At 65.8% G+C, this 114776-nt stretch carries 102 protein-coding genes (1 of these 102 only partly in view); 69 read left to right on the top strand and 33 right to left on the bottom strand.

What is annotated here, in order from left to right; translation table 11 throughout:
• The 25 genes from FJU11_RS00590 to FJU11_RS00705 all read left to right on the top strand — a co-directional run.
• A protein-coding gene (locus tag FJU11_RS00590) for a head-tail connector protein (protein WP_141165059.1) crosses the window boundary here: on the top strand, nt 1-74 show its final stretch. Its footprint begins 496 nt before the window's first position; the window shows 74 of its 570 coding nt (coding positions 497-570); its start codon lies off the left edge, out of view; it ends in the stop codon at nt 72-74.
• Entirely contained in the window at nt 74-409 is a 336-nt protein-coding gene (locus FJU11_RS00595) for a phage head closure protein (RefSeq protein WP_141165060.1), read from the top strand. The genes FJU11_RS00590 and FJU11_RS00595 overlap by 1 nt, the downstream gene beginning before the upstream one ends.
• Nucleotides 406-549 carry a hypothetical protein gene (locus FJU11_RS18220; RefSeq protein ID WP_181407984.1) on the top strand — a complete coding sequence of 48 codons (144 nt, stop codon included), beginning with the start codon at nt 406-408 and terminating at the stop codon, nt 547-549. The genes FJU11_RS00595 and FJU11_RS18220 overlap by 4 nt, the downstream gene beginning before the upstream one ends.
• Nucleotides 539-943, top strand: a complete 405-nt coding sequence (locus FJU11_RS00600; RefSeq protein ID WP_141165061.1) for a DUF3168 domain-containing protein — start codon at nt 539-541, stop codon at nt 941-943. Before FJU11_RS18220 ends, FJU11_RS00600 begins: the two co-directional genes overlap by 11 nt.
• A 92-nt stretch (nt 944-1035) precedes the next feature.
• Complete coding sequence (locus tag FJU11_RS00605; RefSeq protein WP_141165062.1) at nt 1036-1443, top strand: phage major tail protein, TP901-1 family; 408 nt, start codon at nt 1036-1038, stop codon at nt 1441-1443.
• On the top strand, nt 1443-1820 hold the full coding sequence (locus tag FJU11_RS00610) for a gene transfer agent family protein (RefSeq protein WP_141165063.1): 378 nt from the start codon (nt 1443-1445) through the stop codon (nt 1818-1820). Before FJU11_RS00605 ends, FJU11_RS00610 begins: the two co-directional genes overlap by 1 nt.
• On the top strand, nt 1817-2041 hold the full coding sequence (locus FJU11_RS00615; protein WP_141165064.1) for a rcc01693 family protein: 225 nt from the start codon (nt 1817-1819) through the stop codon (nt 2039-2041). Before FJU11_RS00610 ends, FJU11_RS00615 begins: the two co-directional genes overlap by 4 nt.
• Nucleotides 2042-2100: 59 nt before the next feature.
• On the top strand, nt 2101-2622 hold the full coding sequence (locus tag FJU11_RS00620; RefSeq protein WP_235890740.1) for a phage tail tape measure protein: 522 nt from the start codon (nt 2101-2103) through the stop codon (nt 2620-2622).
• A gap of 10 nt (nt 2623-2632) precedes the next feature.
• Nucleotides 2633-3274 carry a DUF2460 domain-containing protein gene (locus FJU11_RS00625; protein WP_141165066.1) on the top strand — a complete coding sequence of 214 codons (642 nt, stop codon included), beginning with the start codon at nt 2633-2635 and terminating at the stop codon, nt 3272-3274.
• Nucleotides 3271-4158: a DUF2163 domain-containing protein gene (locus FJU11_RS00630; RefSeq protein ID WP_141165067.1), complete on the top strand. Its 888-nt coding sequence runs from the start codon at nt 3271-3273 to the stop codon at nt 4156-4158. The genes FJU11_RS00625 and FJU11_RS00630 overlap by 4 nt, the downstream gene beginning before the upstream one ends.
• A complete protein-coding gene (locus FJU11_RS00635; RefSeq protein ID WP_235890704.1) occupies nt 4155-4595 on the top strand; it encodes an NlpC/P60 family protein in 441 nt (146 codons plus the stop codon). The genes FJU11_RS00630 and FJU11_RS00635 overlap by 4 nt, the downstream gene beginning before the upstream one ends.
• 4 nt (nt 4596-4599) lie before the next feature.
• Nucleotides 4600-8478 (top strand): baseplate multidomain protein megatron, encoded by a 3879-nt coding sequence (locus FJU11_RS00640; protein ID WP_141165069.1) that lies wholly within the window; start codon nt 4600-4602, stop codon nt 8476-8478.
• Nucleotides 8475-8681 carry a hypothetical protein gene (locus tag FJU11_RS00645; RefSeq protein WP_141165070.1) on the top strand — a complete coding sequence of 69 codons (207 nt, stop codon included), beginning with the start codon at nt 8475-8477 and terminating at the stop codon, nt 8679-8681. The genes FJU11_RS00640 and FJU11_RS00645 overlap by 4 nt, the downstream gene beginning before the upstream one ends.
• A gap of 132 nt (nt 8682-8813) precedes the next feature.
• Nucleotides 8814-9080: a hypothetical protein gene (locus tag FJU11_RS00650; protein ID WP_141165071.1), complete on the top strand. Its 267-nt coding sequence runs from the start codon at nt 8814-8816 to the stop codon at nt 9078-9080.
• A gap of 34 nt (nt 9081-9114) precedes the next feature.
• Complete coding sequence (locus tag FJU11_RS00655) at nt 9115-9789, top strand: response regulator transcription factor (protein ID WP_141165072.1); 675 nt, start codon at nt 9115-9117, stop codon at nt 9787-9789.
• Nucleotides 9786-11177 (top strand): ATP-binding protein, encoded by a 1392-nt coding sequence (locus FJU11_RS00660; protein WP_141165073.1) that lies wholly within the window; start codon nt 9786-9788, stop codon nt 11175-11177. Before FJU11_RS00655 ends, FJU11_RS00660 begins: the two co-directional genes overlap by 4 nt.
• Before the next feature lie 98 nt (nt 11178-11275).
• Nucleotides 11276-11731 carry a hypothetical protein gene (locus FJU11_RS00665; protein ID WP_141165074.1) on the top strand — a complete coding sequence of 152 codons (456 nt, stop codon included), beginning with the start codon at nt 11276-11278 and terminating at the stop codon, nt 11729-11731.
• Between the two features lie 236 nt (nt 11732-11967).
• Nucleotides 11968-13260, top strand: a complete 1293-nt coding sequence (ccmI, locus tag FJU11_RS00670) for a c-type cytochrome biogenesis protein CcmI (RefSeq protein ID WP_141165075.1) — start codon at nt 11968-11970, stop codon at nt 13258-13260.
• Nucleotides 13257-13721, top strand: coding sequence for a cytochrome c maturation protein CcmE (gene ccmE, locus FJU11_RS00675; RefSeq protein ID WP_141165076.1), 465 nt, complete (start codon nt 13257-13259; stop codon nt 13719-13721). The genes ccmI and ccmE overlap by 4 nt, the downstream gene beginning before the upstream one ends.
• A 19-nt stretch (nt 13722-13740) precedes the next feature.
• A complete protein-coding gene (locus FJU11_RS00680; RefSeq protein ID WP_141165077.1) occupies nt 13741-15732 on the top strand; it encodes a heme lyase CcmF/NrfE family subunit in 1992 nt (663 codons plus the stop codon).
• A 5-nt stretch (nt 15733-15737) separates the two neighbouring features.
• Entirely contained in the window at nt 15738-16214 is a 477-nt protein-coding gene (locus FJU11_RS00685; protein ID WP_407946646.1) for a cytochrome c-type biogenesis protein, read from the top strand.
• 168 nt (nt 16215-16382) lie between these two features.
• Nucleotides 16383-17801 carry a PDZ domain-containing protein gene (locus FJU11_RS00690; protein WP_141165079.1) on the top strand — a complete coding sequence of 473 codons (1419 nt, stop codon included), beginning with the start codon at nt 16383-16385 and terminating at the stop codon, nt 17799-17801.
• 120 nt (nt 17802-17921) lie between these two features.
• Entirely contained in the window at nt 17922-18599 is a 678-nt protein-coding gene (locus FJU11_RS00695; RefSeq protein WP_210242823.1) for a response regulator transcription factor, read from the top strand.
• A gap of 9 nt (nt 18600-18608) precedes the next feature.
• Nucleotides 18609-20132: a sensor histidine kinase gene (locus tag FJU11_RS00700; RefSeq protein ID WP_141165081.1), complete on the top strand. Its 1524-nt coding sequence runs from the start codon at nt 18609-18611 to the stop codon at nt 20130-20132.
• Nucleotides 20129-23113: a bifunctional [glutamine synthetase] adenylyltransferase/[glutamine synthetase]-adenylyl-L-tyrosine phosphorylase gene (locus FJU11_RS00705; RefSeq protein WP_141165082.1), complete on the top strand. Its 2985-nt coding sequence runs from the start codon at nt 20129-20131 to the stop codon at nt 23111-23113. Before FJU11_RS00700 ends, FJU11_RS00705 begins: the two co-directional genes overlap by 4 nt.
• Here FJU11_RS00705 and FJU11_RS00710 read toward each other — a convergent pair whose 3' ends face one another.
• Entirely contained in the window at nt 23114-25468 is a 2355-nt protein-coding gene (locus FJU11_RS00710; protein WP_141165083.1) for an ATP-binding protein, read from the bottom strand.
• 194 nt (nt 25469-25662) lie between these two features.
• On the bottom strand, nt 25663-26781 hold the full coding sequence (locus FJU11_RS00715; protein WP_141165084.1) for an HWE histidine kinase domain-containing protein: 1119 nt from the start codon (nt 26779-26781) through the stop codon (nt 25663-25665).
• 541 nt (nt 26782-27322) lie between these two features.
• Here FJU11_RS00715 and FJU11_RS18225 point away from each other — a divergent pair.
• The 3 genes from FJU11_RS18225 to FJU11_RS00725 are packed head-to-tail and all read left to right on the top strand — an operon-like array spanning nt 27323 to nt 31745.
• Nucleotides 27323-28957, top strand: a complete 1635-nt coding sequence (locus tag FJU11_RS18225; RefSeq protein ID WP_181407985.1) for a hypothetical protein — start codon at nt 27323-27325, stop codon at nt 28955-28957.
• Entirely contained in the window at nt 28954-29928 is a 975-nt protein-coding gene (locus tag FJU11_RS00720; protein WP_181407986.1) for a lysylphosphatidylglycerol synthase transmembrane domain-containing protein, read from the top strand. Before FJU11_RS18225 ends, FJU11_RS00720 begins: the two co-directional genes overlap by 4 nt.
• On the top strand, nt 29925-31745 hold the full coding sequence (locus tag FJU11_RS00725; RefSeq protein WP_141165086.1) for a hypothetical protein: 1821 nt from the start codon (nt 29925-29927) through the stop codon (nt 31743-31745). Before FJU11_RS00720 ends, FJU11_RS00725 begins: the two co-directional genes overlap by 4 nt.
• Nucleotides 31746-31793: 48 nt before the next feature.
• Here the strand turns inward: FJU11_RS00725 and FJU11_RS00730 are convergent, their stop codons facing one another.
• Nucleotides 31794-33050 carry an extracellular catalytic domain type 1 short-chain-length polyhydroxyalkanoate depolymerase gene (locus FJU11_RS00730; RefSeq protein ID WP_141165087.1) on the bottom strand — a complete coding sequence of 419 codons (1257 nt, stop codon included), beginning with the start codon at nt 33048-33050 and terminating at the stop codon, nt 31794-31796.
• A 25-nt stretch (nt 33051-33075) separates the two neighbouring features.
• Nucleotides 33076-33495 carry a CopG family transcriptional regulator gene (locus FJU11_RS00735; protein ID WP_141165088.1) on the bottom strand — a complete coding sequence of 140 codons (420 nt, stop codon included), beginning with the start codon at nt 33493-33495 and terminating at the stop codon, nt 33076-33078.
• Nucleotides 33496-33772: 277 nt separating this feature from the next.
• On the opposite strand from FJU11_RS00735, the gene FJU11_RS00740 reads away from it, so the two are divergent.
• The gene (locus FJU11_RS00740; RefSeq protein WP_141165089.1) at nt 33773-33973 is read left to right on the top strand and encodes a hypothetical protein; all 201 of its coding nucleotides are present in this window, start codon (nt 33773-33775) and stop codon (nt 33971-33973) included.
• A gap of 196 nt (nt 33974-34169) precedes the next feature.
• Here the strand turns inward: FJU11_RS00740 and FJU11_RS00745 are convergent, their stop codons facing one another.
• Nucleotides 34170-35411 carry a hypothetical protein gene (locus FJU11_RS00745; RefSeq protein WP_141165090.1) on the bottom strand — a complete coding sequence of 414 codons (1242 nt, stop codon included), beginning with the start codon at nt 35409-35411 and terminating at the stop codon, nt 34170-34172.
• 157 nt (nt 35412-35568) lie between these two features.
• Entirely contained in the window at nt 35569-36276 is a 708-nt protein-coding gene (locus FJU11_RS00750) for a DUF1134 domain-containing protein (protein WP_141165091.1), read from the bottom strand.
• 216 nt (nt 36277-36492) lie between these two features.
• Here FJU11_RS00750 and chpT point away from each other — a divergent pair, with 216 nt between their 5' ends.
• Both chpT and FJU11_RS00760 read left to right on the top strand, forming a co-directional pair.
• Nucleotides 36493-37149 (top strand): histidine phosphotransferase ChpT, encoded by a 657-nt coding sequence (gene chpT / locus FJU11_RS00755; RefSeq protein WP_141165092.1) that lies wholly within the window; start codon nt 36493-36495, stop codon nt 37147-37149.
• 329 nt (nt 37150-37478) lie between these two features.
• A complete protein-coding gene (locus FJU11_RS00760; RefSeq protein WP_141165093.1) occupies nt 37479-37841 on the top strand; it encodes a response regulator in 363 nt (120 codons plus the stop codon).
• Between the two features lie 140 nt (nt 37842-37981).
• Here FJU11_RS00760 and ctrA read toward each other — a convergent pair whose 3' ends face one another.
• The gene (ctrA, locus tag FJU11_RS00765; protein WP_141165094.1) at nt 37982-38683 is read right to left on the bottom strand and encodes a response regulator transcription factor CtrA; all 702 of its coding nucleotides are present in this window, start codon (nt 38681-38683) and stop codon (nt 37982-37984) included.
• Between the two features lie 441 nt (nt 38684-39124).
• Here ctrA and FJU11_RS00770 point away from each other — a divergent pair, with 441 nt between their 5' ends.
• A complete protein-coding gene (locus tag FJU11_RS00770; RefSeq protein WP_141165095.1) occupies nt 39125-39481 on the top strand; it encodes a flagellar export protein FliJ in 357 nt (118 codons plus the stop codon).
• 227 nt (nt 39482-39708) lie between these two features.
• Here FJU11_RS00770 and sciP read toward each other — a convergent pair whose 3' ends face one another.
• Nucleotides 39709-39984 (bottom strand): CtrA inhibitor SciP, encoded by a 276-nt coding sequence (gene sciP / locus FJU11_RS00775; RefSeq protein WP_141165096.1) that lies wholly within the window; start codon nt 39982-39984, stop codon nt 39709-39711.
• A gap of 248 nt (nt 39985-40232) precedes the next feature.
• Here sciP and mnmA point away from each other — a divergent pair, with 248 nt between their 5' ends.
• The gene (mnmA, locus tag FJU11_RS00780; RefSeq protein ID WP_181407987.1) at nt 40233-41438 is read left to right on the top strand and encodes a tRNA 2-thiouridine(34) synthase MnmA; all 1206 of its coding nucleotides are present in this window, start codon (nt 40233-40235) and stop codon (nt 41436-41438) included.
• 21 nt (nt 41439-41459) lie between these two features.
• Here mnmA and FJU11_RS00785 read toward each other — a convergent pair whose 3' ends face one another.
• From FJU11_RS00785 to FJU11_RS00795, 3 genes are all read right to left on the bottom strand, one after another.
• Nucleotides 41460-42431 (bottom strand): Gfo/Idh/MocA family protein, encoded by a 972-nt coding sequence (locus FJU11_RS00785; protein ID WP_141165097.1) that lies wholly within the window; start codon nt 42429-42431, stop codon nt 41460-41462.
• Nucleotides 42432-42594: 163 nt separating this feature from the next.
• A complete protein-coding gene (pyrC, locus tag FJU11_RS00790) occupies nt 42595-43641 on the bottom strand; it encodes a dihydroorotase (protein ID WP_141165098.1) in 1047 nt (348 codons plus the stop codon).
• A gap of 32 nt (nt 43642-43673) precedes the next feature.
• Nucleotides 43674-45005 (bottom strand): amidase, encoded by a 1332-nt coding sequence (locus FJU11_RS00795; RefSeq protein ID WP_141165099.1) that lies wholly within the window; start codon nt 45003-45005, stop codon nt 43674-43676.
• A gap of 238 nt (nt 45006-45243) precedes the next feature.
• On the opposite strand from FJU11_RS00795, the gene FJU11_RS00800 reads away from it, so the two are divergent.
• The 6 genes from FJU11_RS00800 to FJU11_RS00825 all read left to right on the top strand — a co-directional run bounded on the left by FJU11_RS00800 (nt 45244) and on the right by FJU11_RS00825 (nt 54981).
• On the top strand, nt 45244-47277 hold the full coding sequence (locus tag FJU11_RS00800; RefSeq protein WP_210242819.1) for a hypothetical protein: 2034 nt from the start codon (nt 45244-45246) through the stop codon (nt 47275-47277).
• A gap of 82 nt (nt 47278-47359) precedes the next feature.
• Nucleotides 47360-50752 (top strand): hypothetical protein, encoded by a 3393-nt coding sequence (locus FJU11_RS00805; protein WP_141165100.1) that lies wholly within the window; start codon nt 47360-47362, stop codon nt 50750-50752.
• 3 nt (nt 50753-50755) lie between these two features.
• Nucleotides 50756-51565 carry an FTR1 family iron permease gene (locus tag FJU11_RS00810; protein ID WP_141165101.1) on the top strand — a complete coding sequence of 270 codons (810 nt, stop codon included), beginning with the start codon at nt 50756-50758 and terminating at the stop codon, nt 51563-51565.
• Complete coding sequence (locus tag FJU11_RS00815) at nt 51546-52946, top strand: FAD-dependent oxidoreductase (RefSeq protein ID WP_141165102.1); 1401 nt, start codon at nt 51546-51548, stop codon at nt 52944-52946. The genes FJU11_RS00810 and FJU11_RS00815 overlap by 20 nt, the downstream gene beginning before the upstream one ends.
• Entirely contained in the window at nt 52943-53542 is a 600-nt protein-coding gene (locus FJU11_RS00820; RefSeq protein WP_141165103.1) for a hypothetical protein, read from the top strand. Before FJU11_RS00815 ends, FJU11_RS00820 begins: the two co-directional genes overlap by 4 nt.
• Nucleotides 53539-54981 (top strand): hypothetical protein, encoded by a 1443-nt coding sequence (locus tag FJU11_RS00825; protein WP_141165104.1) that lies wholly within the window; start codon nt 53539-53541, stop codon nt 54979-54981. The genes FJU11_RS00820 and FJU11_RS00825 overlap by 4 nt, the downstream gene beginning before the upstream one ends.
• A gap of 10 nt (nt 54982-54991) precedes the next feature.
• Here the strand turns inward: FJU11_RS00825 and FJU11_RS00830 are convergent, their stop codons facing one another.
• Both FJU11_RS00830 and mntR read right to left on the bottom strand, forming a co-directional pair.
• A complete protein-coding gene (locus tag FJU11_RS00830; protein ID WP_141165105.1) occupies nt 54992-56308 on the bottom strand; it encodes an Nramp family divalent metal transporter in 1317 nt (438 codons plus the stop codon).
• A gap of 184 nt (nt 56309-56492) precedes the next feature.
• Nucleotides 56493-56963: a manganese-binding transcriptional regulator MntR gene (gene mntR / locus FJU11_RS00835; RefSeq protein ID WP_141165106.1), complete on the bottom strand. Its 471-nt coding sequence runs from the start codon at nt 56961-56963 to the stop codon at nt 56493-56495.
• A 291-nt stretch (nt 56964-57254) separates the two neighbouring features.
• Between mntR and FJU11_RS00840 the strand changes: the two genes are divergently transcribed.
• The 7 genes from FJU11_RS00840 to FJU11_RS00870 all read left to right on the top strand — a co-directional run bounded on the left by FJU11_RS00840 (nt 57255) and on the right by FJU11_RS00870 (nt 66430).
• Nucleotides 57255-57500, top strand: a complete 246-nt coding sequence (locus FJU11_RS00840) for an acyl carrier protein (RefSeq protein ID WP_141165107.1) — start codon at nt 57255-57257, stop codon at nt 57498-57500.
• A 24-nt stretch (nt 57501-57524) separates the two neighbouring features.
• Complete coding sequence (locus tag FJU11_RS00845) at nt 57525-58712, top strand: acyl-CoA dehydrogenase family protein (protein ID WP_141165278.1); 1188 nt, start codon at nt 57525-57527, stop codon at nt 58710-58712.
• A gap of 2 nt (nt 58713-58714) precedes the next feature.
• The gene (locus tag FJU11_RS00850; protein WP_141165108.1) at nt 58715-59638 is read left to right on the top strand and encodes an amino acid--[acyl-carrier-protein] ligase; all 924 of its coding nucleotides are present in this window, start codon (nt 58715-58717) and stop codon (nt 59636-59638) included.
• Nucleotides 59639-59640: 2 nt separating this feature from the next.
• Nucleotides 59641-60636, top strand: coding sequence for a DUF1839 family protein (locus FJU11_RS00855; protein ID WP_141165109.1), 996 nt, complete (start codon nt 59641-59643; stop codon nt 60634-60636).
• 3 nt (nt 60637-60639) lie between these two features.
• Nucleotides 60640-63159 (top strand): glycosyl hydrolase 2 galactose-binding domain-containing protein, encoded by a 2520-nt coding sequence (locus FJU11_RS00860; protein WP_141165110.1) that lies wholly within the window; start codon nt 60640-60642, stop codon nt 63157-63159.
• Complete coding sequence (locus FJU11_RS00865) at nt 63156-64961, top strand: alpha/beta fold hydrolase (protein ID WP_141165111.1); 1806 nt, start codon at nt 63156-63158, stop codon at nt 64959-64961. The genes FJU11_RS00860 and FJU11_RS00865 overlap by 4 nt, the downstream gene beginning before the upstream one ends.
• 119 nt (nt 64962-65080) lie before the next feature.
• Nucleotides 65081-66430, top strand: coding sequence for an ABC transporter substrate-binding protein (locus FJU11_RS00870; protein ID WP_141165112.1), 1350 nt, complete (start codon nt 65081-65083; stop codon nt 66428-66430).
• 441 nt (nt 66431-66871) lie between these two features.
• Here FJU11_RS00870 and FJU11_RS00875 read toward each other — a convergent pair whose 3' ends face one another.
• Genes FJU11_RS00875 through FJU11_RS00890 form a run of 4 tightly spaced genes read right to left on the bottom strand, consistent with a single transcriptional unit; the run spans nt 66872 to nt 70679 of the window.
• A complete protein-coding gene (locus FJU11_RS00875; protein WP_235890707.1) occupies nt 66872-68083 on the bottom strand; it encodes a branched-chain amino acid ABC transporter permease in 1212 nt (403 codons plus the stop codon).
• Between the two features lie 5 nt (nt 68084-68088).
• Nucleotides 68089-69168, bottom strand: a complete 1080-nt coding sequence (locus FJU11_RS00880) for a branched-chain amino acid ABC transporter permease (protein WP_181407988.1) — start codon at nt 69166-69168, stop codon at nt 68089-68091.
• Nucleotides 69169-69211: 43 nt separating this feature from the next.
• Nucleotides 69212-69925 carry an ABC transporter ATP-binding protein gene (locus tag FJU11_RS00885; RefSeq protein ID WP_141165114.1) on the bottom strand — a complete coding sequence of 238 codons (714 nt, stop codon included), beginning with the start codon at nt 69923-69925 and terminating at the stop codon, nt 69212-69214.
• Nucleotides 69903-70679, bottom strand: coding sequence for an ABC transporter ATP-binding protein (locus FJU11_RS00890; protein ID WP_216629286.1), 777 nt, complete (start codon nt 70677-70679; stop codon nt 69903-69905). Before FJU11_RS00890 ends, FJU11_RS00885 begins: the two co-directional genes overlap by 23 nt.
• A gap of 289 nt (nt 70680-70968) precedes the next feature.
• On the opposite strand from FJU11_RS00890, the gene FJU11_RS00895 reads away from it, so the two are divergent.
• From FJU11_RS00895 to FJU11_RS00930, 8 genes are all read left to right on the top strand, one after another.
• Complete coding sequence (locus FJU11_RS00895; RefSeq protein WP_141165116.1) at nt 70969-71391, top strand: Fur family transcriptional regulator; 423 nt, start codon at nt 70969-70971, stop codon at nt 71389-71391.
• A gap of 55 nt (nt 71392-71446) precedes the next feature.
• Nucleotides 71447-72520: a dipeptidase gene (locus FJU11_RS00900; protein WP_141165117.1), complete on the top strand. Its 1074-nt coding sequence runs from the start codon at nt 71447-71449 to the stop codon at nt 72518-72520.
• A gap of 110 nt (nt 72521-72630) precedes the next feature.
• Complete coding sequence (locus tag FJU11_RS00905) at nt 72631-72834, top strand: hypothetical protein (RefSeq protein ID WP_141165118.1); 204 nt, start codon at nt 72631-72633, stop codon at nt 72832-72834.
• Between the two features lie 148 nt (nt 72835-72982).
• Nucleotides 72983-73819 carry a formate dehydrogenase accessory sulfurtransferase FdhD gene (fdhD, locus tag FJU11_RS00910; RefSeq protein WP_141165119.1) on the top strand — a complete coding sequence of 279 codons (837 nt, stop codon included), beginning with the start codon at nt 72983-72985 and terminating at the stop codon, nt 73817-73819.
• A 189-nt stretch (nt 73820-74008) separates the two neighbouring features.
• The gene (locus FJU11_RS00915; protein WP_141165120.1) at nt 74009-74506 is read left to right on the top strand and encodes an Lrp/AsnC family transcriptional regulator; all 498 of its coding nucleotides are present in this window, start codon (nt 74009-74011) and stop codon (nt 74504-74506) included.
• A 189-nt stretch (nt 74507-74695) separates the two neighbouring features.
• Nucleotides 74696-75475, top strand: a complete 780-nt coding sequence (locus FJU11_RS00920) for a gamma-glutamyl-gamma-aminobutyrate hydrolase family protein (RefSeq protein WP_141165121.1) — start codon at nt 74696-74698, stop codon at nt 75473-75475.
• Between the two features lie 192 nt (nt 75476-75667).
• Nucleotides 75668-77167 carry an NAD-dependent succinate-semialdehyde dehydrogenase gene (locus tag FJU11_RS00925; RefSeq protein WP_141165122.1) on the top strand — a complete coding sequence of 500 codons (1500 nt, stop codon included), beginning with the start codon at nt 75668-75670 and terminating at the stop codon, nt 77165-77167.
• 40 nt (nt 77168-77207) lie between these two features.
• The gene (locus FJU11_RS00930; protein WP_141165123.1) at nt 77208-78578 is read left to right on the top strand and encodes an aspartate aminotransferase family protein; all 1371 of its coding nucleotides are present in this window, start codon (nt 77208-77210) and stop codon (nt 78576-78578) included.
• A gap of 78 nt (nt 78579-78656) precedes the next feature.
• On the opposite strand, the gene FJU11_RS18230 is transcribed toward FJU11_RS00930, so the two are convergent.
• The 3 genes from FJU11_RS18230 to FJU11_RS00940 all read right to left on the bottom strand — a co-directional run bounded on the left by FJU11_RS18230 (nt 78657) and on the right by FJU11_RS00940 (nt 79808).
• Nucleotides 78657-78812, bottom strand: a complete 156-nt coding sequence (locus FJU11_RS18230) for a hypothetical protein (protein ID WP_181407989.1) — start codon at nt 78810-78812, stop codon at nt 78657-78659.
• A gap of 230 nt (nt 78813-79042) precedes the next feature.
• Entirely contained in the window at nt 79043-79531 is a 489-nt protein-coding gene (bfr, locus tag FJU11_RS00935; RefSeq protein WP_141165124.1) for a bacterioferritin, read from the bottom strand.
• Nucleotides 79497-79808 carry a (2Fe-2S)-binding protein gene (locus tag FJU11_RS00940; RefSeq protein WP_141165280.1) on the bottom strand — a complete coding sequence of 104 codons (312 nt, stop codon included), beginning with the start codon at nt 79806-79808 and terminating at the stop codon, nt 79497-79499. Before FJU11_RS00940 ends, bfr begins: the two co-directional genes overlap by 35 nt.
• A gap of 273 nt (nt 79809-80081) precedes the next feature.
• Here FJU11_RS00940 and dusA point away from each other — a divergent pair, with 273 nt between their 5' ends.
• A complete protein-coding gene (gene dusA, locus FJU11_RS00945; protein WP_141165125.1) occupies nt 80082-81086 on the top strand; it encodes a tRNA dihydrouridine(20/20a) synthase DusA in 1005 nt (334 codons plus the stop codon).
• Between the two features lie 84 nt (nt 81087-81170).
• On the top strand, nt 81171-81968 hold the full coding sequence (locus tag FJU11_RS00950; protein ID WP_181407990.1) for a Kazal-type serine protease inhibitor domain-containing protein: 798 nt from the start codon (nt 81171-81173) through the stop codon (nt 81966-81968).
• A gap of 155 nt (nt 81969-82123) precedes the next feature.
• On the opposite strand, the gene FJU11_RS00955 is transcribed toward FJU11_RS00950, so the two are convergent.
• The 3 genes from FJU11_RS00955 to FJU11_RS00965 all read right to left on the bottom strand — a co-directional run bounded on the left by FJU11_RS00955 (nt 82124) and on the right by FJU11_RS00965 (nt 83959).
• Nucleotides 82124-82333 carry a cold-shock protein gene (locus FJU11_RS00955; RefSeq protein ID WP_141165127.1) on the bottom strand — a complete coding sequence of 70 codons (210 nt, stop codon included), beginning with the start codon at nt 82331-82333 and terminating at the stop codon, nt 82124-82126.
• A 216-nt stretch (nt 82334-82549) separates the two neighbouring features.
• Nucleotides 82550-83176, bottom strand: coding sequence for a cytochrome b/b6 domain-containing protein (locus tag FJU11_RS00960; protein WP_141165128.1), 627 nt, complete (start codon nt 83174-83176; stop codon nt 82550-82552).
• A gap of 156 nt (nt 83177-83332) precedes the next feature.
• The gene (locus FJU11_RS00965) at nt 83333-83959 is read right to left on the bottom strand and encodes a DUF4142 domain-containing protein (protein ID WP_141165129.1); all 627 of its coding nucleotides are present in this window, start codon (nt 83957-83959) and stop codon (nt 83333-83335) included.
• A 147-nt stretch (nt 83960-84106) separates the two neighbouring features.
• Between FJU11_RS00965 and FJU11_RS00970 the strand changes: the two genes are divergently transcribed.
• Complete coding sequence (locus tag FJU11_RS00970) at nt 84107-84565, top strand: GNAT family N-acetyltransferase (RefSeq protein WP_141165130.1); 459 nt, start codon at nt 84107-84109, stop codon at nt 84563-84565.
• A gap of 24 nt (nt 84566-84589) precedes the next feature.
• On the opposite strand, the gene FJU11_RS00975 is transcribed toward FJU11_RS00970, so the two are convergent.
• The 3 genes from FJU11_RS00975 to FJU11_RS00985 form a co-directional block, all read right to left on the bottom strand.
• Entirely contained in the window at nt 84590-84802 is a 213-nt protein-coding gene (locus tag FJU11_RS00975; protein WP_141165131.1) for a TOBE domain-containing protein, read from the bottom strand.
• A gap of 94 nt (nt 84803-84896) precedes the next feature.
• Nucleotides 84897-85373, bottom strand: a complete 477-nt coding sequence (locus FJU11_RS00980) for a hypothetical protein (protein WP_141165132.1) — start codon at nt 85371-85373, stop codon at nt 84897-84899.
• A 605-nt stretch (nt 85374-85978) separates the two neighbouring features.
• The gene (locus FJU11_RS00985) at nt 85979-86560 is read right to left on the bottom strand and encodes a DUF922 domain-containing protein (RefSeq protein WP_141165133.1); all 582 of its coding nucleotides are present in this window, start codon (nt 86558-86560) and stop codon (nt 85979-85981) included.
• Nucleotides 86561-87355: 795 nt separating this feature from the next.
• Between FJU11_RS00985 and FJU11_RS00995 the strand changes: the two genes are divergently transcribed.
• Both FJU11_RS00995 and FJU11_RS01000 read left to right on the top strand, forming a co-directional pair.
• A complete protein-coding gene (locus FJU11_RS00995; RefSeq protein WP_141165134.1) occupies nt 87356-87940 on the top strand; it encodes a hypothetical protein in 585 nt (194 codons plus the stop codon).
• A gap of 604 nt (nt 87941-88544) precedes the next feature.
• A complete protein-coding gene (locus FJU11_RS01000; protein ID WP_181407991.1) occupies nt 88545-89423 on the top strand; it encodes a reverse transcriptase domain-containing protein in 879 nt (292 codons plus the stop codon).
• A gap of 4 nt (nt 89424-89427) precedes the next feature.
• On the opposite strand, the gene uvrB is transcribed toward FJU11_RS01000, so the two are convergent.
• Together uvrB and FJU11_RS01010 are read right to left on the bottom strand one after the other, a co-directional pair.
• The gene (gene uvrB / locus FJU11_RS01005) at nt 89428-92730 is read right to left on the bottom strand and encodes an excinuclease ABC subunit UvrB (RefSeq protein WP_235890709.1); all 3303 of its coding nucleotides are present in this window, start codon (nt 92728-92730) and stop codon (nt 89428-89430) included.
• A 105-nt stretch (nt 92731-92835) separates the two neighbouring features.
• Nucleotides 92836-93363 (bottom strand): SH3 domain-containing protein, encoded by a 528-nt coding sequence (locus tag FJU11_RS01010; protein WP_181407992.1) that lies wholly within the window; start codon nt 93361-93363, stop codon nt 92836-92838.
• Between the two features lie 285 nt (nt 93364-93648).
• Between FJU11_RS01010 and FJU11_RS01015 the strand changes: the two genes are divergently transcribed.
• From FJU11_RS01015 to FJU11_RS01025, 3 genes are all read left to right on the top strand, one after another.
• The gene (locus tag FJU11_RS01015) at nt 93649-95436 is read left to right on the top strand and encodes an IlvD/Edd family dehydratase (RefSeq protein WP_141165137.1); all 1788 of its coding nucleotides are present in this window, start codon (nt 93649-93651) and stop codon (nt 95434-95436) included.
• Nucleotides 95437-95626: 190 nt separating this feature from the next.
• Nucleotides 95627-96115 (top strand): DUF421 domain-containing protein, encoded by a 489-nt coding sequence (locus tag FJU11_RS01020; protein ID WP_141165138.1) that lies wholly within the window; start codon nt 95627-95629, stop codon nt 96113-96115.
• Between the two features lie 651 nt (nt 96116-96766).
• Nucleotides 96767-98116, top strand: coding sequence for an MFS transporter (locus FJU11_RS01025; RefSeq protein ID WP_141165139.1), 1350 nt, complete (start codon nt 96767-96769; stop codon nt 98114-98116).
• An 11-nt stretch (nt 98117-98127) separates the two neighbouring features.
• On the opposite strand, the gene FJU11_RS01030 is transcribed toward FJU11_RS01025, so the two are convergent.
• Nucleotides 98128-99255 carry a glycoside hydrolase family 5 protein gene (locus FJU11_RS01030; RefSeq protein ID WP_181407993.1) on the bottom strand — a complete coding sequence of 376 codons (1128 nt, stop codon included), beginning with the start codon at nt 99253-99255 and terminating at the stop codon, nt 98128-98130.
• Between the two features lie 4 nt (nt 99256-99259).
• Nucleotides 99260-101503, bottom strand: coding sequence for a GumC family protein (locus tag FJU11_RS01035; protein ID WP_181407994.1), 2244 nt, complete (start codon nt 101501-101503; stop codon nt 99260-99262).
• Nucleotides 101504-101664: 161 nt separating this feature from the next.
• On the opposite strand from FJU11_RS01035, the gene FJU11_RS01040 reads away from it, so the two are divergent.
• Complete coding sequence (locus tag FJU11_RS01040) at nt 101665-103041, top strand: lipopolysaccharide biosynthesis protein (protein WP_141165142.1); 1377 nt, start codon at nt 101665-101667, stop codon at nt 103039-103041.
• The gene (locus FJU11_RS01045) at nt 103038-104135 is read left to right on the top strand and encodes a glycosyltransferase family 4 protein (protein WP_141165143.1); all 1098 of its coding nucleotides are present in this window, start codon (nt 103038-103040) and stop codon (nt 104133-104135) included. Before FJU11_RS01040 ends, FJU11_RS01045 begins: the two co-directional genes overlap by 4 nt.
• 24 nt (nt 104136-104159) lie before the next feature.
• Here the strand turns inward: FJU11_RS01045 and FJU11_RS01050 are convergent, their stop codons facing one another.
• The 3 genes from FJU11_RS01050 to FJU11_RS01060 form a co-directional block, all read right to left on the bottom strand.
• Nucleotides 104160-105626, bottom strand: a complete 1467-nt coding sequence (locus tag FJU11_RS01050; protein WP_141165144.1) for a glucosamine inositolphosphorylceramide transferase family protein — start codon at nt 105624-105626, stop codon at nt 104160-104162.
• 87 nt (nt 105627-105713) lie between these two features.
• A complete protein-coding gene (locus FJU11_RS01055) occupies nt 105714-106523 on the bottom strand; it encodes a WecB/TagA/CpsF family glycosyltransferase (protein WP_235890711.1) in 810 nt (269 codons plus the stop codon).
• Nucleotides 106524-106712: 189 nt separating this feature from the next.
• Nucleotides 106713-107558 carry an SDR family NAD(P)-dependent oxidoreductase gene (locus tag FJU11_RS01060; RefSeq protein WP_141165145.1) on the bottom strand — a complete coding sequence of 282 codons (846 nt, stop codon included), beginning with the start codon at nt 107556-107558 and terminating at the stop codon, nt 106713-106715.
• 423 nt (nt 107559-107981) lie between these two features.
• On the opposite strand from FJU11_RS01060, the gene FJU11_RS01065 reads away from it, so the two are divergent.
• The 5 genes from FJU11_RS01065 to FJU11_RS01085 all read left to right on the top strand — a co-directional run bounded on the left by FJU11_RS01065 (nt 107982) and on the right by FJU11_RS01085 (nt 114642).
• Entirely contained in the window at nt 107982-109931 is a 1950-nt protein-coding gene (locus FJU11_RS01065) for a PrkA family serine protein kinase (RefSeq protein ID WP_141165146.1), read from the top strand.
• A 70-nt stretch (nt 109932-110001) separates the two neighbouring features.
• Nucleotides 110002-111321 (top strand): YeaH/YhbH family protein, encoded by a 1320-nt coding sequence (locus FJU11_RS01070; protein ID WP_141165147.1) that lies wholly within the window; start codon nt 110002-110004, stop codon nt 111319-111321.
• A 19-nt stretch (nt 111322-111340) separates the two neighbouring features.
• Complete coding sequence (locus FJU11_RS01075) at nt 111341-112882, top strand: SpoVR family protein (protein WP_141165148.1); 1542 nt, start codon at nt 111341-111343, stop codon at nt 112880-112882.
• An 87-nt stretch (nt 112883-112969) separates the two neighbouring features.
• A complete protein-coding gene (locus FJU11_RS01080; protein WP_141165149.1) occupies nt 112970-113671 on the top strand; it encodes a glutathione S-transferase family protein in 702 nt (233 codons plus the stop codon).
• Nucleotides 113672-113793: 122 nt separating this feature from the next.
• On the top strand, nt 113794-114642 hold the full coding sequence (locus FJU11_RS01085; RefSeq protein WP_141165150.1) for a fumarylacetoacetate hydrolase family protein: 849 nt from the start codon (nt 113794-113796) through the stop codon (nt 114640-114642).
• Nucleotides 114643-114776 lie beyond the last annotated feature (134 nt).

Raw genomic sequence — 114776 nt, forward strand, 5'->3', positions numbered from 1 at the left:
TGGCACAGCAGCCGGCGAGTGTTCCGGCGGGCTACGACCGGCTGATCGACGGCTATCGACGGAGGGCGCTTTGATGCCGACGCTCTTTCTCGATGCGGGCATGCTGAACACGCGGTTGGCGCTTCACGCGCCCGTCGATACCGAAGACGGGTCCGGTGGTGCCGTGCGCCGCTGGCGTGCCGATGCGATGGTCTGGGGGCATGTCGAGCCGGTTTCCGCCAGAGGGCACGAGCGTGGCGGGCAGGAGGGCCAGGTGATCACGCACCGGGTGACGATCCGGGCGCGCACCGGCATGGGACCGGGCCTGCGCTTCGTACGGTTCGCGCGGGCCTTCGAGATCGTCGCCGTGCACGACCCGGACGAGAGCGGACGGTATCTCGTGTGCCGCTGCCGGGAGGTGGCGCCATGAAGCTTTCGGCGACGGTGCGGCGTCCGGACTTCGCCCGGGCGATCGCCGACGCGGCGCGTGCTGCCGACCGCCGGCGCCAGGAGGCCGAGCGGGCAGGGACGTCAACGGACAGGCAGCGCGAGGGCGACGATGACGAGTGAGGAAGCCCTGCAGCGCGCCGTGGTCGCGGCCTTGAACGGCGATCCGGCGGTGACGGCGCTGACCGGATCGAACGCGATCTACGACCGGGTTATCCACCGCGCGGCGTTTCCCTATCTCGTGCTTGCCGAGATGGCGAGCGAGGACTGGTCGACGGCGACGGACACAGGCTTCGAGCATCGAATGAAGATCGAGGCGTGGTCGCGGACGAACGGCAAGCGCGAGGCCGAGGCCATTGCCGGCGCGGTGCGTGATGCGCTCCACGACCAGCCGCTCGCGCTCGAAGTTGGGCATCTGGTCGCTCTGCGCTGCGAGCGGGTTCGCGTCGAGCGCATCGACAAGGAGCGGCTCGTGCGGGCGCAACTTCGCTTCCGCGCGCTCGTTGAGACGGGCTGAGCGGCGGAACTTCATAGAACGCGGGAGCCGAACGGTTCCCGAAAGATGGTTGGCGCCCGAGGGGCGCCTTTTTTATTGGAAAGGAGCCGGGGATGGCGGCGCAGAAGGGCAAGGATCTTCTCCTGAAGATCGCCGACGGGCAGGTGTTTTCGACAGTGGCCGGACTACGGTCGAACCGCCTGGCGTTCAACGCGGCGACGGTCGACGTGAGCGATGCGGAATCGGCGGGGCGCTGGCGCGAGCTTCTGTCCGGTGCCGGATTGAAGCGCGCTTCGGTTTCCGGTTCCGGCATATTCAAGGATGCGGCGAGCGACGCGCTCGTCCGCGGGATCTTCTTTTCGGGAAAGATCGAGAGCTGGCGCGTGATCGTGCCGGACTTCGGCACGGTGTCCGGTGCGTTCCAGGTGACGGCGCTCGAATACGCCGGCAAGCACGATGGCGAGATGACCTTCGAGCTGGCGCTGGAATCGGCCGGCGAACTGACCTTCGAGGCGGTCTGATGGGGCCGCTTGCGACGCCGGCGAACCGGAGGCGCGGCGAGGTGCCGGCGGTGATCGACGGAAGGCCGCGCGTGCTCTGCCTGACGCTCGGCGCCCTTGCGGAACTGGAGGCGGCCTTCGAGAGCGCGGACCTGAACGCGCTTGCGGCCCGCTTTTCTGCAGGCCGGATTTCGGCCGGCGACATGATCCGCATCATCGCCGCCGGCCTGCGTGGTGCGGGAGAAGCGGTGAGCGAGGCCGACGTCGCGGCCATGCGCATCGAAGGGGGTACGGCCGGCGCTGCCCGCATGGTGAGCGAACTGCTTTCCGCAGCCTTCGGCGGCGAGGATGCCGCGGGCATCGACGCGGAGGCGGGGGCGAATACGCCGGACCCTTGAGGGCCGCAGGCGGTGGCGAAAGGCCGAAGGGACATGCCCCGTTTCCATGGGAAGCGGCGATGGCCTTCGGTCTTGGCCGTCTGCGGCTCGATCCGGCTGCCTTCTGGCGGCTGACGCCGCTCGAACTCGCGGCATTGTGCGGAAACCGACGCGGCTTCGCGCCGGTGCGTGACGAACTGGCCGCGCTGATGCGGCTCTACCCGGACGGAGAGAACGATTGAACGAGGACGACACGATCGAGGTCGGTGTCGATGTCGACACGCGCGCCTTCGACACGGCCATGGATGCGCTGGAACGGCGCTCGCACTCGCTGGGTGCGGCGCTGACCGGCGCGCTCGAAGCCGCGACCGTGCGCGGGCGCGATTTCGAGAGCGTACTGAAATCGCTCGGACAGCGGCTGAGCGCGATCGCGCTCGATGCAGGACTGAAGCCGCTCGAAGGGATGATCGGCAAGGCGGCCGGCGGACTTGCGGGTTCGCTCGGCTCGGCGCTCGGCTTTGCCAGGGGCGGCGTGCCGGGGCGCGTCACGCCGTTTGCAGAGGGCGGGGTGGTGCGCAGCCCGACCTTCTTTCCCGCAGGCGGGGATCTCGGCCTGATGGGCGAGGCGGGCAGCGAAGCGATCCTGCCGCTTTTGCGCGGCTCCGACGGCCGGCTCGGCGTGGCGAGCCAGGCCGGTGGGGCGAGTGCGCCGCCGATCGTGGTCAACATCACGACGCCGGACGCGGGAAGCTTCCGCAAGTCCGAGGCGCAGGTGACGACGATGCTCGCCCGGGCCGTTCATCGCGGCCGGCGCGGGCTATGAGGAGGCGGTGATGGCCAGCGACTTTCACGAGGTGCGCTTTCCGCTGCGGGTGGCGCTCGGCACCAGCGGCGGACCACGACGGCGCACCGACATCGTCGACCTTTCGAACGGCCGGGAAAGCCGCAACGCGCGCTGGAGGGCTTCGCGCCGGCACTACGATGCGGGATCGGGCATCAAGGCGCTTGCCGATCTCTACGCGGTCCTGGCGTTCTTCGAGGCGCGGCGCGGCCAGCTCTACGGCTTTCGCTTCCACGACCCGATCGACAACGCATCCTGTGCGCCGGGGCGCGAGCCGGCTGCCGGCGACCAGCATCTTGGGATCGCGGACGGCACGCGCGCGCTCTTTCCGCTCGTCAAGCGCTACGGCGATGCCGGCGGTGCGTTCGAGCGGACGATCGCCAAGCCCTGCGCGGGATCGGTGAAGCTTGCCGTCAATGGCGAGCCGGTCTCCGACGACGACTTCACGCTCGATACGGTCGAGGGAACCGTGCGCTTTGCTGCGGGAGCCGAGCCGGCCGCGGGCGGAGCCGTGACGGCCGGGTTCCGCTTCGACGTTCCCGTGCGCTTCGACGTCGACCGCATCGACATCGATCTGTCCGGCTTCGAGGCCGGGCGGATTCCGGCCATCCCGCTGGTGGAGATCCTGCCTTGAGAACGATACCCGACGCACTTGCCGCCCATCTCGACGGGCAGGCGACGACGACCTGTCACGCCTGGCGCGTGACGCGCCGCGACGGCGTGGTCTTCGGCTTTACCGACCACGACGGCGATCTGACCTTCGCCGGAACGACGTTTCGGGCGGCGACCGGCTACGAGGCGAGCGAGGCGGAGAGCGAACTGGGGCTCGCCGTCGCGACGAGCGACGTGGCCGGCGCTTTTTCCGACGCAGCCATTACCGAAGCCGATCTGCGCGCGGGGCGCTTCGACGGTGCAGAGGTGGCGGTGTTCCTCGTGAACTGGGCCGCGCCGGAGAGCCATATGCTCCTGCGGACACAGGAGATCGGCGAGGTTTCCGGCGACGGCCACGCCTTCAATGCGGAGTTGAGGGGCCTGGCGAACCGGCTGGAGCAGGTGCAGGGACGCGTCTATGCGCGCCGCTGCGACGCCGAGCTCGGCGACGCGCGGTGTCGCGTGAACCTCGACGACCCGGCGTTTCGCGGCAATGGCACGGTTTCGACGTCGGGCGTCGATACTTGCCGTGTGACGGGGTTGAACGCCTTCGCCGATCGATGGTTTCGCGGCGGGCGGCTCGTCTTCACCGACGGGGCGAATGCCGGGCTTTCCGTCGCCATCGAGGACCAGGTCGGCGATGGGGAGGAAACGATCCTTTCCTTCTGGACGCCGCTTTCGGCGCCGCCGGATGCGGGAGACGCGTTCACCGTCACCGCCGGGTGCGACAAGACCTTTACGACCTGCGGCGCGAAGTTCGCCAACCGGCTGAACTTCTGCGGGTTTCCGCATCTGCCGGGCAGCGACTTCGCCTACGGCTATGCGGACGCGCACACCGTGCACGACGGGAGGCCGCTGGTCGGATGAACCGAAACGAACGGATGAGCGGCGACCTCGTGGTGCTTCTGGCGCGGGGATGGCTCGGCACGCCCTATCGTCACCAGGCTTCGCGCAAGAACGTCGGCTGCGACTGCCTCGGCCTCGTGCGTGGCGTGTGGCGCGAACTCTTCGGCTGGGAGCCGGAAAAGCCCGGCACCTACGCCTCCGACTGGGCCGAGCGGGCGGCGAGCGACCGGTTGATGGCGGCGGCGAGGCGCCACTGCCTGAAGCGGCGGGACGGCATGCGGCCAGGCGACGTCATCCTCTTTCGCTGGCGGCCGGGTCTGCCGGCCAAGCATTGCGGCATCGTCAGCGGCGAGGGGCGCTTCATCCATGCCTACGAGCAGGCGGGCGTGATCGAGTCCGCGCTCGTGCCGGCCTGGCGCAAGAGGGTGGCGGGCGTCTTTTCGATGCCGGGGAGGTGACGACATGGCGACTTTGGTTCTTCAGGCTGCCGGTGCGGCCCTTTTCGGCGGGCTCGGCCCCGTCGGCGCGGCGATCGGCGGAGCGGCGGGCGCGATTGCGGGCTCGGCGATCGACGGCGCGCTCTTTAGCGGGGGCGGGCGCACGGTCGAGGGAAGCCGGCTCGCCGGAGCGCGCATCGCCGGTGCGGATGCCGGAACGGGCGTCGCCCGCGTCTACGGCACGATGCGCGTCGGCGGCATGCTCTTCTGGGCGACCCGTTTCGAGGAAGAGGCGACGAGCGAGCGCGCCGGTGGCAAGGCCGCTTCCGGGCCGAAGGTGAAGAGCTATCGCTACTACGCCAATTTCGCGCTTGGGCTGTGCGAAGGCGAGATCGGCTGCGTGCGCCGGGTCTGGGCCGACGGCAAGGAGCTGGATACGACCGAGCTCGAGATGCGGGTCTATCGCGGCACGGCCGACCAGATGCCGGATCCGCTGATCGAAGCGAAGCAGGGTGCCGGCAAGACGCCGGCCTATCGCAACCTCACCTATGTCGTGTTCGAGCGCCTCCCGCTCGACGATTACGGCAACCGCATTCCCGTGCTTCAGTTCGAGGTCTTGCGGCCTGTCGGACGGCTGGAAGCTGATCTTCGTGCCGTGACGCTCATTCCCGGTGCGAGCGAGCACGGCTACGATCCGGCGGTGGTGACGGAGCGCGCCGGTCCCGGCGAGAAGCGGCTCATGAACCGCAACGTGCTCTTCGCTTCGAGCGACTGGCAGGCCTCGCTCGACGAATTGCAGGCGCTTTGCCCGAAGCTCGAAGCGGTGGCGCTGGTGGTGAGCTGGTTCGGCGACGACCTGCGCGCGGAGGCGTGCCGGATCCGGCCGGGCGTCGAGGTTGCCGAACGCATGGAGGAAAGTCGGCCCTGGTCGGTCGGCGGCATCGGGCGGGCCGAAGCGCGTGCCGTTTCGACGACCGGGGGCGGGCCGAGTTACGGCGGAACGCCGGACGACCGCAGCGTGATCGACGCCATTCGCGACCTGAAGAAGCGCGGCCTCGACGTCTTCCTCTACCCTTTCGTGATGATGGACGTGCCGTCGGGCAACGGGCTTCCGGACCCCTACGGCGGTGCGGAGCAGGCTGCGTTTCCCTGGCGCGGGCGCATCACGTGCATGCCGGCACCGGGGCGGGATGGTTCGCCGGACCGAAGTGCGGCGATCGGGACGGCGGTCGACGCGTTCTGCGGTTCGGCGAAGCCCGGCGACTTTCACCGGACGAGCGACGGCGTACGCGATCCGGGTGGCGGGTTCGGCTACCGGCGGATGATCCTGCATTACGCGCATCTCGCGGCGGTCGCCGGCGGGGTTTCGGGTTTCATCGTCGGTTCCGAACTGCGCGGCCTGTCGACGCTGCGCGACGAGAAGGGCGGGTTTCCGTTCGTCGGTAAGCTCGTGCGTCTGGCGCAGGACGTGCGCAGCGTTCTCGGACCGGAAACGGCACTCACCTATGCCGCCGACTGGAGCGAATATTTCGGGCATCACCCCGCCGACGGATCCGGCGACGTGTTCTTCCACCTCGACGCGCTATGGGCATCGCCGGCGATCGATGCGGTGGGCATCGACAACTACATGCCGCTTTCCGACTGGCAAGATGCGGATCTCGCCGAGGGCAATCCGGACGGTTTCACGACGCAGGCCGATGCGGGCGGTTACGCGCGGATGATCGCCGGCGGAGAGGGGTTCGATTGGTACTATCGCGACGCGAATGCGCGCCGGACCCGCCTGCGAACGCCCATCACCGACGGGCTTGCCGGCAAGGACTGGGTGTTCCGGCCGAAGGACCTCGAAGGCTGGTGGTCGAGCCAGCATTACGACCGGGTGAACGGTGCCGAGCGCGATACGGCGACGGCTTGGGTGCCGAAATCGAAGCCGATCTGGTTTACCGAACTCGGCTGCCCGGCGGTCGACAAGGGCGCGAACCAGCCGAACGTGTTTCCCGATGCGAAATCGTCGGAGAGCGCACTTCCGTATTTTTCGACCGGGGCACGCAACGACGTCGTCCAGCGACGCTTTCTGGAAGCCCATCTCGACCGGTGGACGAGCGAGGACGTACCGCCGGACATGGTGGATCCGGCGCGCATTTTCGCATGGAGCTTCGACGCGCGGCCGTTTCCGGCCTTTCCCTACGATACCGGCCTTTGGCGCGACGGCGACAACTGGCGCACCGGCCACTGGCTGAACGGACGCCTCGGCGGTGCGCCGGCGCCGGTCACCATCGCAGCGATCCTCGCCGACCACGGTTTCGACGTGGCGGACGTCGATGGAACGCTCGGCGATCTCGACGGCTTCGTGCAGGGCGATCCGGCTTCGGCGCGCGCGCTTCTCGAACCGCTTCTCGCCGCATATGCCATCGACACGTTCGAGACGCCGGCAGGCCTGCGGTTTCAAAGCAGGGGGCGGCGCGCCTATGCGGGACAGGTGGTCGACGTCTTCGCCGAGCGGGACGATCATCCCCGCCTCAGCGAAAACCGCGGCGAGGAAACGGCGCTGCCGAGCGAGGCGATCATCCATCATTTCGACCTCGCGAACGATCACGAGAAGGCCGCCGCACGCTCGCGACGGCTCGTTACCGGCAACGAGCGCCAATACGCCGTTTCGTTGCCTGCGGCGATGGACGAGCGGGCGGCGGTCGGTGCCGCCGATCTTTACCTGCGGGAACGCTGGTCGGCACGGCGAAGCCTTTCCTTCGCACTTTCGCCGGCAAGCCTTGCGCTCGAACCGGGCGACGCCGTGCGTCTTCCCGGACAGACCTTCGGCGACTTCGTCGTCACGCGGATCACCGATGGTGCGACGCGCGAGATCCATGCGGAAAGCTTCGTCCCGGCAGTCGCGCGAGCGGAAGCCGCCGATGGGCATACGCCGACGACGAACCGAGCGTCGGCGCGCTTCGACCCGAATGTCGTCTTCCTCGACCTGCCGGTTCTGACGGGTACGGACGAGACGGCGTGGGCGCGCGCTGCGGCCTACGGACGCCCCTTTCAGCCGGTCACGCTTTCCGCGGCACCCGGTGAGGAAGGCTACGTGCCACGCGCGACGCTGACGGCGCCGGCGCGCATCGGCACGCTTTCGAGCGCGCTCGAAGGATCGGCTACGGGGCGTTTCGTACGGGAAGCGATCGAGATCGATCTGCCGTTCGGCAGCCTCGCTTCGGCCGCGGACGTCGCCGTGCTCAACGGGGCGAACGTTCTCGCCGTTCGATCCCGCGCCGGCGAATGGGAAGTCCTGCAGTTCGGCGAGGCCGACGAGATCGCTCCGAAGCGATGGCGTCTGCGCCGGCTGCTTCGTGCGCAGGGCGGCACGGACGACGCGATGCGCGCCGGCGCCGATGCGGGTACGCCGGTCGTCGTGCTCGACGCCGCTGTCTCGCCGCTCGGTCTGAAAGCGGAGGAAGCGGGACTGCTTCTCAACTGGAGCGTCGATCTCGCCGGTAGCGCGGTGTCCGAAACGGTGCCCTTCGCCGGCGGCGCGCGTGCGTTGACGCCGCTCAGTCCGGTGCATCTTTCTGCGACGCGTCTCGAAAACGGGGACGTCGCGCTCGGCTGGATACGGCGCGGGCGCATCAACGCCGATAGCTGGCTCGGACCGGAGATCCCGCTTGCCGAAGATGCGGAGCGCTATCGCGTCGAGATCGCCGGCGAGGACGATGTCGTGCGGTGCAGCCAAGAGGTGGCGGGTCCGGCCTTCGTCTACGCGGCGGACGCCCTCGCCGAGGACTTCGCGGAGCCGCCTGAAGTCATGGTCGTGACCGTACGCCAGATCGGCGGACGGTTCGGCGAGGGAGTCCCGGCCCGGGCTCGCCTGGCCGTTCGAACGAACGGGTCGTTTCCAACGAAGGAAGACATATGAGCGCAACGAAACCCTGGTACCTGTCGCGCACGCTCTGGGGCGCGGCGATCGCGGTGGCCGCTTGTCTCGCCGGCCTTGCGGGGATCGACGTGAGTGCGGCGGATCAGTCGACGATCGTCAACCAGATCCTGCAGATCGCGGGCGCGGGCGGCGGCCTCGTCGCGGTCGTCGGTCGCGTGGCCGCGAAGACGGAACTCTTCTGAGTTCCAGGCACATAAACCGTGCGGCCGGCTGGCTGTCGGCCGCACGGGACCTGCCGACGTTCATTTGATGTTCAGCACCGTTTCGATATCAAGGATGCGGAAGGGTCCGATACTCATTCGCGAGGGTCCGCCATGGCGGCCAGGTTCACGAGGATGCCGCTTGCCGCCGGGCTCGCCATGGCTTTGGCAGGCGCGGCGTATGCCGATAGCGGTTCGTACGAGATTGCCGCGACGGATTGCAATTCCGCCGCGCAGCGTGTGGTAAGCAATACCGGTGGGCAGCTTCTTTCCGTCTCCGCGACGACGGAAGGCGGCAAGTCCGCCTGCCGGGTGACCGTGCTCGTTCCGAGCAAGGGCGACAAGCGGCCCCGCAAGGTGACGAAGACGGTGAGCAAGTAGCGCCAGCGGGCTGCGACGAAGAGGACGGCAGGGCATGCGCATTCTGGTTGTCGAGGACGACAAGGACCTGAACCGCCAGCTCGTGACCGCGCTCGAGGAAGCGGGCTACGTCGCCGATCGCGCCTTCGACGGCGAGGAGGGGCATTTCCTCGGCGATACCGAACCCTACGACGCGGTGATCCTCGATATCGGCCTGCCGGAGATGGACGGCATTTCCGTTCTCGAACGCTGGCGAACGGGCGGGCGGACGATGCCGGTCCTGATCCTCACGGCACGCGACCGCTGGTCCGACAAGGTGTCCGGCATCGATGCCGGCGCCGACGACTACGTCGCCAAGCCGTTCCATATCGAGGAAGTCATGGCCCGCGTGCGGGCGCTCATCCGCCGGGCAGCGGGCCATGCGAGTTCCGAGATCGTCTGCGGACCCGTGCGCCTCGACACGAAGGGGGCGCGCGCGACGGTCTCGGGCGCGCCGCTGCGGCTTACTTCGCACGAGTTCCGGCTGCTTTCCTATCTCATGCACCACATGGGCGAAGTCGTCTCGCGGACCGAGCTCGTCGAGCATATGTACGATCAGGATTTCGATCGGGATTCCAACACGATCGAGGTCTTCGTCGGACGTCTGCGCAAGAAGATGGGTGTCGACCTGATCGAGACCGTTCGCGGGCTCGGCTATCGGATGCAACCGCCGGGCGACGCTCCCTCGTGAGCACCCGATCGCTTACCTCCCGTGTCCTTTGGATCACGAGCGTCTGGATCGCGATCGCGCTCACCGTCATCGCGCTCGTCATCTCGCACCTTTATCGGCAGGGCACGGAGGCAAGCTTCACCGACCTGCTGCGCGCGCAGCTTTACAACGTCATCAATTCCGTCTCGGTCGGCAAGGACGGCAAGCTCGAGGGTCGCCCGGAACTCGGCGACCTGCGCTTCGTGCAGCCCGAGACCGGGTGGTACTGGACCGTGACGCCGCTCGGCGACTTCAAGGCGCCGCCCATCCGTTCGATCTCGCTCGGCCAGGGGAACGTGCCGGTCGAAAGCCAGGAGAAGCGACCGTTCAACAGCCGCTACGAGCGCTTTTATCGAACGAACGATTCCTTCGGCAACGCGGTCGAGGTCGCCGAGACGGAAGTGCTTCTCGACAACGAGGGTCACGCGGCGCGCTTTCGCGTGATCGGGAATCACAAGGAAATCGAGCACGAGATCGACGCCTTCGACCGGCAGGTGTTCCTCGTCTTCCTGCTGTTCGGGCTCGGCAGTCTGGCGGTCAACGCACTGGCGGTGCTCTTCGGGCTTCGCCCGCTCGATGCGGTGCGGCGGCGGCTCGAGGATATCCGTTCGGGCAAGAGCGAATCGCTGACCGGCGTTTTTCCGCGCGAGATCGCCCCGCTCGTCAGCGAGGTGAACGCGCTGATCGACAACAACCGCCGGATCGTCGATCGCGCCCGCACGCAGGTCGGCAATCTGGCGCACTCGCTAAAGACGCCGATCGCCGTGCTTTACAACGAGGCGCGACGCCTCGACGAGGGGCCTCGTCAACTCGTCAGCGCGCAGGTCGCGACCATGCAGACGCAGGTGCAGTCCTATCTCGACCGCGCGCGCATCGCCGCCCAGAGCGCGACGGTCCTGGCGCGCACGGAACCGGCACCGGTGATCGAACGGCTGATGCGTGTCATGCGCCGGCTTCACCCGGATCTGCGGTTCGACGTCGAGGATGGTGCCGGAACGGGGCACCTTCTGGCGATGGAGCAGCAGGATCTGGAGGAGGTCGTGGGCAACCTCCTCGACAATGCCGCGAAGTTTGCAGGGAGCGCGGTGCGCGTCGTCGTCGAACCATCGATACGCGAAGACGATCCCGGACGCCGCAGCTGGCTCTCGATCACCGTCGAGGACGACGGGGCGGGCCTCGACGAAGCCGAGATCGACGAAGCGCTGAAGCGCGGCCGTCGGCTCGACGAAAGCAAGCCTGGCACCGGGCTCGGCCTCTCGATCGTTTCGGAAATCGTCGCGGAGTATCAGGGCGCGCTGAAGCTGCGCCGTGGCAACAATGGCGGGCTCGAAGCGATGCTGGTGTTGCCGCAGGTCGACCGGACGACGTGACGCGGATGCCTGCCCGGATCCGGCACAATTGCGACACGATGGTGTTGCACACGCCGGTCCGTCATCGCATCATGCCGGTCTCAAGGGGACGTTATCGCATGAAGAACAACCGAATTTTTGCCGTTTGCACGATGGCGACGCTCGCCTCGCTCGCCGGCTGCTCGATGAGCGGACCGTCGGGAAGCGCGCCGGCGCCGCAAGCATCGGCGAGCGTCTCGCAATATGCAGGAGGCGATACCGGGGGCGGACTGCTTTCGCGGCTGAACGGCGGCATCATCGGCCAGCAGATCGGTTCGAAGCTTCCGAGCGGCGATCGCACCCGCGCCCTGAAGGCCGAATACAATGCACTGGAAGACGCGCCGGGCGGCCAGCCGGTAACCTGGCAGGATCCGAGCCAGGCGATCTCCGGCAAGGTCGTGGCGGCACCTCCGTATCAGGTCGGCTCGCAGAACTGCCGGCAGTACACGCATACGGTCACCATACGCGGCCAGGAAGAAAAGGCGCGCGGTGCGGCATGCCGCAACGGCGACGGATCATGGACGCCGTTGAGCTGAAGCGGTCGGCGCGATCGCCGTTCCGGCGGGAGGATCGGTCGCGGCGAATTTATTTGGCCGCCGCGCGCCATACGTTCTAGAGCGTTCGAGGGAGATGGTGATGATCTCGCTCGGCAGGGCCGGTTCGGGATCGTGCGGATCCGCTTCGGGATCGCGCCCATGAGGACGAAGGACATGCGAGCCGCTTTAACGAGGACGAACGGCGCAGGGCCGGCCCGATCCGGCCGGGACGGGCGATGACGTTCTGGCTCGTCTCTGCGGGCTTGACGGCGGCGGTCGTGCTGGCGATCGTCTTTCCCATCGTGCGCTCGGTGCGCAAAGGTTCGGGTGGGGCTGAAAACGACGTTGCCGCCCATGACGTCGCGGTCTACCGCGATCAGCTTTCGGAAATCGAACGGGATCTTGCGTCGGGCACGATCGGACCGACCGAGGCGGAATCGGCCCGGGCGGAGGTCGGCCGGCGCCTGCTGAAGGCGGCGCGGGAAGAAGCCAGGCCGGAGCGACCCGAAGACGGCGGGACGGGCGGCATCGTTCCCTTTCGTCTCGCGATCATCGGTCTCGTCGTCGTGCTGGTGCCGCTGGTCGGTGTCGCAAGCTATGCCCGGCTCGGCAATCCCGACCTAGCCGACGAGCCGCTTTCGGCGCGGCTTGCGGGGCCGGACGGCTCGCCGGAAATGGCGGGGCTGATCGGCAAGGCCGAGGCGCGGCTGCGGGCAAACCCCGAAGACGGACGCGGCTGGGACGTGCTGGCGCCGATCTATACGCGCGTCGGTCGCATTCAGGACGCGACGATCGCCTGGCGCAACGCGATCCGGCTGCTCGGCCCGACGGCACGCCGCCAGGCGGGTCTCGGCGAGACGATCGTCATGGAAAACGGCGGCGGGATGACGGACGAGGCGAAGGCTGCGTTCCAGGCGGCACTGCAGGCCGATCCGGGCGACGCGAAGGCGCGTTTCTTCCTTGCGCTCGGCGAGGCGCAGGACGGAAAGTACGACACGGCGCTCGCCGACTTCCGTGCGCTGGAAACCGATAGTGCCGACGATGCACCATGGCTGCCTGCCGTTCGCCAGCAGATCGCGGCTCTTGCCGGTGCGCAGGCAGCTGGCGATGGCGACGCCGTAGCGGCCGCGGCCGGCGTGCCGGAGGGTGAAGGCGACGGCACCGTTCCAGGCGGGCCGAACGCTGCGGAAATTGCCGCGGCCTCTAAGATGAGCGGCGGTGACCGGACCGCGATGATCCGCGGCATGGTGAGCCGGCTCGACGCGAAACTCGCGGACGCCCCGGAAGACGCCGAAGGCTGGCGTCGCCTCGTGCGCTCCTACATGGTGCTCGGCGATCCGGCGAAGGCACGCGATGCGCTCGCCCGCGCGCTGAAGGTATTTCCTGCCGACAGCGACCATGGCCGCCAGCTCGTGGCGTTCGCCGGCCGGATCGGCGTGCCGGACGCGGACGGAATCATCGGGTCGACTGAGGCCGGTTCCTCCTCCGACGTGCCGGCGACGCCGCAGAACGGGAAGGTCGTGCAATGACGCGCAAGCAGAAGCGCCTTTCGATCCTCGCCGGCGGCATGGGTTTTCTGGCCGTCGCGGCCGGTCTCGTCATGATGGCGCTCTCGAGCGACATCACCTTCTTCCGTACGCCGAGCCAGCTCGTCGCCGAGCGGCCGGATCCGGCCATGCGCATCCGCCTCGGGGGGCTGGTCGAGCCCGGCACCATCGTGCGCGGCCAAGGCACGAAAGTCTCCTTCGACGTGACCGATCGCAAGAACAAGGTGAAGGTCGTCTATACCGGCATCCTGCCCGACCTCTTCCGTGCCGGCCAGGGCGTCGTCGCGGAGGGTTCGTTCGCCGGTGGAGGGTCCACCTTCGTTGCCGATACGGTGCTCGCCAAGCACGACGAGAAATATATGCCGAAGGAAGTCGCCGACGCATTGAAGGCGAAGGGCGAATGGTACGGCGATACCGCGGACGAGAAGACCGCACGGAAATAGCTGGAAGGGGCGAGGCGCGATGATCAACGAACTCGGCCATTACGCGCTGGTGCTGGCGCTCGCCGTCGCGCTCGTCCAGGCGAGCGTGCCGATCCTCGGTGCCCATCGGCGCGACGCGGGGCTGATGAACGTCGCCCCCGTCACCGCCGTACTGACGCTCGTGCTCGTCGCGCTTTCCTATGCGGTGCTGACGCGTGCCTATCTGGTTTCGGACTTCTCGCTGAAGACCGTGTGGGAGAACTCCCACTCGATGATGCCGACGATCTTCAAGGTCACGGGCGTGTGGGGCAACCACGAAGGCTCGATGATGCTGTGGGTGCTCATCCTCGTGCTTTTCGGCGCGCTGGTCGCCGGCTTCGGGCGCAACCTGCCTGCAACGCTTCGCGCCAACGTGCTCGGCGTGCAGGCCTGGGTCACGGTCGCCTTCCTGCTCTTCATCCTTTTGACCTCCAACCCCTTCGCCCGCCTCGATCCGGCGCCGCTCGAAGGCCAGGACCTGAACCCGATCCTGCAGGACTACGGGCTCGCGGTGCACCCGCCGCTTCTCTATCTCGGCTATGTCGGCTTCTCGATCACCTTCGCCTTCGCCGTGGCGGCGCTGATCGACGGGCACATCGATGCGGCATGGGCGCGCTGGGTGCGGCCGTGGGCGCTCGCCGCCTGGACGTTCCTGACGATCGGCATCGCGCTCGGCTCCTACTGGTCCTACTATGAGCTCGGCTGGGGCGGCTGGTGGTTCTGGGACCCGGTGGAAAACGCCTCGTTCATGCCATGGCTCGCCGGTACGGCGCTGCTGCATTCCGCGCTCGTCATGGAAAAGCGCGAGGCGCTGAAGATATGGACCGTGCTTCTGGCGATCCTGACCTTCTCGCTGTCGCTGCTCGGCACCTTCCTCGTGCGCTCGGGCGTGCTGACCTCCGTCCACGCCTTCGCCACCGATCCGACGCGTGGCGTCTTCATCCTGGCAATCCTCGTGATCTTCATCGGTGGCGCCTTCGCGCTGTTCGCGCTGAGGGCGAGCGCGCTGCGCCAGGGGGGACTGTTCGCGCCGATCTCGCGGGAGGGGGCGCTCGTCCTCAACAATCTCTTCCTGACGACGGCGACGGCGACGGTGCTCGTCGGCACGCTCTACCCGCTGGCGCTCGAATCGCTGACGGGTGCGAAAATCTCCGTCGGGCCGCCCTTCTTCAATCTCACCTTCGCGCCGCTGATCATCCCGCTCTTCCTCGCCGTGCCCTTCGGGCCGCTGATGGCCTGGAAACGTGCCGACCTTCTGGCTGCGGCCCAGCGCCTCTATCTCGCCGCCGGCATCGGGCTTCTCACCGCGCTCGCCGTGATGTTCGTCGCGACCGGCGCGCCGGTGCTGGCCGCGCTCGCGATCGGGCTCGGCGTCTATGTGATGGTTGGCGCAATGGCCGATCTCGTGCAGCGGGCAGGGTTCGGGCGCGTTCCCGCCGCAACGGCCGCTCGGCGTTTCGTCGGCCTGCCGCGCTCGGCCTTCGGCACGGCGGTTGCGCATTTCGGGCTCGGCGTCGCGCTCGTCGGCATCGTTGCGGCGACGGCGTTCTCGTCCGAGGCGATCGTCACCATGAAGCCGGGCGAGACGCAGACGATCGCCGGCTACACGGTGCGCTTCGACGACGTCACCCAAGCGACGCGCGGCACCTACGATGCCGACATCGCCCATTTCTCCGTCATGAGGGGCAGCACCAAGGTCGCCGACCTGACGTCCTCGAAAAGGCTCTATACCACCCGGCGCCAGCCGACGACGGAAGCCGGCATCAAGACTTTCGGTTTCTCGCAGCTTTACCTTTCGCTGGGCGATGCGCAGGACGATGGCGGCCGCGTCGTGCGATTGTGGTGGAAATCCTGGGTTACGCTCATCTGGCTCGGCGCCCTCGTCATGGCCGCCGGCGGGTTCACTTCGCTCTCCGACCGGCGGCTGCGTATCGGCGCTCCCACCCGGCGACGCAAACCGGCCGGACGACCCGTCGCGGAGCCGGCGGAATGAGGCGGGTGCTCGCGGTTATCGCGCTGATCGCCGTCGTTTTCGCCGCCGTGACACCGGCTCTCGCGGTCGATCCCGGAGAAATGCTCGCCAATCCCAGGCTCGAAGAACGTGCACGAGCCATCTCCGCGCAACTGCGCTGCCTCGTGTGCCAGAATGAGTCGATCGACGAATCGAACGCGGATCTCGCTCACGATCTGCGGCTGCTCGTGCGTCGTCGGTTGAAGGAGGGCGAAACCAACCGGCAGGTGATCGACTACATTGTATCGCGCTATGGAGAATTCGTGCTCCTGAAGCCGCGTTTCGAGGCGAAGACCGTGTTCCTATGGGCGACGCCGATGGTCGTCTTCCTGTGCGGAGCCGGGGCGATGGTGCTCTTCGCGCGCAGGCGTCACGACGATCCCGGCGCGCAACGTCTGAATGCGGAGGAAAGGGTCGCGCTGGAAAACCTGCTCGAAAGGCGTGAAGGCGACGTTTCGGGCTGAACGTTCGAACCCGACGACGAATTAACAAAACGTCATCCTGCGGACAGGCGCTCGTAATGCGGGCTGCGCTATGGTTCTGTGGAATCATGGGCTGGATCCACAGAATCGACCAGGAGCGACAAGAGCGTGCACGGGTGTGGTCATCGCTTCGTACCGGACGGAGCCGGCGTGTTCGCACGGCGGATCGGCGCCGCATCGCTCTTCGCGTGCGCACTGATCGCCGCGAACTTGGCCCTTGCCGCTCCCGTCTTCGTCGACGCGCCCAAGGCGCCGAGCTTCGCACCGGTGGTGGAAGCCGTCTCGCCGGCCGTCGTTTCGGTGCGGGCGCGAAGCGCCGATGTGCCATCCGGCAGCGCTGCGAACGGCGGCGGCGCCGGCCCGATCGAAAGCTTCTTCAATAGCCTCGACGACGGCAGGCAGGGCGATGTGCGACCGGTCTCGCAAGGCTCCGGCTTTTTCGTTTCGCCGGACGGATACGTGGTCACGAACGACGACGTGGTCGCCGGTGGCGATTCCTTCGATGTGGTGCTTGCCGATGGCCGGACTCTTTCGGCAAAGCTCGTCGGCGAGGACCGGCGCACCGACCTCGCCGTGCTGAAGGTCGAGGCGAAGGACAGGACTTTCACCTATCTGGGCTTTGCCGACGACGACAAGCCGAGGATCGGCGACTGGGTCGTGGCCGTCGGCAATCCGTACGGCCTCGGCGTGACGGTCACCGCCGGCATCGTCTCCTCGCGCGGCAGCGATCTCGGCGCCGATCCCTATGACGACTATCTTCAGTTCGATGCGCTGGTGAAGCGCGGGGATGCCGGCGGACCGGCCTTCAATCTGAGCGGACAGGTGGTCGGCGTCAACGCGATGGCCTTTTCCGCCGCCGGCGGCAATATGGGCGTCGCCTTCGCCATACCGGCCGCCACGGTGAAGAAGGTCGTGCACGAACTGATCGAGAACGGCACCGTGGAGCGCGGCTGGCTCGGCGTGACGCTGCAGAACGTCGACGCCGAGATCGCCGAGTCCGTCGGGCTCGACACGCCGCACGGCGCCCTCGTCGCCGATGTCGATCCGAAGTCGCCTGCCCACGAGGCGGGCCTGAAGCCCGGCGACGTCGTCACCCGGTTCGACGGTACGCCCGTCGAGAACCCGCGCTCGCTGGCCCATGCGCTGACGGCAGACCATCCGGGCACCAGCGTATCGCTCGACATCTGGCGTAATGGCAACGCGCGCACCCTGAAGGTGACGCTGGCGAAGCATCCGAACCCGGCCCCGCCGCGCGTCAGGCGGCCGGCGCAAGCGGGCAGCGTACCGGCGAGCGGGTCGCCGCTGGCTGAGTTCGGCCTGACCGTCGTCGCCTCGGACGCGCGCGTCGGCGTCGTTGTGACCGACGTCGTTCCCGGTTCGCCGGCAGACGACCGCGGGCTCGAGCCGGGCGATGCCATCCGTTCCATCGGCGGCCTGCCCGTCCACTCGGCGCAGGACGTGCTGGCAGCACTTTCGGCCGCGGCGGAAAAGGGGCGCAAGGCCGTGCTCTTCCGCCTCGAGGACGGCGGTCGGAGCCGCTTCATCGCGCTGCCGGTGGAAAAGGGCTGAACGGCCTTGAAGACCTTGATCGAGAAAGCCGGAGGATAAACGATGAGCGAAACCGCCGACGACGCAGGCCAACGCCGAAAGGATGTTGCATCCGGCCAGAACGGCCCTACGCTTTCCGGCATGCGCGTTCTCGTCGTGGAAGACGACCCCGAAGCGGTCGATTACCTCACCCGGGCCTTCAAGGAGGTCGGTATCGTCGCCGATCATGCCGGCGATGGTGACGACGGCCTGCTGATGGCGAGCGAGGACAATTACGACGTCCTCGTCGTCGACCGCATGCTGCCGCGTCGCGACGGGCTGAGCATGATCGCGGAACTGCGCGGCAAGGGGCTCGACACGCCGGTCATCATCCTGTCGGCGCTCGGCCAGGTGGACGACCGCGTCACAGGTCTGCGGGCAGGCGGGGACGACTACCTGCCCAAGCCCTATGCCTTTTCAGAACTGCTCGCGCGGGTGGAGGTTCTCGGTCGGCGAAAGAGCGCCCGCGAGGCCGAGACCCAGTACCGGGTCGGCGATCTGGAACTCGATCGTCTCAGCCATCAGGTGCGCCGTGCCGGACAGCCGATCACGCTGCAGCCGCGCGAGTACCGGCTGCTCGAATACCTGATGAAGAATGCCGATCAGGTCGTCACCCGCACGATGCTGCTCGAAAACGTCTGGGACTATCACTTCGACCCGCAGACGAACGTCATCGACGTGCACATCTCGCGGCTGCGTTCGAAGATCGAGAAGGGGTTCGATACGCCGCTCCTGCACACGGTGCGCGGCGCCGGCTACATGATGAAGGCCGACGCCTGAAGGAAGACGATGGCGGAAATCGGCCTCGGCAGGAACAGAATTCCGCGCAGCGCGGAGGATCTGCGCCGCATCGTCAAGGTGCGGTGGAAGAGCCTGCGCTCGCGCCGGACCCGAGCGAGCGTTCTCGCCAAGGTATCCGCGCTCACGCGCACGACGGCCGTCCGGCTCTCCGCGCTCTATCTCCTGCTTTTCGCGGTCTGTGCGCTGGCGCTCGTCTTCTACGTCACCGCGATGTCGGAGAACCTTCTCCGTGCGCAGGTGAAGCAGGCCGTCGACAACGAGGTGCAGCTTCTCGGCCAAGCCTATCGAAACGGCGGCATCACCACGCTGGTGCGTGTCGTCGAGCGGCGCTCGCGCCAGCCGGGCGCGGCGCTTCTGACGATCGCCGCACCGAACGGCGACATCCTCACCGGCAACGTCGAATCGCTCCAGCCCGGCGTCCTCGACCATCAGGGCTGGACGCAGATCCCGTTCCGCTATCAGCGCTATACCGACAGCGACAGCGACGCGACGCATACGGCGATCGCGCGCATCATCCAGCTGCCGAACGGCATGCGGCTTCTGGTCGGGCGCGATCTCGGCGAGCCGGAACGTTTCCGCGGTCTGGTGCGTCAGGCATTGGCGGTGGCGCTGGCGATCATGGGGCTCGGCGCGCTCGCCATCTGGTTCTTCGTCGGGCGGCGGGCGCTGAAGCGCATCGGCCGGATGTCGGCCGCCAGCCGCAAGATCATGGCGGGCGATCTCGCTCAGCGTCTGCCGACCGGGCGTTCCGGCGACGAGTTCGACCGCCTCTCGCAATCGCTCAACACCATGCTCGGCCGCATCGAATCGCTGAACGAGGGGCTGCGACAGGTCTCCGACAACATCGCCCACGACCTCAAGACGCCGCTCACCCGCATGCGCAACAAGGCCGAGGCCGCGCTCGCGAGCGGAGGCGGCGACGAGGACTATCGCCTTGCGCTGGAAGAAACGCTGGTGGAATCGGATCAGCTCATCCGCACCTTCAACGCGCTCCTGATGATCTCGCGCGTCGAAGCCGGCTCCTCGGCCGCCGAGATGTCGCCGATCGATCTCTCCGCCATTGCGGCCGATACCTGCGATCTCTACGAGCCGCTCGCGGAGGAGGAAGGCATGAACCTTGCGATGGCGATCGAACCCGGCGTGCGGGTGAAGGGCAATCGGGAACTGGTGGCGCAGGCCTTGGTCAATCTCATCGACAATGCCATGAAATACGCAGGCGATGCGGAAAACACGACGATCCGGGTTTCGCTGGCCGACGACGAGGAGGCCGTCGTGCTCTCGGTCGAAGACGGGGGGCGAGGCATTCCGAGCGAGAAGCGCGACGATGTCGTGCGGCGTTTCGTGCGGCTCGACGAAAGCCGCACCATGCCGGGCACGGGCCTGGGGCTGAGCCTCGTAAACGCCGTCATGTCCCTGCATGGCGGCCGGCTCGCCCTCGATGATGCAATGCCCGACGAGGCGATGAAGGGTCTGCGCGTTTCGATGATGTTTCCCAAGAAGGTCGATGCATGACGTCTCGGCGACCTTCGACCATGCGTCTTTCCGGCCTCAAGCGCGCGCCGCTCGTTCCGTTCTCGAACGGTGCCGAACGCGATGCGTTGGCCGATCTGGTCGAAGCCGCCGAAGACCGTCCGGCATTGGCGCGTCGTCTGTCGAAGCCCGGCGCGGCCGAGCGCTTCCTCGGCACGGCCTGTTCGCTGTCGCCGTTCCTGCTGGAAACGGCGCGTACCGGACCGGATATCGTCGAACGCGTCCTGGACGAGCCGCTCGACGCCATCCTCGACGATCTCGAAGCCGCGGCCCGCAGCGCCTGGCTGAGCGGCGGGGGACCGGTCGACGAAGCGCGCGTGATGGCCGAGCTGCGGCGGGTGAAGAAGGCGACCGCCTTCGTTCTCGCGCTTGCCGATCTCGGCGGCCTTATGGATACGCAAACGGTAACGGCGCGGCTGAGCGAGCTCGCCGAAGCCTGCCTTTCTGCTTGCGTGGATCATCTGCTGCGAGCCGCCCACGACGCCGGCAAGGTGGTTCTGCCGGACCCGGACCGGCCATCCGCAGGCTCCGGGCTCGTCGTGATCGGCATGGGCAAGCTCGGTGCGGGCGAACTCAACTACTCGTCCGACATCGACGTCATCGTGCTCTACGATCCCGACGCGGGCATCGTCGCCGATCCGGTCGAGGCCGGTGAGACCTTCGCGCGGATGGTGCGCCGGCTCGTGCGCATCATGCAGGAGCGGACCGCGGGCGGCTACGTCTTCCGCACCGACCTGCGGCTTCGCCCCGATCCCGGCTCGACGCCGCTCGCCATCTCGCTCGACGCCGCACTGAACTACTACGAAGGGCGCGGGCAGAACTGGGAGCGTGCGGCCTTCATCAAGGCCCGTGCCGTCGCCGGCGACCGCGAGGCGGGGAAACGCTTTCTCGCGGAGCTTCGCCCCTTCGTCTTCCGCAAGTACCTCGATTATGCGGCGATCGCCGACATTCACTCGATCAAGCGGCAGATCCATGCCCATCGCGGCCATGGCGAGATCGCCGTTGCCGGCCACAACGTCAAGCTCGGGCGCGGCGGCATTCGCGAGATCGAGTTCTTCGTCCAGACGCAGCAGTTGATCGCCGGCGGACGGATGCCCGAACTGCGCGTGCGGCGAACCGACGAGGCGCTTTCGGCGCTCATCCAGGCGGGTTGGATCAGCGAGGAGACGGCCGAGGACATGCGCCGGGCCTACTGGTACCTGCGTTCGGTCGAGCACCGCATCCAGATGGTCCGCGACGAGCAGAGCCACACGCTGCCCGAAGATCCGGAAGAGCTGCAGCGCATCGCGCTGATGTGCGGAGCGAAGGACGTCGAGGCCTTCTCCTCGGAGATCGAGACGACCCTGCAAACGGTCGAGCGCCATTATGCGAGCCTCTTCGAACAGGAAAAGGGGCTCGGTTCGGACACCGGCAATCTCGTCTTCACCGGCGAGGAGAACGATCCCGACACGATCGAGACGTTGAAGGCACTCGGCTTCGAGCGGCCGGACGCCGTCTCGAAGGTGATCCGTACCTGGCATTACGGGCGCTACCGGGCGACGCGGTCCGTCGAGGCGCGCGAGCGGCTGACCGAACTGACGCCGCGGCTCCTGGCCGCTTTCGGCGCCACCCGCCGTGCCGACGAGGCGATCCTGCGCTTCGATGCGTTTCTCGCCGGCCTGCCGGCCGGCATCCAGCTCTTCTCGCTGCTCGGCAACAATCCGGGCCTGATGTCGCTGACGGTCACGATCATGGCGGCCGCGCCCCGGCTCGCGGCGATCATCGCGCGCCGGCCGCACGTCTTCGACGGTCTTCTCGATCCCGCACTTCTCGCCGACCTTCCCTCGCGCGAGGAGATCGCCGGGCGGATCGCCGAGTTCGTCGATCCGGATCTGACGTATGAGGAGGTGCTCGATCGGCTGCGGATCGTCGCTGCCGAGCAGAAGTTCCTGATCGGCGTGCGGCTGCTCAGCCGGGCGATCGATCCGCGCCGTGCGGCCGAGGCGCAGAGCGATCTCGCCGACTGCGTCATTACCGCGGCGCTCGATGCGGTGATCCGTCAGATCGAAGGCGTTCATGGCCGCGTGGCGGATGGCCGCGTCGCCGTACTCGGCCTCGGCAAACTCGGCAGCCGCGAACTGACGGCGGGCTCCGATATCGACGTCATCCTGCTCTACGACCACGCGCCGGGCTACGAGGAGTCCGACGGCGAGAAGCCGATCGACCCGGTGCGCTACTATACGCGCCTGACGCAGCGCCTCGTCGCCGCCCTTTCCGCGCCGACGGCCGAAGGCGTGCTCTACGAGGTCGATCTCCGCCTGCGCCCCTCCGGCAACAAGGGGCCGGTCGCGACCAGCCTTTCGGCCTTCGACACCTATCAGAACCGCGATGCGTGGATCTGGGAGCACATGGCGCTCTCGCGGGCACGCTTCGTCGCCGGCGATCGCGACCTCGGCGAACGCGCCGAAGCGATCGTCGCCACCGTTCTCGAACGCGAACGAACGCCCGGCGCCGTCGCCGACGAGGTGCGCGGCATGCGCGGTCTCATCGAGCAGGAAAAGCCGCCCTACGGCATCTGGGACCTGAAGCTCGTTCCGGGCGGGCTCATCGATATCGAGTTCGTCGCCCAGTATCTTGCACTCACCGCGCCGGACCCGGACGGACCGGGCAGGGGACGCCCGACGGGAACCGTTGCCCAGATCGAGGCTTACGGGCCGGCGGTGATCGGCAACGAGGCAACCGAGACGCTCGTCGCGGCACATGCCTTCTATACGACGATCAGCCAGCTCGTGCGGCTTTGCATCGAAGGCGCGTTCGAACCCGACGAAGCGCCCGCCGGCCTGATCGATCTTCTCGGCCATGCCTGCGAAGCTCAAAACGTGCGCGAACTCGAAGGCAGGATCGAAGAGCACTGTTGCGCAGTGCGCGCCGTGTTCGTCGAAGCGATCGGCGAGCCGGACGCCGACGCCGGCTCGCTTCCGTAGTCAGGCGGCGGCCATCGCTTCCGCCCGAGCGTCGTGAAGCTCGCCTGGCGCAAGCGGAATGCGCAACGCGACCACCGTGCCTTCGCCTTCGGTCGAGAAGATGCGCAGCGATCCGCCATGGAGTTCGCAGAGCGAGCGCGAGATGGCGAGCCCGAGGCCGGAACCGCCGGTAGACTTCGAGAACTGGTTCTGGACCTGTTCGAAGGGCTGTCCGATCGAGGCCATCGAGCGGCGCGGGATGCCGATGCCGTTGTCGGCGATCGTCACGGTCACGGCACGCGCGTTGCGTTTCGCCCGCAGGCGGATATGGCCGCCTTCCTTCGTGAACTTCACCGCGTTCGACAGGAGGTTGATCAGCACCTGCTTCATCGCCCGCCGATCGCCTTCGAGACAAAGCCCGGCTGCGATCGAGCGGTCGATGTGGATGCCCTTCTTCTCCGCCGGCGTGATGTTGAGGCGCAGGGCTTCTTCGACGAGCGGCGCGAGATCGATGGGCTCGCGCTCGATCGACAGCTGACCCGCCTCGATCTTCGACATGTCGAGGATGTCGTTGATGACGCCGAGCAGGTGGTTTCCGCTTCCCTTGATGTCGTGGGCATACTGCTCGTACTTCTCCGAGCCGAGCGGACCGAAGAGCCCGGATTCCAGGATTTCCGAAAAGCCGATGATGGCGTTGAGCGGCGTGCGCAGCTCGTGCGACATGTTGGCGAGGAACTGCGACTTGATGCGGTTGGCCGCCTGGGCACGCTCCTTTTCCGCCTGGTAGTCGGCGTTGAGATCGGAAAGCTCGCGCGTGCGTCGTTCGAGCGCCAGGCGCGAGGCGGCGAGGTCGTCGAGCATGCCCATCAGCCGCTTGCGGGATTCGCGCATCTGGTCCTGGCTGCGCTTGAGCTGGGTGATCTCGCTGCCGACGGCCACCATGCCGCCGCCACGCGTGCGCCGTTCGTTGATCTGCAGCCAGCGCCCGTCGGCAAGCTGGATTTCGCTCGTCTGCGAGTGGCCATCGCGGTCCTGACCGGTCACCCGGCGCTGGATGGCAGGTCGGTTCAGCGCCGCCTCGACCTCGGCACGCGGCATGCCCGGCGACAGCGCGTCTTCGTCGAGACCGAAGGTCTGACGGTAGATGGAATTGCACAACACCATCCGATCGGCAGAATCCCAGAGCACGAAGGATTCCGACGTGCTTTCGAGCGCTTCGAGCAGGCGCTGGTCCGCCTCGCGCGAACGTCTTGCGAGGCGCTGCTGCTCGGTCACGTCCATGGCGATGCCGATCAGATGCGTCTGCGTGGAAGACCGGTCCACCACCTCGGCACGAGCACGCATCCATACATAGTTGCCGTCGACGTGGCGCATGCGGAAGACGTGGTCGAGATGGCTCGTCTCGCCGCTGGCGACCGAGCGGGCGACGGAATAGAGGTCCTCGTCGTCGGGATGCATCAGCTCCGCCGCCTCGCCGAAGGAAAGAACGCAGTCGCGTGGCGGCAGGCCTAGCATTTCGTACATCGAGCCGGACCAGTAGAGGTGGCCGCGCGCCAGATCCCAGTCCCACAACCCGCAGCGCCCGCGTGAAAGCGCCGTATCAACGCGACGATGGGACTCCATATAGAGGTCGTCCGCATCGCTCGCGCGGGTCGCCTGCGAGAAATAGGCGTAGAGGATGATGAGAAGGACGCTGGACGTCGCGATGAAGAGCGTGACGTTCAGCGACACGCCGTTGCGCCAGTCGGCAAGCACGGGCGCCCTCGGCATCATGACGAGAACCGATCCGTTCTGGTCGGGAAGGCGGCGCAGGGCTGCGAAGTAGCTCTCGCCACCATAATCGAGCGTGACGATGCCGGCGCTGCGCCCGAAGCGTCGCAGCGCCCGGTGGTCCGCCAGCAGATCGTCGAGCGCGCTGTTGATCAGGAACTTGCCGAGCGGGCTCGTGGCGAACACCGTACCGTCGGCGTCGCCGACCAGCACGATACGCTCGCTGTCGCCGTCGAGAGGTACGGCGTCGCCGAGCAGGTTTTCGACCTGCCAGCGTCGTTCGGCACGCATGGTATCGGGATGGGCGGCGAGGGCGCTCGCCGCTGCCGTCGCCGTCAGCCCTGTCGCCTGTTTGGCGGCCGATACCAGCTCGTCGCGATTGCTCGTGAGCGAGACGACCCGCGCCGCCGCCACGACGACCAGGAAGGCGATGATGAGAACCGGAACCAGCCGCTTGAGCAGCGGTTCGGCTCTCAGAAGATGCCGGTAGGCCGGCTTGGCAAAGAGTTTGGCGTGGCCCGCGGGCTCCCTGTCGGTCCCGCGAATGGATGCCAGGACCCGACGCCACGCAAAGCCGTGGGCGCCAGGAAGATGCGCGTCAGCCATCGCAATATGTATCCCCGTATCGCGTCGAAGCACCGCCTTGCTCCGATCGCGATATGGAGTGAATCAAAGCTGATTCTCGCTGTCCAGCGAAATCCTTAGTGATGCATTAACCATAATTGACCGGCGACATTTCGGGGTCGGGCGTCCGCATCTGCGGTCTTCCGCCCGGTACGCGGCCTATCATGCCGTAATGCCTACGGTTTTACCTGTCCGGCGAAAAGGCGGAAACGCACGCCGCCTGCATCGAAATCGAGGCTCGTCTCGCCGTCGAAATATGCGGCGACGATGCGTTCGATGAGCCGCGAGCCGAAGCCGCGTTCGTTCGGCGGAACGACCGGCGGGCCGCCCGTCTCCCGCCATTCGAAGGCGAGCTCCTCTTCGCCGCCGCTCCAGCGAATGTCGACATGGCCATCTTCGACCGAAAGCGCGCCGTATTTCGCCGCGTTCGTGGCGAGCTCGTGCAGGGCCAGCGAAAGGCCGAGCGCCTGGGGCGCGGTCAACTCGATCTGCGGTCCGGCGATCGCGAACCCGCCCTGGCCGGTACGATGGGGCGAAAGGGCGGTCTCGACGACGTCGCCGATCAGGGCCGTGGAGGTGTCCTTCGTCGTCAGGATATCCTGCGCGCGAGCCATCGCGCCGAGGCGGGCGGAGATCGCCTCGCGCGCCTGCGCGACGTCCTCGCTGCGGCGCAGCGACTGCGTGACGATCGCCTGCACCATGGAAAGCGTATTCTTCATTCGGTGCGACATCTCGCGCACGAGCTGGTTCTGCCGGTCCTGCGCAGCGCGAAGGGCCTCCGTCGCCCGTCGTTCCTCACCGAGAACGCGGCGCAGCTCGATCTGGGTCATCACCTGGCGCGCGAGCGTGCGAAGCGCATTGACCTGACGGTCGTCGAGCGTACGCGGGGCATGGTCGAGCACGCACAGCGTGCCGATCGGAATACCGTCCGGCGTTCGCAGAAGCGCACCGGCGTAGAAGCGAAGGCCGCCCGCGTCATGGACGAGCGCGTTGCCGTCGAAGCGCGAATCCTTGGTGGCGTCCGGGACGATCAGCATTTCCTCGACGAGCATGGCGTGCCGGCAGAACGAGGTCTCGAGCGGCGAGGACCGCACGCCGAGCCCGACCTCCGCCTTGAAGAACTGGCGATCGGTGTCGACGAGGTTCACCACCGCGATCGGCGTCCCGCAGACATCGGCGGCAAGCCGGGCGAGATCGTCGAAATCGTCTTCGCGCGGCGTGTCCAGAAGGTCGTAGGAACGCAAGACTCGCGAGCGCGTTCCCTCGTCGGTCAAGACGATGCCGTCTTCATTCATCGTTTAAACAGACCCCCTTGCGCACGTCCTGCCCCTTGAGTGCTGACCGATGCCATTCGGCCGATCGAACGTCCGAAACCCTTTTCCAAGGCTCGAACGGGCGATCGTTTCTGCCCCGATCCCCCGAATACCAGATATTTGCCCGTTTCCGCCATGCCCGAGCGCAAAATCCGCTCTTAGCTGCGATGTCGAGCAGCGATGCGCTCGTCATACGCACATCGGTAAAACGACCCATTGGGGAGAGGAAGGCGTATTCTACGAGCGAGTTCAAGGTCAACGATTGTCAAGTCCGCCGATCTGCGGGTAGGTGAAGCTGTCGCCCTCGATCGGCAAATGCCGTCAACCGCAAACTGGACCGCTCCCGAATGCTCGCCCGCCAGATCCGTCCTCGGACGGGGAGAAAGCCGAACCCCCGGCGTTCCGCCGCACACCGTTATGCCCGGCATCCCGGAAGGACCAAAGTGCGGAGATCGAATGTCGAATGACCGGAAATGAACGGGGTGCGGCCGGCGAACCTTCGATGGCCCAGAAAGTCGGCGGAATGAAAACCGAAGCGATGCGCGAAGGGATCGCCAAGGCCGTACTCGCCGAAATCCCGAAGCTGCTCACGCTTCTCGACCGCACGCCCGTGAGCGCGACCTATGGCTGCTTCGATCGTGCCTACTGGCACTATCGCATTCTCGATTTCCCTTGCGGCATGTCGCAGGAATTCGTCCTGCCGCTCGCCCTCGTCTGGTCCATGCCGGACATACCGGGCAACCCCTACTACCGCGATCCAGTGCTGCGCGACGAAGTGATGGCCGCCATCGATTATGCGGCCCGTTCGGCCCATGCGGACGGTTCGTGCGACGACTACTACCCCTTCGAGCGTGCCGCCGGCGCCGCCGCCTTCTCCCTTTTCGCCATTCTCGGTGCGCTGGAGGCGATGGAGATCGCGCCGGAGCCGCAGGTCGCAGCCTTCCTGAAGCGTCGCGCCCGCTGGCTTGCGACCCACCGCGAGAGCGGCCGGCTTTCCAACCACGAAGCGCTCATCGTTTCGTGCCTGGCGCAGATGCACGCACGTTTTCCGAACGAAGGGTTCGAGGAGGCGATGCGCACACGGCTCGAACGCCTCGTCTCCTGGCAGCACGAGGAAGGCTGGTTCGACGAATATGGCGGCGCCGATCTCGGCTACCTTTCGCTGACGATCGGTCTGCTTTCCGATCTCGACCGGCGCCGGCCCGACCTCGATCTGCGGCCGGCGATCCGTCGCGCGGTGGATTTCCTGGCCCATTTCGTTCATCCGGACGGCACCGTCGGCGGCGAATATTCGAGCCGTTCGACACTGAACTTCTTCCCGCACGGCTTCGAAATTGCCGGTGCCTGGTATCCTGCTGCCCTGAAGGTGAACGACCTCGCCCTTCGCCCGCTCGTAGAGGGCAGGGCGCCGTGCTATTCCGACGACCACATCATCGGTCATCATCTCTGGTCTTGGCTCCTCACGCTGAAGGCGCTGCGCCACGATCGCTTCGAGGAAGGCGAACCCGAATACGCCTCGGTGGAGGACGGCCGGCGCGTCTTCGAAGGGTGCAGCCTGTTCGTCGAGCGCGCGGACGGCGACATGCTCGTCGCAGCCCTTTCCCGCGGTGGCGTGCTCAAGGCGTTTTGCGACGGCGCGCTCGTCGCGAGCGATACGGGCGTCACGCTTCGAGACCGTGCGGCCGGCAAGGCGGCCGTTTGCAGTCTGCCGGGTTCGGATTACCGCGTGGAGGACCACCGAATCGTCGTTTCCGGCGAGATGAGCTGGGGCAAGGAGGCCCGACTGACGCCGGTCAAGAACGTGATCCTGCGCATTCTGATGCTGGGTTTCGGCCGGTTCTTCCCCGATCTCGTCCGCCGCCTCCTGCAAAAGGTGCTCGTTACCGGCAAAAAGGCCGCTCCCTATGCATTCGAGCGGCATCTTGTGCGTGAGGCGGACGAATGGCGTGTCGAGGATCGCATTACCAGTCATAAGGGATGGGGCGACGTCGATCGCATCGGGATCTCCTCGCACCAGACCGCGATGACGACGATCATGGCGCGCGTCTACGCACCGAGCCAGCGCGTCGCGTTCTTCGACCTCACGGAAAGGCTCGAAGCCCTCGGCGACGACGAAACGCTGGTCGTCTCGCGTCCCTTGACGGCGGAGGCATCGTGAAGAAGCTCATCGGATTGGTGGTCAGTGCGTGCATCCTCGCCGTGCTCTACGCCTTCGTCGATATCGACGGGATCGTGCGGGCCGCGCGCAGCGCCGACCCCGTCTGGCTCGCCTTCGGGATCGCCTGGGTCGTGCCGCTTGCGCTGCTTACCGCCTGGCGGTTCACGCTGCTCGTGGTCGACGGCATCGGTTTTCTCGAAGCGAACCGGCTGATCCTCGCCGCAAGCACGTTGAACATGGTTCTTCCCTCCAAGCTCGGCGATCTTGCCAAGAGCGAGGTGCTGGTGCGCCGCCACGGGTTCCGCCCGGGCGTCGCCTTCGCCATCGTCGTGCTCGAAAAGATGCTCGACATGATGTCGCTCCTGGTTTGGGGCGTGCTCGGTCTGATCGAGGTCGGGACGGATCATCCGGCGATGCTCGTCTTCCTCGTGCCGGTCGGCGGGCTCTGTCTCCTGCTTCTCCTCGTCATTTTGCCGTTGTCCTTCATGCCATTCCTTCTTGCCACGTTCGGCCGGTGGATGCCGACGCGCCTGAGGCGGCTCGTCACGGGCTTCGAGGCCGGCTGGCGCGAGGCCTCGGCATGGTTCTGGCACCGGCCGCGCCGTGCCATCGCGACGATCGCGCTCTCGCTCGGCATATGGGCGGGCCATCTCTTCCAGTTCTGGCTGTTCGCGCACGCCCTGCATGCGCACGTGCCGCTTCTGAAGAACGCGGCCTTCGCCACGCTTTCCATCCTCGTCGGCCTGCTGCCGTTCACCTTCGCCGGTATTGGCACCCGCGACGCGGCGCTGGTCTTCTTCTACGCCGGTTACCTGACCCCGGCTGCCGCAGCGCTCCTCGGCATTCTCGCGACGTTGCGCTACGTCATTCCAGCCGTCGCCGGCGCCCCGTTCATCGCGGAACTCTCCGGCATCGCGCAGTTGCGCCGCTTTCGCTCCGCCGGCAAAACCGGGGAAGGAAACCTTCCGTGACGGTATCGGCGGGCGGGGCCTCCCGGCTCGACCGTGCCGCAAGTTTCGTCGCCGGACGGCTCGCTCGCCGCGACGAGGATCGCTTCTGGCTGGGCCTCACCCTTGCTGCCGGCATCGTCTCGTGCGTCGTCTTCCTAGTCGCAGCATTCGCCTCGCACGGTATCGTCGAGGACGATGCGCGCATGTTCCTGTCGTGGATGGGCCGGTGGGACGATCCGGGCCTTCTGAACGGCGATCTCATGGCGGACTTCTGGTCCTCGGTCAGTCCATGGGCGTTTCGTGCCGTCTACCGGGCGGCATGGTGGCTCGGGATCGAACCCCTGGTCTTCGCCCGCATCCTGCCGGCGCTCCTCTTTCCGCCCACCGCGTGGCTGGCCTACCGTTTCGTACGTGCGATCGGCGCCGAGCCGATCATCGGGTTCGCAGCCGCCGTCACGGTCCTGCACTTTTGCGTTCGCCATTCGGTTTCGCCGACACCGCGCATCTTCTGGCCGTTGCTTTTTCTCTCCGTGCTGGATGGCCTTGCGCGGGGTCGCATCCTGCAGACCGGCGTGGCGCAGTTCTTCCTCGCGGCGACCTATCCGCAAGTCGCGCTCACCACGAGCGGTGTCGTCGGACTCAGCCTGTTCACGCCGTGGCGGCGTCCGATGTTCGATTTCAGCCGACTCCGGATCGCAATCGTTGGTTTCGCCGCGTTATGCACCGTCGCCGGTGTCGCGCCGTTCATCCTTCACAGCGACGCGTTCGGTCCGACGGCGACACTTGCCGACGCGAAGGACATGCCGGTCTTTTCCGCAACCGGGCGCGACAACGTCCTGACGCCGGCCGGCAGGGTGGATGTCGTGTGCGGCGATCGTGCCGGTCTGTTCAGCGGGGCAAGGGCAGGGATCGTCGGCAGCGACTGCACGGGACCTGCCGATCCGAAACTGATCTGGTTGATCGGCACCGTTCTCCTCGGCCCCGTCGTGCTCTTCCTGCGTATGTTCGCCCGCATGCGCGACCCGTCCGAAGAAGCCCGGCCGGCGACGTCGCAAACGGGGCGTCTCGCCTCGGCGTTGCCGATTTACATCGTCGTCAGCGCCCTGGTCGGCGGTTCGATCGCCGCCATGGTGCTCTTCGAACTGCATCTTCCGAGCCGCTATACGCGCCCGTTCCTCATCCTGCCCGGTCTCGTCACCTGGCCGCTGGCGTTCGAATGGCTCCGCGATATCGCCGGGCCGCGCATTGTGCGGGGAACCCGTTCCGGTCGGATAGCGGTCTTCGCTACCGGTTGCGCGATGCTGCTTTTCGCCTTCGTCTTCGTTTCCGTCGTCAAGCCGTCGCTGCGCGCGCCGCGCGATCCTGCGTTGATCGCCGCCATCCGTGCCCTGCCGAAAGATGCGGTCGTCGGCGGTTTCGTCGGCGACCTCGACTTTTCGCCCGTCCTGACCAAGCGCTCCACACTGTTTAGCCGCGAACTCGCGATCGCCTATCAGCTCGGCTACTTCCGGCACCTGAAGGCACGCATGAACGCCGTCCGCGACATCGTGCTCACGAACGATCCCGTCGTGCTCGCGGACCGGATCCGTTCGCTGGGGCTCGACCGTCTGCTCGTCCACAGCCAGACGCTGAGCAAACCGCAAATCCCCGCCGACTTTCGCGGCTTCTTCGGCAAGAACCTTACCGAGCGGGAACGCCGGGCAGGCGAAAGCGGGCCGAGTGCGCTTTCCCGCTATGCCGCGGCCTGTGAAAAAGGCCGCTACCGTGATGTCCTCGTTCTGGACGCCGCCTGTCTCGTCGATCGCTCGAATGGAGACCGAAACGCCGGGACGCCGTGATCGGTATGGGGTGGGAAGGCCGATCACGGCGAGTGGCGTTCGCAGGCCCTATGCCTCGAGGAAGAAGCGAACCATCTCGCGCGAGGCGTCGGGGCCGCGGCCGTCGGTGAAGGAACCGGCGGGGTTGCCGCCCGACCATGCGTGTCCGGCACCGTCCACCAACCAGGATTCGATGCGGACCTTGCCGTTCGCATCGCGAACGCGGCTGCAGCTGGCGGAACGTCCGTTCACCGCGTGTTGCGTCTCTTCCTTCGCCGCATAGTCGGCGCCGGTGGCGGCGGAGACGATATGTGCGGCGTTTACCGGACTGACGGTCGTGTCGCGCGAGCCGTGGAAGACGATGGTGCGTACCGGGTTCGCCGATGCCGTGCGCGGTTTGCCGCCGGAGCGACCGGGCGCCTTGCCCTGCATGGCCGAGAAGGCCGATGCGACGTCGCTCGCCGAGCCAAAGGCAAGCCCGGAGTGCACGCCGATGGCGGCGAAGAGGTCCGAGTAGGTTTCGCCCATGACGGCCGCCATGGCACCGCCGGCCGAAAGGCCCGCGACGAAGGTATGTGCGCGGTCGACGCCGAACTCGGCAGCGACTTCCCGGGTGATGCCGGCGATGACGGCGGGTTCGCCCGCATCGCGCGCCTGGTCGCCGGGGTTGAACCAGTTCCAGCACGAGGAAGCATTCGAGCGGCTGGTCTGTTCGGGGTAGGCGATCACGAGCCCGTATTCTTCTGCGAGCTGGTTCATCTGCGTGCCGAGCGCGAAGTCCTCCGGCGTCTGCCGGCAACCGTGAAGCATGACGACGAGGCCGGCCGCCCGGCCCGAAAGCGCGGCCGGCACGTAAAGCCGGTAGGTGCGCGTGCCGGCTGGGCAATCGAAGCTGCGGGCATGGAACGCGGCGCCATCGGGCAAGTCGGGCTCGGTGCGCCGCGCGGCGCCCGGCAGGCCGGAAAAGGCTGCGCGGAGCTTCGCGCTCGCGGCGAGACCGTCGACCGTTTCCTTGAGCGGCCGTCTCGCACGGGATGCCTTCGCGGCGTTCGCCCCGGCAAAACCGTCCGGCCTGCCGCCGGTCTCTTTTGGCTTCGCCGTGTACGCACGACGCATCGGCTCGTGCGCATCGTGTTCGATCGTCTTCAAATGATCCGCGCTCGGTCCTTGCGGATGCCGAGCGGGCGGATCGCGATCGTTCGCCGGTGCGGCGCTCGCAGTCTGTCCGGCGAGAGCGCGGCGGATGGTTTCGGTTGCAGCGGCAGGATCCTGTGCACGCACGTGGTCGAGCGCCTGCCGCATGGCGGCGTTGAAGGAAGATGACATCGGAGGGGTCCTTGAATGGATCGGTTTAACGGATACGGCCTGAAAGTGCTTTCCTGACTTCGGCGCTTGCCTGCAGCGATCCGAGTACGGTGATGGACGCGATGGTCGCTTCGGCCAGCGTCGGCGGAACGTCGCCGGCGATACGCGCCAGGCCCACGACCTTGATGTGCAGCCGTTCGCCGGCGTCGCGAACCGCTTCGAGATCGGCACGCGTGTATTCGCGCAGCCCGAGCTCCATGGTGTGTCGGTCGAGCGTCCGGTTGACCGTTTCCTCGTGGTTGGCGAGCTGGTTCCGGATTGCGGTGCGGATGAAGTCGCTTCGATTGGCGTAGAAGCCTTCGTTCACGAGAAGATCGATGCGCCCGAGGTCCACCGGGCCGAGATTGATCGTGATCTTCTCGCTTTCGGGAAGGCGGTCACGCTGGCGTACAGGTTCGTTCGACATCATCTTCTCCATCCATGTGGATGGTATATGGAAGGAACGCGCCGAGCGCAAGACGTATTTTGCTGCACCTGCGAAAGGGCGTCTGAACGGTAGAGGTTGCAATGGTCCCCGTGCGCCCTACTTTGGAGGGGATCGATCTTGTCGCGGATGATTGTTTCGGCGTTTCCCGCCCCTTCCTTCTTCAAAATCGATGCCAGAGCGGCGGCTCCGAATTGGCCGCCGCACCCGATCTCGGCCGGCGGTTTCAGCTTTCCGGTCGATGCAAGGAGGAAGTGGAATGTCGAGCAAGGCATCGCCGCCGACGTCCGGCGCGCGCAAGGAAGCAAAGACCGCGACCACCGATCGCATTTCCCGGGAAATCATGGACCGGGAGGACGCCGCGCGGATCGAAAAGACGCGCCGTCTACGCGATGCGCGGATCGAAGCGCAGGCCAACGAACCGGAACCACCGGCCAAGCAGCGCAAACGCAGCCGCTAGCGCGGTTCCCCGCCGGACTGGTCCAGTCCGGCATCGCAAACGATGCACGAGGCGAACGGATAGAGCGCCGTACCCGATTCGATCGGATCGAAATGTGCTTCGACACCGCGTCGGCTGCTTCGAACGCGCTACCGATCCATTCTTCGTTTCGGGAGCGGTGATCCGCGAGGCCGCCTCGGTGTGTGACGGCCGTCTCTCAGCCCTCTTCCTCGCTGCGTTCCGCGATGCGGCGGCGCATGTGTTCGGCAAGGCTCGGATGCGTGGTCGCATCCTGAGCATCCGGGCGCGTCAGAATGCCGTGGATGGGTGATGCCGCACCTTCGCGGCGCGCGGTCAGGTCGACCATCATCGCTGCGATTTCGGCGATCTCTTCGCGCAGTTGCTGGTCGTCTTCGCCCTGTCGCTCGCGGCCGAGGGCGTCGACGAGGGCGGCATGGCGCTTGCGCAGGCGTTCAACCCGGTGGCCGATCGCGGCCCCGGTCGCGGTTCGATCCATCGTCCGCTCCGATCTGCCGCCCATCAGGTCGCCGACGGCCCGTTCGGCGCGCATCAGCGTCTGCTCGATGGTTTCGGTCCGTTCGATATCCGAGGGCTTTTCGGGTGAAAGATCGACGGCCGCGGAGATTTCCTCGCGCGATTCATCCATTTGATCTGTCGTAGCGGTCGCAGGCGAACGCCTGTCGTCGTTTTGCCTGCGTTCGAGCGCCGCCTCGCGGTCCGAAAGCTCGGCGATACGGCTGGCGAGCCGGCCGTCGAGCGAGCGCGGCCTGTCGACCTGTTCGTCGGGCCGTTCTTGCGTTTCGCCTTCGCGCTCGGTCTGCGGGTGCGCTTCGGTTTCCGTACGCCGAAGATCGTCGCGCAACCGCTGTCGGTCGGTGCGCAGGCTGTCGATCTGGCTGCGCATCGTCTCGATGCGAGTGTCGCGCGTGGCGATCTCGATGCGCATTTCCTCGATCCGTGCGCTGAGATTGCCGAGCTGGGTGACGAGCGTGTCGATGCGCCGCGCCTTGGCCTCGCCGTCGTGGCGGGCCTCGGTGACATCGTTTTCCATGCTCGCCCCGTGCTCCTGCTCCTGCCCGAGCTCGGCGGAAATGCGCGCGCCGGCATCGACGAGTTCGCCGATCCGACCATCGAGTTCGCGCAGCTGGCGACGCGCCTTTGCGAACTCGTCCTTCAGGCGGGCGTGTTCGCCGGCAGTCGTCTCGCGGCGGCGTCGCTCTTCGGCGAGCATCACCGAGAGGCGCCGGTTTTCACCCGCATAACGGGCGCGCGCTGCGTCCTTTTCGGCGCGCACCTCGGAATCCGTCAGCGCGATCGTGTCGCGCATGCGCCGCTCGGTGAGCACCACCACCCGCCGATGGAGAATCGGCGAGATGAGCAGCGCGAGGAGCGCCGCAGCGAAAAAGCCGAGAGCGAAGACAAGGCCATACTGGATCACGCGCGCACCATCGTCGGGCTCTTGCCCCCATGCCTGTTCAGCCCCTTCGGGGGCTCATAAATCACAGCCTGCCACGGTGCGGCAAGCGTCGCCGCCCACGGGCGCCACACGGCGTGCGGGAGTTACGGCCCGCGCGCCGGGACGACGGAGCAATTGCTCAGAACGGATTCCAGGTCGGCGTCGGCGTTACCTTCAGGTAGCCGACATTGATGCCCAGATGCGCGCCGACACCGGTGCGGATCGGCACCATGATGACGCGGTCGTGGGCGAGCACGTTCATGCCGAGGCCTGCGACGAGATAGGCCGATCCGCTGACGCCGGCGAAGCGGCCGAAGACGCTGTTGACGGCAGGCAGGTTGTAGACGAGCACCATGATGCGCGAGCCGGAGCCGCCGTAGTCCACGCCGACATGCGGTCCCTGCCAGAACAGCGTGCGCGAGCCGGCGTTCTTGGTGTAGAGCTCGCCTTCGCCGTAGGTCAGGCCGCCGATGAAGGCACCGGATGCTTCCTGGCCGAGAATGTAGCCGTTCGGCTGGCCGTAGCGATCGAATGCGCGCTCCAGAAGCTTGGCGAGCCCCTGCGAGGTGCGGCCGAAGAAGGTGTTGCCGGCGTCGACGATTTCCTGTGGCGAATATTCGCCCGTCGGCGCCTGGCCGTCATAGGTGCCTTGGCCATCATAGGAGCCCTGGCTGCCGTAGGCGCCCTGATTGGCATAGCCCCCGGCCGGCGCGCCGGATCCGGCGTTCTGCGAGCCGAAATTGACCGGCTCCTGGGCGTTTGCGGGTGCGGCGGCGGAACACGCAAGCGCCAGCGTGGCGAAAGCGGCGATCGATGTCGATCTGAACGCTGAACAAGTCAGTCTCATCGGTGACCTCCGACAAAGCCGTCTCCCGCATCATGCGGGGGATCGACCCCGATATTGCCGGCAGCGCCTTAATAGGCGGTTTACCACGGATCGTGTCAGTATGCGTCAGGCGAATCGGGTATCCGCCCGCTCGCGCCGTCGCGCATGGCACACGCATGTACCGATCGCGTCCGCGCGCGCCCGCACCGCAACGAACGTCTCGCGAAGGAAGAGGCCATGCCGCTCAATGCCAATCTCACCCTCAAGGGGGCGGATCTGGCCGCACTCCTGTGCAGCCGGGTGTGCCACGACATCATCTCGCCGGTCGGCGCCATCAACAACGGCCTCGAACTGCTCGAAGAGGGCGGCACGGACGAAGAAGCGCTGGAACTCGTCCGTTCGAGCGCCCATAACGCTTCCGTCCGGCTGAAATTCGCCCGGCTCGCCTTCGGCGCGTCCGGCTCGGCCGGTGCCTCGATCGACACGGGCGAGGCGGAGACCGTCGTGCGCGACTTCGTCGGCGCCGATCGCAAGACGGAGGTGAGCTGGAGCGGACCGCGCGCCATCGTCCCCAAGAATCGCGTCAAGCTGCTCCTCAACCTCTTCCTCGTCGCTTACGGGTCCATTCCGCGCGGCGGCACGATCGATATCGAGATCGAGGACCCCGAGACGGATCCCCGTTTCCGTCTGACGGCCAGCGGGCGCATGTGCCGCGTGCCGCCGAAGTTCAGCGAGATCCTCTCCGGCGAGCTCGAAGAGGATGTCGACGCCCACGCGGTCCAGCCTTATTACACGGTGCTGCTTGCCGAAGAGAGCGGCATGACGATCCTCGTGGAGCCGGGCGAGGGCGAGATCGTCCTGAAGGCGGAGATGGCGGAGGCCACGAGCGCTTGAGCGCTCTCAAGCCGGACTGATCCAGTCCGGCGTCGTGGACGATGCGCAGAACGGGACGCTTCAGCAGGGTTCCGAACGGAACCCGTGCCGATCGATGCCACGCGCGGTGACGATGCTTCCCGATCGGGTCGCGGGATGCGTCCGAACGACCCGACCGGATCGCCGTCGGGCTATCCGCGACCGGCGTCGCAACGCTCCGGCGACTACCGCGAACCCTTCGTTAAACCTGTTCGCTTACGAAATCTTGAGCCCGACGATGCATGCTCATTCCGCAGAACGGGCCGTGACCTGAAGGTCGCCAGCGAGAAGCCTGTCATACGGAGGCTGTTATGCAGCGTATGCTGATCGTCGACGATTCCGCCGTCATCCGCAAGGTTGGCAAGCGCATCCTGAACGGAATGGGGTTCCTCGTCGCCGAGGCGAGTTCGTCGTCGACGACCCTCGACCTGTGCGCAAGACGTCTGCCGGATGCGATCATCCTCGACGCTGGAATGGAAGACGCCGTCGAGACGATCACGCGCGTTCGCGCCATGAAAGGCGGCGAGGGCGTGCGCATCTACTATTGCCTGGTGAAGGCCGACCTCAAGCACATGATGGCCGGGCGACGCGCCGGCGCGGACGATTTTCTCGTCAAGCCGTTCGACCGGGACAGCCTGGCCGAAGCCTTCGGCCGCTACGTCGAGGCGGCCTGATCGCCGCACCGTCGAAGCGGCCCGATCGCTGCTCTGTCGAAGCGGCCCGATCGCCGCGGCGAACTGCGAAGCGTCCTGAAAATTTTCGGAAATCGGAGTGAGGCCGCGCCGGTGGCGCAGCCTGGAAGCGGCGCCCGACGTCAGGCGCTCGCGAGGACCTGCGTCTCTTCGGGTTCGCGCAGCACGTAGCCACGGCCCCAAACGGTCTCGATGTAGTTCTTGCCGCCGGCAGCGGTCGCGAGCTTCTTGCGAAGCTTGCAGATGAACACGTCGATGATCTTCAGTTCCGGCTCGTCCATGCCGCCGTAGAGATGGTTGAGGAACATCTCCTTGGTCAGCGTCGTCCCCTTGCGCAGCGAAAGGAGTTCCAGCATCTGGTACTCCTTGCCCGTCAGATGCACCCGCTGCGAGCCGACCTCGACGGTCTTCGCATCGAGATTGACGACCAGATCACCGGTCGTGATGACCGACTGGGCGTGCCCCTTGGAGCGGCGGACGATCGCATGGATGCGGGCGACGAGCTCGTCCTTGTGGAAGGGCTTCGTCATGTAATCGTCGGCGCCAAAGCCGAGCCCGCGCACCTTGTCCTCGATCCCGGCCATGCCGGAGAGGATGAGAATGGGCGTCTTGACCTTCGCGACCCGGAGCGTACGCAGCACCTCGTAGCCGGAGACGTCCGGCAGGTTGAGGTCCAGCATGATCAGGTCGTAGTCGTAAAGCTTTCCGAGATCGACGCCCTCTTCGCCCAGATCCGTCGTGTAGACGTTGAAGCTTTCGGATTTGAGCATCAACTCGATGCTCTGCGCCGTGGCGCCGTCGTCCTCGATGAGTAGAACACGCATAATCTTCCCCTTTTCCGCCGCCCGAAAGAGCTCGGCCCCCTTACGCGAAACGGATCCAGTCGTTGCCTGAACACGAGGCTGCCACCCAATGGTTAACAAATCCTCATCTTGCTGTGCAAGCTTTCCGCGACTCTTAAAATTCGGTATCAGAACACTGATTTTTCATAGGAATCTTTTGCTCTGAAATTTCAACCAGTACTTCAACCGAGAGCTTCAGAGGACTCTTTCGACTCGCGGAATCCAGCATGCCGATCCGGCCGTTCGCATTTACCGGGCCTTAAACGATGCCCGCTATGATTAACGATGCCCGTAAACGAAGGGTTACCGCGCGCAGCCTAGACGTGCATCGGCTCGCGGTACGGGTATCGAACGTCGGCAAGGGCGGCCATTCCGGCCGACGCGAACGGCGAGGGGTTTTCGCTCAGTGGGGAGTATTGCGTCATGAAATCACGGGAAAGCCTTGTTCGGCTCAAGGCGTTCCAGGTCGGCGAGAAGCGACGACAGCTCGATCAGATACAAACGATGATGAACGAGTTCGAGCGCATGGCCGCGGAGCTGGAAAGCCAGATTGCAAGCGAAGAGAAGAGGGCGGGCATTTCCGACGTCAACCATTTCGCCTACCCGACCTTCGCCAAGGCGGCCCGCCAGCGTGCCGACAATCTTCAGGGTTCGATCCACGAGCTGAAGATCCAGCTCGACGCGGCCGAAATCGCACTCGAGGAGTCCGAGGCGGAACACGCACGGGCAGCCGCACTCGAGGAACGCGACCATACGCCAAGGGCGAGCCGCGCCGGCTGACGAACGTCATCGTTCGCAAGCCGCGTCACTGCGGCAATCGAGATGGCCCCGAAACGGAAACACCCGGCACGGGAGACCGTGCCGGGTGTTTCCATGAGAACTGCAATTTCCAGAACGGATCGATTTGTAAGAACTGATGAAAGCTTGAGCGCAGTGGAACGCCGATACCGAGATCGGGCGTGACTAACGGCGGTATATCCTGCCGCTAATGGCGGTATCCCCAGCCGCTAATGGCGGTATTGCTGGATACGCGTGGTGCGCAAGCCGGCCAGGCCGTGGTCGTTGATCGACGACTGCCACGAAAGGAATTCTTCCACGGTCAGCGTATAGCGATCGCAGGCCTCTTCGAGGCTGAGCAACCCGCCGCGCACCGCCGCCACGACTTCCGCCTTCCGCCGGATCACCCAGCGGCGCGTATTGGCCGGCGGAAGATCGGCGATCGTCAGCGGACTTCCGTCCGGGCCGATGACGTATTTGACACGCGGGCGAACCATTTCGGTCATGCGAAACTCTCTACACACTGATGACCTTGCAGCTTCGAACGCTAGTCCTTGTGGCTTAAAATTTGGCTAAATGGCTCGTATCAATTTGTTAAGCATTTGAATTGGCTGCGGAACGACTATTAACTCCGACTTAAGTGATCGCGCCGATCTTGCCGCGCCGCGCGAATGCCGGTATAGGCGGGCCGCCGCAGGCGACGCGGACGAGAATGCCGTCGCCGTTTGCTTCGCGAATGCAGGGCCGGTCTCCCGTGAATACGCTCGACATCGACAGAAAGCCCGAGGATACGCGCGTCGTCGTGGCCATGTCCGGCGGCGTCGATTCGTCCGTCGCCGCAGGTCTTCTCAAGCGTCAGGGATACGACGTCGTCGGCGTCACGCTGCAGCTCTACGACCATGGCGAGAGCGTCCATCGCGCCGGTTCGTGCTGTGCCGGCCAGGATATCGACGATGCTCGCCGCGCGGCCGAAACGCTCGGCATTCCGCATTACGTGCTCGACTACGAGCGACGCTTTCGCGAGGCGGTGATCGATCCCTTCGTGGCAAGCTACGCGGCCGGCGAAACGCCGATCCCGTGCGTTTCGTGCAACCAGACGGTGAAGTTCGCCGATCTCCTCGCGACCGCGCGGGAACTCGGAGCGGATGCACTGGCGACGGGCCATTACATCCGCTCTCGGGCCGAGCCGCTCGAAGGCGCGCCGGCCCGGCGCGTGCTTCTGCGTCCGGCCGACGCCGCGCGCGACCAGAGTTATTTCCTCTTCGCCACCACGCAGGAACAGCTCGACTATCTTCGCTTTCCCCTCGGCGACCTCGCGAAGGCCGAAACCCGGGCGCTGGCCGCCGAAATGGGGCTCGCCATTGCCGAAAAGCCGGACAGCCAGGATATCTGCTTCGTGCCGCAGGGCCGTTACAGCGATGTCGTGACCAGGCTTCGCCCGGATGCGGCGTTCGGCGGCGAGATCGTTCATCTGGACGGAGGCGTGCTCGGGCGTCATGAGGGGGTCTTGAACTTCACCGTCGGCCAGCGTCGCGGGCTCGGCGTGGCGGCAGGCGAGCCGCTCTACGTCGTCCACCTCGATGCGCGTTCGCGTCGCGTGGTCGTCGGCCCCCGAGAGGCGCTGGCGACGGAACGGGTGATCCTGCGCGAGACGAACTGGCTCGGCGATCGCCCGCTCGCGACCCTCGAAAAGCGGCCGCTCGCCTGTTACGCGAAGGTGCGCTCCACGAGCCCGGCTCGTCCCGTGCATCTGTCCGTGAGGGAAGACGGCGCGGCATGCGTCGCGTTCGACGATGGCGAACGCGGTATCGCCCCCGGCCAGGCCTGCGTGCTCTACGATGGCGAAGGGCAGGGCGCGCGCGTGCTTGGCGGCGGCATCATCCGTGCCACCGAGCGCAACGCGGACGCCGAGGCGAAGCTTCGCGCCGTGCTTGCGATGCCGGAAGGGGCGGCGGCGTAGGCCGGGCCCTAGCCTGCCGGTTTACTCGACGCTGCGTTCGTGCCGCACCGTGCCGGCTTCCAGAATGCGAATGACGGCAAGGCCGTCCTCGATCGGCGTGCGCGGGCGTTCGCCCGTCTCGATGCATGCGATGAAATGTTCGAGTTCGCGCGTCAGCGGCATGTGTTCGGCGGTCGCCACATAACGCGGCTCGTGTGTTTCCGATCGCCAGCCACTCGCATCCCTGAAGATATCGTGTTCGTAGACCGCGAGCTTCTGCGCCCAGGGCGCGACGTCGTCGTAGACGGCCATTGCCCTGGAGCCAACGACGGTCAACCGGCGCTCGCGATAGGGGTTGAGCCGCGCCGTGAAGACGTGTGCCCGTAAATCGCCCGGAAAGGCGAGATGCAGGTGCGCGAAGTCGCTCAAATGCTCGAGCACCGCCGTGCCCTCGCCATGCACGCTGATCGGCTCGCTGCCCGAAAGCGCGAGGATCAGCGAGAGGTCGTGCGGTGCGATGTCCCACAGCGCATCGTTTTCGGGATGGAAGCGTCCGAGCCCGACACGGTGCGAGTGGATGTAGCCGAGCGTACCGAGCTCTCCGCGCTCGACCATCGCCTGAAGGGCTTCGAAGGCCGGATGGTAGCGCAGGATATGGCCCGTCATGGCGACGATGCCGGCCTTTCGTGCCGCATCGACGATGCGCTCGGCATCGTCCACCGAAAGCGCGATCGGCTTTTCGACGAGCACGTGCTTGCCCGCGGCAATCGCCGCACCGGCGCTTTCGGCCTGATGGTGGGGGGGCAGGGCGATGACGATCGCGTCGATCGCGGGATCGGCGAAGAGCATCTCCGGATCGAGTGCGCGTACCTGGTAGGTTTCGGCGAACTCGGCCGCCCGGTCGCGATTGCGATCGCTGACGGCGGCGAGCGCGCCGAGGCCGGCGAGCGTGCGAACGTGGTTGCGACCCCACTGGCCGCAGCCGAGAACGGCGATGCGCGGCGGCTTACTCATGAAACCTCGCTTCCCGCCGATGCGACGGCTTTCCGTGGTCCGGCTCGCGGCGATCGCCGCTCCGGATCATCCCGAAAGGCTCTAGCCCCGCGCCGGATGCCGCGCAATACACGCCGGATGCGACCTTCCTTCACGCAGGTTCGCCGCGTAAGCGGTTCCTCTGTTACGAGGACGCGGCGACGCGCCAATGGAGCGGCACCTGCGGGTCGAAGACGGTCAGCGGTCCGTCGTCGGTGTGCAACGGTGCCGGCAGGGGCAGCGCGTCATCGCTGCGTTCGAGGGTGAAGCGGTCCTCGTTCGCCGGCAGGCCGTAGAAGGCCGGGCCGTTCAGCGAGGCGAAGGCTTCTAGGCGATCGAGGGCGCCTTCCGCCTCGAACACTTCCGCAAGGCACGATAGCGCCACCGGTGCGGTGAAGATGCCCGCGCAGCCGCATGCGCATTCCTTGCGCGGATCGACGTGCGGCGCGGAATCGGTCCCAAGGAAGAAGCGCGTCTCGCCCGATGTGGCGGCCGCGACGAGTGCGAGCCGGTGCAACTCGCGCTTGGCGATCGGCAGGCAGTAGTAGTGCGGACGGATCCCGCCCGAAAACAGCGCGTTCCGGTTGATCATCAGATGGTGGACGGTGATCGTCGCGGCGACGGTCTCGTCGGCCTCGCGGGCATAGGCGACGCCGTCGGCCGTCGTGATGTGCTCCATGACGATCTTCAGCTCGGGCAGCCGCGCGTGAATCGGTGCCAGCACGCGTTCGATGAAGACGGCCTCCCGGTCGAAGATGTCGATGGCGGGATCGGTCACCTCGCCGTGGACACACAACGGCATGCCGATCTTCGCCATGCGCTCGAGGACGGGCTGGACCCGCTCGATGTCACGCACGCCACTCTGCGAGTTCGTGGTCGCACCTGCCGGATAGAGCTTTACGGCGGTGGCGAGGCCGTCGGTGAAGGCTGCCTCGACATCGTCGGGATTGGTCTCCTCGGTGAGGTAGAGCGTCATCAGCGGCGTAAAGGCATGGCCTTCCGGCAGCGCGCGCAGAATGCGTTCGCGGTAGGCCGAAGCCTCGGCGCCGCTCACGATCGGCGGCACGAGGTTCGGCATGACGATGGCGCGCGCGAAATGCAGGCTCGTCGCCGGCAGCACCGCCTCGAGAACTGCCCCGTCGCGCAGGTGCAGGTGCCAATCGTCCGGACGTCGAATTTCAAGGCGGGTCACGCGGTCGTCTCCGTTGAAAGAATGCGGGGCCGCTAGGCGAGCATGGTGGCAAGCGCGCGCTCGGCGGCGGCGGCAATGGCGAGGATCGACCAGTCCGCACCGGCCGTGCCGGCGATCATCAACCCCGTCGGCAGCGCGCCGGGCTCGTGCATCGGCACGCTCGCCGCGCAGCAGTCGAGAAAGTTGAAGATCGAGGGATTGCGCAGCATCAGCGCGTTGGTCCGGTCGAAATCGGCCTCGCAGGCGGCGATCGTCGGCGCCACCGTCGGCACGGTCGGTGCCAGCAAACCGTCGTATTCGCAAAGGCCCGCGGCGAAAGAGGCGATCGCATGCGCACGCCGCTCGTGCGCTTCGCGCCGTTCGTCGGCGGAAAAGTCGCGCGCGCCGAGGATGCGTCGCAGAACCCGAGGGTCACCGTGTTCGGCAAGCGTATCGAGCCGCGCCTGGTGAACGTCCATCGCGTCGCTCGAAACGATCGCCCGGCTCGAGCGGCCCGCTTCGTGCACTTCCTCCGCTTCGAAATCGACGAGTTCGGCACCGGCCGCTTCCAGCGCGGAGAGCGCATGCGCGAAATCCGCCGCCACCGCCGTGTCGAGATCGTCGGTGACGGTCGTTCGCAGCACGGCGAAGCGCGTGCCGGAAAGATCGGTTCGTGCGGGCCCGTCCGGCTCGCTCTGCGAGAGCACGGCATGAAGGGCCGCGCAGTCGGCGACGCTCGGCGCCAGCGGGCCGATGCTGTCGCAACTGGGCGAAAGGGGAAACGTGCCGTCGAGCGGAACCGCCGCCTGGGTCGGCTTGAATCCAGCAAGCCCGTTCAAAGCCGCGGGAATGCGCACGGAACCGCCGGTATCCGAACCCAGCGCGGCGTCGGCCAGCTTGAGCGCCACGGCCACCGCGCCGCCGGAAGTCGAGCCGCCGGGAATGCGCGATGGATCGAACCCATTGCCCGGCGTGCCGTAATGCGGGTTGAGCCCGACGCCGGAATAGGCGAATTCCGAAAGGTTCGTCCGGCCGAAGGCGATCGCACCGGCTCGTTTCAGGCGAGAGACGGCGGTTGAATCCTCGCTCGCCGCCGACTTTCCGGCAAGGACGATCGAGCCGGCCGTCGTCGTCTCGCCCGCCTCGTCGAAGAGGTCCTTGATCGCGACGGTGAGCCCTGCGAGCGGCGCTCGTACCAACGCCGCGTCGCGGTCGACGGTTTCGGCAGCGGCCACGATGCGCGCCGCGTCGAAGCGCGTGAAGATTGCCGCGGCGCGCTCGGCGTCGAGCGCCTCGACACGAGCGATCATCGCGCTCGCATGGTCCACGGCGCGAAAGCGGATGCGGCCGCCTTCGCCGCGACGCAAGGGGGATCGGTCGTGCATGTTCGCCTTCTCGCCAGCGGATGAAACCTCTCGGGGTTACCTAGCACACCATCGCGGCGGGGTCTGCGCAAGCCTTCGGCAATCCCCGCGAAAGACCGTCGAGACGGGCAAATCAAAAACATGACCCTTGCACTCAATTTTCACTTGCGGCTCGTTTGGGCCCGGTGCTAGCTCTTGCGCCATAGACGGGGTGGCGCCTCGCCTCGGCTCGGACGAACGTTTTGCAGGGAGACACTTCATGCCTCGCCACCTCGCAACCGCTCTGCTCGGCTGCTCGGCCCTCATCGCCACAGCACCGGCCTTCGCGCAGGATGCCACCGTAAAGGTGACGGACAAGACGTTCGACACCGGCGCATCGCAGTTTGCCTACACCGAATACGAGCTTTCCGGAGAGCCGCTCGCCGAAGGGCTCGGCCTCAATCTCGACGTGCTCGATCCCGACCAGGCCGACAAGCCGGACGCGTTCGACTTCGCCGCCGGCATCGACTCCTACGAGTATTCCGAGGAAGCGATGTATGCGGTGAACTACCAGTCCAAGATGGGGCCGCACCTCGCCAACGGGCCGGTCAACGCCAAGGCCGGCGGCACGTTGCAGGACCTCGGAAAGCGCGTCATCCATCTTGCCGATTCGGTCGGCTTCGCGCCGGACGAACTGCCGCAGAACTTCTATCCGATCACCTTCCCCGTCGCGCATGCGATGCCGGAATTCGGCCAGAAGGTGGACGTCTCGGCGGTCAGCAGCGAGAAGCTCGACATCCTCACCCACACGGGCGATGAGAAGTCGATCGACGCCGTAACGCCAGCCTATTTCCGCGACTACGGCACGCTCGGCTGGAAGGCCAGCGGAATGGACGACACCTTCACGCCCGTTGCCGTCGGCGGCGAGATGCTGAAGGACGTCATGTGGGCGCAGGACTTCCTCGGCGGCATGCACGTTCAGTCGAGCGATGCCGAGGTCGACGACATATCGTCGAGCGACATGGACCACGACGGCAAGCACAAGCTCGGCGTTTCGGCTGCCGACGGCGTCAACGGCATGCTTCTGACCGAGATCAGCTGGGACCGGCTGCTCATGCTGCGCAATCGTTTCGGCTACGACGGCGAGAGCCTCGGCGCGCGTATCTCGCCCGATTACGACGCCACGAAGGATCCGGTCTGGTTCCCGGCCAAGGTCGCGGTCGACTTCACCCAGAAGAACGGGGTGAAGGCGCTCGGCGACCTCAAGGTGGAAGACGGCGCCTCCACGCTTCGCGCCAGCTGGATGATGCTCTGGCCGCTCGCCGAGCTCTACGGCTATACCGACCAGCGCACGGCGAACGAGAACCAGAACAAGGCCTTCCTTGCGGTCTTCGACGGCGATCCGTTCCCCGCAGCGCCGGAGGCCAACCGCGCGACGAAGCGAAGCGGCTACGAGCGCGCGGACGATCCGTTCTCCCTCGTCGAGACGCTTTCGAACGTGGTCTTCCAAAACATGAAGACCCTGCATTACGACAAGAAGGACGGCACGCTCGTCGACCGGTGGCCCGATGGCGAGCAGGGCAAGACGGTCACGGCCTTCGATGCGGCCTATTCGCTGGTCGCGCTCGACATCTACCATCGCGCCATCGACGCGCTGCCCGTCGGCTACGCCTCGGCTTCCAGCGGCAAGCCGCTCGATACCGAACAGGGCAAGGAAGCGCTCGACCTCTTGAAGAACGAGGCGGACTTCATCGTCGACAAGCTCGTCGGCGACGACGGTCTCGTGGCGGACAGCTACACGGTGGGAAAGGGCGCCTCCGACAGCCATTCCCTCGGCACGCAGTTCGCCGCAATCCGCGGCCTCGCCGCAGCCTTCGTCGCGACGGACGACACGAAGTACCGCAAGGCCGCACGCGGCATCTACGAGGCCGTGAACAAGACGATGGTCGACGCGGGAAGCGGTCTGTACAACCCGACGCCCGGCAAGCCCTTCACCGTCACGCCCTGGACGGCGGGTGCCGTCAGCGGCGGCCTGCGCGCGCTCCTGCAGACGCTCTACAACCAGGAAGACGAGAACGCGGCGGGCCTCGACCGTGCAGCCCTTGCGCAGCATTACACGACCTGGTTCCACACGGTCGGGCGCGGTATGCAGCTCGCCGAATGGCTGGCCGACACCGGCGAGCACTATGTGAAGGGCGGCAACGGCGACGTGAACCGGAACGGCATCAAGGAATTGACCGCTGCCGGCGGCGAATACGGCACCGCGCCGGTGATGGCCGGCAAGGTGACCGTCGAACCCGCCGCCACCGACTGATCGAAGACGTTTCGCCCGCTGATGCCTTCGCGGTGTCGGCGGGCGACGACGCGGGCCGGTCGAGCGCCGGCAACGGAACGCGATGAGCATCGATGACGCAAGGCGCGGGGCGTTGGCCGCGTGCCCGACGAAGAGGAGATGGAAGGTCTCGCGCCGGCTGGCGAAGCCGGCCGAACTGTCTCTCTATGTCTTGCTCGCGACCGGGCTCCTGCTTTTCGCCCCCTTCGGCCTTTCCTGGGCGGTCGTGCGCTGGGCGCTCGTCGTCCACGTCGTCTCGGCCATCGTCTTCGTCCCCTGCCTCGTCGTTCCCTTCTGGATCAGCCATCGCGGTTTGGTGACGACGACGCGCAAGCGCTTTCTGCGCATCACCGGGCGCATTCTCGAACTCGTCTTCGTGGCGATGTTCGCAAGCGGCGCCTTCCTCCTCTTCGTCGGCTGGAACGGCACCTTCGCGGGCGGGCTCGCGCACGACCTGCACCTGCTGCTCGCCGTGCCGGTCATCCTCGTCGTCGCCGCGCACGCCTGGCGTTTTTCGTTCCTGAAAGCGCTCGTCACCGGCGCGCTCGTCGCCGGCTTCCTCGGCGGCCTTGCGATGCCGGCGGCCTCCGCGCCGAAGCAGGCATCTTCCGCCGTCGAAAGCACGTCGCTGCTGCTCGAAGCCGGCGGAAATACGCTGCTTTCGGCGAATTTCGACGGTGGTTCGGTGAGCCGCGTCGACCGCAGGACGGGAAAGCGTGTGGCCGAGGCGGCCATTGGCGGCGACATCACGGCGCTGACGGTGGATGCAGACGACGGGCTCGTCGCCGCGAGCGACTTTACCGGCAACCGGGTCGTCCTGCTCGACCGCGCATCGCTGAAGGTGGAGCGCACGATCGCGATCGAGGGCCGTCCGGCAGGCATCGTCTACGACGCGCGCAACCGGCTTTTCTGGGTCGCCGCCACGGAAGGCGACCAGCTCTACGCGCTTTCGCCCGACGGCAGGATCGAAGCCGACATGAAGGTCGCCGAGAGCCCGCGCGGTCTGGCCCTGATGCCGGACGGACGCCTTCTCGTCAGCCATTCCATGATCGGCGCGGTCTCGATCTACGATACGACGCGCCTGCCGGCCAAACGCACGAAGCTGATCCGCCTCGGCGTCGAACAGAACACGGACGAGACGGTCTCACAGGGTCTCCCGAGGCGCCTCGATCGCATCGCCGTCAGCCCGGACGGCAAGCAGGCGTGGCTCCCGCACGTCCTGTGGAATTTCGATCACCCCTTCCAGTTCCAGTCGACGGTCTTCCCGGCGATCTCCGTCCTTTCGCTGAAGCCCGGCGCCGAGCACGAGGTGCTTTCGCGGCGCAAGCAGCTCTTCAAGCAGATCAACATCGTCGAGGACGGCCAGCGCACCCGCATCGTCTCCAACCCGGCCGACGTCGCGTTTTCCGCCGATGGCGGCAAGGCTTACGTGACCTTCGCCGGCAGCGAGGATCTCGGCGTCTTCGACCTTTCGCGCGCCCCGCCGATCGACGCCGCGAACGCCAAGGGAACGGCGGGTGCCAAGGCCGTCGAGATCTATCGCCACCTGCCGGGCGAGAACCCACGCGGCCTCGTCGTTTCCGGCGACGACATCTTCGTGCAGAACGCCATGGGCCTCGACCTGTCGAAGCTTTCGACGGGCGGCAGCGGGCCGTTCGCCCGGGTAAAGGTGGCGAAGGCGCATTTCGCGAAGCTCGTCGCCGCCGATCCGCTCGATCCGGACACTCGGCGCGGCGAGCGGCTGTTCGACCTTGCAAACACCGCCGCATTTCCCGACGCGCCGATGGCCGGCGACAACTGGATGAGCTGTTCGAGCTGCCATGTCGACGGCTTCAACTTCACCAACAAGGCGCTCTTCCAGGCGACGCCGGTCGACAAGTTCCATTCCGCCTTCACCGGCCACGGCTCGATCAAGCGCCTCGTCGCCGGCGATTTCATCGGCGACTACATCCGCATGATCAAGAATACGCAGGGCGGCATGGGCCACGACACGCGCTTCGACACGCCGGTGACGGACCCCGCGCATCCCTCCGAAACGGTGAAGGCGATGATGCGCGATCTCCACGCCTACGTCACGTCGAACGGCAATCTGCCGCTTCTCGCCACGTGGCTTCGCGGCAAGGACGGCGGCGCATCCGTCGACGCGAAGGCGTGGACGAACCCGGCTCTGTGCGGCCAGTGCCATTCGAAAATCTTCAAGGACTGGGCGAACTCCATGCACCATGGCATGGCGCAGTCCGACCCTTATTACGCGACGCTCGAGGATCTGGCGGCCAAGGACGAGGGCGAGCCGTTCCGCGCCTGGTGCATGGGCTGCCATGCTCCGCAGCAACTTCTTTCCGGCAAGCGCCGCACGACGGACGAGCCTTCGCGCATGTTCGACACCGACGGAGCGGCACTCGAAGCAAGGCTGAAGGACTATGTCCACGCCACCGACGAAGGGGCCGGCTGCCTCACCTGCCACCGCGTGGAAAAGATCGAGGATTCCGGCCAGCTTTCGGCCGGCAATGCGAGCATCGACCTTTCGCCCGGCGACCGGCCGACCTATCCCGGCGAAAACTCCGATTGGGCGGCACTGCGCGCCTTCGCCCACCGGACCATCCGCGCGCGACCGCAAGAGCATGCGCAGTCCATGCTGAACCACATCGAGGGCGGCAACCCGAAGCTGTGCGCCAGTTGCCACTCCGAGTTCGCGCCGGGCACCGGCGCCTACATCATTTCGACCTACGAGGAATGGGCGCATTCCTCCTTCAACGCGCCCGGCGATCCGGCGCAAAACCGGACCTGCGCGGATTGCCACATGCATGCCGACGTCGACCGCATCGGCGAGAACGTACCCGGGCGGGCGACGGACGGCGGGGCGATGAAGGCGAACGTCGTATCGCACCGCTTCACCGGCGCACAGTACAACATCGTCGGCTTGCGCGATCCGGAAGCGCGCGCGCAATCGATCGCGCTTCTGAAATCCGCGGCACGCCTTTCGCTGCAACCGGGGAAGGCTGGGACCGTCACCATCCGGGTCGCCAACACCGGTACCGGCCACGACTTGCCGGGTGGCATCTCGAACTTCCGGCAGATGTGGCTCGCCTTCAGCGTGAAGGATGCCGCAGGCAGGACGGTTCTCACCTCCGGCGGGGTCGACCAGGACGGCCATGTCGACGAGGGCGCGCGCTTCTTCCACAAGGTGCTCGGTGACGAGAAGGCGCACGACGTCGGCCTGAAGTTCTGGCGCCTCGCGCGCATGGCGGAGGACACGCGCATTCCCGCCGACGGCCATCGCGACGAAACCTATGCCCTGCCGCGCGACGTCGCCTATCCGCTGCACGTCGCGGCGACGCTGCGCTTTCGTACCTTCCCGCGCGAATTGAGCGAAATGGTCAAGAAACGCTATCCCGACCTGCCATTGCCGAAGATCGTCGACATGGCCCATCTCACACGAACGATCGATCGGCCCTGATCCATGCTGGTTACCTTTCTCGTCCTGTTCCGCGAAGGGCTCGAAGCCTTCCTTCTCGTCGGTATCCTGCTTACCTACCTGACCCGCCTCGGCGCGCGCGGTTACGCGAAATGGATCTATGTCGGGGTGGGCGCCGGGATCCTCGCTTCTCTCGTCGCCGCCTTCGTGTTCCAGGTGGTGATCGACCAGTTCCACAACGACGAGTACCGCGCCTATCTGACGGCCGGCATCATGATCGTGGCGACGGCGGTGCTCACCTATATGGCGGTCTGGATGCAGAAGCAGGCGCGCGCCCATACCGACGAGGCGAAACGCCAGCTCGAGCACTACGTCGCCGGCAATCAGGTCGTCGGCATCGCCGTGCTCGCCTTCGTCTCGGTCTGGCGCGAGGGCATCGAGACGGTGCTCTTCCTTTCCGCGCTTTCCTATGGCGGCCAGTCGCCTTCGCTTTTAGGCGGTCTCGTCGGCCTCGCCGCGGCGATCGCGGTCGTCTTCGTACTGATGAAGGGCGCGCGCCGCGTGCCGCTCGCCGCCTTCTTCCGCTGGACGAGCCTGCTCCTCATCGTCATCGCCGCGGGCCTTCTCGGTTCGGCGATCGCCGTCCTGCAAGGCGCGGGCATGCTTCCCGGTCCGACGGCACCGCTGTTCGACCTTTCCGGCGTGCTTTCCGACAATGGCGGGGTCGGCTCCTTCCTGCGCGGCCTCTTCGGCTACAACGCGACGCCGACGCCACCGCAATTCGCGCTCTGGGCGCTCTATCTCGTCGTGGCGCTCGCCTTCTGGAGGCGCGGCTATGCCCCGAAGCCGGCCTGAGCGCGTCGTCGTTATCGGCGCCGGCCCCGCGGGCCTCACCGCCGCGCTGACGCTCGCCGAGCGCGGCGTCGCGGTCACGGTTCTGGAGCGCGGTGCCGCGATCGGCGGCCTCGCCGGCACGACGACCTTCAAGGGCAGGGCAGGTACCTACCGGTTCGACTATGGCGGCCACCGCTTCATCACCCACAACGAAAGCCTGCTGAAGCTCGTCGAGGAGCTTCTGGGCGACGATCTGCTGACGGCGCAACGGCGCAGCGTCATCCGCCTCGGCGGACGGGTCTACGAGTACCCGCTGTCGCTCGCCAATCTCGTGAAGAACGCGCCCGCCGGCATGATGGCCGGCGTCGCGCGCGATCTCGGCGCGATGGCCATGAAACGGGAACGGCGAACGGGGGACAGCTTCGCGAACTGGATCGAGAGCCGCTTCGGGCGCACGCTCTATCGTACGTTCTTCGAAGGCTATACCCGCAAGCTCTGGGGCATCGAGCCCGACGACCTTTCCGCCGACTGGGCGGAACAGCGCATCAGCCTCGTGGACCTGCGCGAGGTCGCCCGCCTGCTTCTTCCCGGTGCCGGAAAGGGGCCGCGCACCTATGCGCGCAGCTATCGCTATCCGCGCCACGGCTTCGGCGTCATCTTCGAGCGGCTGGCAGCCCGGCTGGAACGCGCCGGCGCGAGCTTGCACGCCGGCGTCACAGTTACCGGTCTCGCCGCCCGCGACGGGCAAATCCACGCTGTGGAAACCGACGACGGTGCCTTCGCATGCGATGCCGTGATCTCCACCGTTCCGCTGCCCGCCATGGTTCGCCTGACCGGTGGGGAAAGCCGGCTTCGCTTCCGTGGCCTGCGCTTCTTCAACATGGCGATGGCGGTCGAGAACGTCTCACCGTTCACCTGGCAGTACCTTTCCGATCCGGACATGATCGCCACGCGCCTGCAGGAGCCGAAGCGCCGCTCGCCGGAAATGGCGCCGCCCGGCATGAGTTCGCTGATGCTCGAAATCCCCTGCGATCCCGGCGACGATCTCTGGACGATGACGGACGACGCGCTTTTCCCGCGCATCGCAGCCGATCTCGAACGCCTCGGCATCGATCCCGCTCTGGCGACGGGTGAAATGTTCTCGGTGCGCGCGCCGAACGCCTATCCGCTGATGGCGATCGGCTACGAGGCCGAACGCCAGCGCGCCTTCACGCATCTGGCGCGCTTCGAGAATCTCGTGCAATGCGGACGACAGGGGACGTTCCGGTACGTCTTCACCGACGCGGCGATGGAAATGGGCCAGATGGCCGGCGAGGCGCTGATTGCCGGCGACGACCGTCGCGCCGCGATCCACGACCATCGCAACGAACGCACCGTCATCGAAACGGAGAGCATCGCATGAAATTCCGGCTTTTCGGCGCACTTGCCGTATTCGCACTCTTCATCCTCGCCGCAGCCTCGCCCGCCGCGGCGTATTCCTATGCCGCCGCCGGCAAGGAACCGTTGATCGAAAATCGCGAGGCGCTGCTTTCCGGAATCGACAAGGGCGACTGGCAGTCGGTTCGCAAGGCCTATGCCGGCATGAAGAGCGACATCGCCTATCTCGATGCCAACGAGGACAAGGGCATCGCCGGTGCCTTCGACAAGGCACTCGCCGCACAGAAGGGCGACGTGCTGAAGAGCCTGCTGCGTCGTGCCTATGTGGACGAGATCGAACGCCGGCTCGACGGTGCGCGCGACCAGATCGACGACTACCAGAACGCGAAGGTGCTGGTGGTCAAGGCGCAGAAATTTTACGAGGCCATGGCCGGCGACCTCGAGCCGAAGCCGCGTGCAGCCGTCGAGGACGGTCTGAAACGCGCGCTCGACGCGATCGGCAATCCGGGGCTCTTCGGCGTCGGTGCCAAGGATCCGGACCCCAAGGCGTTGGCCGAGGCCCGCAAGGACGTGCTCGCCGCGCTGAAGCCGTCCGCGCCCGAAGCAGGCTCGAGCGGGTGAAGGCTGCCGTCCGGCCCTTCTCCATCGTCGTGCCCGGCCAAAACCTGGCAGGGCTGCTTTGGGCACCGGTCGTCCTTGCCTATGCCGGATACGCGATCTGGCTCTTCGCCCATCCCGCCGTCCTGCCGTCGGACGACGCGCTTTTCTTCTCGCGTGCGCTCACGCATTTCGAGATCCTCGATTTCGCGCCGCAATTTCCCGGCTATCCCGGCTTCGTCGCGCTCGGCCGTCTCTTTCTTCCGCTCGCGCACGGCGATCCGGTCACAGCACTCTATTGGCTGACCGTCGTGCTGGCACTAGCGCTGCCGCCGCTCGCCGCCCTTGTCGTCGCCCGCAAACGGCCGAACGGTGCCATTCCCGCATTTGTACTGATGCTCGCGATGCCGCTGCTGCCGGACCTGGCGCTCGGCATGCTTTCCGACGGCAGCGGCATCGCGTTTCTGCTCCTCGGTCTCGCGGTCTTGCCCCCGGCCGGGCAGGACTCACGGTTGGCGCCCGGAATTGCCGGCTTGGCCATCGGATGGGCGGGGTGTTGCCGTCCCTCCGACGCGGCCCTGCTCGCGGGCGCATTCCTGCCGCTCGTGATCCTGGTGCCCCGATGGCGGACCGGTCTGATCGTCGGCGCCGGTCTCGTCGTGGTCCCGACGCTCGCCGTCCTCTATGCGCTGGAAGGCCCGCTTTACCTGTGGGCCGGCACCCATTTCGTCGCCGGCCATACGACGGGCTGGGGCAACACGATGTTCTCCCGGACCGCCTCGCCGAACTGGTTCGCGACGATCGGGGCCGTCCCGGGTGCCTGGCTCATCGCCGCTGCCATCGCCTTCGCGCTCGTCCGGTGCTGCACCGCCTTCAAGGGCTGCTCGCCGCGCCTCGTCGCGATCGCCGGTGCGTTGACGGCGCATCTCGTGTGGACGCTGGTCATGCAGAACCCGCAGAGCCTGCGGCATCTCGCTCCGGTCGTCGCACTCGGCGGCCTGCTCGTCGTGCTCGCGCCGTGGGGCGGCCGCATGCGGGCGGCGGTGATTGTCGCCATGCTTGCCGGCGAAAGCATCGCGCTCGCCTCCACCCTCGACTTCGATCCGTCGGCCCCGCCGCCGATCGCCCGCGCGATCGCGGCGCTGCACGAGGAACCGGGCAGCCGGCCCGTCGCCGTCAATTCAGGTGTCGCACTTCTGCGCGAGACCCTTTCCGACCGTCGCGTCTACGACATGCAGTATCCGGCCCATGCCACGGCTGGCATGTCAGAGGAAAATGCCACGGCTGGCATGTCAGAGGAAAATGCCAAGGCTGGCATGTCCGAGGAAGATGCGGCCGCCGGCGGGGCTGGAAGAGGCGGCTATCGCCTGTCGACCACGCCGCCCACATCCGGGAAAGCAAGCGTTTTCAGGGGCCGGATGGCGGGCGAAGCGACGATGTACCTCTATCGCTTCCAGCCCTGAACGCTGCGCCTCATATGCCGCCGGCGAAGACCGTCTCGTAGAGCAGGAAGATGTTGAGCGTGACGATCACCAACGTGACGAGCCATGCGAGAAGGGTCGTGATGCGATGGTTGACGAGCGAACCCATCAGGCTGCGATCGCTGGTGAAGAGCACCAGCGGGACGAGCGCGAAGGGAATGCCGAAGGACAGCACGACCTGGCTCATGACGAGCGCTGTCGTCGCGTCCACGCCGACGCCGATGATGAGGAGCGCCGGCGCCATCGTCACGAGCCTGCGCAGGAAGATCGGGATACGGTACTGCACGAAGCCCTGCATGACGATCTGGCCGCTCATCGTGCCGACCGAAGAGGAGGAAAAGCCGCTCGCCAGCAGGCCGAGCCCGAAGAGGAACTGCGCCAGACCGCCGACGCGCTCGCCGAGCTGGTGCGAAGCGCCTTCGAGCGTGGAGACGACGATGTTGCCGTCGAAGAAGAGCCCCGCTGCCATAACGAGCATCGCGCCGTTGATGAGGCCCGCGATCAGCATGGCGACGAGGATGTCGATGAACTCGAAGCGGAAGATGGCGCGGCGTTCTTCGTTCGTCCGTCCGACGACGCGGCGCTGCGTCAGCGCGGAATGCAGGTAGATGACGTGCGGCATGACCGTCGCGCCGAGGATACCGGCGGCGAGCAGCAGGCTTGGGGCGCCGTCGAAACGCGGAACCAGCATGCCTTCGAGCAGAGCGCCGCCGTCCGGCTTGGCCATGTAGACCTGATAGGCGAAGGAGACGACGACGACGGCAAGCAGCACGCAGATGCCCGCTTCCAGAGAGCGGAAGCCGCGTCGTTGCAGTTCCAGGAGCGCGAAGGAGAAGACGCCGGTGATGAGCGCCGCCGGAAAGAGCGGAATGCCGAAAAGCAGGTAGAGGCCGAGCGCGCCGCCGATGAACTCGGCAAGGTCCGTCGCCACGGCGATGAGTTCGGCCTGCAGCCAGAGCCCGACGGTGACGGGCCGCGAGAAGCGCTGCCGGCAGACCTCCGGCAGATTGTACCCCGTCGCGATGCCGAGCTTTGCCGAAAGCGCCTGAACGAGGATCGCCATGATGTTCGAAAGCGCGACGACCCAAAGCAGCATGTAGCCGTAGCTCGAGCCGGCCTGGATGTTCGTGGCGAAGTTGCCGGGATCGATATAGGCGACGGAAGCGATGAACGCCGGTCCGAGAAAGGGCAGAAGCCCCTTCAGTCCGCGCTGATTGCCCGAAAGCGCCGCTTGCGCCGCGCGCACCGTCGCATTTTCTCCCGGAAGCGGATCCGTCGCTTCCGGTGCCCGCTCGATTACTTGGCCCATCGTGTCCGTTCGCTTGCGGCCTCGATCGAGGCCCTTCGTCATATCGTAAGATTGACGAATGTCATTAAAATAGCTTTGGCTATATTGGCGGCGGGACCGAAACTGTCAAGACGAACGGCGTGTCGAGGTGGCAAATGACGTACGGTGCGATTGACGCACCATGACGAACGCGACCGTTGCCGCACTATTCCCGCGAGGAATTGCCGGGTCGCACGATGAAGCGCTTGAACGCGGCAAGGGTCTCTTCGCTCACGTGATGCTCGATGCCTTCGGCGTCGGTGCGTGCCGTTTCCGGACTGACGCCGAGCGCGGCGAGGAACGTCTCGACGATATGGTGGCGTTCGCGCGTGCGCTTGGCGAGCGCGCGGCCTTCGTCGGTCAGGAAGATGCCGCGATACCGGCGGCGGACGATCAGCCCTTCGTCCGAAAGGCGGGTCAGCATCTTGGCGACGGTCGGCTGCGCGACGCCGAGGCGCTCCGCGATGTCGACCTGCCGTGCCTCGCCGCCCGTTTCGAGAAAGTCGGCGATCAGTTCGACGTAGTCCTCGATCAGCTCGCTGCGGCGTGCGTCCCGCGCCTTGCGGAAGCCCGCAGCGTGACTCTTGGCGTCCATCATCACCGGCGAGGCCGGTTTTCCGACAGTCGACCTCGTCATGGAGCCTCCCCCGCGAACGTCATTCGGCTACGGCGAAACATCTTAGCGCCGCGTCAAGACCTATAGTAACGGCTATATATGCTCAAGGCTGTTATCGAGCGGCTGGTGCAACCCGAAGTCTCACGTTGCGCGTTGTCCTTCGCGCCGTATCGATCCGGTGCGCCATGCTTCCGAATTCAGTAACGCTGCATTAGCCATCCGGCACGATCGCTCGGACCGTTAACGTTGCGTCCGGTTGCATGGGGTAAGTTGGCCTTGACATTCCTTCGGGGAAAACAAGGGGGCTTTTCCATGATCGAGCAAGTTCGTTCCGTTCTCTCGCAGACGGCCATGATCCCACCGCACATCGCCACGTTGCCGGAGGATGCCAACCTGCCGGAAGCCGGGCTGACCTCCTTCGCGTCCGTGCAGATGATGCTGGCGCTGGAGGAGCATTTCGACATCGAGTTTCCGGAAACGATGTTGAACCGGCGTACCTTCGCAACGCTCGGCAACGTGTCGACCGCCGTCGCCGAACTGACCCGCAAGGCGGCCTGAGCCATGAACGTGCTCGATCGGGCCATGCGCGCCGAACAGACGAACGATCCTGGCGATAGCCCGCGCGAGCGCATGCGCCGCGTCGCGGCGGTTGCCGCCGAATTCGCCGACGCGGTCGACCGCGAAGGTCGCTTTCCCGCCGAGACCGTGGCGGCACTCAAGCGCGAGCGCCTGCTCGGCGTCGCCGTTCCCGTCGCCCTCGGCGGGGAGGGGCTCGGCATCCGGGATGTGGCGGATCTCGTCGTCCAGCTCGGCCAGGCGTGCGGATCGAGCGCGATGATCTATGCGATGCATCAGATCAAGACATCGAGCCTCGTCATGCACGGCACCGACAGCGCGTGGCACCGCGCGTTCATGCAGCGCGCAGCCGACGAGCAGCTCCTGCTCGCTTCGGCGACGACGGAAGCCGGCATCGGCGGCAATCTTCGCCACAGCCTGTGCGCGGTCGAGACGAAGGACGGACGCTTCTCGCTGACGAAGGAAGCGACGGTCATCTCCTACGGCATGCATGCCGACGCGATCCTCGCCACCGCGCGCCGGGCGCCGGAGGCGGAAGGTTCCGATCAGGTCCTCGTCGTCATTCCGGCCGACGAAAACCGCAGCCTGGAGCGCACGTCCGTATGGGATACGCTCGGCATGCGCGGCACGTGTTCCGACGGCTTCCATCTGGTTGCCGAGGGCGACGCGGCGCAGATCCTGCCGAAGCCATTCTCGGAGATCGCCGCGCAATCGATGCTCGCCAGTTCGCATGTCTTCTGGGCATCGGCCTGGTTCGCGATCGCAGCCGACGCCTTCGCCCGCGCGCAGGCATTCGTGAAGCAGGCTGCCCGCAAGCAGCCGAACGCGATGCCGCCCGGTGCGCTTCGGCTTTCGGAGGCGGCCGCAAAGCTTCAGGAGATGAAGGGCCATCTCGGCGCGGCGATCGCGCGCTACGAAGCCGCGCTCGGCGACGAGGAAGCGCTTTCCACCATGGCGTTCGCCGCGGAGATCAATGCGCTGAAGGTCGCTTCCAGCGAAAAGGCCGCCGAAGTCGTGCGCCATGCCATGCTCGTCACCGGCATCCTCGGCTACAAGAACGGCACGCCGTTCAGCGTCGGCCGGCACCTTCGCGACGTCACTTCCGCGGCCGTCATGATCTCCAACGACCGCATACTCACGAACACGTCGACGATGCTCCTGATGAGCCGTTTCGACACGACCCTTGGGGACTGATGATGGACGCCAAGACATTCGACGCGAAATCGCTGCTCGACGACCTCTTCGACAATGGCGTGCTCTTCGATTCCGGCATCGACGGCCTCTACGGTCGTTCCGGCGACTTCGAGGAGGTGATCGAGCGCTTCGAGGCGATGGTGCTGCGCGAGGGCGAAAAGGACGGCGCCACGCGCATCCATTTCCCGCCCGGCATGAGCCGCCCCGCACTCGAAAAGAGCGGCTACATGAAGAGCTTCCCGCAGCTTGCCGGTTGCGTGCACTCGTTCATGGGCGGCGAGAGCGAGCATGCCGAGCTGCTCGGCAAGATGGCGACCGGCGACGACTGGACGGAGATGCAGGAATCGACCGGCATCGCGATGACGCCGGCGGCCTGCTACCCGCTCTATCCGACCGTCGCCGCGCGCGGTCCGGTGCCCGACGAGGGGCTTCTCTTCGCGCTTTCTTCGTACTGCTTCCGCCACGAGCCTTCGAAGGATCCCGCCCGCATGCAGCTCTTCCGCATGCGCGAATACGTGCGCATCGGCACCGCCGAGCAGGTAAGCGCCTTCCGCGAAAGCTGGCTGAAGCGCGGGCGCGCGATGATCGAGGCGCTGGACCTGCCGATGGAGGTCGATGCCGCCAACGATCCCTTCTTCGGCCGCGGCGGAAAGATGATGGCCGCCAGCCAGCGCGAGCAGGGGCTCAAGTTCGAGCTGCTGATCCCGGTCGCGAGCCTCAAAAAGCCGACGGCCTGCCTCAGCTTCAACTACCATCAGGACCATTTCGGAGAGACCTGGGGCCTGAAGTTCGCAGACGGCAGCACCTGCCATTCCGGTTGCGTCGGCTTCGGACTGGAACGCCTGGCGATTGCGCTCTTCCGCCATCACGGCATGGACGTGAAGCGCTGGCCGGCCAACGTGCGCGAAGCGCTCTGGAGCGCGTAGCCATGCGCCATGTCATCCCCGGCATCACGGCCGCGACATACGCGGCGCATCGCCTGCACGATCTCGAACGCGCGTGGCCGGAGACGAACTGCTATGTCGATCTCCTGATCGAGGTGCTGAGTGCCGCCGGACACGAACCGGCAGCCGCGCTCGGCTTTACGCTCGCGCAGGACTTCGAGGGCGACCAGTTCACGTTCTTCAAGTTCCCGACCGGCGACCTTGCCACGCTCTATGGGCTTGAGATCCAGGAACTCGCCATCTTCGACCGGCTGGAAGATCACATCGGCGTCCAGATCGATCGCGGCCGGCTGCCGCTCGTTGAGTTCGATGCGTTTCATCTGCCCGATACCGAGGGCGTGAGCTACCGCATCGCCCACACCAAGACGACCGTCGCGGTCAACGCGATCGATCCGGTGCGCCGCCGCATGGGCTATTTCCACAACGCCGGCTATTTCGAGCTCGAAGGCGAGGATTACGCAGCCCTTTTCGCCGACCGGGCGGCGCAAACGGGCCTGCCGCTCTTTCCCTATAGCGAGTTCGTGAAGTTCGACAGGACCGCCGCCGCGAGCGACCCGGTCGAAACGAGCCTCTCGCTCCTTCGCCACCATGCGGCGCGGAGGCCGGCGGAAAACCCGGTTGGCGCCTATCGTGCGGTCTTCGACGCGCACATGGCCGCACTTGCCGACCGCCCGCCGGACTATTTCCACGCCTACGCCTTCAACACGCTGCGCCAGCTCGGCGCGAATTTCGAACTGCTGCAGAGCCATCTCGCCTGGCTCGGCGAGAACGGCGTGACGGGTCTCGATACCGCCGGCGCGCAGGCGGGAACGATTGCCAACGGCGCGAAGACGATGCAGTTCAAGCTCGCCCGTGCGATGGCACGCCGTCGCTTCGATGGGCTCGGCGACACGCTCGATCCGCTCGTGACGGCTTACGACCGATTAACGGCCAGTCTCGATCTGGCGCTTTCCGACACGCGTTCTTCGCGGGCGGCCTGAACGGTGACGGTCGGCTTCCTGAACGAGCGCGGGACGCTGCTCGATACCGGCTGGGCGCTGGCCCTTTCGCCCGCCGACGAGTGGGAACGGCCCACGGCGATCGCTGCCGATGCCGAATGGCTCACGGCCGATTGCCCGGGTACCGCGGCGGGCACGCTGGAGATGCATGGCCGTTTCTCGCGCGAGGCGCCGGACCCGCTCCATGGCCGCGATGTCTGGTATCGCTGCCCGCTCACGCAAACCGGTCCGGTTCGCATCGTCTTCGAGGGGCTCGCGACGATCGCCGAAATCTTCCTGGACGATCGCCTTCTGAAGCGCTGCGAAACCATGTTCGCCCCGCATGAGGTCACTGCCACGCTCGAAGGCGGCGAGACGCTCTTCGTCGCGTTTCGCAGTCTCGACCGTCACCTCGAAGGCTTGCGCGGCCCCCGTGCGCGCTGGCGCCCGGCGATGATCGACGAGCAGAAGCTGAGGCTCGTGCGCACCACGCTGCTCGGCCACATGCCGGGCTGGTCGCCGAAATTCGACATCGTGGGCCCGTGGCGCCCGGTGCGCCTCGTATCGGCGGGCGAGGAGGCGACCATCCTCGATCATACGCTGCGCGCCGATCTCGAGGGAACGACCGGACGGCTCGCGGTCGTGCTCGATCTCGCCGATCCGGACCTTGCCGCCGCGCCTGCGAGCGTCACCTGCGCCGGTGTTACTGCCGACCTCGAACGCCAGGCGCCGACGCGCCTCGTCGCCGATGTCGCGATACCCGATGTCGCCGCATGGTGGCCGCATACCCATGGCGCACCGGTGCTGCATCCCGTCACCGTCCATCTCGACGGCGCAGAGCATGCGCTTGGCCGTGTCGGCTTCCGCCGCATCGTGTTGGACCGTGGCGCCGACGGGCGCGACTTCCGCCTCGTCGTCAACGGCGTTCCGGTCTTCTGTCGCGGCGCGGTGTGGACGCCGAGCGATCCCGTGAACCTGCCTCAGGGTCGCCCGGAAGCCGAAGAGGCACTTGCGGGCGTGATCGCAGCCAATTGCAACATGGTGCGCATCGGCGGCACGTTCGTCTATGAATCGGACGCGTTCCACGCCGTGTGCGACGAGCTCGGCATCCTCGTCTGGCAGGATCTGATGCTTGCGAACTTCGACTATCCGGCCAGGGACGAGGCGTGGTGCGCCGACCTTGCCGGCGAAGTCGAAGCGCTGCTGCGGCGCCTGTGCCGCTCGCCGTCGCTCGTCGTGCTGTGTGGTGGCAGCGAGATCGCGCAGCAGGCGACGATGATGGGGCTGCCCGCTTCGATGGATCCCGAACCCTGGTTCGACCGGATCGTGCGCCCGCTTGCCGACCGGCTCCGCCCGGACCTCGTCCTCGTCGCCTCTTCGCCGGCGGGCGGAAGCCTGCCTTTCGTCTCCGACTGCGGCCCCTCGCACTATTACGGCGTCGGCGCCTATGGCCGGCCGCTCGAGGACGCGCGGCGTGCAGACGTGCGCTTTGCCAGCGAATGCCTGGCTTTCGCGAACGTACCGGAGCGAACGACGCTCGAGCGCAATGCCGGCCTGCCGCCCGTGCACGATCCGCGCTGGAAGGCGGGCGTCCCGCGCGATGCCGGCGCATCCTGGGATTTCGAGGACGTGCGCGACCACTATCTCCTAATGCTTTTCGGCATGGACCCGGCACGCCTGCGTCGGGTCGATCCCGAGCGCTACCTGACGCTGTCGCGCGCCGTCACGGCTGAAATCGTCGAGCGCACGATCGACGAGTGGCGTCGCCCCGGCTCGAAGACGGGCGGAGCGCTCCTGTGGTTCTGGAAGGATCTCAAGGCCGGTGCCGGCTGGGGCGCGGTCGATTCCACCCGCCGGCCGAAATCGGTCTGGCACGCGCTGGCGCGCGCCTTCGCGCCGCTGCGCCTTGTCGTTTCGGACGAGGGCGTGAACGGCCTCGTGGTCCACCTTCTCAACGATGGTCCCCGGCATCTCCAGGGACGGGTCGTGCTCACCTGCCTGCGCGATGGGCGCACCCCGGTTGCCGAAGGCGGCAAGGACGTCTCGCTCGAACCCCATGCGACCATGTCGGTTCCCGCGTTCGAACTCTTCGGCGCCTTCTTCGATGCCGGCCACGCCTATCGTTTCGGTCCGGCGCAGCACGAGCTTTCGGTCGTCCGTTTCGAGGATTGCGCCGGTGCGGTGCTCGCCGAAGGCTTCCACGTGCTCGAAGGCGCACTGACGACCGAGGTGGAGACCGGCCTTCGCGTGAACGTCGTGCAGGACGGCGAAGGCTGGTTCCTCGAACTCTCGTGCACGCGCGCCGCCTATTCCGTGACGATCGAGGATCCGTATTTCCGCGCCAGCGAAAACGGCTTTCACTTGCTTCCCGGTTGCACGCGTTCCGTGCGCCTCGTTGCGGAGCGGGAAACGTCCGGTCGGCGTCCGTCGGGCAGCGTCGGCGCGCTCAACGCATTGCAGGAAGTCTTCTATATGGCAGACGAAGAGATGGCAGGCGGCGAAGCCGAGCGGGCGTGCGTGGCATGAGGCCGCTGGTCTTCGACAGGACGATCGGATGGCTGCACGAAGGCGATGCCCGCGAAGGCGTGGTGATCGCCGGCGCCCACGGTTTCGAGGATCTCTGCAGTCGCCGTTTTCTGACGCAGCTCGCCCGTTCGATCGCCGCGCGCGGCGTTCCCGTGCTTCAGTTCGACTATCCGGGTTGCGGCGACGCGGCCGGCGACCACACCCTGCAGGATGGAGTGGCACGCTGGTCGCAGAGCATCGACCGCGCGGTCGACGGCCTGCGGCGCGAAACCGGCGTCGACCGTGTGACCCTCGTCGGCTTCCGCCTCGGCGCGCTGCTGGCGCCCCTGACGGCCGTGCGCCGCGAAGACGTCGATCGCATGGTGCTTCTGGCACCGCCTGCGTCCGGCAAGGCGTATGTGCGCGAACTCGCCGGCCTCGCCGCGATGATCGACGGGCGAAACGCCGCCGCGACGGAAGAACCCGCTTTCGACGGGCTGGAAGCGGCCGGCTTTCGCATGTCCGCGCAGACGCTTGCCGACCTTCGCGACCTGCCGGGCCCGATGGCCTGCGAAAGCGTCGCCACCGACGTGCTTGCAGTGCCGCGCGATGTGACGCCGGCATTCGCACGGGCCGCGGAACGGTTCCAGGCGGCAGGCACCGCGCTGACGCTGACGCCGTTCGGCGGCTATGCGGCGTTGATGTGCGATCCGACCGCGAGCCTCGTTCCCGAAACGGTCATCGCGACGTGCACGGATTGGATCGCGCCGAGGGCGGGGAGCGAACGTTCGCATGCTCCCATGCGTGAACCGGCATGGCTCGCCCACGAGACGTGGCGCGAAAGGCCGATCCTGATCGAAGGGGAGGCGCGCATGTGCGGTGTCTTCTGTCGGCCGGCCGCCGAGCTGGCGAGCGACGAAGCCGTCCTGATCCTCAATTCGGGCGCCGTGCCGCACGTCGGCTGGGCACGTCAGAACGTCGACATGGCGAGGGCGCTGGCTGCCGCCGGCATCGCCTCGCTGCGCATCGATCTGCCGGGTCTCGGCCAGAGCGAGAAACCGGCCGTTCCCGGTGTCTTCCTCTACGATCGCCGCACGCGCCACGATGTCGTTCGCGCGGTGGACTGGCTCGCAGGCGAGGGCTTCTCACGAGCCGGCGTCATCGGCCTGTGCTCCGGGGCCTTTCAGGCTTTCCAGGCAGCCCGCATCGATCCGCGCATACGCCGCATCACCATGATCAATCCGTTGTGCTTTGCCTGGAACGCTTCCTACGCGCTCGATATGACCGTATGGAAGGCCTACGAGACCTCGAAGGCAGCGCGTCCCGCAGAACCGGCGGTTGCCGAAGCGGAGAGGCCGGCATCGCGCCTCCGGCACTGGCGGACCGTCACCGCCAAGGCTGCGCGGCGGACCGTGCGTCATGGTCTCGAGGGCGTCAAATCTACACTGCCGCGCTTCTCGCCGCTTCGCCTCGTTGCCGGAAGCCCCGTGGAGCGCTCAATGCGAGCGTTGAGCGAGCGCGGGGTCGAGGTGATGATCGTCGTCAGCAAGGGCGATCTGAGCGAGGGCGAGATCGAGCGGCATTTCGGTCCGGAAGGCCGCAGGCTCGCCGCCATGCCGGGCGTCACGATGCGAACCCTCTCTAGGGCCGATCATACGCTGACGCCGGTATCCGCCCGCCGAAACGTCACCCGCTGGCTGGTCGCCTTTTCGGGAGGCAGATCGGCATCCGGCGAAGGGGTCGCGAACCGGGCCGGGACACGCACTTCGGGCGAAACCTTCGCAGGCGACCGCGACGCGAAAATTGGTCGTGCCGCCGGCTGATCGCCGGATCGGTCGTAATCCGGCCGTCCTTGCCGCTTGACCATCCGCCGCTGCCCCATCATCGTATCGGGCGGCATCGGAAAGAGCCGGTGTTGCCAATTCACACCGAGGGGAATCTCATGGATAAAAATGGTGGCAAGATATTCACGAACCGCCGGACGGTGCTCAAGGGCGCGACGGCGGCCGGTGCGGCACTCTCCCTCAATGCGGTGCTGCCCCGTTTCGCATGGTCGGCCGACGGCCCGCCGGCGATCACCATCGGCCAGCTCGTTCCGTTCACCGGTTCCGGCGCCGAATACGGTGAATATTACCGCGACGCCGCCAAAATGGCGGTCGACCAGATCAACGAGGCCGCAAAGAAGGCTTTCGGCGGTCCGATCATCGCCAGCCTCATGACCGAGGATTCCGCAACGCTTCCCACGCCCGCCATCAGCGCGGCGCGCAAGATGGTCGAAGCCAACGGCGTTCCGGCCCTGATCGCAGCCTGGTCGAGCGGTGTGACCGTCGCCGTCGCGACGTCGGTGACGATCCCGGCCGGCGTGCTCCAGGTCGCCAACGGCGCCACGTCGCCGCTGATCTCGGTGCTGCCGGAGGATGCCGACACCGACCTTCTCTACCGCACGAGCCCCTCCGACGCGCTCCAGGGCGTCGTCGCCGCAGAGCTTGCCGCGGGCAAGATCATATCGGACTACAAATACTCGAAGGTCTCGACGATCTACATCAACAACCCCTACGGCCAGGGCCTTTCGAACGCGTTCGCGGATGCTTTCGAGAAGCGCGGCGGCAAGGTTCTGCAGCAGGTCGCGCACCCCGAAGAGGTTCAGCCGACCTACAAGTCGCAGATCCAGACCGCACTCGACGGCGATCCGGAACTCGTCGTTGCCGTGACCTATCCGGCGCACACCGCCGCGATCCTCAAGGAAGCGCGTGACATCTTCAACTTCACGAACTTCCAGTTCACCGATGCCAATCGGTCGGAAGAAGTCATGAAGGCCGTCGGCGGCGACGTCCTGAACGGCAAGATGGGCACGGTGCCGACGGCCGATCCGGAATCGAAGTCCTACAAGTCGTTCGCCGACGCCTACAAGAAGGCCTTCAGCCACGACCGCATCCCGCCCTTCACCGAGACGACCTACGACGCGGCCATCGTGATCGGCCTCGCAATGGCCAAGGCGGTTGCCGACGGCAAGAAGCAGGCGAGCGACATCACGGGCAAGGTTCTCGCGCAGAACATGCGGCCGGTCGCCAACGATCCCGGCGAGAAGATCGTCGCCGGCAGCCAGGATGCGATCACCAAGGGTATCCAGGCGATCGCCGACGGCAAGGACGTGGACTATGTCGGCGCCGGCGGCTCCGTGAACTTCGACGAGAACGGCGACGTGAAGACGCCGGTCGGCATCTGGAAGTTCACCAAGGACGGAACGGAAACCGTCAAGGTCGTTCCGGCCTCCGAGATCCCGTCTTCCTGATCCAGCGGTTTTCGAAGCCGAAAAAGAAAGCGGGCGTCGATCGGCGCCCGCTTTTTCGTTCCCGGTGGTCTGATGAGGCGATGCCCGTCGTAGGGAACACAACCTTGCTGTCACCTCGGCGCAGCCATGGGAGCGAGACCCGCCAGGAAGACGGCACTGTCTTGCTTTTCGTCATCCTCGGCTCGATCCGAGGATCCAACCCCGTCTCGAAACGATCGGCGTGCCGAAGGAAGCGCAGACCGAGCGTACGGCAGGCACCCGAGACATCGATCGTGTGGAAAAGTGGTTCGATCCTCGGGTCGAGCCCGAGGATGCCGTCGGCGCGTGAGGAGGACCCGGTTGCATGAAGAGGACGTCATGGCGCAGGGGGGCTTATCCGATCCCCTTCGCGGAGCCACCGTGTGTCTTCGCCGGAAACGAACGGCCGTAAGGCAACGCCGCTCACGCCTTCCTGCGTGTATTGCGGGCCAGGAAGTCCGAAACGAGTTTGCGTTCGCGGATCAGGCCCTGCGGACGGAAGAGCACGATCGCGGCGAGCAGGATCGCGACCAGCAGCCAGCGGAAATAGGCGCTGCGCGAGGGCAGGTCGGAGGAGATCGCCTGCATGGCGGGCGTCGCGAAATCGATCAGGAAGGCGGTACCCGTCCACACCGCCCACACGGCAAAGGCACCGAGGATCGCACCCTTGTTGTTGCCGCTGCCACCGAGCATCAGCATCACCCAGACGATGAAGGTCGCGAACAGCGGGTTGAAGTGGCTGTAGTCGATGCTGACCGTGTAGTGCGCATAGAGCGCGCCGGCCACACCCATGATGAACGAGCCGATCACGAAGGTCTGGATGCGAAAGCCGGTGACGTTCTTGCCGTTCATCGCCGCGGAATTCTCCTCGTCACGCACGGCGCGCTGGACGCGACCCCACGGCGAACGGGAGATGCGTTCGAGCAGCAGGTAGATCACGGCGAGGATGATCGAGACGATCGCGAAATAGAGAAAGATGTAGTTTCGCGGGCCGACGGGCGCGAGCCAGTCGACGATCGGCTGCGGCAGCCACGAGCAGGCGGGTTGCGCGAGCGCGCAGGAAAGCGGTTGCGGAATGCCGCGCAGCGGCTGGGGCCCGTTGGCGAGCCACCGCTCGTTTTGGAAGATCAGGCGAATGATCTCGGCGATACCGAGCGTCGAGATCGCCAGGAAGTCCGTGCGAAGCCGAAGCACGGGGATCGCGACGAGGAAGCCGATGATCGCCGCGACGATGCCGGCTGCAAGGACGCCGACGAGGAACGGCATTTCGAGCCCGAACGCCTGTTTGGAATAGGCGGCGAGCGCGCCGGAAGGCATCGATGTCGTGAAGAGGGCGCTCGTGAAGGCGCCGATGGCGAAGAATCCGGCGACGCCGAAGTTCACGTGGCCCGAAAGTCCCCACTGGCTGTTGAGCCCGAGACACAGCACCGCGTAGATCGCCGCCATCGTCGAGAACGAGACGAGATAGGTGAGCGTGCCGGTGGCAAGGCCGGCGACGAGCAGGAGGGAAACGACGAAGGCCGCGACCACGGCGAGCGGAACCCTGAAGATCGCGCGCACCGGAATGACCATCATTCCGAGCAGGAAGAGCGGAACGAAGATGAGGGAGGCCTTGGCCAGTTCGGCATCGGTCATGGCGCTTACTCCCCGGAGCGGCCGAAGAGGCCTTGCGGCAGCACGACGAGCACGAGAATCATGAGCACGAACGCGACGGCCGGGCCATAGGCCGGATTGATGAAGGAGGCGGAAAGCTGCTCGGCGATGCCGATGATGATCGAACCGACGAGCGCACCGACGGGACTGCCGAGACCGCCCATGATCGCCGAGGCGAAGATCGGCAGGAGCAGGAAGAAGCCCATCTCCGGGCGAAGCTGCGAGGCGAGGCCGTACATGACGCCGCCGGCGGCCGCCAGCGCACCGGCGATCAGCCATGTCCAGGCGATGACGCGCTCGGTGTTGATGCCGCGCACCTGCGCGAGATCGGGATTGTTCGCCGTCGCGCGCATCGCCTTGCCCATGCGGGTGCGCTCGAGAAGGACGTAGGTCGCCGCCACGAGCGCGATCGCCAGCGCAAAGACGAAGATCTGATCGGCCTGGATGCGGATGTCGAAAGGCAGGTGAAGCGCCGGATTCGCGCGCCCGGGATAGTAGAAGTAGAAGTCCGATCCCCAGATCAGGTAGACGACGCTGCGCAGGAAGAAGGTTGCCGCGAGCGAAGCCATCGCGAAGAGCACGAGCGAGGCGTCGCGTCCGCGCAGGCGGCGGAAGAGAATACGGTCGACGACGAGCGCGACGATCGCGACGACGGGCAGGGCGACGATCATCGCGACGATGAGTTCCCAACCGAAGGAAAACGGTCTGAGCGGCGCCCCTTGCGGCAGGAGCCCGGCGACGACATAGGCGGTGTAGGCTCCGATCGTCAGCAGTGCGCCATGCGCGAAGTTCGGGAACTTCAACACGCCGTAGACGAGGGTCACGCCCATCGCGCCGAGCGAGAGGATGCCGCCGAGCATCACGCCCCAGACCGTCAGCGACAGAAGTTCGCCGAACGACGATCCGCTGGCGTATCCGGCCACCCAGAAAAGGACGAGGATCACGACGAGGATGCCGGCGAAGACCGGCCGGCTGCGCAGCCTCGCCGCGATGTCGCGCCGCCGCTTGCCCGCCGCGGGAATGCCGGCCGGACCCGCTTCGGATGCCGTCGCTTCGTTCGCGCTCATGACCACTCCATTTCTCGACCTTCGATCGTCACGGATGCCGGCCTTACCCGCCAAGGTAGAGGCGCGCGACCTCGGGATCGTTGAGCAGGTCCTTGCCGGTCCCCTCGACACGGTTCTCGCCGCTTGCCAGCACATAGCCGCGATGGGCCATCTGCAGCGAAAGCTGCGCGTTCTGCTCGACCATCAGGATCGCCGGCCCGTCCTGGCGGTTGATTTCGGCGATGCGCTCGAAGATCACCTCGACCATCTTCGGCGAGAGCCCGGCCGAAGGCTCGTCCATCAGCACGAGCTTCGGGTCGAGCATCAGCGCGCTGCCCATCGCCACCATCTGCCGTTCGCCACCGGACATCTTGCCGGCGCGCTGGCGGCGGCGCTCCTTCAGCCGTGGAAAAAGCTCGAAGATGCGCTCCTTGCGCGCGCCGATGTCGCCGCCCTTCAGAAGAAAGGCGCCCATCTCGAGGTTTTCCTCCACCGTCAGGTCGGTGAAGACGTTCGCGACCTGCGGCACGTAGCACATGCCGACCTCGACGATGCGATAGGGCGAATGGTGCGAAATGTCGTGCTCGCCGAAACGGATCGAGCCCTTCTTGGGGTGGAGCAGGCCGAAGACCGTCTTCATCAGCGTCGACTTGCCGGCCCCGTTCGGGCCGATGATCGACACGATCTCGCCTTCGTGTACCTCCATCGAGACGTCGTGCAGGATCTCGCTGTCGCCGTAGCCGGCGGAGATGGTGTCAACCGTCAGCAGCGCCGGCATACTGCCCTCCGAGATAGGCTTCGAGCACGTGCGGGTCGTTCTGCACCTTTTCAGGCGGCCCTTCCATGAGCTTGTGCCCCTCGCTCATGACGATGACGGGGTCGCAAAGCCGCATGACGAGATCCATGTCGTGCTCGATGAGCAGGAAGGTGATGCCGCGTTCTTCGCGCAGCGTCTCGATGTTTTCCGAAAGCCGCTTCATCAGCGTGCGGTTGATGCCGGCACCCGGCTCGTCGAGAAGCACGATCTTCGGCTCGGTCATCAGGATGCGTGCGAGTTCGAGGAGCTTCTTCTGGCCGCCCGAAAGCTTGCCCGCATATTCGTCGGCGAGCCGGGTCAGGTCGACGAATTCGAGCACCTCCATCGCCTTCGCCCGGATCTCCTCTTCCTGCCGGCGCACCGCGCCCGAGCGGAACCAGCAGTTCCAGAACTGTTCGCCCGTCTGGTTCGAGGCGACGAGCATCAGGTTTTCGAGGACCGACATCGTCGGATGCTCGCGCGGCGTCTGGAAGGTGCGGCACAGCCCCTTGTCGAAGATCGCGTTCGGCTTCAGGCCGGTAATGTCGTCGCCGTCGAGGCGCACCGCTCCAGCATCGGGCTGGAAGAAGCCGGTGATGAGATTGAAGAGCGTGGTCTTGCCCGCGCCATTGGGGCCGATGAGGCCGGTGATGGTGCCTTTGCGCACGCTCAGGGTGCAGTCGTCGATGGCCCGCAGCCCGCCGAAACTCTTGGCGAGTCCGCGCACCTCGAGCAGTCCGGCCTCGGCGCCGGATGCCGTATCGTGCATGTCGTTCCCCGTCGGCAGTTCTTGATCGTCCGACCGCTTCGTTTGTCTGGCCGCAGAAGACATGAACTTCGCAGCCCCGTCAATCGCGGCCGCTTTTCCGTACACACCCTCGTCCGGCACGCCGCTTGCACCGGCATTCCGCCCGTGACTTCGTCCTTGGCGAAGAAAGCCTTGTGCCGCCGCCGCCGGCCCTTACCTTGTAGGGACGGGCCGCGAAGGGCGGCCTCCCGTGGATCGAAGACAGGAAAGTGCATCCGTGGCACCGCATTCCCATGCGCATACCGGCGCCGAGCGCGGCGATCTCACGCGCAATCAGGCGCTCGTGCTCGATACGCTGAGCGCATCCGAAGGCCCGCTCAGCGCCTACGCGATCCTTGATTCGCTGCGCGGCGAGGGCCTGAAGGCGCCGCTTCAGATCTACCGTGCGCTCGACAAGCTGATCGAGGCGGGCCTCGCCCACCGGCTGGAGAGCGTCAACGCCTTCGTCGCCTGCGCCCATCCGCACGAACATGGCAGCCGGCTGATCGCCTTCGCCATCTGCAAGACCTGCGGCAAGGTCAGCGAGTTCTCCGATGCCGGTGTCGAGGAGCGCCTCGAAGGCTGGGCTCGCGAACAGGCCTTCGCGCCCGAGCGCACCATCGTCGAAATCCGCGGAACCTGCGCGGCCTGCGCGCCCTAATCTCTTTCCTTCGGCCCGCACCGCCGCCCACCGTCCTTCCAACAGGAAACCATGCATGCCGGAATCCGATCTCCCTCCCGTCTTCGACGGCCATAACGACACGCTCCTGCAATTGCTCTTCGGCAAGTTCGACGATCCGGTGAGCGCCTTCCTCGAAGGTCGCGAGGGCGGGCATATGGACCTGCCGCGCATGCATGCCGGCGGTCTGGCGGGCGGCCTCTTCGCCGTCTTCGTGCCGCCGAGCGGACGCAAGACGCGTCGAAAGGGACCCAAACGCGAGGGTCTCGACTACGACATGCCGCTGCCCGAAGCGATCGAGCAGGCCGCAGCCCTGCCGGACGCGCTTTCCATGATCGCGCTTCTCGTGCGCATCGAGCGCGCATCGGCGGGCCGCTTTCGCATCTGCCGCAGCGTTGCCGACATCCGTGCGGCGATGGACGCCGGCGCCATCGCCGCGGTCCTTCATTTCGAAGGCGCGGAAGCCATCGATCCCGAGTTCCGTGCGCTCGACGTGTTCTACGCCGCCGGCCTTCGTTCGCTCGGCCTCGTGTGGAGCCGGCCGACGCTCTACGCGCACGGCGTGCCGTTCCGGTTTCCCGCCGGTCCCGATACCGGCGAGGGGCTGACGGAGAAGGGGCGCGAACTCGTGCGCGCCTGCAATGCGCGCGGCATCGCCGTCGATCTCTCCCACATCAACGAACGCGGCTTCTGGGACGTGGCGGAAATCAGCGACGCGCCGCTGATCGCCAGCCACTCGAATGCGCATGTGCTCTGTCCCCATCCGCGCAACCTTACCGACGAACAGCTCGCTGCCGTGCGTGACAGCGGCGGCATCGCCGGGCTGAACTTCGGCGCGTGCTTCCTGCGTTCCGACGGGAAGATGAACGCCGATACGCCGGTTTCGACGATGGTCGACCACATCGACCATATGATCGGCGTCATGGGCGAAGCGCATGTCGGCCTCGGCTCGGACTTCGACGGCGCCTCCATCCCGCGCGAGATCGGCGACTGTGCCGGTCTTCCCGCCCTGCAGCGCGCCATGCGCGAGCGCGGTCATTCCGAAGAGACGATCCGCCTCGTCAGCGGCGAGAACTGGCTGCGCGTGCTCGAACGGACATGGGGCGGATAGGCGTTGCCCATGGCGACTTGACGGCCGGTCGCAGTTTGGTCAAAGTCCTTAACCGGGTCAGTGGCGCCGTCGTCCTCGCCTGTTGCGGCGAAACGGCGCGGGAGGTCGTAATGAAGAGCCAGCCGAACGAACCGCCACGCCTTGCGGTCGTGGCACGCACCGCGTTTGTGCGATCGGCCGACGTGCCGCGTCGCGACCATGGCTTCTTCAATCATCGCAACGGTGTGCAGAAGGAAATCCCGGTTCGCTGCTGGGGCATGCCGCTTCCGTCGGTCGCCGCGGCCGAGGTCGCCATCCTTGCATCGAAGGCGTAAGGTCGCGCCGTCGGGGCTCGGAAGCGTCTGATCGCGGCGTTCCCGCTGTCGTTTGTCCGCGCCTTCGTCCGGCCAGGGATCGTGACCGTTCCAGAACCACGGTCGGCGGCAGCGCGAAACGATCGACCGGTGAAGGAAGGAACGTCGCATGCCGCTTCCCGAAGCCAGTCATGCGCTTTCCCGCGTGGTTTGGAACCCGGACGCGATCCGCCGCGGTACTCGGCGCGTGCCGGAGGAAACGCCGGTCGCCATGTCGTTCAACGGCTCGTCCTATGCGGTGCTGATGGCGACGCCTGCCGATCTCGAAGATTTCGCCATCGGCTTTGCGCTTACCGAGGGGATCGTTTCCAAGCCGGGCGAGATTGCCGAACTCGAGATCGTCGAGGTCGAGGACGGGATCGACTGCCGCATGGCGCTCGTAGCATCCGCCGACCGGGCCCTGCAGGCGCGAAGGCGGCGCATGGCCGGCCCCGTCGGCTGCGGCCTGTGCGGGATCGAGACCATCGCCGAAGCGAAGCGACCCGTTCCGCGTGTCGGAGCGGAAGGGTTTCGGCTTCCGGCCATATCGGTTCTGGACGCGATGCAGGGGCTCGCCGGGCATCAGCCGCTTCACGGCGAAACCCATGCGGTGCACGCGGCAGCGTTCCATACGGCCGAACGGGGCATCGTTCTCGCGCGCGAGGACGTCGGCCGTCATAACGCGCTGGACAAGCTCGTCGGCGCGATGGCGAGAAACGGCGAAGACGCCTCGGCCGGTGCGCTGGCGATCACCAGTCGCGTCTCGGTCGAGATGGTGCAGAAGGCCGCCGTCGCGGGCAGCCCCGTTCTGATCGCCGTCTCCGCGCCGACCGCACTCGCCGTGCGAACGGCGGTCGAGGCGGGCATCACCCTTCTGGCGCGCGCGCGCGGTTCGGCGTTCGAGGTCTTTACCGGCGCGCACCGGATCGAGGGTCTGGATACCGGCGACGCCCCATCCGAAGCCTGAGGTTTCACCGGAAGACGGCTTGAACGGCCGTGGCGATTTGCTACCGTCGCAGCATCCGGCGGTGGGCCGTGTGCAGCCAGGCACGCCGGACACGGGAACGCGTGACAAAAAGGCGAGCCCGCTCCGGCATTCGTTGAAATCATCCGCATGCGCATCGTCGCGCCGGCACGAGAGGGAAGACACCGGCCGATGACCGCGAAGGGACGTTTCCGCCTGGACGAACGCGATCTCGAGATCCTCTCGATCCTTCAGAAGGAGGGCCGCATCACCTCCGCCGCGCTCGCCGCACGGGTGAACCTTTCGCCGACGCCGACCTGGGAACGCGTGAAACGGCTTGAAAAGGCCGGTATCATCCAAGGGTACGGCGCACGTGTGGCACCGGATCTTTTCGGCCCCTCGACGGTGGTCTTCGTCGAGGCGCAACTCGACAGCCACCGGTCGGACGACGTCGAGCGTTTCGAGGACGTGATCCGGAATACGCCGGAAATCGTCGAGTGCTGGGGTGTGGGCGGCGGCATGGATTACCTCCTCAAGGTCGTCGCGCGGGACATCGACGCGTATCAGCGGCTCGTGGACCGGCTCCTCGTCGCCGATATCGGGCTGAGGCGTTACTACACGCACGTCGTCACGAAGCCGGTGAAGACCGGCACGAATATTCGGCAGCTTCCCGAAGCCGATCCCGAATGATGCCTGTCTGAATGATGATGGTCCTGAATGATCACGGCCATGAATAGTGCACTGCGGCAATAAGCCGGCTTGCGGCACTTGCGCGGCGTCCCTGCCGGACGCTATTCGTGATGGGGTGTATGCGGCATTCGCATCTTGCGCGCACGTGACGGGCCACGACGCTCCCGCAGCCCGAAAACGAGGGAATGGATGACCAAACCCATCATTGGCATCATCGGCAACGCCTTCAAGATCGAGAACCGGTTCTGGGCGCAGACGGTCGGCGAGCGCAACATGCGTGCCGTCGCCGAGGTCGCCGGGGCCTTGCCGCTGATGTTTCCGGGTGACCCCGACCTCGTGTCGGTCGAGGACCTCCTCGACAGCGTCGACGGGATCCTGCTGACCGGCGCGCGGGCCAACGTGCATCCCACGCGTTTCCATGCCGAGGTCGATTCGCGCTACGAGCCCTATGACGAGCAACGCGATGCGCTGGCCCTGCCGCTGGTGGAGGCGTGCGTAAGGCGCGGTGTGCCGCTCTTCGGCGTCTGCCGCGGCATGCAGGAGATGAACGTCGCCTTCGGCGGAACGCTTCACCCCGAAATCCGCGACGTGCCCGGGCGCATGAACCATCGCATGCCGCGCCTGGAAACCGGCGAGATCCATCCCGATCCCGACGTCGTCTTCGCCGACCGCCATGCCGTGCGGCTGACGCCCGACGGTGTCTTCGCCAATCTGTTCGGAAGCGACGAGATCCGCGTGAACTCGTTGCACGGCCAAGCTGCGCTGGAACTCGGCGGGCGCGTCATCGCCGAGGGCATTGCCGAAGACGATACGATCGAGGCGATCCGTATTGCCGACGCGCCGGGCTTCGCGCTCGGCGTCCAGTGGCACGCCGAATACGATCCACAGACGAACCCCCTCAATCGCGCGCTCTTCGAAGCGTTCGGCCAAGCCGTGCGTTCGCGCCGGGACCGCGCCTCCGTCGCCTGAATCGGCCTTCTCCGGACGAAGTTTATCGGCCGGGCCCGATCGTGACCCCTGAGCATGGCCGTCCGGCGAAGAGTCTTCTTCGCAATCGCGGAAAAACAGAAGAGCCGTCTCTCGGCACCGGCAATTCAGCAGGCTTTTCTTCGGTCGGCCGCCTAACATCTTCCCATCGAATGAAAAGCGGAGACTGATTCCATGGGCATCCAGGCTACGGATCTACGCAAGACCGTGCGTTCGGCCGATCTCGGCGGGCTCGCCGATCCGCGGCTCCTGCGCGAGTTCGCCTATATCGACGGCGAATGGCGCGCACACGAGGATGGCCACACCTTCGACGTCGCTGATCCGGCCGCGCGCACATGGCTCGCGAGCGTCCCGGCGCTCGGCGAGCAGGACGCCACGCGTGCCGTCGACGCGGCCGCGCGCGCTTTCCCCGACTGGTCCGGCCTGATCGCGCTGAAGCGCGCGGCGGTCCTTCGTCAGTGGCACGCGCTGGTGATCGAGGCGATGGAAGACCTCGCACTCATCATGTCGCTGGAGCAGGGCAAGCCGATCTCCGAGGCGCGCGGCGAGATCGCCTATGCGGCGGACTTCATCGACTACTACGCGCAGGAGGCCAAGCGGCTTTCCGTCGAAAGCATCACGCCGGCTCTCGAAAACGCGGAGTTCGAGGTCACCCGCGAGCCCGTGGGCGTTGCCGCTCTCGTCACGCCGTGGAACTTCCCTTCCGCCATGCTGACCCGCAAGGCCGCAGCGGCACTTGCCGCCGGTTGCACGGTCGTTTGCCATCCGGCGAGCGAAACGCCGCTTTCCGCGCTGGCACTCGCCGAACTCGCCGATCGTGCGGGCTTCCCGGCCGGCGTCTTCAACGTCGTCACCGGTGCGCCGGAGCCGATCGTCTCGGCCTGGTCGGCCGACATGCGGGTGCGCGCACTCTCGTTCACCGGCAGCACCGGCGTCGGTCAGAAGCTCTATCGCGACTGTGCGGACACGATGAAGCGTCTCGTCATGGAACTCGGCGGCCATGCGCCGTTCCTGGTCTTCGGCGATGCCGACGTCGACAAGGCGGTCGAGGCTGCCATGATCGCCAAGTTCGCGACCTCCGGACAGGATTGCCTGGCGGCAAACCGTATCCTGGTCGAAGCGCCGCTCTACGACGAATTCTGCGAAAAATTCGCACGGCGTACGGCCGAACTCACCGTCGGCCGTGGCCTCACCGATCCGGATATCGGCCCGATGATGCACGAGCGCGCCGTCGAAAAGCTCGTCGCACAGGTGGAGGACGCCGTCGGACGCGGTGCGAAGGTCCTCGTCGGCGGCCATCGCCACGCGGAAGGCCCGCTCTTCTTCGAGCCGACGGTGCTTGCCGGTGTCGACGTGCAATCGCTGATCTTCCACGAAGAGACCTTCGGGCCGGTCGCGGCCATCGCCTCCTTCGACGACGAGGAGGAGGCCGTCCGCCGCGCCAACGACACCGATTACGGCCTCGTCGCCTATCTGCATACGCAGGACGCCGCGCGCATTGCCCGCATCTCGCGCGCGTTGCAATACGGCATGGTTGCCGTTAACCGGACCAAGATCACCGGCGCGCCGATCCCCTTCGGCGGCGTCAAGCTCTCCGGGCTCGGTCGGGAAGGATCCCGCCACGGCATGGAGGCCTTCACCGACATCAAGTATGTCTGCCGCGACATCGGCTGAGACGGTTGCCGACAAACGCACGCTCGAAAAGGAAAAGACGATGCTCAGGAACGATCAACTGGCGGAATGGGACCGTGAGTCCTTCTTTCATCCCTCGACGCATCTCGCGCAGTTCGCGCGCGGCGAGGCCGCCAATCGTATCCTGACAGGCGGCAAGGGCGCCCATATCGAGGATCGCGATGGCATAAAGCTGCTCGACGGCTTCGCCGGTCTCTACTGCGTGAATGTCGGCTACGGCCGTGAGGAGATCGCCGAGGCGATCGCCAAGCAGGCGAAGGAACTGGCCTATTACCATTCCTATGTCGGTCACGGCACCGAGGCCTCGATCACGCTCTCGAAGATGATCCTCGACCGTGCGCCGGCCGCCATGAGCAAGGTCTATTTCGGCCTCGGCGGCTCGGATGCCAACGAGACGAACATCAAGCTCGTCTGGCACTACAACAACATTCTCGGCCGGCCGGAAAAGAAAAAGATCATCTCGCGCTGGCGCGGCTATCACGGCTCGGGCCTGATGACGGGCTCGCTGACCGGCCTTCACCTCTACCACAAGAAGTTCGATCTTCCCTTCGAACAGGTGAAGCACACCGAGGCGCCGTACTATTACCACCGCCCCGACCTTTCCATGGGCGAGGAAGAGTTCTCCGCTTTCTGTGCCGAAAAGCTCGAGGAAATGATCCTTGCCGAAGGCCCAGAGACGGTCGCCGCCTTCATCGGCGAGCCGGTGCTCGGCACCGGCGGCATCGTGCCGCCGCCTGAAGGCTACTGGAGCGCGATCCAGGCCGTGCTCGACAAGTACGACATCCTGCTGATCGCCGACGAGGTCGTCACCGGTTTCGGCCGTCTCGGCACCATGTTCGGTTCCGATCATTACGGCATGAAGCCGGACATCATCACCATCGCCAAGGGCCTGACGTCGGCTTATGCGCCGCTTTCGGGGTCCATCATCGGCGACAAAGTGTGGGAAGGCCTTATGCGCGGCTCCGACGAGAGCGGACCGATCGGTCATGGCTGGACCTATTCGGCCCACCCGATCGGCGCGGCGGCCGGCGTCGCCAATCTCGAACTGATCGACAAGCTCGGCCTCGTCGAAAACGCCGGTACGGTCGGCAAGACGCTCAATCGCCTGATGAACGAGGCGATCGGCGACCACCCCCATGTCGGCGACATTCGCGGGGAAGGCATGCTGTGCGCCGTCGAGTTCGTCGAAGACCGCGCGAACCGCACCTTCTTCGACGCGTCGAAGAAGACCGGTCCGGCGGTCGCCGCAGCGCTTCTCAAGCGTGGTGTCATCGGCCGGGCAATGCCGCAGGGCGACATTCTCGGTTTCGCGCCACCGCTCTGCCTGACGGAAGACGAGGCGAAGACCATTGTCGACGCGACCGCCGAAGCCGTGAAGGAAGTGCTCGGCTGAACCGACGGCTTGATCGGCTCTAAAGATCACGAACGAAGAGAAAGCGTCGGCGTCCGTACTGGGAAGCCGACGCTTTTCTTATTTCCTATGGCTGTCGCGATTGGCGCGATAGAACAATCCGTAGGCGGCCGCCGGTATCGCGATCCCGATCACCAGCCCGATGATCGCGCCGATCAGCGACTGCGTGGCACCGCCCATTTCGCCGCCGATGATGGCGCCGCCGATCAACAGCATGAATGGAAAAAGGCACCCGATCGCTAGCATGGCGTGATCTCGTTCGTCCTACTTCGTGAAACCCGATGGATTTGGATCGCGCCGGGAGTACCACCGACGGTGATCGTCAGCGGTATGCCGATTCCGTCGGGGAAACGGCGGGGCGGCCGGTAAACGAGCCACCTTGGACCGGCAATGGCTGTGCGATTTCGCCGGCGCGGTATTTTCGCGCCGGCGAAATCATGCCGGATCTACGATTCGACTTCTTCCGTCGACCTGGCGTTCAGCTGCCCGTAGCTCTGCGGTCCGAGGTCGTCGAAGAGAGCGAGCTGCGTTTCCAGGAAGTCGACATGGCCTTCCTCGTCCGTCAGCAGATCCTCGAAGAGACGCTGCGTGACGTAGTCGCCGAGCTCGTTGCAGATCTTGCGCGATTCCCGATAGGAAGCGACGGCATCCCGCTCGCCCGCGAGATCGGATTCGAGAACTTCGCGGACGTTCTGGCCGATGCGCAGCGGCGCGACCTGTTGCAGGTTCGGATGGCCTTCGAGGAAGATGATGCGGTCGACGAGGCGATCGGCATGGGTCATTTCCTCGATCGATTCCTCGCGTTCCTTCTTCGCGAGCCGCCCGTAGCCCCAGTCTTCCAGCAGCCGGTAGTGCACCCAGTACTGGTTGATGGCCCCGAGTTCGAGGAAGAGCGCCTCGTTAAGCCGCTCGATGATCCTTGCTTCGCCTTTCATGCACGCATCTCCTGCCTTTTCGGTTCAGTTCTTCGAGACGTGCCATGAAGTCGACGATTTCGGAAGGGGTCGAATGCCTTTCCGCATGATAATCCCGGGTTACCCGGATGATCGTGTCCACCACGTTCGGAAAGCAGCCGCAGCAGCGCCCGCGCTTACCCATGGCGTGATAGACCTTTGCCGGAACGATGAGTTGCCAGCGATCCTCGTCCAGCATCTCGACGATGGTGTCCTCGATCTCTTTCTGCGCGATGAGATTGCAATGGCAGACGATCATCTCAACTTCCAAACCGCTGAACGCGGGACCCGACCCGCGCAATCCGACGAACCGTGACCGATTGGCTCTCGATGACCAATGTGCAAACGCGAGCGTAGCTGTCAAGTTTCTCGAGCCGGGCATGACGGCGCTGCGGCATTCCGTCGTCGACGCGCCGGTTCTCAGTGCAGGCGGAGCGAACGAAGCAGCGGTTGCCTGTTCGGCCCGGCGTTGCATGGCAGGTCTTTCCACCCCATAAGGCAGGGCATTGCCCTTCGCATACGGGAACGACGCATGCTTCGACCCGCGCCCTACGATACCGATCGACTGGTCGCCGTAGCCCCGATGATGGACTGGACGGACGTTCATTGCCGCGCGCTCCATCGTGCGCTGACGCGGCGGACGCTGCTCTATACCGAAATGGTCGTTGCCGAAGCCGCCATTCGCGGCGACCGTCGACGCCTCCTCGGCTTCGAGCCGGAGCAGCATCCGATCGCCCTGCAGATCGGCGGCAGCGAGCTCGAGCGTGTCGCTGAGGCCGCGCGCATCGGCGAGGATTTCGGCTACGACGAGATCGGACTGAATGTCGGGTGTCCGTCCGATCGGGTGCAATCGGGCACGTTCGGAGCGTGCCTGATGCGTGAGCCCGACCGCGTCGCCGCCTGCGTCGATGCCATGAAGCGCGCGGTCGCCATCCCCGTCACGGTGAAGTGTCGTATTGGTGTAGACGACCAGAACCCGGAGACGGCGCTCGACGATCTGGCCGGCGGGGTCTTCGATGCGAATGCGGACGCCCTATGGGTCCATGCGCGCAAGGCGTGGCTTCAGGGCCTTTCGCCGAAGGAAAACCGCGATGTGCCGCCACTCGACTACGGGCGCGTTTATCGCCTCAAGCAGACCTTTCCGGACCGCTTCGTCGGCATCAACGGCGGCATCCGCACCATCGAGGACGTGCAAACGCATCTTGAGCACGTGGATGGCGTGATGCTGGGGCGCGCGGCCTATCACAACACGTCGTTGCTCGGCGAAATTGACGCCGAACTCTTCGGCGATCCGCGGATCGTCGATCGGCAGGAATTGTGCGAGACGATGATGCGGCACGCCGAGCGCCACATCGCCGCCGGCGGTCGGCTCATCCACGTCACGCGGCATATGGTCGGGCTCTTTCAGGGCGTTCCGGGGGCCCGGCGTTACCGCCAGGTCCTTTCGTCCGAAGCGACGCGCCGCGATGCGGGACCGGAAGTGATCGCCGCAGCCTTTGCCGAACTTTCCGACGTACGAAACTCGGCGGCTGCCTGACCGCGATCGCGGAAGCGCTTGCCGGCCGGTACGCGGCTTTGTAGCGTGCGATGGATATCGAGAAGAAGAAGGGGTGCTGGGGTGGTGAAGAATGGATGGAAGGCGTTCGGGGCAGGCACGCTCCTGGCGCTGACGGCCTGTACGCAGGGTCCGGTGCGCGCGCCGCTCGGCTCCGCGCCCCCTTCCGGACCGGTTCAGGCGTGCGCGCGGATCTATCGGCCGGTCTGCGCGGTGCGAAACGCGGACCGCCGCACCTTCCCCAACGCCTGTGAAGCCCGTGCGTCGGGCTACGACGTGCGTTCGGACGGCCAGTGCGGCGCGGGTCAGCCGTCCGCCGACGACGGATATGGCGGTAGCGGGAACGGCGGCTTTGCGGGCGGCTCGCCAGGTGGCGGTTACGACGCCGGTGGCGGCTACGGCGGGAACGGGAGAGACGACCGGCGACCGCAAAGCGCGCGACCCGGCTATGGGGCCGGGCAGGGCCAGGCATGCGCCATGGTCTATCAGCCCGTCTGCGCACGCAGCGGCACCGAAACGCGCACCTTCCCGAATGCCTGCCGGGCGCGAACGTCCGGCTATTCGATCCTCTATCAGAGCGAATGCAGGGGCGGTGGCGATACAGGTGATGCCGGCGCTAACGTCCAGCCGAATGGCGGGGAGGACCGAAGTGCGAACCGGCCCGGCCGTGGCGCGGGCAGTTCCATCGTCGATGTCGGTGGCGGTTTGGCTAGTAGCGCCGGCGCATCGGCCGGCGGAGCGACGTGCAGCCGCGCTTTCGTTCCGGTCTGTGGAAAGAAGGGCAGTGCCCAGAAGACGTTCACCAACGCCTGCGAGGCCCGTTCGAAGGGTTACACCGTGGCAGGCGAGGGGCGCTGCTCGTAAGGTCTGCGGCTCTTCGGCAAAGGGTGCGCCTGCGATGATCTCATCGCCGAGACGTGGCTTCGAAGATCATAGGGCTGCGCTGAAAGCGCAAAAAAATATGGCGGCCCAGGCCGCCATATCGTCCGCGGACCGAACGGTCCGCTATCCGGCTATGATTACATAGCCTGGATGTTGACGGCCTTCGGGCCCTTGCCCATGCGGTCCGGCTCGGTGTCGAAGGAGATCTTCTGACCTTCCGAAAGCATGGTCATGCCGGAGTTCTGGACGGCGGAGATGTGGACGAACACGTCCTTCGCGCCATCATCCGGCGTGATGAAGCCGAAGCCCTTGTCCTGATTGAAGAATTTTACTGTACCAGTAGCCATTGGGAAAGTCCTTGTTCCCCGTGTGTCATGTCGCCCTGAAGCGGGCAGGTGGCGAGCCGTCCGATTAAAGGTGACGGCGTTCGTCGGATCGTTACATCGCGGGGAAAGAACGTCTCAAGCAAGCTGTCCAGTCTCCGGGTCAGTCGGTACCCGAACGAAGATGATATGCCATTCAAGCGTGACAAAAGCAAGGCATTCGCTAATGAAGCCTGCATTTCAGGCCGATCGGCCCGAAGGCCGGACCGACCACATGCGGGCGATCGAAGCCTGGCCGGCGAAATGATGGACGAGCGCGAGCAGGCCGTGGCCGATGAGATAGGCCCAGACGAGATTGGCGAACAGGTGATGGACGAACATCGCCGCATGCGGGATCCCGCCGCCCGGCAATCCGGTGAGATGGAAGAAGAACCACGTGAACCCGGTCGCCGCCATGCCGCTCATCAGCAGCAGGCCGAGGCCGTGGATCGCCGAGGGGAGCGGGCTGTGCTCCTGGTATTCGGGCAGGCGAAAGCGCACGAGCGCCTTTGCATGGCGCAGGATATCGCCACCGAGCAGGCGCCAACCCCGGCCCGAGAACCATGGGAACAGCTTCCCGGCCGACGTTCCGCGCCGGCGCAGCGCGACGACGAGCCAGAAGGAAAAGGCGAAGACGAGGGCGGTGATGCCGGAGATCTCGTGGATCGTGAAAAGCCAGTCGCCGCCGTTGTCGCGCGGCCCTTGCATGAACTGGCTCGTGGCGAGCTGCACGAGAACGGCGATGGCGAGCCCCGCATGGGCCCACCGTGTCGGCAGGGCGTGGGGCGATGCGTTCGTGTCGGCGCGCTCGCGGGAGGCGGCAACCATCCAGTCGTTCTCCGTCTCTTCGCGCCGTCGGCCCGGCGCTGTCTCTCGTTCGGCAATCTGTCAGAGCGCGGGCGAACACGCCATACGCATATGCACTTGCCGTCGACCATGGCAGGTTGCGACCGGCGCGGGCAAGCACCGGCCGCTTTCGAACGATCAGCCGATCTTGGACTGCAATGCCTGCAGCTGGTCGATATGCTGTTCGATATAGGCGCGAGCGATCTTCGCGACGTCGAGGCTCTCGCGGTTCTGGCCGACCTTCAGGAAGTTGACCTGCACTGTCAGAAGCTTCTTGTGGCCGGTCAGCTGCGCCTGGATGTAGGCCTTGTCGAAGGCCGCGTCCTTCTTCTGCTTCAGCTCGGAAAGCTGATCCTTCATCTTTGCGTCGAGATGGTTTCTCGCCTCGGCATCGCTCGGCGGCTGCAGCTTGCCCTGCGGGGCGGGCGCCGAATCCTGCATCGAGGTCAACACGTCGGCGAGCGTCTCCTGCTCGTAAACTTCCCACTTGGCGAACTGTTTCACGGCCGCGTTCCTGGCGTCGTCGACGGCTGCGCGGCTGGCGAGCAGCGACATGGAGCCGATCGCCATCGTCATCTTCATCCAGGTTTCCTGGTCGCTGCTTGCGGGTGTCGAGGCGGGCTGCTTGGCGGTTTCCGCCTTCGCGGTCGCTTCGCCGGGCTTTTCCTTCGGCGTGGGCGCGGAGGAAGCCGCGCGTGCGCTTGCGAGCACCGGCAGGGTCGCCGCGGCGGCGCCGAAAGCGGCAATCATCTGTCTGCGTTTCATGGATCAATCCTCGTTGGTGATGAACCACGAAAATAACTGCGATGATGCCGTTCCTGTTCCCGGCGATCCGTCTTGGGGGCCTTGTCTCGCGGGGGCGCGGCATGCGAGGCCCGGGCGAGCAGCACCGAACGCAATCCGGAGCCATCCATGAGCGCGCTCACCATCCGCCGCAACGAACCCTTCGACCTCGATCCGTTGGCCGCGATGGTCACGGATCGCGAGGAGCTGGCGCTCGTCAACCCGCATGCGAAGTATCCGATCGATCCGCTGGAATGGCGCGAGCAATGGTTGCAGGAGGTGGACGACGCTTCGTTCTACCTTGTCGACGAGGCGGGGCGGGATGTCGGGTTCTTTGCGCTGCGGGTTGGCGTCGGGCCGGAGGTGAGGAACCTCGTCTACGTGTTCGTGGCTCCGGAGGCTCGCGGCAATGCCGGGCAGCAGTTGGCGGCGCTGGCGGAGGGGGCGGCAAAGGAGCTCGGCGCGCTGACGCTGATGCTCAAGGTCGAGCTCGACAACGTGCCGGCGCTCAAGATGTACCGGTCCGCCGGCTTCGAGGAGCTCGGCGAATCCGGTGGCATGGCGACGATGCGCAAGGACTTCGACTGATGCCGGACTCCGCTTCGCGCACCGTCAGTCGTCGACCGCGACCATGACGTTCGAGGCCTTGACGACGGCGTAGGCCGTCTTGCCTTCGGCGAGGCCGAGGTCTTCGACGGCCTGGTTGGTGATCGACGAGGTGACGACCGTGCCGCCGCCGATGTCGATGCGCACATGGGCGGTCGTCGCGCCCTTCTCCAGACCGACGACGGTTCCCTTCATGACGTTGCGTGCGCTGAGCCGCATGGTTCTTTCCTTCCGTTATGTTTGCCCGGATATATCGAGGGCGAACGGGACGGAGGGCAAGGGGAGGACGCGACCGGCGAGGGCGGAAAAACGGTCATCGCACGCGAGGCCCGCTGGCAGGCGGACCGTAAGCACTGGGGCCGTCGGCGCAGGTTATGGTTTCGGCGGATTCGCAGCCGGCGTCTTCCGGCAGCGCGGCGGCATGCGCGTTGGCGGCGCGCGGCGCATCGTCGGCTGGCGGCGGGAGCTGCGGGGCCGAGGGAGGCGGCGGGTTCCAGCTTCGGTGGAGGGTGCATTCGCGCATGACGGCCCGGGCGGTCTCGACGTTCGAGAAGTCGATGCAGGGCGGGACGGGCCATTCGACGTCGGCGCGGCCGAGCACGGGTTTGGCGGCACAGCGCCGGGCGCGCTTGCAGGCGCGGGCGCGGCAGGTGCGCCACAGGCCGAAATGGTCGGCCGGCACACGGAACATCATCGCGGCGTGGGCGTAGGTCATCAACTGGATACGCCGATGGCGCGCGTTGCGTTTCGCCATCGCGGCCTTGCCGAGGGGGAAGGGGTTCTTCGCCATTGCGGATCCTTTCGTCTTGCGGCGTGGGTGGGGAGCAGGCAGCACGTCGCCCTCCGCGCCGCGATGCGGCCGGAGTTCGGAAAGGCGAAAGAGCGTCGGGAGCGGGGCGCGATGGCCGTGCCTGCCGATGTCTTTATGTGTATGGCGCGACTGGCGCGCCCCGCCGGCGTTCGTCGGGGTTCGCGTTTTACCGCTACTGCCCTACCAGACCTCGGCTCCGGGTCCTCTGCGGAAGCGGCCCGAGCGGATCGAAACCCGCCGCCGCCCCCTTGCACGCCCCACAGGCGAACCGGCCCGTAGTAGCCGGGGGGACCCATTCTTCGAGGCCTCTCCAGCCGGTGCGCACGTTACGCCCCGGCGGAAGCGCCGACCCCTGCCGCATGAACCGAACGTCTCGCGATCACGTCCCGACCCGGCAAGGGCAAGCGGAGTGTGGCACGGGGTTCGGGGGCGGGGATGGAAAAGGGGTGGAATTTCGTGCGGACCGGGCCGCGACGGCCGGTCTGGAGCATTTCCGGTGAACTCCGGTTCACCGGAAATGCTCCAGCTTTTTGCTGTGTCGCATTATCCGACGCCGAAGCGATCTCGCTTTGGCTCGAAATGCTCTAGGGGCCGTTGACGAGGTCGAGGATGGTCTGGCGCATGGTGCCGCCTTCCTCTGCGATGTCGGCTTTGTCGAAGGCGCGGCTTTCGGCGCGGTGGCGGGCGATGGTCTTCGCCAGGAAGGCTTGCAGCTTCTGGCGCACCCTGGTGCAGTCCGGATCGGCCGGGGCCGTCAGGCCGGTGGAGAACGCTTCAATACGGGCAACCATCGCGGCGATGGCGCGGGCGTGGACGCGCTCATGGGTGCGGATACCCTCGGCGAAGCGGCTCCAGCTTGCGGCAAGCGCCGGCGGCAGGTCCGCCGGGGCCTTCGGAACGGTGGTGGTGACGACGAGGTGCGGGCGCGCGACGGCGAGCCGGCAGGCGCCGTCCGGCTGCACGCGGTAGTCGCGCGTCCATGTCAGGTCGAACCCGGTATGCGCGATCGTCCGCCGCCCGCCGATTTTCGGCCCGTTCTCCCCGATCGACCGATAGAGCGCGATGCCGGTCCGGCCGTGGACGGGGTAGGTGACGGTGCGCTGCGTGGTTTCGGCCTGGGCGGCTGTCGTGGCGAGCAGGGTGAGGGCGGTCAGGGTGCAGCGCATGGGTGATGGTAGCGGGGTGCGCGCGGGGTGGGAAGGTTGGTTTGGGTGTAAGGTTCTTCGCAGCTGGATTCGTCCTTCCCTGCGAAGGAGGGTGCGCTTCCTCGTACCCTTTTGTTTTGCGGCCAACCCCTCCACTCGTCATCTCTGTGCTCGACACAGAGATCCATTCCGTTCCGCTCAACGCGTCGGGATGCTCTCGATGACGTGCCCGTTCCACTGACCGCGTCGGGGCGGTCTCGATGGCATGCCCATGTTGATGACGGAACGGTATGGATTCCTGTGACCCCCGTGTCGAGCACGGGGGCAGGCAAGCATAGGAATGACGGAGGTGGAGGGGTTTCGACCTTCACAGCAACTGCCAGCGCAGATCCTGCCAGTGCGGGTTGATGGCTTCGATCGCCGCGATGTGCTGTACAGAAAACGCGACGGCCAGCCGGCAGGCGCCGCCCGACTGCACGCGGTAGTCGCGTGTCTATGTCAGGTCGAACCCAGTATGCGCGATCGTCCGCCGCCCGCCGATCTTCGGCCCGTTCTCCCCGATCGACCGCTAGAGCGCGATGCCGGTCCGACTGTGGACGGGGTAGGTGACGGTACGTTGGGTGGTTTCGACCTGAGCCGCTGTGGTTGCGAGGAGGGTGAGGGCAGTGATAAGGCGGACACAAAAGTTAAGCGAGACGATGGCGCGCATATTTTCCATCGAGTGAGCCGCACATAGGGCTTTTGAGGTTGCATGACGCGCCGACATTACACTACTCTGAATTTATCAAATTGTTCAGAACAGTGATATGAAAACCTGTGCCCTCGCCGCTTCCCCTAGACACCGAAAATATAGACCTAGAAGCCCGAAAGAAAAAAAGTAAACTTCAAATTTTTTTAGGCGGGCCATTCATCGATCCGAATAATTCACGTGCTCCTTCTAAAAAGTTATTTGAAGGCGCATCTTTTTTACGTTATAAACTATACCATGAGATAGAGGATAAATATGGTGATTATGTAAGTATAGGCGAAAGCAAAAAGCTACAGGAGATATACAAAAAGAATTTTAGGAAACTTTTTGAAGCGGCCACTGCCGAAGCCGCTCACGTAAGTGATTATTGTGACGCCGTGATTATTATTCCGAGTAGCCCTGGATCATTCTGTGAATTAGGTTATTTTGCAGCAATGAATAAAGTTACTCCGAAAATGCTTGTTCTTATGAATAGGAAATTTGAAAGAAAGCCGGGTTACATACATCACGGACCGGCAATACAGGCATCAAACAATGGATCTATAGTTAGTTTTATTGACTACGAAGATACGCAAGAGGCATATAATATTGTCTTTGATTTTGTAGAGCGTATACGAATAAAGAAAATCGGGAGTAATTACAGGGTTGGCTAAGTTCAGAACGAATTCCACTTATATGTATTTGGTCACTTTATCTGTTTTTCAGCCAGCCAGAATACAAGATATCGAGAAGGGAATGGTGGATCTTTTTGAGGAATCCGCTTCAGAATTGGTAAAAACTGGGGTAATTAGACGCGTTCATGCTGCTTCGAGAGAGCAGAAACTTGTTCAATCGCCCAGAAAAGGTGTTTATTACCTTACACGAGCAGGGGTAGAAATAGTGCGAATGCAGCCCATCGGAAACCAGCTCGATAACCGACGGTTATTCTTGATTAAAGAGAAACGGAAAGCTATAATATGAAGCGCGGGATGGCAGAATTTTCGCATAGGTTGCTGTTTCGGCATCCTGGTTTTGTGGTTTGGTTTATAAGGGCTCGCGTTTGGGGGAACTCGGCAAATTTGCCGACGAGCGCCAAATTCGCCGAGTTCCCCCAAACGCGCGCTTAAGCAGTCGTATTGACTGGTATTTGCGATGCCATCCCGCAGCTTTTTTCTACCACCCGATCAGCTAGCTAACGCGGCCGTTCTTGCTGAAGCAAACCCACCTGAACGGCATGACGAAATTATGCGGCTTGCGTCTCGTGGGATAGCTCCTCTCGTGGACGAAGTGAGTCTTGCAGAATTAGTTGGTGTCACACCATCGTTAATATTTTCTATTCTTATAAGAAAAGATAAGCATTATAGAAGTTTTTGTCTCCCGAAAGCAAACGGCAGTACTAGAATAATTAATTCGCCCAGAACGTATCTTAAAGTCATACATTGGTTTATTTTAGACAACATTTTATCAAAGGTAAAAAACAATGACTGCGTCACGGCATTCATTTCAGGAAGGGGTCCGTATTTCAACGCCCAGATGCACTCCGGCGCCCATCACATCTTTCAGACTGATTTAGAGGAATTCTTTCCGTCGATCAAAGTACAAAATGTCTATCGTATGTGGTTATCTATAGGCTACAATCAAGAAGTGGCCGAGCAGCTTTCGAACTTGGTGACTTATAGAGGCGAGCTTCCGCAAGGAGCGCCAACTAGCCCTGCTATATCAAATATAGTTGCCGGGAATTTAGATAAAAGACTTTTAAAACTTGCTTATGAGTATGGATATAAGTATACTCGATATGCCGACGATATTACTTTTTCCTCGAAAGAGCGTATTCCTTTAGAGTTTGCCGACGCGGTGAACGAACAGATTGTATTGGGTGGCTTTATTGAAAGCCGAAGGAAGAGGCGTTTCAAAGGCTTCGGCGCTGCAATGAATGTTACAGGGTTAAATATCAATGATTTTCCGCAGCCTCCCCGTGAATGGCGGAAGAGAACTAGGGCTTTGTTTCATCGCGCAAAATTAGACGCCGCGTTCGCAAAGGAAAATAGAGGAAAGATTGCTGGTAGTCTCGGCGTTTTGCATGCTGCGGGTTTACCATCCCAACATCCGCTAATTTTGAACGGCAAGGAAGCTCTTCTCAATAGTAAAAACTACTAACGCCCTACTTTCCCGGCCGCCCACTCTTTTTTGGCCGACGTCTCCGCTGGAGCTCTTCGCTCGGGTCTTCGTAGGAACCCCGGCCGATCTGCTCGCGCTTGACCGGCTTCGCGGAGTTCTCGCTTCCCTGTCGAGGATGCGCCTCTCCACGCCTCTTGTTTTCCGATCCCTCTCGCGCCTCGGGCGCTCGGCGCCTCTTGCTCGAATCATCCGGATCGGCCGGCTTTTCCGGGACGAGGCCGCGGACCGGTTTTTCGGTGCGGCCGACGGTCATTTCGTCGAGGTCGTTCTTGCGGAAGTAGCTGGTGGGGCTCTGCGATGGGTCTTGTTCTGTGCTCACGGGAGTCTGGTTTTCGCTCACGGGTGAGTCTTGTCTTGTACTCCCGGCCGTACCGCCCTTCGGGCTGGCCTCCGTACGGGGCGGCGCATCGGCGCCGGCGGGCGCTTGCCTGCTGCGCTTCGCTCGTTCTTTTTCCCCACCTTTTCTTCCGCGTTCGGCAGCCTTCGCCTCCTGCCGGGCCATGGGGTCGTCCATGGTTTCGAGTTCGGCGGCCTTGAGGCGTTTGATTTCGTCGCGCAGGCGCGCGGCCTTTTCGAAATCGAGGTCGGCGGCGGCGTCGCGCATGTCCTTTTCGAGGGCTTCGAGGTGGGCGGCCATGTTGTTGCCGACGAGGTGGCCGCCGGCGGCATAGCCCTTGCCGTTCTTGCCGCCTCCGGAAATGTCGGAGCGGACGTGGTCGCGCTCGTAGACGGAGTCGAGGATGTCGGAGATCTTCGCCTTGACGGATTCCGGCGTGATGCCGTGCTCCTCGTTGTAGGCGAGCTGCTTCTCGCGGCGGCGGCCGGTCTCGTCCATGGCGCGCTGCATGGAGCCGGTGACGTTGTCGGCGTAGAGGATGACCTTGCCGTCGACGTTTCGCGCGGCGCGGCCGATGGTCTGGATCAGCGACGTCTCGGAGCGCAGGAAGCCTTCCTTGTCGGCGTCGAGGATGGCGACGAAGCCGCATTCGGGAATGTCGAGGCCCTCGCGCAGCAGGTTGATGCCGACGAGGCAATCGAACGCGCCGAGGCGCAGGTCGCGGATGATCTCGATGCGCTCCAGCGTGTCGATGTCGGAGTGCATGTAGCGCACCCGGATGCCCTGCTCGTGGAGGTACTCCGTCAGGTCCTCGGCCATGCGCTTGGTGAGCACGGTGCACAGCGTGCGGTAGCCGGCGTCGGCCGTGGCGCGGATCTCGCCCAGCACGTCGTCCACCTGCGTCTTGGCGGGGCGGATCTCCACCGGCGGGTCGATGAGGCCCGTGGGGCGGATGACCTGCTCGGCGAAGACGCCGCCGGCCTGCTCCATCTCCCAGGCGCCGGGGGTGGCGGAGACGGCCGTCGTCGCCGGGCGCATGGCGTCCCACTCCTCGAAGCGCAGCGGCCGGTTGTCCATGCAGGACGGCAGGCGGAAGCCGTATTCGGCGAGCGTCGCCTTGCGGCGGAAGTCGCCGCGATACATGCCGCCGATCTGCGGAATGGTGACGTGGCTCTCGTCGACGAAGAGCAGCGCGTTGTCCGGGATGTACTCGAACAGGGTGGGGGGCGGCTCGCCGGGCTTGCGGCCGGTGAGATAGCGCGAATAGTTCTCGATGCCCTGGCAGGAGCCGGTGGCCTCCAGCATCTCGATGTCGAACTTGGTGCGCTGTTCGAGGCGCTGGGCCTCGAGCAGGCGGCCGGCGGCCTCGAGCTCGGTCAGGCGGCCCTTGAGCTCCTGCTTGATGGAGGCGATGGCCGTGTTGAGCGTCGGGCGCGGCGTGACGTAGTGCGAATTGGCGTAGATCTTCACCGACTGCATATCGCCGGTCTTGTGGCCGGTGAGGGGATCGAACTCGGTGATGGAATCGATCTCGTCGCCGAAGAGCGAGACGCGCCAGGCGGCATCCTCCAAGTGGGCGGGGAAGATCTCGATCGTATCGCCGCGCACGCGGAAGGAGCCGCGCTGGAAATCGGCGTCGCGGCGCTTGTACTGCTGGGCGACGAGATCGGCGAGGAGCTGGCGCTGGTCGATCTTGTCGCCGATCGCCATCTGGAAGGTCATGGCCGTGTAGGTCTCGACCGAGCCGATGCCGTAGATGCAGGAGACGGAGGCGACGATAATGACGTCGTCGCGCTCGAGCAGGGCGCGGGTGGCGGAGTGGCGCATGCGGTCGATCTGCTCGTTGATCGACGATTCCTTCTCGATATAGGTGTCGGAGCGCGGGACGTAGGCTTCCGGCTGGTAGTAGTCATAGTAGGAGACGAAGTACTCGACGGCGTTGTCGGGGAAGAAGTTCCGGAACTCCGAATAGAGCTGGGCGGCGAGCGTCTTGTTGGGCGCCAGGATGACGGCGGGGCGCTGCGTCGCCTCGATGACCTTGGCCATCGTGTAGGTCTTGCCGGAGCCGGTGACGCCGAGCAGCACCTGCGATCGCTCGTTCTCGTTGGCGCCGGCGACGAGGTCGGCGATGGCCGTCGGCTGGTCGCCGGAGGGCTGGTACTCGGTCTCCATGCGGATCGCGACGCCGCCCTCGGACTTTTCCGGGCGCGCGGGGCGGTGGGGCGTCCAGATCTGGCCGTTCTTGTGCAGCGGGTTGCCGGACTGGATGAGATCCGACAGCGCCTCGACCGTGGCGGTGGCGCCGGAGGGGGAGAGCTTCTCCGCATCCTCGAGGTCGACGTCCATGCCGGCGACCGCGTTGAGGCCGGCGCCGGCGCGGGTCTTGGGGTCGGTCGAGCCGCCCATGGAGGTGCCGCGGGCGGTCTTGGAGTAGGAGGAGGTGGAGGAGTCTTTCTTTGTCCTCGCGGCCGCACCGCGCTTCGCGCTGGCCTCCGGACGGGGCGCCGAACGATCGGCGGCGGCCGCTTGGCCTTGCCTCGCTTCGCTCGGGGTCGCCTCGTTGTCGGCGTCGGTTTGTTCGGTGCTGTCTTGTTTTTCGCTCACGGCCGTACGGGCTTCGCCCTGGCCTGCGCGGGCGCGGGCTGACCGGCCGGCGGACGCTTGTCCGCTGCGCTTTGCTCGTTCTTTTGTCCCCGCCTGTGCCTGACCGGCGTCCACGTTGCCGTCTTCGGCATCGTCGGTGCGGGCGGCGGCGCGGCGGCGGTGTTTGCCGGCCTTTGAGGCGACGTCGTGGCGGGTTTCGATGGATTCCGCTTCGGCCTCGCGGGCCATCTGTTCGGCCCAATCGGCGACGCCGCCCTTCAGGGGTGCGCCCTCGAAGGGAGCCTGCGGGGCCTCCCCGAAGCCGGTTTCGTCTTCGCGGGTCTTGGTCTTCGATGCTCGGGCCATGGCGGCAATATGGAGAGAGTCGAGGCGCGAGGAAAGGGCGGCGCGATCATGAAAAAGGCCGCCGGTTGCCTCCGGCGGCCCGCATCGAAAGCCGGCCGGGCGATATCAGCAATTGCCGTGATGGCGCAGGTAGCCGCCCCGGCAGCGATTGTCGTCGCGATGTCCGAAATGGCGGCCCCGGTAATGGTCGCGACCGCGATGATGATCCCGGCCCCGATAATGGCGACGGTCGTAGCGCCCGTGATGGCGATCATGACGGTAGTGTCGGTAGTGGTGATGATCGCCGCCGATCAGCGCGCCGCCGATGACCGCGCCGGCGATGAGCGGAATGCCGATCTCGGCGCCGTAGTTCGAATAGGCGCGGCGGCGATACTGCCCTTCGCGCTGGGCGAGGTAGTGCGACGAGGCCCAGCCGTCGCGGCCGCGCCAGTGCACGCGACACCAGTTGTAGCCGCGCGTGCAGCCGACGACGTCGACGATCGCCCCGTTCGGCATGGCGGCGATGCGCGCATAGCCGGTGCCGGGGCCCGTGCGCAGGTTCAAGTCGTTGGTGACGAGCGCCGACGCGGCAAAGGCCGAACTCGCCGTCAGCATGGCGGTGGCGAAAGCCACGGCTTTCATGAGCATCTTCATCGTATTCCTCCTGGCGCCGCTGCCCGCTCGCATGCCGGCCCCGCTTTGCCGCCCCTACGGATGAAAGGGTAACGCGGTCGGCCGTCATGGCAACCCGTTTCCGCGGCAGAGCCCGCGGCACCCATCCGGTCCGGTGTTCCGGTACGCACGGCTTGCCCGTTCCGCCAGCACGCAGATCGTCGCAGGATGCCCCAACGAACGGTTGCAGCGATTTGCGCCGTCAGGTGTTTGGTGTATATCGGGCGCGGAAACTCAGAAGCCTGCCGGGAGGAGCTCGACACCGCCATGGATCCGAGCAAATTGCGTTCACGCGCCTGGTTCGACAACCCGGACAATCCCGACATGACGGCGCTCTATATCGAGCGCTACATGAATTTCGGCATCAGCCGGGAAGAACTGCAGTCGGGCAAGCCGATCATCGCCATCGCGCAGACGGGCTCGGACCTCAGCCCCTGCAACCGGCACCATCTGGAACTGGCCAAGCGCGTGCGCGAGGGCATTCGCGAGGAGGGCGGCATTCCGCTCGAGTTCCCGGTGCATCCGATCCAGGAGACCGGCAAGCGCCCGACGGCCGCGCTCGACCGCAACCTTGCCTATCTCGGGCTCGTCGAACTGCTCTACGGCTATCCGATCGACGGCGTCGTGCTGACGATCGGTTGCGACAAGACGACACCCGCCTGCCTGATGGCGGCGGCGACGGTGAACATTCCCGCCATCGCGCTTTCCGTCGGGCCGATGCTGAACGGCTGGTTCCGTGGCCAGCGCACCGGTTCCGGCACGATCGTGTGGAAGGCGCGCGAGATGATGGCCGCCAGCGAGATCGACTATGCGGGCTTCGTGGAACTCGTCGCCTCGTCCGCGCCGTCGACGGGCTACTGCAACACGATGGGCACGGCGACGACGATGAACTCGCTCGCCGAAGCGCTCGGCATGCAGCTTCCGGGCTCGGCGGCGATCCCGGCACCCTATCGTGACCGGCAGGAAATGGCTTGGCGCACGGGCAAGCGGATCGTCGGCATGGTGGAGGAGGATCTGAAGCCTTCCGACATCCTGTCGCGCGAATCCTTCGTCAACGCGATCCGCGTGAATTCGGCGATCGGCGGCTCGACCAACGCGCCGATCCATCTGAACGCGCTCGCGCGCCACGTCGGCGTGGAGCTTTCCATCGACGACTGGCAGACCGAGGGCGAGGACATTCCGCTGCTCGTCAATCTGCAGCCGGCCGGCGAATATCTCGGCGAGGACTACTACCATGCCGGCGGCGTGCCGGCCGTGGTCAACCAGCTCATCGGCCAGGGGCTGATCCATGTGGACGCGAAGACGGTCTCCGGCCGCTCGATCGGCGAGAACTGCCGCGGCGTGGAGATCGTCGACGAGAACGTGATCCGCCCCTACGACCGACCGCTGAAGGAGCGCGCCGGGTTCCGTGTGCTCAAGGGCAACCTCTTCTCTTCGGCGATCATGAAGATGAGCGTGATCTCGCCGGAGTTCCACGAGCGCTACCTGACGAACCCCGACGATCCATATGCCTTCGAGGGCAGGGCGATCGTCTTCGACGGGCCGGAGGACTACCACGCGCGCATCGACGATCCGAAGCTCGAGATCGACACGAGTTCGGTGCTCTTCATGCGCGGGGCGGGGCCGATCGGCTATCCGGGCGCGGCGGAAGTCGTGAACATGCGGGCACCGGACTACTTGATCAAGAAGGGCGTCCATTCGTTGCCCTGCATCGGCGACGGGCGGCAATCGGGAACGTCGGGCAGCCCGTCGATTCTCAACGCCTCGCCGGAGGCGGCCGCCGGCGGAGGGCTGGCTCTCCTCATGACGGGCGATCGCGTGCGCATCGACCTGAAGAAATGCACGGCGGACATCCTGATTTCCGACGCGGAACTGGAAGAACGCCGTACTGCGCTCGAGGGGAAGGGCGGGTATCCCTTCCCCGAACACCAGACGCCGTGGCAGGAGATCCAGCGCGCCATCGTCGGCCAGATGGAAACCGGCGCCGTACTCGAACCGGCGGTCGCCTATCAGCGCATCGCCCAGACCAAGGGTATTCCGCGCGACAATCACTGAGGATGTGTTTGACGCGTGTCGACTGTGACCGACGGCGTGCGTGCGGCACGTTTCGCCGCCGGTAACGCTGGTGCCGGTCGGCCGTACGGCATGCGGGGGTCGACATGCCGTCGCACCCGCGCCAACGAGGGAACCATCACGGGTTTCGGCGGGTTCGCCGGACGATCCGCCTTCCGGGACGCGCCGTGCCATGACCGTCATCCACGCCCTGATCGGGACCGACGCCCACCACATCCTATGGTGGCAGGAATGCGTGCGCGCGGTGCTCGCCTTCGTGCTCGGCCTGGCGATGATCCGGTTGCTTGGTCGGCGTGCCTTCGGCGAGCAGACGCCGCTCGACATCCTCGTCGCGGTCATCATGGGATCGAACCTCAGCCGCGCCATGACGGCCAACGCCGCGTTCTTTCCGACCATCGCCGCAAGCTTCGTGCTGCTCCTGGTCTACTGGCTCTTCGCACACGCAGCGGCGCGCTGGCATCCCCTCGGCTTCATCATCAAGGGTACGTCCGTAACGCTGGTAAGTGACGGCGAACTCGACCGTGGGGCGATGCGACGGCATGGGGTGAGCGAGGCGGATCTCGCCGAGGCGGCACGGCGTAGCGCGATCGCTGGCGTCGACGAGTTGCACGAGGCCAGGCTGGAGCGCAGCGGCAAGATCTCAGTGATCCCGCGGTCGTAGAGCGGTCTATCCTTCGTCGGAATGGCCGACAATGTCGCTTTCGCGCGGCATTGGAATCGGAAACGGTCGAAAGGACGGCCAACGCTTTTCACCGTTGTCCTGGGGCTCGACCCGAGGATCCGACCCCGTCGGAATACGCGCGGCGTATCGGATCGAGTTCGGGCGGTAGGGCACTGCGGGCACCCGATACTGCAATCGTGGTGAGGGGTGATTGGATCCTCGGGTCAAGCCCGAGGATGACGTTCGTGGGTGGGGATGATGTCGTGAAGATCGAGAGCGTAAGGCGGTTGTCTTCGGAACCGGTGCGTGTTTTCCACGGAGAATAAACGGTTCTTATGCGCCACGGCTTTCGGCAGGACGCGGGGTGGACCGGCGAGCCCGTGCGTGCGGCGGACGAACGCATCGCGGGCTCATCTTCGCTTTCTGCCCGGCCGGCGGCGATCCGGCACGATGCGCATGGTGCGCGGATTGCCTTTTCGCGGGTCGAGCGGCATGATCGGACACGGCGCGTCCGTATGCGGCGGAATCGCGCCTACCGGCCGCGGGACGCGTGCGCCGCGTCACATTGCCTTCCCCACTAGGCGCTTAGCCGGCCGGAGGCTAGGTTCCGACCGAACGCGACCAGGCCGAACGCGACGGGGCACGACACGCATGGACAAGCAGGAATCACGCGCGGCGGGTACGTTGGCGGCGGTCTTTTCGGTCCGCCTCCTCGGGCTCTTCATGATCTACCCGGTCTTCGCCGACTACGCGCAGGGCCTGCAGGGCGCGACGGCCTATACGATCGGGCTCGCGCTCGGCATTTACGGGCTGAGCCAGGGGCTGCTGCAGATCCCGTTCGGGCTGATCTCGGACCGGGTGGGGCGCAAGTCGATGATCGTGCTCGGCTTCGTGCTGTTCATCATCGGCAGCGTGATCGCGGCGCTCTCCGGCTCGATCTGGGGCGTGGTCGTCGGGCGCGTGCTGCAGGGGGCGGGCGCCGTCGGTTCCGTCATCCTCGCGCTGGTCGCGGATCTGACGAGCGAGGACAACCGCACCAAGGCGATGGCGACGGTCGGCATCACGATCGGCGTCGCCTTCATGGTGGCCGTGGTCGCCGGACCGATCGCTGCGAGCCTGATCGGCGTTTCCGGCATCTTCTGGCTGATGGCGGTCCTCGGCTTCGTCGGCATCGCAATCACGCTCTTCATGGTGCCGCAGCCCGAGGCGAGCGTCTCGCACCGCGACGCGCAGGCCGTGCCGGCGATGCTCGGGCGGGTCCTGAAAGATCCGGAACTGCTGAGGCTCGATTTTGGCATCTTCGCGCTGCACGCCATGCTGACGGCGAGCTTCCTCGTCGTGCCGGACCTTCTCGATCGCTCGCTCGGCCTGACGGCGCACAACCAGTGGATCGTCTACCTTCCGGTGCTGGTCGTCTCGGTGGTCGTCATGGTGCCGGCGATCATCGTCGCGGAGAAGTACCGGCACATGAAGGGCGTGCTCGTCGCCGCAATCGCCGCGATGGCGGTTGCGGAAATCGTGCTGATGCTCGCGGGAACGAACGTCGCCGGGCTGCTGATCGCGTTGACGGTGTTCTTCGCCGGCTTCAACGTCATGGAGGCGAGCCTGCCTTCGCTGGTGACGAAGACGGCGCCGGCACTTGCCAAGGGCACGGCGTCGGGCGTCTATTCGTCCTCGCAGTTCATCGGCATCTTCATGGGTGGCGTCTTCGGCGGCTGGGCGCACAAGGTCGCCGGCGATCCGGCCGTGTTCGCGCTGTCGGCGGCCGTGGCGCTGGTATGGCTCGGGCTCGCCGTGACGATGCGCCAGCCGAGCTACCTCTCGACGCGTCTCGTGCGCATCGACGGGACGGGCGACACGGAAAAGCTCGCCGAGCGGCTGCGCCAGGTGCCGGGCGTCGCCGAGGCGGTGGTGATCGCCGAGGAGAAGCTCGCCTATCTCAAGGTCGATTCGCGCGCCTACGATCAGGAGGCCGCGGTTTCCGCGACCCAGGCCGCCTGAGTAGGCCGGCTTCAGGCGTTCGGCAGCAGGGCTTTGACGACGGCCCGATCGAAGCCTTCCGGCGACCGGCGGTCCTCTATGAAGCCGAAGCCCTGATCGAGTTCCCAATACGTCCAGCCGATGCCGTGCCTTTCGGCCGCCCGCCTTACGGCGCGGATCCAGGCGGTTCGGCTTTTCTCGTCGGCGCAGAAGTCGAGAACGCCGAACTCGTTCAGGATCACCGTCTGGCCGTGGCGTTCGGACCAGTTCGAAAGGCCCGCGAAATCGCTCTCGATCGCGCTTGGCGTCCAAGGGTCCGAAAACGCGTCGTTCAGCATCTTCAGGGCCTTCGCGTCGTCGTTTGCCTTCAACTCGCGAGCGAGCGCTTCCACGCGCGGATCGTCCCGGCGCGCGGGGAAGGGCAGGTTTTTCAGGCGGGCAAGCGGTGAATCGTTCCAGCTCTCGCACTGATGCGTAAAGGCCATCGGCGAATAGTAGTGCGCGGCGGCGACCGCGTTGTCGTCGGCGAGCGGCGGCGTGCCGTCGAATTCCCAGACGCCCTGATACCGCGCCGGACCCCAGATCAGCGTATGGTACGGGCATTGCGCGCGGATCGCCTTGGCGAGCGCGTCGCGCAGGGCGAGCCAGGCGTCGGGCTCCATCGGCGGCTCGTTCAGCAGTTCGGCCGCGACCTTGCCGGCGGGAAATTCGGCGACGACCGGAGCGAGCGCGCGCCATGCCGAGCGGACCATGTCGGCACCGCGTTTCGGGTCGTTCTCGAGCGCATCCGAGAGCGCGCCGGAAGGGTGCAGGTCGGCGGATACGGTGTAGCCCGCGTGGGTAAGAAGGCCGAGTGCGCCGCGAACCCGCGTGGCGGCATCCGAGGCCTTGCTGCCGCCCGCCGCGAACGGATTGCCGTCGATCGGCAGGCGAATCGAGCGGAAGCCGAAACGGGCGAGCTTTTCGAGCACGGGCCGGCTCGGTGCCTTGCCTTCATCCGTATCCGTCCATCCGGGCAGATTGAAGCCGTGCGAGGGGGCAAGGGGCTTGCCGGCCGCCGAGGCTCGGGCTGCCGTCAGCAGCGGTGCGCCGGCCGCGGCGAGCGCGAGCGTGGTGAAACGCCGGCGGTCGAGCGTGGGGAAGGCGCGCGTTTGGGCCAACGGATCAGCCCAGTCCATGCCCTTGGCCACCGGCGCGGCGTTCGTCGTCCTTTCCGGAGGAGACGAGGCGCGGGCGGAAGCCGGAATGGTCGCCGGCGTCGCTGCGTTCGACGACGATCACCGCGCGCTGCGGACCGGTGCCATCGTCGTCGCGCGCGCCGAGATCGTCGGCTGCCCGCTCTTTCGCGGTGGTCGAGGCGAAGGCGGTGATCGCGAGATCCGAGATCGCCTCGATGCGCGCGAAGCTCTCGTCGCGCGAGGAGGTGGACGCGGCGACGATGACGACGAAGTCGAAGTCGTTGCCGATCTGATCCAGCAATGCGTGGATATCGTGATAGCCTTCGGTGCCTTCCGCGTCGCGGGCGAGCACGATGGTCTCGAGGCCGCTCGCCTGATCCGTGAAGATTGCCGTTCCGCGGCGCGCCGAAATGGACGAGGCGGCGCCGGGCTGGTCGTCGTCGGCGGCGACCTCCACGACGAGCACGCGCTCGTCGAGCTGGCGCAGGCCGAGGCCGACGAGGGCGGCGGCGAGCTTGTGCTCGGACCCTTCGACGAGCGGGGCGACGGACAGCACGAAGGGTTCGGCGTGATCGTCGAGCCGGCCGAGGATGCGGCGCAGGAGCCGCAGCACCTGGAGCGAGGTTTCCGACTGCTCGGAACCGGCAAGCTCGCGGCGCAGCGTGCGGATGCCGGTGCGCGCCGAGGCCGTCGCTGCGATCGGCAGCGTATAGACGCCGAGATCGGCGATGGCTTCGCCGGCCGTTCGCTCGTTTGCGACCGCCGGTGCGGCAAGGGCCGGCGCGGCGGTGGAGACGGCGAGCGCATGGCGGGCATCGCCCTCCCGCCAGCCGCTCGGCGTCGTTTCCGGGCCGGATGCCCTCGCCATTTCGCCGTGGTCGCCCTTCGGCCCGAGAAGCAGGGCGAGGCTGCAGCCGGCCAGAAGGCCGAGCACGCCGCTGACGGGCAGGATCAGCCCCGTCTTCGGCCATGTCGGCGAAACGGGCGGTGCCGCGCTTTCGATGACGCGCACCTGCGAAAGCTGCATGCCCTTGAGCTGCGAGGTCTGCTGCGAGCGCTGCAGGAAATCGTCGAGGACGCTGCGCGAGGCGTCGGCGTTGCGCTGGAGTTCGCGCAGCTTCACGCGGTCGAGGTTTGCCGTGTCGGTCTGCGCGCGCAACTCGGAAAGCTGTGCCTTCAGCTTGTCGACGTTCGTGGCGGCAAGGTCGCGATCGGCCTTGAGCTTGCGCGTGATGCGCTCGGCTTCCTGCGAGGCGAGCCCTTCTACCTTGGAGAGCTGGGCCCGCAGGCGGCGCACGCGCGGGTGGCGGTCGCCGTAGTTCGAGCGCGCGTTCGCCAGCGCCGTGGATGCGCTGTTGTACTGCTGGCGAAGGGTCTGGGCGGTCGGCGAATCGAGGATGTCGGCGAGCTTGCCGAGGTCTTCCGGCGAATGCCCCGCATCGAGCGCCTGCTGGTAGCGGTCGCTCGCCTGGTCCGCACGGTCGCGGGCGTTGCCGAGGCGGGTCGTGAGCTGGTCGATGCGCGACTGCAGGGTGCCGCCGGAGTCCGGATCGTAGAGGTCGTGCTTGTCCTTGAAGTCCTGGACCTTGCGGTCGGCGTCGGCGACGTTGCCCTGAAGACCCTTGATCTTCGTATCGAGGAAGCGGGTGACTTCGCTGTTGGCCGTCTGCTGTTCGCTCTCGAGGGAAGCCTTGTAGCGCGCGACGATGGCATTGGCGACCGCGGCGGCACGTTCGGGTACGAGCGAGGAGACGGACACGTCGATGACGTAGGTCAGCCCCTCGCGGTTGACCGTGACGTGATCGCGGAAATTCTGGAAGGCGGCGGCCTTGGAAACCGGTTCCGGCTGCGAATAGAGGCTCTCGATCTTCGCCTTCAGGCCGCGATCGGTGTATTCAGGTGCATCCGCGAGCCCTTGTGCGTCGAAGACCTTCTTCAGGAGGTCGCGCGAACCGATAACGGATACTTGGCTGGCGATCTGTGCGCTGTCGGCGCCGAAGCCCGGCAGGACGCCGTCGAAATTGGTCGCCTTGGAACTGCGCGGATCGACGAGGATCGAGGCGTTGGCGGTGTAGATCGGCGGCGTCAGCGCGACGTAGGCGACGGCCACGGCGACGAGTGCCACGATCGTCGCCAGGACGAGAAGCTTGCGCTGCCACAGCGTACGGACGAGGGCACGAACGTCGAGGAGTGGCGGCAGGCCGTGATCGGTCCGGCTGGTATCGGTCATGGTCGCTTTCCCTGCGCACTGCGCTTGCCCGGCATGCGCGGCGCTGCAGGCGACCGGCATGAAACGGGACGAATGCACCCTTCCTACAACCGATCCGTTTAAAGAGACTTTACCCGATCGTGCCTACAGTACGGGGCAAAACGAAAAGGGCGGGCACCGACGTGGCTTCGATCGTCGACATCGTGACAGGAAAGACGCCGCTCGGCGCGCTGATGCGGGGCGGGGCGCTTGCCGGTGCCATCAAGCTTTCCAGCGCCGGCCTTTCCTTCCTGATGTTCGCGGCGATCGCCATGGCGATGGATCCCCGACAGTTCGGCCTGTTCAGCGCGACCTTCGCGGGCGCGAGCCTCGTCTCCTTCTTCGCAAGCATCGGCCAGCAGTCGACGGTCCTGCGCTTCTGGCCGCAATATGCCGAAACGGGCGACCTTCCATCGGCGCATGCCTTCATGGCACGCGCGATCGCCGTCGCATTCGCAGGCTCGCTCATCGCCGCACTCCTGACGTTCGCCGTCGGCTTCGTACCGTGGATCGGGTCGGATACGCCGGAATGGCGTTCGCTCTGCATGACGGCGGGGCTGCTCGGCTTTGCGCTTTCCTGGTCGGAATTTCTCTCGGGCGCGCTGCGCTCGAAGAGCGTGCTGGTCTTCGCGCTCCTGCCGCGCGACGTGATCTGGCGCGCCGTGGTCATCGCGCTGGTGGCGGCCGGCGCCGGCATGGGCATGCACCTTCATGCGGCGACGATCACGCTCGTCGCCGGGACGACGCTTCTCCTCGTCACGTTGCCGCAGACGGTGCAGCTCCTCGCGCAGACCGTGCGGGCGGATCGGGGCACGCTTTCGCCCGGTCAGCGGCGCGAGTTCACGCAGGTGACGCTCGGCCTGTGGGGCGCGACGTCGCTTCCCGCGGGCCTCGGGCAGGTATCGACGCTGCTCGTGGCAGCGATCCTCGGCCCCACGCTCGCCGGCCCGATCTTCGTTGCCGAACGCACGACGCGGCTCGCCGCGCTTGCCCTTTCCGGCATCAATCAGGCGCTCGCACCGCAGATTTCCGCTTCCTTCTACGGCGGCGATCGCGAGCATCTGCAGAAAATTTCAGGGCTCACCGCGCTCGGCGGCTTCGCCGTGGCGGCGGCGACGCTGGTTGTCTTCGTCTTCTTCGGCCGGTTCGTGCTGGCGATCTTCGATCCGTCCTACGCCACGGCGACGATGCACGCCGTACTCGTGCTCTTCGCGCTCGGGACCGCCGTGGCGACTGCCTGCGGACCCGTGAACCTCGTCATGCAGCTCACCGGCCTGCAGGGGACCCTCCTCAACCTGGTGGTGGTCGCGAACCTCGTCGGGCTTGCGGCAACGGCGCTCGGGACCTGGCTTTTCGGGCCGCTCGGGGCAGCCGCCACCATGGGCGCGACGGTCGCCATCTGGAACGTCATCGCCGTCGTGCTTGCGCGAAGGGCGATCGGCGTCGACACCTCGCTCCTCGGTCTGTCGGGCTTCGTACGCCCGCCAGCCGAGGCGGCACATTGCGAGCGCAGCGCATGAGAATCGTACAGGTTCAAACGCAGGCCGAGGCGGCCGGGGCACAACGCGTTTCCGACATGGTGGGTGCCGGGCTCCGGGCGCGCGGCCATTCGGTGCGCACCGTCTTCATGTACCGGAAGACCGACGCCTACGACGCCGATCCATACGCCGACTTCGTCCTTCAGGAGGCCCCGGCGGGCGCGTTCGGGCGCATGCGCGCGGTCGCCGGCCTCGTGCGCTATCTCCGTGCGCAAAAGCCGGAGACGGTCATCACCTACCAGCACTACGGCAATCTATTCGGCACGTTCGCGGCTCGGCTCGCCGGCGTGCCGCGCATCGTCGCCAACCAGAGCAGGCAGCCGCAGACAAAGGGGGTTTCCGGCCTGATCTCGCAGGTCGACAAGGCGATGGGCACCGCCGGTCTCTACCACGCCAACATCGTCAATTCGGCCTGGAACGAAGCGCAGTTCGCCGGATTTCCTTCGCGTTATCGCGCACGTCTGAAACGGATCGATCACGGCGTGGAGCGTGCCGACATGCTCCACGACAAGGCATCCGCCCGCGAGCGCTTCGATCTGCCCGGCAATGTACCGCTTGCCGTCACGACGGGCCGGCTCGTCGCGGGCAAGAACCAGATCGCCCTTCTTGGCGCCTTGCGGAAGGAAGGCGATCTGCACGCGGCGATCGCCGGTGTGGGACCGGACCGCGAGGGGCTCGAAGCGTTCGCCCGCGAGAACGGCATCGCCGAACGGGTGCACTTCGTCGGCGAATTGTCCCCGCAGGAGGTTCGAGCGTTTCTCGCAGCCGGCGATCTTTACGTCTTCGCCTCTCGCTCGGAAAGCTTCGGGCTTTCCGTCGTCGAGGCGGCGATCGCCGGTCTGCCGATCGTCTCGTCGAACCTCGACGTGCTGCGGGAGGTGCTGACGACCGACGATGGAGAAACGGCGGCGATCTTTGCCGAGACCAACGACGCGGCCGGCATGGCGGCGGCGATCGCGCGCCTGCGGGCGGACCCCGCGCTCGCGGCCCGATTGTCCGCTGCCGGCAGGCGGCTTGTGGAACGCTATGCGCCGGAGCGCATGTGCGCGGGCTACGAAGCGTTGCTTACGCCGTAGACCCCCGAGGGGCCGCTTTTCCCGCTATCGCTTTCGCATGGGCGCGATGCCGTCGATCACTTCCAGCGGACCGGCGCGGTTCAGCGTATGGACCATCGGGTGCGGCCAGTCGCCGGCCGTGCCGATGGCCAAGGGCTTGCCGAAGCGCACGGCCTGCGTGTCGAGCCGTTCAAGCGCCGCGAGGCCGAGCCCGCCGCCATAGCCGAGCGTTCCGTCCTGAACCGGCAGGGCAAGCCGGCCATTCGCCATGACGAACGCTCCACCCGGCCTGGCGCGCCTTCGATCGATGAGGATCGGGTTCGCCGGATGGGCATGCCACGGGCCTTCGAGGCGATCGGCGTGGAAGACGACCATCGTGTCCGACGTGCTGCCGAAACCGTCTCGTTCGCTCGCCACGAGCCACAGAAGGCCGTCGTGTTCGAGCAGCGTCGCGTCCGAAATCTCCCGGTCCTCGACAAGGGTCGCGGCCGGTCGCCAGCGATCGGGGAACGGATCGGCGCGATAGAGGGTCAGGCGGCGGCTCTGGCTCGCCTCGGGAAGCATCCAGATCGCGCCGTCGCGGGCAAAGACCTGCGGATAAGAAAGGTGGTGCGCCTCTTCGAGCACCGGACGCGGCTGCGAAGTGCGACCATTCCCGTCGAAGGCGACGTGGGAGATCACGGCCTTGCCGGTGGCGTGCGGATAATCCTCGACGAAGAGATGAAAGCCGTTTCCGTCGTTAAACGCGAACGGATCGGCGAAAAAGCGCGTGCCGTCGTCGGGTAGAACCTGCCACCCGGTGCCGAGCGCACCGGTTTCGGCGACGCCCGGGCCTTCGTGGAAGCGATAGCCGACCCGCCAGTGCGCCTGCCGGTAGCGGGCCCGGCGGAGAACCTCGCGCGCGAGACGGGGGGCACCATGCGAGAGGTATTGCAGGGCAAAGGACGAAACGGCGGGGCCCTGCCCCGGCACCGCGGTTTCCGGCGCAACGACGTCCGCGGCTGGATCGAGTGCGGCGACCTGAGCGACGACGAGGGTGACGGCGCGTGCGAGGACGTCTTCCAGCGCCAGGGCGACGGAGGAGGGCGTATCGACCATCGGGGCCGCGTGGGCAACGGGCATGCCGTCGCGAAGCAGCGTGATCTGCGGCAGGTCGCCGGCGGCAAGCGTCGCCGCGGCGTCGGCTTCGAAGCTCCGCCCGGAAGCGGCGAGCGCGAAGGTGGTCGCCGCGGCGTTCTTTCGCTGTCCGGCGAGATCCACGACGAGGTCGACGGGTCGGTCGTTTCCGCTGGCGGCGATCGGCGCACGCACGGCGAAGAGCGGCTCGCTTCTTCGGCCGGCCATTCGCCATTCGAACGCAAGGCTTGCCGCCGCGATGACGGGCCATGCGGCACGCGGCTCCTCGACGAGGCGCACCGTTACGGCATGGCCGACTGCGGCCAGACGTTCGCAGATTTCGACCTGCCAGCGCCGCGGACGACGCGACGGCACGTGAATTTCGATGCCGGGCATGGGTCTCCTCGCGGAACGGATACGGTCACCGTTCCACCATGGCGCGAAAGCGTTACGCCACGGTTTCGCGATCGCCGAAACGTGGCGTTACGCCGAGCGGCGGAGCATGGCGAGGAGCGCGCGGGGATTGGTGGCGAGGTAGCGTCCGGCGAGGCGGCGCGGTTCCTGCATCATGCGCCACAGCCATTCGAGGCTCATGTGCTGCAAGACGAGCGGGGCGCGGCGGGTCTTGCCGGCCAGATGGTCGAACAGGCCGCCGGACGTCTTGATCATGCCGACATTCGGCAGGCGGTGGCCATGCTCGCGCATGAAGCGCTGCTCCAGCGGAACGCCGAGGCCGAGCCAGAGAACGTCGGGCGCGAGCGCGTCGATCTGGGCGAGCTTGGCGAAAAGGGCCTCGCCTTCGAGGTAGCCGTGCGAGAAGCCGACGACGTCGAGCTGCGGATAGGCCGCGCGTGCGACGTCCACGGCCTTTTCGACATGATGCGGCGTGGCGCCGAACATGTAGAAGCGTTCGCCACCGGTCTCGGCAAGGCGCGCCGCATCGTGGAAGAGGTCGGTGGTCGCGACGCGCTCCGGCAGCGAGACGCGGCACAGAAGCCGGGAGGCGAGCACCAGGGACTGGCCGTCGGCGACGATCTGGTCGGCCTCGGCGAAGAGGGCCGCGATCGCGTCGTCGCGGTCGCAGTGTGCAAGCACTTCGCCGTTGGCGGAGGTATAGGCGAGGGGGCGATCGCCGCGGGGATGCTCGCGGGCGGCCCTCAGCATCATCCGGGCAGCGTCGGCGCGATCCAGCACCGCGATCGGCAGTCCGCCGACGGTGATCGTCTCGCGCCCGTGTGCCGCCGTCTGCCGGAGAGAACGAGCCGGTACCCTGACATTTTCCACGCTCGACATGCGCTGCTCGTTTGTTCCGATCACAGACGCATGTGCGCCCCCTCTCAAAACTGTAGGGGAGCGTTCGGGGAAAAGGAAACCGTTGTTGCGGAAAGGGTTAAGCGACGGTTGAGGGCGTGCCGGGATGGACGCAAGCGAACGGCGAAGGCGTGCGGGCGACATGCCTTCGCCGTCGGCCGGGCGGCAGGATCAGCCTTCGTCGACGAAGGCGTCGAACGCTGCGGCGTAATCCGGATGCCAACGCGAAAGCGGCGGACGGTTTTCCGCGATGTCGCCGGCCGCCCACAGGATGCGGCGCTCATCGAGCCTGCGCGTCACGTCGTTGTCCGGGCACAGGATGTAGAAATCGTCGGCGTCGAGACGCTCGAACATGAAGTCGATCGTCTGTTCCGGGGTCCAGGCGGCGTCCGGCTTCTCGCTTTCGCCGGGTCGGGTGAGGGGGGTGAAGACGAAGCCCGGGATGAGCATGCGCGCCTCGACGCGGCAGCCTTCCCGGTTGCGCAGGTCGTGCTGCAGCGCTTCGGAGAACGCCTTCACGCCGGCCTTGGCGACATTGTAGGCCGGGTCGCCGGGCGGCGTCGTGATGCCCTGCTTGGACCCGGTGTTGATCACGAGCCCCTCGCGCCCGCGCTCGATCATCGCCGGCACGAAGGTCTGCGCGACGTTGACGATGCCCCACAGATTGACGTCGATGACGTGCTGCCAGTTCTGGCGCGGGCCAAAGACGTCGCTGCCGGGCTGCACGCCGGCATTGTTCATCAGGACATCGACGCCGCCGAAGCGCGCGCGGATATCCTCCTCGATCCGGGCGACGGCTTCGAGCCGGGCGACGTTGACCTCGAATGCCGCGACTTCGGCGCCCTCGGCCGCTTCGTCGGCGACGGCCTCGCGCGCTTCGGCAAGCCGTTCGTCGCCGAGATCGACGATGCACACGGACATGCCGAGGCCGGCGAAGCGCTTGGCGGCGGCAAGGCCGATCCCCGATGCGCCGCCGCTGACGAGGGCGACGTTTCCGGAAGCAAGGGCTGGATGCATGGTCGAGACTCCGTTCGTGGTCTTGCGAATGGGCACGGCTCGGTGCGCCGGCGGCGCGAGTGGCCGAAGCGCTTTCCGATCGCGTTCGAACCGGCATATGGCGCGGCCTGCCGCGCGTGGAACCGGGCCCCTTCACAAAATGGCGATGCAAGAGAATCTTGCGGAATGTTCACGTGCCAAATCCGCAAGAACACTATATAGTTCATCGAAGGGCGAATCGGAGAGACTTTAACCGGCACGAGAGTGATGCCGATGCCAACGTCTCGGAATCCGGCTCGGGCACATAGGTCGCCCGTAAGTAACGAAAACGCCGCGCGCCAGAGAGCGCACGGGTTCCGATCGGCCAGCACTTCTGCCAGCGACGTCCTTCGTCTGTTTGGAACAGCGCGTTCTTGTCCCTGACCAAGACGACGGGAGAATTGCATGCCGATGCACGATACCGATGTTTTCGATCTTTTTTCCGAACTTTACAGCCGCGAGCGCCACGAGGAGATGAGCTTGCAGGAATACCTGCTTGCTGCTCGTGACGACCCGTCGATGTACGCGACTGCGCCGGAACGCATGATGAAGGCGATCGGCGAACCCGCCCTGATCGATACCAGCGAGGACGCCCGCCTCGGCCGCATCTTCGCCAACCGCACGGTCAAGATCTATCCGGCGTTTGCCGACTTCTACGGAATGGAGGAGACCGTCGAGCGGATCGTCTCGTATTTCCGCCATGCCGCGCAGGGGCTGGAGGAGCGCAAGCAGATCCTCTACCTGCTCGGCCCGGTCGGCGGCGGCAAGTCTTCGCTCGCCGAGCGCCTGAAGCGGCTAATGGAAGAGCAGCCGATCTATACGCTCAAGGTCGGCGAGGAGATCTCCCCCGTCTTCGAAAGCCCGCTCGGCCTCTTTCGGCCGGACCGCATGGGCGACCTTCTGGAAGAAAAGTACGGCATCGCGCGCCGGCGGCTGACGGGGCTGATGTCGCCTTGGGCGACCAAGCGGCTCGATGCGCTGAACGGCGACATCTCGCGCTTTTCCGTCATCAAGCTCGTGCCATCGCGGCTGCGCCAGATCGGCATCGCCAAGACCGAGCCCGGCGACGAGAACAACCAGGACGTCTCCGCGCTCGTCGGCAAGGTCGATATCCGCCAGCTCGAGAACTTCAACCAGGCGGACCCGGACGCCTATTCCTATTCGGGCGGGCTGAACCGCACGACGCAGGGCATGCTCGAGTTCGTCGAGATGTTCAAGGCGCCGATCAAGGTGCTGCACCCGCTGCTGACGGCGACGCAGGAGGGCAACTACAACGGGACCGAGAACTTCGGCGCGTTCCCCTATCAGGGCATCGTGCTCGCGCACTCGAACGAATCGGAATGGCTGCAGTTTCGCAACAACCGCAACAACGAGGCCTTTCTCGACCGCATCCAGGTGGTCAAGGTGCCGTATTGCCTGCGCGTGACCGAGGAAAAGCATATCTACGAAAAGCTGCTTCGCGAGAGCGAGCTGGCAAGCAATTCCTGCGCGCCGGAGGTGCTCGAGATCCTCGCGCGCTTTTCCGTCGCGACGCGGCTTTCCGAGCACGAGAATTCGCCGCTCTTCACCAAGATGCGCGTCTATGACGGCGAGAATCTGAAGGATACGGATCCGAAGGCGAAGTCGGTGCAGGAGTACCGGGATGCGGCCGGCGTCGACGAGGGGATGACAGGCATTTCCACCCGCTTCGCCTTCAAGGTGCTTTCCGCGACGTTCAATTTCGACACCGCGCAGGTGGCGGCCGATCCGGTGCATCTGATGTACGTGCTCGAACAGGCGATCCGTCGCGAGCAGTTCCCGCCGGAGACGGAGGCGAAGTATCTCGACTTCCTGAAGTCCGAGCTCGCACCGCGCTACGCGGAGTTCATCGGCTACGAGATCCAGAAGGCGTATCTGGAATCCTACAGCGAGTACGGGCAGAACCTCTTCGACCGCTACATCGCCTACGCCGATGCGTGGATCGAGGACCAGGACTTCAAGGATCCCGATACGGGACAGATCCTGAACCGCGAGGTGCTCGATGCCGAGCTTTCGCAGATCGAAAAGCCCGCCGGCATCGCCAATCCGAAGGATTTCCGCAACGAGGTCGTGAAGTTCACGCTCAGGGCGCGGGCACGCAACGGCGGCAAGAACCCGTCCTGGACGAGCTACGAAAAGCTGCGCGAGGTCATCGAGAAGCGCATGTTCGGTCAGGTCGAGGATCTGCTTCCCGTCATCAGCTTCGGCTCCAAGAAGGACAGCGCCACCGAGAAGCAGCATTCCGAGTTCGTCAATCGGATGATGGAGCGTGGCTATACCCAGCGCCAGGTCCGCCGGCTGGTCGACTGGTACATGCGGGTCAACAAGGCGGGGTAGATCGATCCGCTGATCGGCCCCGTTCGACGACCGTCACGATGCGAAAGCCTGCTTCGGCAGAAAGGATCGGATGCCCAACTACATCGATCGCCGCCTCAATCCGAAGGACAAGAGCCTCGGCAACCGGCAGCGCTTCATTCGCCGGGCCCGCGACGAGCTGAAGCGAGCGATCAACGAGCAGATCCGCACCGGACGCATCGGCGATGCGGACGGCAAGCACTCCGTGCCGGTTCCCGTTCGCGGAACGAGCGAACCGTCGTTCTCGCTCGACCCGACGAGCGGCGAGCATGAACACGTGCTGCCCGGCAACAAGCAGTTCCGCCCCGGCGACAAGCTGCGCAAGCCGCCGGGCGGCGGGGGCGGGCAGGGCAGCGGCGGCGAACCGGGCTCGGGCGGGGACGCCGACGACGACTTCCGCTTCGTGCTCTCGCGCGAGGAGGTCATGGACCTCTTCTTCGAGGATCTCGAACTCCCCCACATGGTGAAGATGAACCTCAAGGAGGCGATCCGCTACAAGCCGCGCCGGGCGGGTTTCACCACCAGCGGATCGCCGACGAACATCAACGTCGCGCGCACCATGAAGAACAGCTTCGGCCGCCGGCTCGCGTTGAACCGGCCGAAACGCGAGGAGATCGACGCGCTTGTCGCACGCATCGCGGTAGAAGAGGCCAAGCCGAAGAGCGAGGCGCGCCGCCGTACGATCGCCGCCCTGACGGAAGAACTCGACCGGCTGGAACGCCGCCGACGCCGCGTTTCCTACGTCGATCCCATGGACATCCGCTTCAACCGGTTCGAGCAGCAGCCGATCCCGAACGCGAACGCGGTGATGTTCTGCCTGATGGACGTCTCCGGCTCCATGGGCGAGCGCGAGAAGGACCTCGCCAAGCGCTTCTTCGTGCTCCTGCACATGTTCCTGTCGCGGCGCTACGAGCGCACGGACATCGTCTTCGTGCGGCATACGCACGAGGCGAGCGAGGTGGACGAGGAAACGTTCTTCTATTCCACCCGATCCGGCGGCACGATCGTCTCCACCGCGCTTGCCGAGATGAAGCGCATCATCGACGAGCGCTATCCGTTCGACCAATGGAACATCTACGCCGCGCAGGCCTCGGACGGCGACAACAGCCGGGACGATTCGGGGCGCTGTATCGCCATGCTCGATCAGGACATCATGCCGCTGTGCCAGTACTATGCCTATGTCGAGATCATCGACCGACGCGAAAGCGACATCTTCCGCACGACGGAGAACGGAACCGCGCTCTGGAAGGCATACAAACAGGTGAGCGAAGCCTGGGAGACCTTCCAGATGACACGCATCGCCGAGCCGGCCGACATCTACCCGGTCTTTCGCGAGCTGTTCGCGAAGGATCAGTCCGTCGGGCACGGATAGACGGTTCGAGGAGGCGACGATGACTTCCCGCACCACCGGCGGCCTGCTCTTCGAGGGTTCGGACTGGACCTTCGACACGCTCTCGCGCAGCTACGACGCGATCGAGGAGGTGGCGAAGGAAGACCTCAAGCTCGACTGCTACCCCAACCAGATGGAGATCATCTCCTCCGAGCAGATGCTCGACGCCTATTCGTCGATCGGCTTGCCGCTGATGTACCGCCACTGGTCCTTCGGCAAGCATTTCGTCCAGGAGGAGACCGGCTACCGCAAGGGCCATCGCGGCCTCGCCTACGAGCTCGTCATCAATTCCAATCCCTGCATCGTCTACCTCATGGAAGAAAACACCATGGCGATGCAGGCGCTGGTGACGGCGCACGCCGCATTCGGCCACAACCATTTCTTCAAGAACAACTATCTGTTCCGGCAATGGACCGACGCGAACGCGATCCTGTCATACATGGCTTTCGCCAAGGACTATGTCGCGCGCTGCGAGGAACGCTATGGGCTTGCCGCCGTCGAATCGATCCTCGACGCCGCGCACGCGCTGATGGGGCAGGGCGTCTTCCGCTACCGAAGGCCGCCGCGCCTTTCGGCCGAGCGCGAACGGCTGCGTTCGCTGGAACGGCTGGAATACGAGGAAAAGACGTTCGACGACATCTGGCGCACGCTGCCGCAGCGCGCCGGCGAGGACGAACAGGGGGAGGGCGGGCTCGATGCGCAGGAACGCCGTCGCCGGCTGAAGCTTCCCGAAGAAAACCTGCTCTACTTCATCGAGAAGAACAGCCTGATTCTGGAACCCTGGCAGCGCGAGATCGTGCGTATCGTGCGCGTGGTGGCGCAGTATTTCTATCCGCAGCGCCAGACCAAGGTGATGAACGAGGGGTGCGCCACCTTCACGCACTACACGATCCTCAACACGCTTTTCGAGCGCGGCCGCGTCGACGAGGGCACGATGCTGGAACTGCTCGCGAGCCACGCCAACGTCGTCTTCCAGCCTGAGTTCGACGACCCGCGATACGGCGCGCTCAACCCGTACGCGCTCGGTTTCGCGATGATGCAGGACATTCAGCGCATCTGTACGGAGCCGAGTTCGGAGGATCGCGACTGGTTTCCCGACATCGCCGGCAATGGCGACTGGCGGGGCACGCTGCTCGACGCCTGGGAGAACCACCGCGACGAATCCTTCGTGCGCCAGTTCCTGAGCCCCAAGGTCATGCGCGATTTCCGCCTCTTCGCGCTCGGCGACGTGGAGGGCGCCAGCCATTACGAGGTGGCGGCGATCCATGACGAGCGCGGCTATCGCCGGGTGCGCTCGCTGCTGGCCGATTCCATGGATGTCGGCGCCAACCAGCCGGATATCCAGGTGGCCGACGCCGATCTGCTCGGCAACCGCCACCTCAAGCTCGTCCATACGGTGCGCCGCGGCGTCGAGCTTTCCGACCGCGGCCGCGAGGCGACGCTTCGCCACATCAACCGGCTGTGGGGCTACCGGGTCAGCCTCGTCAGCGTCGACGCCGAAACCGGCGAGGAACTGGACGAGTTCGCAGCCGGACCCGTATAGGTTTCGCAGGCACCCGAACCGCGGGCGCTCTCTGGAAGGCAGGTGCGTGCGCGATCTCCCGCGTGCCGCCGGCGAAGCGAGGCAGCGATGATCCGATTCTACTATCACCCGACGCCCAACCCGGCGAAGGTCGCCCTTTTCCTCGAGGAATCGGGAATGGACTACGAGGTCGTTCCCGTCGACACCCGCAAGGGCGAGCAGCACGCGGAAGCGTTTCGCAGGATCAATCCGAACGGCAAGCTGCCGGCGATCGTCGATACTGATGGGCCGAAGGGCGAAACGCGGCTGTTCGATTCCGGCGCGATCCTGCTTTACCTTGCGGAAAAGCACGGCGATTTCCTCGGCGAGCCGGAAGACCGCCCCGAGCTCCTGTCCTGGCTCTTCTTCGTCGCCACCGGGATCGGCCCCTATTCGGGGCAGGCCGTGCACTTTCAGATGGCCGCACCCGAAGGCATGGACTACGCGATCAACCGCTACCGGCGCGAGGTCGAGCGACACTACGCCGTGCTCGATGCGCATCTCGACGGACGGGAATTCATCCTCGGCGACGTCTATTCGATCGTCGACATGTCCGCCTGGGGCTGGCTCGACCGGGCGAACCGCGCACTGCCGGGTTCGAACGATGCGCTGGAGGCGTTTCCTAATCTTCGCCGGCTCTTCCATACGGTCGAGGCACGTCCGGCCGCCGCGCGGGCGCGCAAGGTCGGCGCCGACCATGCCTTCAAGACCGACATGGACGAGGATGCGCGCCGGGCGATGTTCCCGTCGAACTATCCGCAGGCCTCGTAGCGGCGCGCCTGACGAACCCCCGTGGCGTTTTGCTTCCCGCAACGCTTCGCCTTAACCTGCCGATCGCCGGCGCAGTGTGCGCCGGCGGAGGATCCCAACGAACCAAGCATCGGAAACGACCCATGAAACTGCTTCGCTACGGTCCGCGCGGGGGCGAACGTCCGGCGCTCGTCGACGCCGACGGCGCCATCCGCGACCTCTCCGGCCATGTCGACGACATCGCCGGCTCGACGCTTTCGCCGGACGCGATCTCCCGTCTGCTCGCACTCGATCCGGAAAGCCTGCCGCTCGTCGAGACGCCGGAGCGGATCGGTCCGTGCGTCGGGGCCGTCGGCAAGTTCATCTGCGTGGGGCTGAACTACGCCGACCATGCCGCGGAGACGGGGGCGGCGATCCCTGAGGAGCCGATCCTCTTCATGAAGGCCACGAGCGCGATCACCGGGCCGAACGACGATCTCGTCATCCCGCGCGGCTCGAAGAAGACGGACTGGGAGTGCGAGCTCGGCGTCGTCATCGGCACCGAGGCGCGCTACGTCGAAGAGGCGGACGCGATGGCGCACGTCGCCGGATACTGCGTCGTCAACGACGTCTCCGAGCGCGCCTTCCAGGCCGAACGCGGCGGCCAGTGGGTCAAGGGCAAGTCCGCCGACAGTTTCGGGCCGTTGGGCCCGTGGCTCGTGACGCGCGACGAGGTGGCCGATCCGCAGAAGCTGAAGATGTGGCTGACCGTCGACGACGAGACCAGACAGGACGGCTCCAGCGAGACGATGATCTTTCCCGTCTCGAAGCTCGTCTCCTACATCTCTCACTTCATGAGCCTGCAGCCCGGCGACGTGATCTCGACCGGCACGCCGCCCGGCGTCGGCATGGGCATCAAGCCGGAGCCGGTTTTCCTGCGCGCGGGCCAGACGGTTCGCCTCGGTATCGAGGGGCTCGGAGAGCAGTGCCAGGCGGTGGTCGACGCCGACTGACGCTTGCCGAAACGGGGCACGGCGCACTGAAAAAGCGCCGTGCCGATCTTTTTTTCGAGCGCCCCGGATGGGCGTGCGCTCCGACCGTTTTCCTTTCGCCCTTGACGAATCTGTGTCTTTTCAAACACATTGTC

The sequence above is a fragment of the Pararhizobium mangrovi genome (genome assembly GCF_006516965.1).
GTDB lineage: Bacteria > Pseudomonadota > Alphaproteobacteria > Rhizobiales > Rhizobiaceae > Pararhizobium_B > Pararhizobium_B mangrovi.

Excerpts from the sequence above, each read along its gene's own strand:
- FJU11_RS00595 (WP_141165060.1), top strand. The coding sequence starts at position 74 with ATGCCGACGCTCTTTCTCGATGCGGGCATGCTGAACACGCGGTTGGCG.
- FJU11_RS18220 (WP_181407984.1), top strand. The coding sequence starts at position 406 with ATGAAGCTTTCGGCGACGGTGCGGCGTCCGGACTTCGCCCGGGCGATC.
- FJU11_RS00600 (WP_141165061.1), top strand. The coding sequence starts at position 539 with ATGACGAGTGAGGAAGCCCTGCAGCGCGCCGTGGTCGCGGCCTTGAAC.
- FJU11_RS00605 (WP_141165062.1), top strand. The coding sequence starts at position 1,036 with ATGGCGGCGCAGAAGGGCAAGGATCTTCTCCTGAAGATCGCCGACGGG.
- FJU11_RS00610 (WP_141165063.1), top strand. The coding sequence starts at position 1,443 with ATGGGGCCGCTTGCGACGCCGGCGAACCGGAGGCGCGGCGAGGTGCCG.
- FJU11_RS00620 (WP_235890740.1), top strand. The coding sequence starts at position 2,101 with ATGGATGCGCTGGAACGGCGCTCGCACTCGCTGGGTGCGGCGCTGACC.
- FJU11_RS00625 (WP_141165066.1), top strand. The coding sequence starts at position 2,633 with ATGGCCAGCGACTTTCACGAGGTGCGCTTTCCGCTGCGGGTGGCGCTC.
- FJU11_RS00635 (WP_235890704.1), top strand. The coding sequence starts at position 4,155 with ATGAACCGAAACGAACGGATGAGCGGCGACCTCGTGGTGCTTCTGGCG.
- FJU11_RS00640 (WP_141165069.1), top strand. The coding sequence starts at position 4,600 with ATGGCGACTTTGGTTCTTCAGGCTGCCGGTGCGGCCCTTTTCGGCGGG.
- FJU11_RS00645 (WP_141165070.1), top strand. The coding sequence starts at position 8,475 with ATGAGCGCAACGAAACCCTGGTACCTGTCGCGCACGCTCTGGGGCGCG.
- FJU11_RS00650 (WP_141165071.1), top strand. The coding sequence starts at position 8,814 with ATGGCGGCCAGGTTCACGAGGATGCCGCTTGCCGCCGGGCTCGCCATG.
- FJU11_RS00655 (WP_141165072.1), top strand. The coding sequence starts at position 9,115 with ATGCGCATTCTGGTTGTCGAGGACGACAAGGACCTGAACCGCCAGCTC.
- FJU11_RS00665 (WP_141165074.1), top strand. The coding sequence starts at position 11,276 with ATGAAGAACAACCGAATTTTTGCCGTTTGCACGATGGCGACGCTCGCC.
- ccmI (WP_141165075.1), top strand. The coding sequence starts at position 11,968 with ATGACGTTCTGGCTCGTCTCTGCGGGCTTGACGGCGGCGGTCGTGCTG.
- ccmE (WP_141165076.1), top strand. The coding sequence starts at position 13,257 with ATGACGCGCAAGCAGAAGCGCCTTTCGATCCTCGCCGGCGGCATGGGT.
- FJU11_RS00680 (WP_141165077.1), top strand. The coding sequence starts at position 13,741 with ATGATCAACGAACTCGGCCATTACGCGCTGGTGCTGGCGCTCGCCGTC.
- FJU11_RS00695 (WP_210242823.1), top strand. The coding sequence starts at position 17,922 with ATGCGCGTTCTCGTCGTGGAAGACGACCCCGAAGCGGTCGATTACCTC.
- FJU11_RS00700 (WP_141165081.1), top strand. The coding sequence starts at position 18,609 with ATGGCGGAAATCGGCCTCGGCAGGAACAGAATTCCGCGCAGCGCGGAG.
- FJU11_RS00705 (WP_141165082.1), top strand. The coding sequence starts at position 20,129 with ATGACGTCTCGGCGACCTTCGACCATGCGTCTTTCCGGCCTCAAGCGC.
- FJU11_RS00710 (WP_141165083.1), bottom strand. The coding sequence starts at position 25,468 with ATGGCTGACGCGCATCTTCCTGGCGCCCACGGCTTTGCGTGGCGTCGG.
- FJU11_RS00715 (WP_141165084.1), bottom strand. The coding sequence starts at position 26,781 with ATGAATGAAGACGGCATCGTCTTGACCGACGAGGGAACGCGCTCGCGA.
- FJU11_RS18225 (WP_181407985.1), top strand. The coding sequence starts at position 27,323 with ATGAAAACCGAAGCGATGCGCGAAGGGATCGCCAAGGCCGTACTCGCC.
- FJU11_RS00730 (WP_141165087.1), bottom strand. The coding sequence starts at position 33,050 with ATGTCATCTTCCTTCAACGCCGCCATGCGGCAGGCGCTCGACCACGTG.
- FJU11_RS00735 (WP_141165088.1), bottom strand. The coding sequence starts at position 33,495 with ATGTCGAACGAACCTGTACGCCAGCGTGACCGCCTTCCCGAAAGCGAG.
- FJU11_RS00740 (WP_141165089.1), top strand. The coding sequence starts at position 33,773 with ATGTCGAGCAAGGCATCGCCGCCGACGTCCGGCGCGCGCAAGGAAGCA.
- FJU11_RS00750 (WP_141165091.1), bottom strand. The coding sequence starts at position 36,276 with ATGAGACTGACTTGTTCAGCGTTCAGATCGACATCGATCGCCGCTTTC.
- chpT (WP_141165092.1), top strand. The coding sequence starts at position 36,493 with ATGCCGCTCAATGCCAATCTCACCCTCAAGGGGGCGGATCTGGCCGCA.
- FJU11_RS00760 (WP_141165093.1), top strand. The coding sequence starts at position 37,479 with ATGCAGCGTATGCTGATCGTCGACGATTCCGCCGTCATCCGCAAGGTT.
- ctrA (WP_141165094.1), bottom strand. The coding sequence starts at position 38,683 with ATGCGTGTTCTACTCATCGAGGACGACGGCGCCACGGCGCAGAGCATC.
- FJU11_RS00770 (WP_141165095.1), top strand. The coding sequence starts at position 39,125 with ATGAAATCACGGGAAAGCCTTGTTCGGCTCAAGGCGTTCCAGGTCGGC.
- sciP (WP_141165096.1), bottom strand. The coding sequence starts at position 39,984 with ATGACCGAAATGGTTCGCCCGCGTGTCAAATACGTCATCGGCCCGGAC.
- FJU11_RS00785 (WP_141165097.1), bottom strand. The coding sequence starts at position 42,431 with ATGAGTAAGCCGCCGCGCATCGCCGTTCTCGGCTGCGGCCAGTGGGGT.
- FJU11_RS00795 (WP_141165099.1), bottom strand. The coding sequence starts at position 45,005 with ATGCACGACCGATCCCCCTTGCGTCGCGGCGAAGGCGGCCGCATCCGC.
- FJU11_RS00800 (WP_210242819.1), top strand. The coding sequence starts at position 45,244 with ATGCCTCGCCACCTCGCAACCGCTCTGCTCGGCTGCTCGGCCCTCATC.
- FJU11_RS00805 (WP_141165100.1), top strand. The coding sequence starts at position 47,360 with ATGAGCATCGATGACGCAAGGCGCGGGGCGTTGGCCGCGTGCCCGACG.
- FJU11_RS00810 (WP_141165101.1), top strand. The coding sequence starts at position 50,756 with ATGCTGGTTACCTTTCTCGTCCTGTTCCGCGAAGGGCTCGAAGCCTTC.
- FJU11_RS00815 (WP_141165102.1), top strand. The coding sequence starts at position 51,546 with ATGCCCCGAAGCCGGCCTGAGCGCGTCGTCGTTATCGGCGCCGGCCCC.
- FJU11_RS00820 (WP_141165103.1), top strand. The coding sequence starts at position 52,943 with ATGAAATTCCGGCTTTTCGGCGCACTTGCCGTATTCGCACTCTTCATC.
- FJU11_RS00830 (WP_141165105.1), bottom strand. The coding sequence starts at position 56,308 with ATGGGCCAAGTAATCGAGCGGGCACCGGAAGCGACGGATCCGCTTCCG.
- mntR (WP_141165106.1), bottom strand. The coding sequence starts at position 56,963 with ATGACGAGGTCGACTGTCGGAAAACCGGCCTCGCCGGTGATGATGGAC.
- FJU11_RS00840 (WP_141165107.1), top strand. The coding sequence starts at position 57,255 with ATGATCGAGCAAGTTCGTTCCGTTCTCTCGCAGACGGCCATGATCCCA.
- FJU11_RS00845 (WP_141165278.1), top strand. The coding sequence starts at position 57,525 with ATGCGCGCCGAACAGACGAACGATCCTGGCGATAGCCCGCGCGAGCGC.
- FJU11_RS00850 (WP_141165108.1), top strand. The coding sequence starts at position 58,715 with ATGGACGCCAAGACATTCGACGCGAAATCGCTGCTCGACGACCTCTTC.
- FJU11_RS00855 (WP_141165109.1), top strand. The coding sequence starts at position 59,641 with ATGCGCCATGTCATCCCCGGCATCACGGCCGCGACATACGCGGCGCAT.
- FJU11_RS00865 (WP_141165111.1), top strand. The coding sequence starts at position 63,156 with ATGAGGCCGCTGGTCTTCGACAGGACGATCGGATGGCTGCACGAAGGC.
- FJU11_RS00870 (WP_141165112.1), top strand. The coding sequence starts at position 65,081 with ATGGATAAAAATGGTGGCAAGATATTCACGAACCGCCGGACGGTGCTC.
- FJU11_RS00875 (WP_235890707.1), bottom strand. The coding sequence starts at position 68,083 with ATGACCGATGCCGAACTGGCCAAGGCCTCCCTCATCTTCGTTCCGCTC.
- FJU11_RS00880 (WP_181407988.1), bottom strand. The coding sequence starts at position 69,168 with ATGAGCGCGAACGAAGCGACGGCATCCGAAGCGGGTCCGGCCGGCATT.
- FJU11_RS00885 (WP_141165114.1), bottom strand. The coding sequence starts at position 69,925 with ATGCCGGCGCTGCTGACGGTTGACACCATCTCCGCCGGCTACGGCGAC.
- FJU11_RS00900 (WP_141165117.1), top strand. The coding sequence starts at position 71,447 with ATGCCGGAATCCGATCTCCCTCCCGTCTTCGACGGCCATAACGACACG.
- FJU11_RS00905 (WP_141165118.1), top strand. The coding sequence starts at position 72,631 with ATGAAGAGCCAGCCGAACGAACCGCCACGCCTTGCGGTCGTGGCACGC.
- fdhD (WP_141165119.1), top strand. The coding sequence starts at position 72,983 with ATGCCGCTTCCCGAAGCCAGTCATGCGCTTTCCCGCGTGGTTTGGAAC.
- FJU11_RS00915 (WP_141165120.1), top strand. The coding sequence starts at position 74,009 with ATGACCGCGAAGGGACGTTTCCGCCTGGACGAACGCGATCTCGAGATC.
- FJU11_RS00920 (WP_141165121.1), top strand. The coding sequence starts at position 74,696 with ATGACCAAACCCATCATTGGCATCATCGGCAACGCCTTCAAGATCGAG.
- FJU11_RS00925 (WP_141165122.1), top strand. The coding sequence starts at position 75,668 with ATGGGCATCCAGGCTACGGATCTACGCAAGACCGTGCGTTCGGCCGAT.
- FJU11_RS00930 (WP_141165123.1), top strand. The coding sequence starts at position 77,208 with ATGCTCAGGAACGATCAACTGGCGGAATGGGACCGTGAGTCCTTCTTT.
- FJU11_RS18230 (WP_181407989.1), bottom strand. The coding sequence starts at position 78,812 with ATGCTGTTGATCGGCGGCGCCATCATCGGCGGCGAAATGGGCGGTGCC.
- bfr (WP_141165124.1), bottom strand. The coding sequence starts at position 79,531 with ATGAAAGGCGAAGCAAGGATCATCGAGCGGCTTAACGAGGCGCTCTTC.
- FJU11_RS00940 (WP_141165280.1), bottom strand. The coding sequence starts at position 79,808 with ATGATCGTCTGCCATTGCAATCTCATCGCGCAGAAAGAGATCGAGGAC.
- dusA (WP_141165125.1), top strand. The coding sequence starts at position 80,082 with ATGCTTCGACCCGCGCCCTACGATACCGATCGACTGGTCGCCGTAGCC.
- FJU11_RS00955 (WP_141165127.1), bottom strand. The coding sequence starts at position 82,333 with ATGGCTACTGGTACAGTAAAATTCTTCAATCAGGACAAGGGCTTCGGC.
- FJU11_RS00960 (WP_141165128.1), bottom strand. The coding sequence starts at position 83,176 with ATGGTTGCCGCCTCCCGCGAGCGCGCCGACACGAACGCATCGCCCCAC.
- FJU11_RS00965 (WP_141165129.1), bottom strand. The coding sequence starts at position 83,959 with ATGAAACGCAGACAGATGATTGCCGCTTTCGGCGCCGCCGCGGCGACC.
- FJU11_RS00970 (WP_141165130.1), top strand. The coding sequence starts at position 84,107 with ATGAGCGCGCTCACCATCCGCCGCAACGAACCCTTCGACCTCGATCCG.
- FJU11_RS00975 (WP_141165131.1), bottom strand. The coding sequence starts at position 84,802 with ATGCGGCTCAGCGCACGCAACGTCATGAAGGGAACCGTCGTCGGTCTG.
- FJU11_RS00980 (WP_141165132.1), bottom strand. The coding sequence starts at position 85,373 with ATGGCGAAGAACCCCTTCCCCCTCGGCAAGGCCGCGATGGCGAAACGC.
- FJU11_RS00985 (WP_141165133.1), bottom strand. The coding sequence starts at position 86,560 with ATGCGCTGCACCCTGACCGCCCTCACCCTGCTCGCCACGACAGCCGCC.
- uvrB (WP_235890709.1), bottom strand. The coding sequence starts at position 92,730 with ATGGCCCGAGCATCGAAGACCAAGACCCGCGAAGACGAAACCGGCTTC.
- FJU11_RS01010 (WP_181407992.1), bottom strand. The coding sequence starts at position 93,363 with ATGAAGATGCTCATGAAAGCCGTGGCTTTCGCCACCGCCATGCTGACG.
- FJU11_RS01015 (WP_141165137.1), top strand. The coding sequence starts at position 93,649 with ATGGATCCGAGCAAATTGCGTTCACGCGCCTGGTTCGACAACCCGGAC.
- FJU11_RS01020 (WP_141165138.1), top strand. The coding sequence starts at position 95,627 with ATGACCGTCATCCACGCCCTGATCGGGACCGACGCCCACCACATCCTA.
- FJU11_RS01025 (WP_141165139.1), top strand. The coding sequence starts at position 96,767 with ATGGACAAGCAGGAATCACGCGCGGCGGGTACGTTGGCGGCGGTCTTT.
- FJU11_RS01035 (WP_181407994.1), bottom strand. The coding sequence starts at position 101,503 with ATGACCGATACCAGCCGGACCGATCACGGCCTGCCGCCACTCCTCGAC.
- FJU11_RS01045 (WP_141165143.1), top strand. The coding sequence starts at position 103,038 with ATGAGAATCGTACAGGTTCAAACGCAGGCCGAGGCGGCCGGGGCACAA.
- FJU11_RS01050 (WP_141165144.1), bottom strand. The coding sequence starts at position 105,626 with ATGCCCGGCATCGAAATTCACGTGCCGTCGCGTCGTCCGCGGCGCTGG.
- FJU11_RS01055 (WP_235890711.1), bottom strand. The coding sequence starts at position 106,523 with ATGTCGAGCGTGGAAAATGTCAGGGTACCGGCTCGTTCTCTCCGGCAG.
- FJU11_RS01060 (WP_141165145.1), bottom strand. The coding sequence starts at position 107,558 with ATGCATCCAGCCCTTGCTTCCGGAAACGTCGCCCTCGTCAGCGGCGGC.
- FJU11_RS01065 (WP_141165146.1), top strand. The coding sequence starts at position 107,982 with ATGCCGATGCACGATACCGATGTTTTCGATCTTTTTTCCGAACTTTAC.
- FJU11_RS01070 (WP_141165147.1), top strand. The coding sequence starts at position 110,002 with ATGCCCAACTACATCGATCGCCGCCTCAATCCGAAGGACAAGAGCCTC.
- FJU11_RS01075 (WP_141165148.1), top strand. The coding sequence starts at position 111,341 with ATGACTTCCCGCACCACCGGCGGCCTGCTCTTCGAGGGTTCGGACTGG.
- FJU11_RS01080 (WP_141165149.1), top strand. The coding sequence starts at position 112,970 with ATGATCCGATTCTACTATCACCCGACGCCCAACCCGGCGAAGGTCGCC.
- FJU11_RS01085 (WP_141165150.1), top strand. The coding sequence starts at position 113,794 with ATGAAACTGCTTCGCTACGGTCCGCGCGGGGGCGAACGTCCGGCGCTC.